We start from the raw sequence: 115343 nt of genomic DNA on the forward strand, positions 1-115343 counted from the left end.
TGGCCCTCGTCCGGGTACACGTACAGCTCGACGGGCGCGAGAGCGGTGCGCAGCAGCGACCGGTACAGCTCGTGGGCCTGGCCGACCGGGGTGACCCGGTCCGCGGAGCCGTGCACGATGAGTGTCGGGGTGCCGCTGCCGCCGCGGGCGAAGACCGGCGAGCGCCGGATCAGCTCCTGCGGGGCGTCCGGACCGCCGATCGCGTACGTCCGGTCGTAGCCGCCGCCGATGTTGCTGGTGTGGGTGAAACTCAGCCAGTCGGTCGGCGCCGAGACGACGACCGCGGCCCGGAACACATCGGTGCGTGCCGCGGCCTGGGCGGCGAGGAAGCCGCCGTAGCTGTGGCCCAGGACCGCCGTGCGGTCCGGGTCGGCGAGACCGGCGTCGGTGAGGTGGCGCACGCCGGACAGGACGTCGTCCAGGTCGGCGCCGCCGACGTCGCCGATCACGGCGCGGGCGTGTTCGAGCCCGCGGCCGCTGCTGCCGCGGGGGTTGGGCAGCAGCACCAGGTATCCGGCGGCGGCCAGCGCGGGCGCGAGCCCCAGTACGTCGCCGGGCGCGTACCCGGCGGACCACAGCCACGCGGGGCCGCCGTGCACCAGGACGGCGAGGGGGCGGGGTCCGGCGCTGTCGCCGCCGGAGAGGACGAGCCCCTGCACGGTGCGGCCGTCGGGCGCGGACCACTGGGTCTGTTCGGTACGGACACCGGCGAGCCCGGGGTCCGGGTCGGCGTTGAGCGCGGTGACCGGCGCCCAGTCCCAGGCGTCCGGCCCGCCGGTACGGGCGACGACGGCCTCGGGGGGACGGCCCGGCGCGTCGAGCACGGTCGCGGCCAGCAGCCCGTCGCCGCTGAGCGAGAGTCCGGGCTGGTAACCGGCCCCGCCGAGGGTCGCCGGCCCCGACCAGCGGGTGCCGGCGTCGGGCCCGGTGCGGCCGACACGGGATCCCGTCCCGTCCCAGCCCGCGAACCACAGGGCGCCGGGGGAGTCGTCGTCGAACCGCAGCCAGGTCGCGTCCTCCACACCGGGCAGCACGGCCGTGTCCCCCGTCGTCAGGCCGACCACGACCGGGCGTCCGGCGACGATGGAGATGCCTTCGCAGACCGCCGCGGACCGGCCGTCGGCGGCGAGCGCGGGCGCGCCCAGCTGGCCCTCGGGCGTGTACACGGTCCTGGACGTGCGGGCATCGAGATCCAGGGCGGCGAACCGGGCGCCGTAGTACCCGGCGGGCAGAGTGTCCTCGCAGACCGTGGCGACGGCGCTCGCCCCGCCGCGCCACGCGACGTTCCACACCGTGAGCCCCGCGGGCCCGGCCTCCCGCAGCGAGCCGTCGGCGAGGCCGACCAGATGCAGTGAACGGCGGCCGGTACCCGGGGCGAAGCGTTCGGGCGCCGGTACGGACCCGAGCCGCACCGGCAGACCGAGGTGCATGCCGTCACGCTCGGCGCCGTCCGCCGCGCAGAGCAGCAGTGCCTGGGTCCCGTCGTCGGAGACCAGGAGCTCCTCCACGGCGCCGGGTGCCCGGACGACGGTGCGTACCGTGCCGGTGCGCGTGTCCAGGGCCGCGAGCCGCACCTCGGTCCCGGACGGGCCGTCGCTCTCGGCGATGTGCAGCAGGGTCCGGGAGTCGGGCAGCCAGCGCGGGCTGTGACGGCCGGCCGGGGCGGCCTGCCCCGACGGTGCGCACAGCGCGGGGACCGGCACGTCCGCTGCCCGGCCGGCCACCGCGGCGGGGACCGGGGCCAGGACCAGCTCGGCCCGCTCGGGGCCCGCCGCCGCCACGGCGACCGCGAGGCCGTCCGGGCTGATCCGGGCCTCTACCGGGTGGACCAGGCGCAGCATCGCCTCGCGGACGCGCCGCACGACGGTCGCGGCGTTACGGGGCATGGGTGTCCGTTCCTAGGAGGTGTGAGGTGTGAGGTGGAGATGAGGGTGAGGGCGGAGGCGGTCAGGCGGACTTGCGGATCCGAGTCGCCCACGGGCCGATGAACGCGAACGGCCCCTGGTCCAGCAGCACGAACTCCTTGGCGAACGCGGACGCGGTCCGGGCCCACCACAACGGGAGGTACGGCAGGTCGGCACCGGCGGTCTGCACGGCCTTCATCAGTTCCCGGGCACGCACGTCCTTGTCCGTGGCGGACTTCGCCGTGTCCAGTGCGGTGTTGACGGCGTTGTTGTCGTAGTGCGCGATGTCCGTCGCCGTGGCCGCCGCGTTGAGGTACGGGTCGGCCAGTTCGGCCGGGTCGCCGGTGACGGGGAAGTACCACAGGAACTGCAGCGGCTGCTTGCCGGAGCCGAGTTCCGCCACCCACTGTTCCAGGGTGATCTCCTTGACGTTCAGTGTGATCCCGATCTTCTTGAGCGAAGCGGCGAGCGCGAGCGCCGCCTTGCCCAGCTGAGGACCGCTGTTGGGGTAGTGCAGTTCGGCCGTGAAGCCGTCCCTGGCCGACGACTTCTCCAGTTCGGCCCGTGCGGCGTCCAGGTCGAAGGACAGCGTGGGGATGGCGTCGTAACCCGAGCGGACGTCGGCGGCCGGCATCAGGTCGCCCCACATCTCGCGGGACGGCAGCGCGTCGGCGACCTCGGCCTTGCCGTGCAGGATGCCCTTCACCATGCCCTCGCGGTCGGCGGCGTGGGCGATGGCACGGCGGACATGGATGTCGTCGAACGGGGCCTTCGCGGTGTCGAACGCCAGCGACACCACGGAACGGTCGCCGGTGTACGTGACACGTGCGCTCGATTCCCAGCCGCGGGCCTCGTCCGAGGCGAGGCCGAGGGCGCCGTCCACCGCGCCGGACTTCATCGCGACCAGCCGCGTGCCGGCGTCGGGGACGAAGGAGAGCTTCAGCTTCCGGACGGCGGGCTTCTCGCCCCACCACGCGTCGTTGCGCTCCAGCAGGACGTGGTCGTCGGCGGCGAACTCGGTGATCCGGTACGGGCCGGTGCCGAGCAGCAGCGTCTTCGCCGTGCCGATCCGGCCCTTGTTGCGGGTGAGGAAGGCCCGGCTGCTGACGAGGAGCCCGCCGGCGGTCGTCGTCCAGGCGAACATGGCGTCCGGTGTTCTGAGCCGGATGGTGACCTCGTGGTCGCCGGTGGACTTCACGGACTCGACGCCCGCGTACGCGTAGCCGAGGGCGGAGCCGTTCTTCGGGTCCCGGATCGCGTCGATGGAGGCCACCACGTCGTCCGCGGTGAACGGGGTGCCGTCGGTGAACGTGACGCCGCGGCGCAGTGTGTACACGTACGTCCTGGCGTCGGGCTGCTTCCAGGACGACGCGAGCCCGGGACCGAGCTTCCCGGACGGGTCGACGGAGAGCAGCGACTCCTGGGCCAGCACAGCGACCAGGTAGTTGAGGACGCCCGACTCCCGGCCCACGTCGAGGCTGGAGAGGGAGGAGGGCAGGGCGAGCGTGAGCGTGTCGATCGGCACGTCCGCCCCCTGCGCTGCGGCGCCCGGGCCTGTCGCCCCGTCACCGGATTCCTTCGCGGGCGGGGGCGCACACGCGGCGAGCACACCGGACGCGGCGAGGACACCCAGGCCGGCGCCGGTGAGGCGCAGCAGTCGGCGTCGGCTGAGGTTGCCACCCGGTTCCGAGGTCATCGGGAACCACCCATCTCACTGTGTCCACTGTTAATGCCCAACTGGGCGTGGACAGTATCCGACCCACTTTGGGTGCGTCAAAGGGTGGCTAATGACCGTCCAAGGAGTGGACGGTCAAGACATCACTTGTCTCGCATAAGTGGATAAAAGGCCCGCTCCTCTCTCGATGGGTGGATTCCCTGGCTGCTCCGGACTCCCGCAGTGGGGAATACGTGCGCGGCGAACGGACTTCCTGCTGCTGGGGGAGCCGGCGTCCGGCCCGGGTACCCCAGACGTGAACGGAGAGGGAGCCGATGTCTCAGGCGTACGTGTTCACCCGCAACGGCGGACCGGAGGTGGAGGCCCTCGTCGACCGCGACACACCCGTGCCCGGTCCCGGAGAACTGCTCGTCGCCGTCCGGGCGGCCGGGGTCAACCCGGTGGACTGGAAGCTGCGCACCGGGTACACCCGGCCCGGCAGCGAACCGCAGCCGTTTCCCACCGCTTTCGGCAGTGAGGCCGCGGGGGTCGTCGAGGCCACGGGCCCGGGCGTCGAGGGATTCGCGGTCGGGGACGAGGTCTTCGGCAACCCGGTGACGGGCGGGTACGCCGAGCACACCCTGCTGCCCGTCGCCGTGACCGCCCACAAGCCGGCCGCGCTCTCGTTCGCCGACGCGGCGGTGCTGCCGGTCGCGGCGGCCACGGCCTACGACGGAGTGCGCCAGCTCGGCCTCGACCCGGAGTCCGTACTGCTGGTCACGGGCGCCGGCGGAGGGGTGGGCAGCGCCGCGGTGCAGCTCGCACGCCATGCGGGCGTCCGGGTCGTCGGCGTGGCGGGCGCGGCCAAGAAGGAGTTCGTCGAGTCGCTCGGCGCGATCCATGTGGAATCCGGCGCGGGACTTGCCGAGCGGGTACGGGCGGCGGCACCCGGCGGCATCGACGCCGTCTTCGACCTGGCCGGCGGCGACGCCCTGCGTGAAGCGGCCTCGCTGCTCGCGGACCCGGCCCGGCTGATCAGCGCCGGCGACAAGCCGCTGGTGGCCGAGCTCGGCGGGGCGCCCGTCCTGCGGGCCCGCAACGCCGCGGTGCTCGACGCGGTGGCGGCCCTCGTCGTCTCCGGCGCCCTGCGCACGCATGTCACCCGGACCCACCCGCTCACGGCGGCGGGCGAGGCGCTGCGTGCGGTCGAGGAAGGTCATGCGCTCGGGAAGACCGTGATCGAGGTGACCGCATGACCGGGTCGCCGGCCCACGGCACCGCCGCGCACCCCCTCGACGACCCGGTGGGCTCGTCGCTGCGGGGGCCGCACGCCCACTTCGCCGAGCGCCGCGGCCGCATCCTGCGCTATCCGGCGTCCGTCACCCCCTGGCTCGCCCTCCCGGACCGGCCGGAGGCCACCGACTGGGCCGATGCGGCCGCACTCGCGGGACCCGGCGGCATCGTCACCGTCACCGCCTTCCGTGAGCGGCCGCCGGAGGACTGGGAGGTCGTCTTCGACGCGGAGGGCGTCCAGCTGGTGGACGTGGCGGTCGAGGCGGCTCCCTTCCCGGAGGCCGTCCGGCTCGGCCCCGCCGATGTGCCGGACATGCTGGACCTGGTCGCACGCACCCGGCCCGGCCCGTTCGAGACCCGCACGATCGAGCTCGGTACGTACCTCGGCGTGCGACGCGACGGGGTACTCGTCGCCATGGCGGGGGAGCGCATGCGCCCGCCGGGCCACAGCGAGATCAGCGGCGTCTGCACGGACGAGTCGGTCCGCGGGCAGGGACTCGCCGGCGGACTCGTGCGGGCCGTCGCCCACGAGATCAGGGCGCGCGGCGAAACACCCTTCCTGCACGCCGCCGCGTCCAACGCCAACGCCGTCCGGCTCTACGAGTCGCTGGGCTTCGCCCTCCGCCGCCGCACGCCGTTCCTCTCGGCGCTCGTCCCGGGGAACCCGCCGATACGTGTGCCCGGCGCCGCCCGGGACGACGTCCGTGAGCCGGCCACGCGCTGATCGCGGGTCCGGGGATCTCCGGGCGCCGAAGGCCCGTGTCCCGGCCACGCGCTGATCGCGGGTTCAGGGGCCGCCGGGCGTCGAAGGCCCGTGTCCCGCCTCCGGCCCGTGAACTGCGGGCCGGAGGCTCTTGCCGGCACGGTTCTCGGGACCTTCGGCGCACCGTGTGAGGGCGTAAGCCTCGTGTGCTCCCCGTCGCGCCTCGGGTGCACTGGAAGGGAACGCCGGCGCCGGGCCGGCTGATCCCGGGAGGAGGCGGCCGTGCGCATCGGGCTCCAGCAGCTGTCGGCGACGCGTGGAGCGGGGCTCACGGGGACGGAGACCGGCGAGCCGGCCGGCGGGGCGCAGCGCGTGGGCAACCGGGCGCTGTTCGGCGGCCTGGTGCTGCTGACCGCCGTGACCGTCCTGCTCGACATGTGGTCCGGTGACGAACTGCGTCTCGTGCCGTTGCTGGTCGTCGTGCCCGCCCTCGTCTCCGTGTTCGGGACGATCCGGCAGACCGTGGGCGTGGCCTCCTGGATCATGGTGGTGGCCGTCGCCTCGCGCCTCGTCACCGGCGGGACGTTCTGGGACATCACCAGCAGCGTCGTCTTCACGGTGCTGGCCTGTTTCCTCGGCGTCGGCGCCTGCGCGCTGCGCATCCGCCATGCCACCGAGATAGCCAGGCTGCGCTCTGCCGCCGTCGCGCTCCAGCGACAGATCCTGCGACCGCTGCCCATCGTCACCGACCAGGTCGTCGCCCACGGCACGTACGCGCCGATCGAGGAGGACCGTCTGGTCGGCGGCGACATCTACGAGGTCGTGTCGTCGCCCTACGGGACCCGGGTGATCATCGGGGACGTCCAGGGCAAGGGGCTCGCCGCGATCGGGGCGGGCTTCGCCGTGCTCGGCGCCTTCCGTGAGGCGGCCATCCGTGAGCCCACGCTGACCGGCGTCGTCGACGCCCTGGAGGACGCGGTCGCCCGGCACAACACCTTCTCCGCCCAGACCGGCGAGATCGAGCGCTTCGTCACCGCACTGGTGCTCGGATTCGACGGTGACGGACGCGTCCAGGCCGTCAACTGCGGACATCTGCCGCCCCGCCTGCTGCACGACGGTGTGGCCCGCCCCGTCCCGCTGCGCCGGACCTCGGTGCCACTGGGCCTGGCCGAGCTCGGCAGCGAGGCGCGGGTCACCGAGTGGCTGGACCTCCCGTCCGGCGCGACGCTGCTGATGTTCACCGACGGAGTGACGGAGGCCCGTGACGCGGCAGGCGCCTTCTACCCGCTGGACGCCCGGCTGGGCCACTGGGCGCACCAGGGCCCCCGGGAACTGCTCGACGCGCTCCATCAGGACCTGGAGGAGTTCTCCGACGGCGTGCGGCGCGACGACATAGCCGTGCTCGCCGTTGGGTGGACGCCGTCCGGCGGCGTCCCGCGGCCCGAGGGCCCGGACCGCGGTGCGAGGCGAGCCGCCGAGGCGTTCAGCCGCGGCTAGCCGCGCCGCGTCACTCGAAAGAGGCGTGCGCTCCCCCCCCATGCATGTCCCGATGAGACTTATGTCGCGTCGGGACATTTTTGGGTGTACGGTGCAGGTATGAACCGGGAACGGAAGACCCCGGAGAGGCGGAGCCGCAAGGCGCGCCGTACCCGGGACACACTGGCCCAGGCCGCGTTCGAGCTCGTGCTCGACAAGGGTCTGCGGGAGGTGACGGTCGAGGAGATCGCGGAACGCGCCGATGTCGACCGCCGCACCTTCAGCCGGTACTTCGCGAGCAAGGAGGCCGCCGTCCTGGACTCGGTCCGGGGTGACGGTGACCGGATCAATGACGCCCTGCGGGACCGGCCCGCCGGCGAACCCCCGCTCACCGCTTACCGCCGGGCCGTTCTGGACTGGCTGGCGGACCCCGGGGCGGAGGCCTGGCACCGCCGCCCGAGGATCTTCGAACTACTGGTCCTCGCCGAGCGGGAGCCGACCCTCTACGCGGCGTTCCACCACATCCGGGTGGACGCCCAGGAGGACTCGCTGGCCATCGTCGCCGAGCGGCTCGGAGTCGACCCGCGGCAGGACATCCGCCCTGCCGTGACGGTCGCGGCCGGAGCCGGAGCACTGCTCGCCGCCCAGGTCGCCTGGGTGCGCGGAGGCTGCCCCGACGAGTTGCCCCGACTGGTCGAGCAGGCATTCGACGCCCTCTCGGGGGAGCTCATCCAGGAGCCCGCCGGACCGGCGTCACACAGCACCACGGAAGGAAACGGAACATCATGAGCACCACCCCCACCCCCGCCGACCAGGAATTCGCCGGCCGCAGCGCCCTCGTCACCGGAGGAGCGTCCGGCATCGGCCTGGCGCTGGCCCACCGGCTCGCCGCCTCCGGCGCGTCCGTCGTCGTGGCCGACTACGACGAGACGAGCGCCCGCAAGGCCGTCGCCGAGCTGGAGAGCACCGGAGCCAAGGCTGCCGCCGTGGCCATGGACGTCACCGACCCCGCCTCCGTCGAAGCGGGCGTCCGGTTCGCCGTCGACACCTTCGGCGCCCTGCACCTCGCCGTGAACAACGCCGGCATCGGCGGACCGAGCAGCCCGACCGGCGAGTACGCCGTCGAGGACTGGGACCGGGTCGTCGCCACCAACCTGAGCGGCGTCTTCTACTCGATGCGCTACGAACTCCCCGCCATCGTCGCCTCGGGCGGCGGCGCGATCGTCAACATGTCGTCGATCCTGGGCACCAACGGCTTCGCGGGCTCACCCGCGTACGTCGCGGCCAAGCACGGGGTCGTCGGCCTCACCAAGACGGCGGCCCTCGAATACGCCGCACAGAACGTGCGCGTGAACGCGGTCGGCCCCGGCTTCATCGACACCCCGCTGCTGCGCAACACCGAAGGCCCGGCCCGGGACCACCTGATCTCGCTGCACCCGGCGGGACGCCTCGGCACGGCGGAGGAAGTGGCGGAGCTCGCCGCCTTCCTGCTCTCCGACCGCGCCTCCTTCATCCACGGCAGCTACCACCTGGTGGACGGCGGCTACTCCGCCTCCTGAGTGGCGGACGGGGGACCGGGGGGCGAGAAATAGAGCAAGAGCGCAATGGAGCAGGAGAGGTCGAGGAGGACCCCATGAAAGCCGTTCAGTACCGCGAAGTCGGCGCCGCACCCGAGGTCGTCACCATTCCCGATCCGGAGCCCGGCCCGGGGCAGGTGCTGCTGAAGGTCACCGCGGCAGGTGTCTGCCACTCGGACATCGCGGTGATGAGCTGGCCCGCGGAAGAGTTCCCCTACCCGCTTCCGCTCACCCTGGGCCACGAGGGCGTCGGCACCATCGCCGCGCTCGGTGACGGCGTCAGCGGCCTCGCGGTCGGCGAGTCCGTCGCCGTGTACGGGCCCTGGGGCTGCGGCACGTGCATCAAGTGCGCCGAGGGCAAGGAGAACTACTGCCTGCGGGCCAAGGAGCTCGGCATCAACCCGCCCGGGCTCGGCTCGCCCGGCGCCATGGCCGAGTACATGATCGTCGACGACCCGCGCCACCTGGTCCCGCTCGGTGACCTCGACCCCGTGCAGGCCGTACCGCTCACCGACGCCGGCCTCACCCCGTACCACGCGATCAAGCGCTCCCTGCCGAAGCTGGTGCCCGGCGCGACCGCCGTCGTCATCGGTACCGGCGGACTCGGTCACGTCGCCATCCAGCTGCTGCGCGCCATGACAGCGGTCCGGGTCATCGCCCTCGACGTCACGGACGACAAGCTCGCCCTGGCCCGCGAGGTCGGAGCGCACGAGACCGTCCTGTCCGACGAGCACGCCGCGGACCGGATCCGTGAGCTGACCGGCGGCGTCGGCGCCCAGGTCGTCCTCGACTTCGTAGGCGCCCCGCCGACCGTCGCAACGGCCGGCGCCGCGGCCGCCATCGACTCCGACGTCACCATCGTCGGCATCGGCGGCGGAAGTCTGCCGGTGGGCTTCGGCTCCCTGCCGTTCAGCACGACGGTGACGGCGCCCTACTGGGGCTCGCGCTCCGAGCTGGCCGAAGTCCTCGACCTGGCCCATGCCGGCGCGGTCAAGGTCCACGTCGAGACGTACTCGCTGGACGAGGCGCCGCTGGCCTACGAGCGGCTGCACGACGGCAAGATCAACGGCCGCGCCGTCATCCTTCCCAACGGCTGACGCCCGAGCCCCCTCACGACCCTGCGGGCCGTCGCGCTGCGCGTCGGCCCGCATCGTCCTGCCCGGGGCCGATGCGCGACGCACCGCCCCGGGCGGATACTGCCCCCATGGAATTCGCTGCCCTGATGACGCTGCCCGTCCTGGTCATCGCCCTGACCGTCGCCGCCTTCCTCGACCAGCTGCTGCTCCGGGCGGGGCGGGCAGGCCTGCTGCCGTGGCGCAACAGTGCCCGGCAGGGCCAGATCTCCGCGACCGGATTCGAGCAGCTGCACGCGACGTTCTCGCCCGGCAAACAGAGCGAGCTCAAGGAACGCCGGAGCGCGCTGCTGCTGCGCGACGACGAGGAGGACGGCGCCCCGCCCCACCGCTCGACCGTCGACCTCGACGGCGGGCTCGCCGTCATCCGCCTGCGACAGCGGTGACGTGGCCCGGCTCCCGGGCCGGGCGCGTGATCGTGTGCTTCGGGGAATCGTCGCCCACGAGGCCGGACCCGCGGGCGGGTCGATCAGGACGGCGTCCTGCTCTTCGAGGTGCACGGCGCACGGGCCCGGGGGTGTGGGTGGCCAGGACGCGGAAGCTGCCGCGGGTCATGGCCTGGTCATCGACGTTGGGCAAGCGGACGGACCGGGCCGTGCCGCAGGCGCACAGGCCCGGCCCGGTCGTGCCGGCCTACGCGCGGCGGGACGAGACGGGCGCACCGCCGCAGTGTCGTGTCCGCGGGCGGCCGTCACTGATGCGGAACGACGATGCCGGCTGCGCGCAGGTTCGCCTCGATCAGCGTGTTCAACCGGGCGATGGACGGTGAGTGGTCTTCCCGGTGGTGGTTGACCATTGCGTACCGGGAGGCGGCGTCGGGCTGGTTCTGAAACCCGCTCGGCATCTCCAGCAGCGCGCGGTCGGCCAGCAGCTTGTCGGTCAGCGTGGACGCCAGCTCCTCGATCCGCGGGTCGTCCGGATCCCAGGACCTCGCATCCCAGCCGCGCTTGGTCAGCTCTACGGACTCGGGATCGTCAAGTGAATGTGCGAGCCGGGTCAGGAAGCTGTCGAAGATCTCCGGAACCAGTGCCCGGGCCAGCACCAGGGCCTCCCGTTGAGCGGCCACGTAGTCGGGACCGAAGCCGAGTTCGGCGAGTCGGTCCAGCACTGCGCAGGCCCGGTCGGGCAGCAGGGCCCGGTCGCCGTGGCCGAGTCGGTGCAGCCTGTCGCGGCGCGCGATCAGGTCGTCGATCTGTTCGGTGAGCTGGTGATGGATGTCGTCCAGGGTGGCGGCGAACGTCCGGGGGTCGGCGTCGAGCAGGTCACTGACCTCGGCCAGCGGGACGCCGGCTGCGGCCAGGGTCCGGACCTGGACCAGCCGGAACAGCTCATCCGACCGGTAACGGCGGTAGCCGGAGCCGTCGCGTTCCGGCTCGGTGACCAGGCCGAGCCGGTGATAGTGCCGGACGGTCTTGATGGTGACACCGACGAACGCCGCCGCCTGACCGATCGTGAGTCCGTCTGCCATCGGCTCGGCTCACCTCCGTGTAGTGGGCGGCCGCGGTCTCGCGAACCGCTTCGGCGACGGCCGGGAAGTCCGGACGATCACAGGGGCGAGGATAACGCGCACCTTCCGTCCCGTCCCTCCCGCTGCCGGGCGGGCCCGTGACGCCTGCGGGCAGGTGCCGGTCACCCCTTGTCGCGGCGGGGAGTTGACCTTGACCTCGGGTCAAGGCTGCAGGCTCTGTACACACAGCCGCTGGAAGGGCCGGGCAGCCACCGGGGCCGCCGTGAGAGCCCGCACTGTGAACAGGAGATTCATCATGGGAACGAGCAACAGCGACTTCTTCGACGCGGGGCTGCTCCGGCTGCGCGAGGTGCTGACACGGCATGTCGAGTCCAAGAAGATTCCCGGCCTCGTCGCCCTGGTCAGCCATGGCGGCCGGACACACGTCGAAGCGATCGGGACAATGCGTCACGACGGTGGTCCGCCGATGCGCCGCGACACGATCTTCCGGATGGCGTCCGCGTCCAAACCGGTCACGATGGCGGCGGCGATGATCCTGCTCGACGAGTGCCGGCTGCGGCTGGACGACCCGGTGGATCCATGGCTGCCCGAACTCGCCGACCGGCAGGTGCTGAGGCGGCCCGACGGTCCGCTGGACGACACGGTGCCGGCACAGCGCCCGATCACCGTACGGGACCTGCTGACCTCGACGTTCGGGCTCGGAGTGGACTTCGATTCGATGGCTTCCCCGATCAGGGCCGCGACCTTCGAGCGCCTCGACTACAGCGTGGCATCCGGGCCGGCGCCCGAGCAGGACGAGTGGATGCGCCGCCTCGGCGAGCTGCCGCTTCAGTACCAGCCCGGAGCGCGGTGGCAGTACGACCTCAGCAACGAGGTGGCCGGTGTGCTCGTCTCCAGAGTCGCCGGGCAGTCCTTGGAGGCGTTCCTGCGCGAACGCGTCCTCGACCCGCTGGGGATGAAGGACACCGCGTTCCACGTGCCCGCCGACAAGATCGACCGACTGCCGCCCCTGTACGGGCCCGACCCGCAGACCGGCGAGTTCGTGGTGTGGGACGAGGCGGCGGGGGGAAGGTCCAGCGTCCCTCCCGCGTTCCAGGGCGCCGGCGGCGGGCTGGTCTCCACCGTCGACGACTACCACGCCTACTTCCGGATGCTGCTGAACCACGGGATGCACGGCAGCGAACGGATCCTGTCCCGGGCCGCCGTCGAGCTGATGACCACCAACCGTCTCTCGCCCGGTCAACTGGCCGCCCGGGAAGCGATGTTCAACAACATCGCCCATCTGTCGTCCGGTCAGGGGGCCTACGGTGGCTGGGGCTTCGGAATGGCGGTGCGCACACATCGCAGCGACTACGCGCCCATCGGCCAGTTCGGCTGGTTCGGCGGTACCGGCACCACCGCCTACGCGGACAGGACCAACCAGCTCACCGGAGTCCTGCTCACCCAGGTCGGGCTGTCCACCCCGGATTCACCGCGTGCCATGAACGACTTCTGGACCACGCTCTACCAGGCCATCGACTGACAACGAGCCCGACCGCCACGTTCCGGACGAGGGCGCAGACAGGAGTCCGGGGCCGGGTGCCATTCCCCGTCGGCGGCGCCCGGCTCACGCAGGCGCGGGCCTCCGGGCAGGGGCGGGGACGGCGCGGCTCGGGTCCGGAGAAATGGAGCCGACAGATCACGCAGCCCCCCGGCTACACTCACCTCATGGGTTCGTACTACTTCTTCCGCTGACTCCGGCCAGGGCCGCCGCCGCGCACCGTCGGGCATCACCTCGTGATGCCCGGGCAGGCCATGCGCACCGCCCCCCCCGGACCGTCCGGAAGCCCCCGCCCGCCGCGCCCCGTCCCGGGCCGCCGAGGCACCCGACCCTCAGGGAACCCGCCACCATGTCCCTCCCGCACGACCGCGCCCAGCTGACCCTCAAGGACGTCTCCAAGGCCTACGGGGACCGTGCCGTCCTCGACCAGGTCTCACTCACCGTCCGCCCCGGCGACCACGTCGGTGTCATCGGCGAGAACGGATCCGGCAAGTCCACCCTCCTGCGGCTGACCGCCGGCGCCGAGACACCCGACAGCGGCGAGATCACCGTCCGCTTCCACGGCGGCACCGGCTACCTCTCCCAGACGCTCGACCTCGATCCCACCCGCACCGTCCAGGACGCCGTCGACACGGCCCTAGCCGGACTGCGCGCACTGGAGCGGCGCATCCGAGCCGCCGAAGCGGCGCTCGCCACCCCGGACGGCGCCGATGACACTCAGCTGGCCGCGTACGGAGACCTGCTGACGGAGTACGAGGAACGCGACGGATACCGGGCCGACGCCCGGACCGAGGCGGCACTGCACGGCCTCGGACTCGGACACCTCACCCGGGAGCGCACGCTCGGCAGCCTCTCCGGCGGCGAACAGTCCAGGCTCGCGCTCGCCTGCGTCCTGGCCTCGGGCCCCGAACTGCTGCTCCTCGACGAACCGACCAACCACCTCGACCTCCGGGCCGTCACCTGGCTGGAGGACCAGCTGCGCGCGCACCGCGGCACTCTCGTCGTGATCACCCACGACCGTGCGTTCCTGGAACGGACCACCACCGTGATCGTCGAGGTCGACCGGGATCTGCGCAGCGTCGTCCGTTACGGCGACGGCTGGGAGGGCTACCGCACGGCGAGGGCCGCCGCCCGCCGCCGCTGGGCGCAGGACCACCAGGAATGGCTGGACGAACTGGCCCGTACCGAAGAACTCGTGAACGGGGCGGGAAAACGGCTCGCCGCCACCGGCAAGGACCCGGGGGAGGGCTGGGGCAAGTACCGCCGCTCGCACGAGGCGAAGCTGTCCGGCCAGGTCAGAGCGGCCAGAACCCGGCTGGAGGGACTGCGCAGGCAGCCCGTGGCACCGCCGCCGCAGCCGCTGCGATTCTCCGCCGGACTGGCCCTGGCCTCCGACGGCGACAGGCGCCGCGGGCCACTGGTGGAGCTCGATTCCGTAGCGGTGGGCGACCGGCTGGACCTGCCCGCGCTGCGGGTGGCCGAGGGACAGCGCCTGCTCGTGACGGGGCCCAACGGGGCCGGGAAGTCGACTCTGCTCAGGGTCCTCGCAGGTGACCTCGCCCCCGGCACGGGCACGGTGCGCCGCCGCGCCCGGATCGGCTACCTCCCCCAGGAACTCCCCGCCCGGCCGACCCGACGCACCCTGCTGGCGACGTTCGCGGCCGGGCGGCCCGGTCCTGCGGACGAGTACACCGAGATGCTCCTGGCGCTCGGTCTCTTCCGCGCGGAGGACCTGCTCGTTCCGGTGGCCGCGCTCTCCGTCGGACAGCAGCGCAGGCTGGCGCTGGCCCGGCTGGTCACCCGCCCCGCCGACCTGCTGGTGCTGGACGAACCGACCAACCACATCGCCCTGGACCTGGTGGAGGAACTGGAGGCGGCGCTGGCGGCGTACGAGGGAGCCGTCGTGGTCGTCTCGCACGACCGCAGCTTCCGGAGCCGCTTCACGGGCGACCGGCTGGAGCTGCACGCCGGCCGGCCCGTCGCCCGCGCCTGACCACGGCCACGGGCGCGCCGGGGGCGGACGCGGGTTCCTCAGGTCCCGCCACCGTGCGCGGCGGGGCCCCGTCCGCCCGTCAGACGGTCCCGCAGCCGGTCCACGAAGACCCGCTGTCCCTCGACCAGCCGCTCGGCCGCCGGCTCCGGCGCACACCAGGCGAAACGGTCGATCTCCGGGAACTCCCGCCGCACACCGGAACCCCGCGGCCACTCCATCGTGAACGTCCCCGGGACCGCCGTCGCCGGATCGAGATCGCCCTCCACGGCCCACACCGTCACGATCTTGCCGCCGGCCTGACGCGACTCGCCCAGCGGCAGCCACGCGCCGTCCGGCACCGGGTGCCCGAACTCCTCCTCGAACTCCCGCCGGGCCGCCGCCTCCGCTCCTTCCTCGGGGCCGTACTCGCCCTTGGGCACCGACCAGGCCGCACGCTCCCTGCGTGCCCAGAACGGCCCGCCCATGTGTCCGATGAGGACTTCGAAGCCGGTGCCGCGGTGGCGGAACAGGAGGAGACCGGCGCTGCGCCTGGCCGGATCGCGGGGTGTCATGCCGTCAAGTGTGGGCGTTGCGGCGGGTGAGCACCCGGACGACAGGCCGGCCTAGACCTTGCGGTAGCCGTACGCCTCCGACGCCGCGGCCATCACCGCGTCCAGGTCGCCGCCGGCCGACGCGGTGACCACGGCGGCCACCGCCCCCTCCACGAACGGCGCGTCCACCAGGCGCGCCCCGTCCGGGAGCTCGTCGCCCTCGGCCAGCATCGCCTTCACCGTCAGCACGGCGCTGCCCAGGTCGACGAGGACCGCGACGCCCGCGCCGCCGTCGACGGCCCGGGCGGCCTCCGCGATGAGCTCCGCACTGGTCCCGAGCCCGCCCGCGGGTGTGCCGCCGGCCGCGGCCACCGGCGCTGTCGCGCCGCCCGCCGCAAGCCCTCTCGCCAGGCCGGCCACCGCCTCGGCCACCGGGCCGCTGTGCGACACCAGCACGATCCCGACCTGCTTGTCCGTGCTCACACGGCACCTCCCGCCGCCGTGGCGGCCGAATCCGCGAGCGCCGCGATCAGCAGCGCGGCCGACGCAGCCCCCGGATCCTGGTGCCCGACACTCCGCTCACCCAGGTAACTCGCCCGGCCCTTGCGCGCCCGCAGGGGGACGGTCGCCAGTGCGCCCGCCCGTGCCGCGTCCGCTCCCGCCTCGAACGACGTCGCGAGCGCCTCGACGGCCGGCAGCAGCGCGTCGAGCATCGTCTTGTCACCCGCCTGCGCCCCGCCCAGCTGGGCCACCGCCGCCACGCCCTCGCCGAGCGCGCGCGCCAGTTCCCCCGCGGTGACGGCGGGCGCGTCACCGAGCGACTTTCCGGTACGCCGCAGCAACGTTCCGTACAGAGGTCCCGACGCGCCTCCGACCGTCGAGATCAACTGCCGCCCGGCCAGCATCAGTACGGCGCCCGGGGTCGGCGGCGGCTCCTTGTCCAGCGCGGCCGAGACCGCGGTGAACCCGCGTTGCAGATTGCTGCCGTGGTCGGCGTCCCCGATCGCGGAGTCGAGCTCGGTCAGATGTGCCGCCTCACGGTCGACCGAGACAGCGGTCGTGGACATCCAGCGGTGGAAGAATTCGGCGTCGAGCACATGCGCTCCTCGGTGCGTCGGATGAATCGGCATCCCGGCAGGGGGCGGGCGGGTCAGCGGCCCCAGCGCAGTGCGGGTGTCTGCACCGGCGCGTCCCAGAGCCGTACCAGCTCCTCGTCCACCTGGCAGAGCGTCACCGAACAGCCCGCCATGTCGAGCGAGGTCACATAGTTGCCCACGAGGGTACGGGCCACCACCACGCCGCGCTCGGAGAGCACCCGCTGCACCTCGGCGTTGAATCCGTACAGCTCCAGCAGCGGTGTCGCGCCCATCCCGTTGACGAGCGCGAGCACCGGACCCCGCGGCCGCAGATCCTCCAGCACCGCGTCGACCGCGAAGTCGGCGATCTCCCGCGAGGTCATCATCGGGCGCCGCTCCCGTCCCGGCTCGCCGTGGATCCCCACCCCGAGTTCGAGTTCGCCGGGCGGCAGATCGAAGGTGGGGGAGCCCTTGGCGGGCGTGGTGACCGAGGTCAGCGCCACGCCGAAACTCCGGGACGCCTCGTTGACCTGCCGCGCGAGGGCCGCCACCCGGTCCAGCGGCGCGCCCTCCTCCGCAGCGGCCCCGGCGATCTTCTCGACGAACAGGGTCGCTCCGGTGCCCCGGCGCCCGGCCGTGAACAGGCTGTCGGTGACCGCCACATCGTCGTTGACGAGCACCTGGGCGACCTGCACGCCCTCCTCGTCGGCGAGTTCGGCGGCCATCTCGAAGTTGAGCACGTCGCCGGTGTAGTTCTTCACGACGAACAGCACCCCCGCGCCGCTGTCGACGGCGGCGGCGGCCCGCACCATCTGATCCGGCACGGGAGAGGTGAACACCTCGCCGGGGCAGGCGGCCGAGAGCATGCCGGGTCCGACGAAGCCGGCATGGAGCGGTTCATGACCGGACCCGCCACCGGAGACCAGGGCGACCTTCCCGGCCACGGGCGCGTCGCGCCGTACGACGACACGGTTCTCGACGTCCACGGTCAGTTCGGGATGGGCGGCGGCCATGCCGCGCAGCCCGTCGGCGACCACGGTTTCAGGGACGTTGATCAGCATGCGCAACGGAATCTCCCAGGAAGGCTGTCGACGCTGGACCACCACCGTAGGACGCCGGAGGCCCTGTGCGAAGAACCGCGCATACCCGCTCCCGCGTGAGGTTCCGCCGAGGACTCCGCAGCAGCGGGCGGACCTGCCGCCCCGCAGGCGAACCGCGCGCGGGCTACGCTGTCGGGCGCGGTCGTGGCTCCACTCCTCCTGCGGACATCTCCTTGCGGACAGGTGATCTGATTTGCTGTACATCGCGTTCCTGCGCGGAATGAACGTACCGGGCCGTTCGGTGAAGATGGAGTACCTGCGCGGTCTGTTCACGGAGATGGGGTTCGACTCCGTACGCAGCTACATCCAGAGCGGGAACGTCTTCTTCGAGTCGCAGGAGACGGACCGGGCCGTGCTCGGTGACCGTATCCGCGAACGGCTGACCGGGGAACTCGGCTACGAGGTCGCGGTCTGTCTGCGTACGGTGCCGGAACTGGAGGCGCTGATCGCGCTCGACCCGTTCCGGAAGGTCACGGTCACCGACGACCTTCGCTGCTGCGTGGTCTTCACGACCGAACGCATCGACCCGGAGCTTTCGCTGCCGATGCTCTCTCCGAAGAAGGACATGGAGATCATCGGCAGCACCGGGTACGAGGCCTTCGTCGTCTGGTACCTGATCAAGGGCAGGGCGCCCGCCGCGAAGGGGTTCCAGGAGCGCGTCCTGGGCCACGACGCGACGACGCGCTTCTTCCACACCGTGGTGAAGATCCTCGCCGCGGCCAAGAAGGGCGCGGCCTGACGGACGGGCCGGGCTCGCCGGCCGGGCCGGGCCGGTGCGACAGGTCCGCGCTGTCCGGCGTCCCGGGACACCGGCGGCCGCGGTGCCGCTCCGGCTCCGGACCTGGTGCGGATCACCGGCCTCACCGAGGCGTAGCGGCGGGGCGGGCGGGTCAGGTGCGGTCGATGTGCACGCTGGTCGACTTCACGCGGGCGGTCGCCGTCATGCCGACCTCCAGTCCGAGCTCCTCGACGGCCTCCCTGGTCAGCAGCGACACGAGCCGGTGCGGACCGGCCTGGATCTCCACCTGCGCCGCCACGTCCCCGAGCTTGACCGCGGTGACGATGCCCGGAAAGGCGTTGCGCGCGGAGGTGTACGAGACCTCCTCCTCGCCTGTGCCGTTCTGCGCGACCTCCACCGAGAACGCGGCCAGGTCGCGGCCGTCGATGAGGCGACGGCCGCCCTCCTCGCGATGGGTGGCGACGCGGCCGGCGTCCGCCCAGCGCCGCGCGGTGTCCGGGCTGACGCCCAGCAGGCGGGCGGCCTGCCCGATGGTGTAGGTCTGCATATCCGGCACTCTAGGGCACATAAAGTTGCATATGCAAGCTTAATCTGCGCAAGTCTTGGTGAATGCGAGGTCTGATCCACGTCAGTGGGCCGGGTGGCTCTGTCGGGGTGAGGAATCGGCGCGTGCGCCCTAGGGTGCGAGCCATGGCAGAGAGTGCGGGGTACCGGGGTTCTGCGGGCCGGGACGAGGGCTCCGCCGCGGGAGCGGACACCCCCGACCCCCGGCGGTGGCGAGCGCTCGCGGTCTGCCTGGTCGCGGGCTTCATGACCCTGCTGGACGTGTCCATCGTCAATGTGGCCCTGCCCTCCATCCGGGAGGGCCTGCACACCCCCGAGTCCGATCTGCAGTGGGTGCTCTCGGGGTACGCACTGGCCTTCGGCCTGTTCCTGATCCCCGCCGGGCGCCTGGGCGACGCCCGCGGGCGTCGCGAGGTCTTCATGGCGGGGCTGGTGCTCTTCACCCTCTCGTCCGCGGCCTGCGGAGCCGCCCAGTCCAGCACCTGGCTCGTGATCGCCCGACTGGTCCAGGGGCTGGCGGGCGGTCTTCTCTCGCCGCAGATCTCCGCCCTCATCCAGCAGATGTTCTCCGGGCGGGAGCGCGGCCGGGCCTTCGGCATGTTCGGCACCGTGGTCGGCATCTCCACCGCCGTCGGCCCGCTGCTGGGCGGACTGCTCATCCAGGCGGCCGGGGCCGAGGAGGGCTGGCGCTGGGTGTTCTACGTCAACCTGCCGCTCGGGGCCGTCTGCCTCCTGCTGGCGCGGCGGCTCCTGCCGGACACGCCGTCCGCGGGCCCGGTGCGGCTGCGGGACCTCGACCCGCTCGGGATCCTGCTGCTGGGCGCGGGGGTGCTGGCTCTGCTGCTGCCGTTCGTCCAGGCCCATCAGTGGCCGGGCAACGGCAAGTGGCTGCTGCTGGCGGTCGCCGCCGTGCTGCTCGGCGTGTTCGTCGGCTGGGAGTCCCGGTGCGGGCGCCGCGGCACCCAGCCGGTCGTCGACCTCAGGCTCTTCCGGGTCCGCTCGTACTGGCTGGGGTGCCTGCTGATCCTGCTGTACTTCGCCGGCTTCACCTCGATCTTCTTCATCACCACGCTCTACCTGCAGAGCGGCCTGCACTACACCGCCCTGCAGGCAGGTCTGGCGATCACCCCGTTCGCCCTCGGATCCGCCGTCGCCGCGAGCCCGGGCGGCAGACTCGTCGGGCGGTACGGACGCCCCCTCGTCGTCGTGGGCATGGCCACCGTCGCGGTGGGACTGGCCGCGACCGCTCTCGCCGTCCACCTCGTGCCCGGCAGAGGCGCGGGATGGGCGATGGCCGCTCCGCTGCTGCTGGCCGGGCTGGGCAGCGGTCTTGTCATCGCGCCCAACCAGACCCTGACCCTGTCGCAGGTGCCGGTCGCCACGGCCGGCAGCGCCGGCGGGACCCTGCAGACCAGCCAGCGCGTCGGCTCCGCGATCGGGATCGCGGCCGTGGGCTCGGTGTTCTTCGCCCAGGTGGGATCCCAGGCATGGTCCACCGCATACGACCACGGGCTCATCGTCTCCGTCGCCTTCGTGCTCGCCGGACTCGTCGTGGCGCTGGCCGATGTGGGCGGGACCCGACGGGGCAGGAACCGTACACGGCAGTCCGCGTCCTCAACGGCGGACCACTGAGCGGATCACGGAGGAGACGCCATGAACGACGCCGACGGCACGGCACAGGACGGCAACCGGTCCTACGGGCACAAACCCTTCAAACGGTCCCGCAGCCACTTCGCGGACCGCATCACCGCCGACGGACGCGACGGCTGGCCCGTCGAGGCGGACCGCTACCGCCTCGTCGTCAGCCGGGCCTGCCCCTGGGCGAGCCGCGCCCTGGTCTCCCGCAGGCTGCTGGGCCTGGAGAGCGCCCTCTCGCTCGCCGTCGCCGACCCGCTTCAGGACGACCGCAGCTGGCGTTTCACGCTGGACCCGGACGGCCGGGACCCGGTGCTCGGCATCCGCTACCTGAGCGAGGCGTACGACGCGAGGGAGCGCGGCTACCCCGGCGGCGTCAGCGTCCCCGCGATCGTCGACGTCCCCAGCGGCAGGCTCGTCACCAACGACTACCAGCGGATCACCCTGGACCTCGCCACCGAGTGGACCGCGCTGCACCGCCCCGGTGCACCCGACCTCTACCCGGAGCCGTTGCGCGAGGAGATCGACGAGGTCATGGAAGGGATCTACCGCGACATCAACAACGGCGTGTACCGGGCCGGGTTCGCCGACGGCCAGAGCACGTACGAAAGCGCCTACGAGGCACTCTTCCGCCGACTGGACCAGGTGTCGCAGCGGCTGGCGGACCGGCGCTACCTCGTCGGCGACACGATCACCGAGGCCGACATCCGCCTCTTCACCACACTCGTGCGCTTCGACGCCGTCTACCACGGACACTTCAAGTGCAACCGCGCGAAACTGGCCGAGGACCCGGTTCTCTGGGCCTACCTGCGGGACCTCTACCAGACCCCCGGATTCGGGGACACCGTCGACTTCCACCACATCAAGCAGCACTACTACCGGGTCCACACCGGCATCAACCCCACCGGCATCGTGCCCACCGGACCCGATCTGGCCGGGTTCCTGACCCCGCACCACCGGGAACAGCTCGGCGGCCGCCCGTTCGGCGACGGCACCCCGCCCGGACCGGTGCCGGCCGGCGAACGGGTGCCCCCGCGACACCGGCCCTGAGCGCCCGTCCTACTCCGTTTCGTCCAAGCGGCCGGCGTAGTACTCGATGGCCGGACGGTACGCCTGGACCTGCGGATCCTCGCTGGTGGCGGCCGCCACCAGGAGCAGTGTCCGTACGGCTTCGCGGGACTCGCCCAGGTTGTACAGCGTCATGGCCAGGAACGTCCGCAGCGCGGCATCCTGCGCGAACTCGTCCAGTCCCCGGCCCAGCACCTCGCGTGCCTCCTCGTAGCGGCCCAGCACCCGCAGCGTGCTGCCGAGTCCGAGGAAGGCCCCGTGGCGGTCCTGCGCCGCAAGTCCGGTTCCGTTCAGCGCGCGCTCGTAGAACGGCACGGCCTCGGCCTCGAGTCCGAGGGAATCGTGCGACCAGGCGGCCTGATAGGCGAGGGCGGCGTCGTGCGGATGGCGCGCCGCCAGGCCCACCAGCTCCTCGTGCGCCCGCGGAGTCCTCTCCTCACGCAGGCGCACCGCCCGTGCCAGTGCCGCGTCCGCCGTCTCGTACTCGCTGTCGTTGCTCATGCCGGCGCACGCTGCCAGGCCGGCCCGGCCACCGCAAAATCTTATGGGGGCCAGGGCCCTGTCGAGTCAGCGGCGATCACGAGATATCTTGATGTCAAGCAATGTTGCAGACGTGGAGCGGAGCACAGGGTGACTGACTCGACCATCATCTATACACACACCGACGAGGCCCCGGCCCTGGCGACGTATTCGTTCCTGCCCGTGGTCGAGGCCTATGCCTCGAAGGCCGGGGTCACCGTGGAGAGCCGTGACATCTCCCTGGCGGGCCGGATCATCGCCAGCTTCCCCGACCGCCTCCAGGAGAACCAGCGCATCGACGACGCTCTCGCCGAGCTCGGCGCGCTGGCCACGACTCCCGGCGCGAACATCATCAAGCTGCCGAACATCTCGGCCTCGATCCCGCAGCTGAAGGCCGCGATCGCCGAGCTCCAGGAGCAGGGCTACGCGCTTCCGGACTACCCGGACGACCCGAAGAACGACGAGGACGAGGACGTCCGCGCGCGCTACGACAAGGTCAAGGGCAGTGCGGTCAACCCCGTCCTGCGCGAGGGCAACTCCGACCGCCGCGCCCCCGCGTCGGTCAAGAACTACGCCAAGACCCACCCGCACCGCATGGGTGCCTGGACCGCCGACTCGAAGACGAACGTCGCCACCATGGGCGTCGACGACTTCCGTTCCACCGAGAAGTCCGCCGTGATCGCCGAGCCCGGCTCGCTGCGCATCGAGCTCGTGGGCGACGACGGCAGCACCACGGTGCTGCGCGAGTCCGTACCGGTCCTCGCGGGCGAGGTCGTGGACGCCGCCGTCATGCGCGTCGCGGCACTGCGTGAGTTCTTCACCGCGCAGATCGCCCGGGCCAAGTCCGAGGACGTGCTGTTCTCCGTCCACCTCAAGGCCACGATGATGAAGGTCTCCGACCCGATCATCTTCGGCCACGTGGTCCGCGCCTTCTTCCCGAACACCTTCGCCAAGTACGGCGACGTCCTCGCCGCGGCCGGCCTCACCCCGAACGACGGCCTCGGCGGGATCCTCAAGGGTCTCGACTCGGTGCCCCACGTCGGCGCCGAGATCAAGGCGTCCTTCGAGGCCGAGCTCGCCGAGGGCCCCGCCCTGGCGATGGTCGACTCCGACAAGGGCATCACCAACCTGCACGTCCCCAGCGACGTCATCGTCGACGCCTCCATGCCGGCCATGATCCGCACCTCCGGTCACATGTGGGGCCCGGACGGCCAGGAGGCCGACACGCTCGCCGTCCTGCCGGACAGCAGCTACGCCGGTGTCTACCAGGTCGTGATCGACGACTGCCGTGCGCACGGCGCCTTCGACCCGTCGACCATGGGCTCGGTGCCCAACGTCGGTCTGATGGCGCAGAAGGCCGAGGAGTACGGCAGCCACGACAAGACCTTCGAGATCCCCGCCACGGGCACCGTGCGGGTCGTCGACGCCGCGGGCAACGCCGTGCTGGAGCAGGCCGTGGGCGCCGGTGACATCTTCCGGATGTGCCAGACCAAGGACCTGCCGATCCAGGACTGGGTCAAGCTCGCCGTCACCCGCGCCCGCGCGACCGGCAACCCGGCCGTGTTCTGGCTCGACGAGGACCGCGCCCACGACGCGCAGCTCATCGCCAAGGTGAAGACCTACCTGGCCGACCACGACACCGACGGCCTCCGGATCGAGATCCTCACGCCGGAGAAGGCCACCGCCTTCTCGCTGGAGCGCATCCGCCGCGGCGAGGACACCATCTCGGTGACCGGCAACGTGCTGCGTGACTACCTCACCGACCTGTTCCCGATCCTGGAACTCGGCACCAGCGCGAAGATGCTGTCCGTCGTCCCGCTGATGAACGGCGGCGGTCTGTTCGAGACGGGCGCCGGCGGCTCCGCGCCCAAGCACGTCCAGCAGCTCGTCAAGGAGGACTACCTGCGCTGGGACAGCCTGGGCGAGTTCCTCGCCCTCGCGGTCAGCTTCGAGCACCTCGCGCAGACCACGGACAACGCGCGCGCCCAGGTCCTCGCCGACACGCTGGACCGGGCGACCGCCACGTTCCTGAACGAGGACAAGTCGCCCAGCCGCAAGCTCGGTGGCATCGACAACCGCGGCAGCCACTTCTACCTCGCCCTGTACTGGGCCCAGGAGCTGGCGCAGCAGAACGCCGACGCCGACCTCGCGACGGCGTTCGCCCCGCTCGCCAAGACGCTGGCCGAGCAGGAGCAGACCATCGTCGGCGAGCTGATCGCCGTCCAGGGCCGGCCGGCCGACATCGGCGGCTACTACCAGCCCGACCCGGCCAAGGCCGCAGCCGTCATGCGCCCGTCGGCCACGTTCAACCAGGCGATCGCGAGCCTCGTCTGATGTGACCACGGCGCACGGGGCAGGGGGCCCGCACCTTCGCCCCCGCCCGTACGCCCGGTGACCGCTGCTCCGCCCCGGCCGACTCTCCGTCGAGCCGGGGCGGACCTGTTTTCCCTGACGTCCTCGCACGGCCCGGCCGGCGTGGACCGGGGGACGCCCTGACGAGTGAAAGTGCCGCCGTGGCGGGCGCCGGGCAGCCGTCGGAAGGCCCGTGGCTGGTTTGCTGCAACCGGAAACACGCGCGACGCGCGGGGAGGGCCGTTCGGCCGACCCGCTGGAGCGGCGCCACGCCGGGTGCGCGGTCCACCCGCGGATGACAACCGAAGGAGCGTCCCTGTGACGACGACGGGCACAGCAGAGCCGACGGAAGAAGAGGAGTCGTACGCCAACGAGCTTCCGGTGCACAGCAAGGAGCCGGGCAACGTCGTCATCACATGGCTGACCACCACCGATCACAAGACGATCGGCTCGCTGTACCTGGTCACCTCGTTCGCGTTCTTCATCATCGGCGGCCTGCTCGCGCTCGTCATGCGCGCCGAGCTGGCCCGTCCCGGCACCCAGCTCGTGTCGAACGAGCAGTTCAACCAGGCGTTCACCATCCACGGCACGATCATGCTGCTGATGTTCGCGACGCCGCTGTTCGCCGGATTCACCAACTGGATCATGCCGTTGCAGATCGGCGCGCCCGACGTGGCGTTCCCCCGGCTGAACATGTTCGCCTACTGGCTCTACCTCTTCGGCTCGCTCATCGTGGTGGCCGGCTTCCTCACGCCTCAGGGCGCGGCCGACTTCGGCTGGTTCGCCTACTCCCCGCTGACGGACGCCGTCCGCTCGCCCGGGATCGGCGGGGACATGTGGATCATGGGTCTGGCCTTCTCCGGCTTCGGCACGATCCTCGGCTCGGTCAACTTCATCACCACGATCATCTGCATGCGCGCGCCCGGCATGACGATGTTCCGCATGCCGATCTTCGTCTGGAACGTCCTGCTGACCGCCGTCCTGGTCCTGCTGGCCTTCCCGGTGCTCGCCGCGGCGCTCCTGGCGCTGGAGGCGGACCGCAAGTTCGGTGCGCAGGTCTTCAACGCGTCGAACGGCGGCGCGCTCCTCTGGCAGCACCTCTTCTGGTTCTTCGGCCATCCGGAGGTCTACATCATCGCGCTGCCGTTCTTCGGGATCGTCAGCGAGATCATCCCCGTCTTCAGCCGCAAACCCATCTTCGGCTACATCGGCCTGATCGGTGCGACGATCGCCATCGCCGGCCTCTCGATCACCGTGTGGGCCCACCACATGTTCGTGACCGGCGCGGTACTGCTGCCGTTCTTCTCCTTCATGACGTTCCTCATCGCCGTACCCACCGGGGTGAAGTTCTTCAACTGGATCGGCACGATGTGGAAGGGCTCGCTCTCCTTCGAGACACCGATGCTCTGGTCCATCGGCTTTCTCGTCACGTTCCTCTTCGGCGGCCTGACCGGCGTCATCCTGGCCTCGCCGCCAATGGACTTCCACGTCTCCGACTCGTACTTCGTGGTCGCGCACTTCCACTACGTCGTCTTCGGCACCGTGGTGTTCGCGATGTTCGCCGGATTCCACTTCTGGTGGCCGAAGTTCACCGGCAGGATGCTGGACGAGCGGCTCGGGAAGATCACCTTCTGGACCCTGTTCACCGGGTTCCACGGCACGTTCCTGGTCCAGCACTGGCTCGGTGCCGAGGGCATGCCGCGTCGCTACGCCGACTACCTCGCCAGTGACGGCTTCACCGCGCTGAACACGATCTCGACGATCTCCTCGTTCCTGCTCGGCCTGTCGATGCTGCCCTTCCTCTACAACGTGTGGAAGACCGCCAAGTACGGCGAGAAGATCGCGGTCGACGACCCGTGGGGCTACGGCCGTTCGCTGGAATGGGCGACCTCCTGCCCGCCGCCCCGGCACAACTTCGTCACACTGCCCCGGATCCGTTCCGAATCCCCGGCGTTCGACCTGCACCACCCCTCCGTGCGTGAGCTCGACGAAGCGGCCAACCGCCAGGAGCGCTCCGCGACGGTGGCACCCGGGGACAAGCAGGCGTGAGCAGGAGGGCCGGCGGAGAGGAGAGGCGCATGGGCCCCGACCGCGACGAGGACACCGCCCGCGGACTGGCCCAGATGGAGGGCTATCTGCTGTGGAACGCCGAGGTCGAGGAGGCCCGCCGGCGCGCCCGTCGCTTCACGGACGAGCTGCCGTGGCTGACGACGGCCCAGCGCGAGGACGTGGAGCGGGTCTACCGGGCGGACCGGGCCACCGCCTCGCGGGCGATGCTCGTACGCGTCTCGGTCCGCGCCGCCGAGCTGCGTGGTGAGTACACCGAGCGCTATCGCAGGCTCAGGGCGCGCTGCGTCGCCGCCGCGGTGCTCGCGAGTACGGCGGGAGGCGCCTGTACCGCGTGGACGTACCTGGCCAGATGACCGGCCGGGGTCGTCCGTTCCGCCCGCTCAGCAGGCGCACTCGCGCCCGCCTCGTAAAGATGAGAGGTGACGGGCGCGTGTGACGGGGCAGGCGAACGGACGACCGTGCAGACCCCGAGAAGGGACGAACACTGTGGCACGACCCAGGATTCTCGTTGTCGGAGCCGGATTCGCCGGGGTCGAGTGCGTACGCCGTCTGGAGCGCGGGCTCCGCCCGGGCGAAGCGGACATCGTGCTCGTCGCCCCGTTCTCGTACCAGCTCTATCTGCCCCTGCTGCCGCAGGTCGCCTCCGGCGTCCTCACCCCGCAGTCGGTCGCGCTGTCACTGCGACGGAGCAGCCGGCACCGCACCCGCATCATTCCCGGCGGCGCCATCGGAGTGGACCCCAAGGCCAAGATCTGCGTCATCCGCAAGATCACCGACGAGATCGTCCACGAGCCGTACGACTACATCGTGCTCAGCCCGGGCAGCGTCACCCGCACGTTCGACATCCCGGGCCTGCTCGACAACGCCCGTGGCATGAAGACGCTGGCCGAGGCGGCGTACGTACGCGACCACGTGATCGCCCAGCTCGACCTCGCGGACGCCAGCAGCGACGAGGAGGAGCGGGCCTCCCGACTGCAGTTCGTGGTGGTCGGCGGCGGATACGCGGGAACCGAGACGGCGGCCTGCCTCCAGCGCCTCACCACCAACGCGGTGAAGCACTATCCGCGACTCGACCCGAAGCTGATCAAGTGGCATCTGATCGACATCGCCCCCAAGCTGATGCCCGAACTGGGCGACAAGCTCGGCGAGAGCGCGCTGAAGGTCCTGCGGGAACGCGGCATCGAGGTGTCGCTGGGGGTCTCGGTCGCCGAGGCGGGCGCCGACAAGGTGACGTTCACCGACGGCCGGGTACTGCCCTGCCGCACACTCATCTGGACCGCCGGTGTCACGGCGAGCCCGCTCGTCTCCACCTTCGACGCGGAGACGGTCCGCGGCAGGCTGGCGGTGACCCCCGAGATGAGCCTGCCCGGCTACGACGGCATGTTCGCCCTCGGGGACGTGGCGGCCGTGCCGGACCTCGTCAAGGGCGACGGCGCGGTCTGCCCGCCCACCGCCCAGCACGCGATGCGTCAGGGCCGCAGGCTCGCCGACAATCTGCTCGCGACGCTCCGGCACCAGCCGCTGCGCCCGTACGTCCACAAGGACCTCGGACTCGTCGTGGACCTCGGCGGCAAGGACGCCGTGTCCAAGCCGCTCGGCATCGAGATGCACGGGATGACGGCCCAGGCCGTGGCCCGCGGCTATCACTGGTCGGCGTTGCGGACCAGCGTGGCCAAGGCCCGCGTCATGGCCAACTGGCTGATCAACGCGGCGGCCGGCGACGACTTCGTCCGTACGGGATTCCAGTCCCGCAAGCCCGCGACACTGCGGGACTTCGAGTACACGGACAGGTATCTCACCCCGGAGCAGGTCCGTGAGCACACGGCCTCGCTGAACGCCCGGATGAAGTGAGCCGGAGCAGGCCGGGCCCGTCAGGCCGACGGCACCGTGGTGCGGATCAGGCGCAGGAAGGCGGCGTTGTCGCCCGTGTGCCGGATCCGTTCCAGGAGCGTCTCCAGGGACGTCTGGGCGTCCCGGGAGTGCAGGGCCCGGCGCAGTCCTCTTAGGGCGGTCAACTCATCCGCAGGTACGAGGAGTTCGTCGCGGCGAGTACCGGAGGCGGCGATGTTCACCGCCGGATGGATCCGCTTCTCGGCCAGTGAGCGGTCGAGCCGCAGCTCCATGTTGCCGGTGCCCTTCAGCTCCTCGAAGAAGTACTCGTCCGCCCGGGAGCCGGTGTCGACGAGCGCCGTGGCCAGAATGGTCAGGGAGCCGGCCTCCTCGGTGAGGCGGGCGGCACCGAAGAGCCGCTTGGGGCCGGTCAGCGCGGCGGCGTCCACACCTCCGCTGAGGGTGCGTCCGCCGTTGCCCGCCGCGTTGTTGTGGGCCCGGCAGAGACGGGTCAGCGAGTCCAGCAGGATGACGACGTCGCGGCCTTGTTCGACGAGCCGTTTGGCGCGTTCCAGTGCGAGTTCCGCCAGGGCGATGTGTTCCTTGGCGGGCCGGTCGAAGGTCGAGGCGTAGACCTCGCCGCGCACCGAGCGGCGCATGTCGGTGACCTCCTCGGGCCGCTCGTCGAGGAGTACGACCATGAGATGGGCCTCGGGATGGTTCTCGGCGACGGCGGCCGCGATCTGCTGGAGGAGGACCGTCTTGCCGGTCCTGGGCGGTGCGACGATCAGCCCGCGCTGCCCCTTGCCGACCGGGGCGACCAGATCGACGATGCGCGTCGAGGGACCGCCCGAGGGCGTTTCCAGGCGCAGCCGCCGCCGGGGGTGGAGCGGGGTGAGGTCGCCGAAGTGCGGGCGGCCGCGCAGCGCATGCGGGGCGAGCCCGTTGACGCGGGCGACGGCGCTCAGGGCGCCGCGCCGCTCGCAGAGACCCTCGACTGCGTCGCCCTTGCGCAGGCCGTACCGGCGGATGAGTGCCGCGGGGACCTGTACGTCGCCGGGGGCCGGGTGGCCGCCGGGGGAGCGCAGGAAGCCGTGCCCCTGCTGCGTGGGATCGAGGATGCCGGCGGCGGCCGTGGCGGCCGCGGGCCGGGTGGTGGATACGGGGTGTTCGAGTGTGGTGGTCATGCGGGTGGTCCTTTCGCGGACATGCGAATGAAGGGGCCCGGCAGAGACAGGGGCGGATCACGCACACCCCGGACGACGGGCAGGAAAGACCGGCGGGAAGAAGCCCGTACCGGACTGGGGAAGTCCTGTGAGAAAGCTGGATCGCCGGTCGGAAAGGACGGGCGCGTCAGCGTGGTGAAGGCGAATCGGTACCGGAGCCTGAGAGAGGCATACACATGTACCGATTGCAATGTAGCACGACCGCGGGGGTCCGACGGCCGATGTGGTGCGGCAGACATTTCCACCCGAGGCCGTAACCCCGTTGCGGCGGGGGAGCGGGGGTGGTTTCGTACTCCGGGCCCGTCCCTCTTCCCGACCGCGGAGTCACCTTGCCGATCCACCTCACCGCCCTGACCGATCCCGACCGCGGAGCCGGCTACCACCGCCTCGCGTGGCTGGCGTCCGACGAGGAGGGGGTGCCCGTCGGATCGGCGTTCCTCCGGGTCTTCAACCGTGAGGGCCAGGACCACCTCGGCGAACTGGAACTCCATGTCCACCCGGCCGAACGCCGCAAGGGCACCGGCTCCCGACTGCTCGACGCGGTGGTCCGGGCCGCCGGGGAGCAGGCCCGGCGCTCCGTCGTCGCGCAGACCGAGGCCGGCACCCCGGGGGATCTGTTCCTGCGGGCCAGGGGATGGCGCAGGGTCCTCACGCTCACCTACGCCCGGCTGCCGCTGAAGGCGGTGGACACGGCGGCGCTGACCGCCACCACCCGCGAACCGCATCCGGGCTACCGGCTCGAGTCCTGGGACGGCACCGTCCCGGAACCGCTCGCGCACACGTTCGCCGCGTCGCGCCGCGCCATGGACGACATGCCCATGGACGACACCGACTACGGCACCATGTCGTGGGACGCCGACCGGGTCAGGGCCGTGGCGCGGGCCGTCGCCGACCGCGGTGACCTGCTGCACACGGTGGCCGCCGTCGACGAGTCCGACGGGTCGATAGCGGGCTTCACCGAACTCGTCGTGCCGGGCGACCGGCGGGGCGACGGCCTGCACTACGGCACGGGCGTCCTGCCCGAGCACCGGGGCCACGGCCTCGCCCGCTGGATGAAGGCCGCCTCCATCCTCGAAGCCCGCGAGCGCCATCCGGAGCTGGGCGGCCTGCTCGCGGACACCGCCGACAGCAACACCTACATGCGCCGCATCAACGACGCGTTCGGGTACGAGCCGACACACCGCTCGTTCGAGTACCAGCTCGACCTTTGAGGGCTGTCCCGCAATTCCTGGCGGGCGCACGACGACAGCTACGGCACCTCGCGGCGTTGTCGGAACGCCCGAATACATCCAGTATGCGGGCGCCCCTCCGCCTTGCGATGCACCGCATCTGACGCCGCGCGCTGATCCACCAGGAATTGCGGGACAGCCCTCAGGCTGTCCCTAGAGGGGTTCGCGCCCGGTCGCCGGACCCGGTCCCCGGAACACCTCCAGGATCTGTTCGGCGGCCAGCGTGGCAGGCAACAAGCCCTGCCGCACGCGGAGTTCGAGTTCCGGTGCGAGTGCCCGCACGCCGGGATGGCTGCGCAGGCTCTCCAGCAGTTCGTCCCGCACCATCGTCCAGGTCCAGTCGACCTGCTGCTCACTCCGCTTGGCCGCGAGGCGGCCCGTCGATTCGAGCAGCGTCCGGTGCTGTTCCAGCCGCTCCCACAGGGTGTCCAGACCGCTGGACTCCCGGGCGCTGCAGGTCAGCACCGGAGGCGTCCACGCCGCATCCACCGGGTGCATCAGCCGTAGCGCACCCGCCAGTTCACGTGCCGCCGAGCGGGCATCGCGCTCGTGCGGACCGTCGGCCTTGTTCACCGCGATGGCGTCCGCCAGCTCCAGCACACCCTTCTTGATGCCCTGGAGCTGGTCACCGGTGCGGGCCAGCGTCAGCAGCAGGAACGTGTCGACCATGTTGGCGACCGCGGTCTCCGACTGGCCGACGCCGACCGTCTCCACCAGCACGACGCCGTAGCCCGCCGCCTCCATCACCACGATGGACTCGCGGGTCGCCTTCGCCACTCCGCCGAGAGTTCCGGCGGTGGGGGAGGGGCGGACGAAAGCGGCCGGGTCCACGGCGAGCCGCTCCATCCTGGTCTTGTCGCCCAGGATGGAGCCGCCGGTCCGGCTGGAGGACGGGTCCACGGCGAGCACCGCGACCCGGTGCCCCAGCCCGGTGAGCATCGTGCCGAGGGCGTCGATGAACGTGGACTTGCCGACGCCGGGCACCCCGCTGATGCCGATGCGCCGGGCGTTGCCGGAGTGCGGCAGGAGTTCGCGCAGCAACTGCTGCGCCAGCGCCCGGTGATCGGGGCGGGTGGACTCGACGAGGGTGATGGCGCGCGCGATGTGCGCCCGCTTCCCGTCGAGTACGCCCTTCACATAGCTGTCGAGATCGATCTTCGGAGCCATCGGTTCAGCGGCTCACAACTCGTGGCCGAGTGCGGCGCCGAGGCGCGTCACCAGGTCGTGGGCCGCGTCCGGGATCACGGTTCCCGGCGGGAACACGGCTGCGGCGCCCATGTCCAGGAGGGTGGGCACGTCCTGCGGCGGGATCACCCCGCCCACCACGATCATGATGTCCTCGCGGCCCTCCGCCGCGAGCTCCTCACGCAGCGCGGGGACGAGGGTGAGGTGGCCGGCGGCCAGGGACGAGACGCCCACGATGTGCACGTCCGCCTCGACCGCCTGCCGGGCGACCTCGCCCGGCGTCTGGAACAGCGGGCCGACGTCCACGTCGAAGCCCAGGTCGGCGAAGGCCGTCGCGATGACCTTCTGGCCACGGTCGTGGCCGTCCTGGCCCATCTTGGCGACCAGGATGCGCGGACGCCGTCCCTCCGCCTCCTCGAACGCGTCGACCAGTGCGCGGGTGCGGTCCACGGACGGCGACTGACCTGCCTCGTTGCGGTACACACCGGAGATCGTACGGATCTGGCCCGCGTGCCGGCCATAGACCTTCTCCAGGGCGTCCGAGATCTCGCCGACGGTCGCCATCGCGCGCGCCGCGTCGACGGCCAGCGCCAGCAGATTGCCCTCCAGGCCGGGGCCCGGGTCCCGTCCGGCCGCCTCCGTGAGGGCGCGCAGGGCGTCCTGGCAGGCCTGCTCGTCGCGTTCCTCGCGCAGCCGGCGCAGCTTCTCCAGCTGCTGGGTGCGGACGGAGGAGTTGTCGACCTTGAGGACGTCGATCTTCTCGTCGCTCTCCACGCGGTACTTGTTGACGCCGATGACCGGCTGGCGTCCGGAGTCGATGCGGGCCTGGGTGCGGGCGGCCGCTTCCTCGATACGGAGCTTGGGGATGCCGGCGTCGATGGCCTTGGCCATGCCGCCCGCCGCCTCGACCTCCTCGATGTGCTGCCAGGCCCGCCGCGCCAGGTCGTAGGTCAGCTTCTCCACGTACGCGCTGCCGCCCCACGGGTCGATGACCCGCCCGGTGCCGGACTCCTGCTGGAGCAGGAGCTGGGTGTTGCGGGCGATGCGGGCGGAGAAGTCGGTGGGCAGCGCGAGGGCTTCGTCCAGGGCGTTGGTGTGCAGGGACTGGGTGTGGCCCTGGGTCGCGGCCATCGCCTCCACGCAGGTGCGGGTGACGTTGTTGAACACGTCCTGCGCGGTCAGCGACCATCCCGAGGTCTGCGAATGGGTGCGCAGGGACAGGGACTTGGCGTTCTTCGGCTCGAACTCCCTGACCAGCTTGGCCCACAGCAGGCGCGCCGCCCGGAGCTTGGCGACCTCCATGAAGAAGTTCATGCCGATCGCCCAGAAGAACGACAGCCGCGGCGCGAACGCATCGACGTCCAGGCCCGCGTCGCGCCCTGCGCGCAGGTACTCCACCCCGTCGGCCAGGGTGTAGGCCAGCTCCAGATCAGCCGTGGCCCCGGCCTCCTGGATGTGGTAGCCGGAGATGGAGATCGAGTTGTAGCGCGGCATCTTCGTCGAGGTGTACGAGAAGATGTCGGAAATGATCCGCATCGAGGGCTTCGGCGGATAGATGTAGGTGTTGCGGACCATGAACTCCTTCAGAATGTCGTTCTGAATGGTCCCGGCCAGCTTTTCCGGTGCGACGCCCTGCTCCTCGGCGGCCACGATGTAGAGCGCCAGTACCGGCAGCACCGCGCCGTTCATCGTCATCGACACGGACATCTTGTCCAGCGGGATACCGTCGAACAACTGCCGCATGTCGTAGATCGAGTCGATCGCGACACCCGCCATTCCCACGTCACCGGTCACCCTCGGGTGGTCGCTGTCGTAGCCGCGGTGGGTCGGCAGGTCGAACGCGACCGAGAGGCCCTTCTGTCCGGCCGCGAGGTTGCGGCGGTAGAAGGCGTTGGACTCCTCGGCCGTGGAGAAACCCGCGTACTGACGGATCGTCCAGGGCTGGTTCACGTACATGGTCGGGTACGGGCCCCGCAGATACGGCGCCACCCCCGGATACGTCCCCAGGAAGTCGATGCCCTCCAGGTCCTGACCGGTGTACAGCGGTTTGACCGCGATGCCTTCCGGGGTCTCCCACAGCAGGTCGCCGTCGGAGCTCCCGGAGGACTCCTTGACCGCGGCACGCCACTGGTCCTCGGTCACCTCGGCGCCGCCGCCCGGCCCGAGCTCGATGTCGGAGAAATCGGGGATCCGCATTACGCCACACCCATACGGTCGAGAACGGAGGAAAGCACGGCCACCACGTCACATCCGGCGAAGACGTACTCGTCGACGTCCGGGTACGCGGCAGGCCGTCCCGCCAGGTACACCCGCTGCGCACCGGCCGCGACCAGCGCCCCGGCGACCTCACCGGCCTGCTCGGCGTAGAGCGCGTCACTGGAACACAGACACACCACGTCCGTCCCCGCGGCGGCGAGGGCCGCGGCGGCCGACGAGGCGTCCACCCGGACCGGCTCGTGGACGGGTTCGATGCCGCCCGCCTGGAACAGGTTCGCGGCGAACGAGGCCCGCGCGGTGTGCGCCGAGGCGGGGCCGAGCGCGGCGAGGAAGACCCGCGGCCGGGCGCCGGTCGCCGCCAGATGGGCGTCCGAACGGGCGCGCAGCGCCTCGAAGGCCTCGTCACGGCGGACCACCGGGAGACCGCCGCCCCCGCTCGTGACCGGCGGCACCGGCTCGCGCTCCACCACGCGCTCCGCGAGCTGCGGGAACTCGCTGACACCGGTGACCGGCTCCTTGCGCCGCGCCAGGTCCTTGCTGCGCGCGGCCCAGGTGGCCGCGATCCGGTCCGCGACCATGCCCGAGCCCAGCGCCGCGGCCTGGCCACCGGCCCGCTCGATCTCCTGGAAGAAGGCCCAGGCGGCGTCCGCGAGTTCGTCCGTCAGCCGCTCCACGTACCAGGAACCGCCCGCCGGGTCGATGACCCGGGCCAGATGGGACTCCTCCAGCAGGATCGTCGACGTGTTGCGGGCGATGCGCCGGGCGAACGCGTCCGGGAGGCCCAGCGCGTGATCGAAGGGCAGCACGGTCACGGCGTCGGCGCCACCGACGCCGGCGCCCAGACAGGCCAGCGTGGTCCGCAGCATGTTCACCCACGGATCGCGCCGCGTCATCATCACCGGCGACGTCACCGCGTGCTGGCGCTGCGCCCCGGCCTCCGGAGCCCCGCAGACCTCGGCGACCCGCGCCCACAACCGGCGCGCGGCCCGCAGCTTGGCGATCGTCAGGAACTGGTCGGCGGTGGCCGCGTACCGGAACTCCAGCTGGGCGCAGGCCTCGTCGACCCCGAGCCCGGCGCCGGTCAGCGCGCGCAGATAGGCGACGCCGGTGGCCAGCGAACTGCCCAGTTCCTGTGCGGCCGAGCCGCCTGCCTCGTGGTACGGCAGGGCGTCCACGGTCAGCGCTCGCAGCCCGGGATGCCCGGCCGCGCAGTGCTTCGCCCAGCGCACGGCGGACGTCAGGTCCGCCTCGTCGCCGCTGCGGGCGGCCTGCCCGAGCGGGTCGGCCCCGAGGTTGCCGCGCACCGCGTCCGCCGCGAGGCCGCGCTCCTGGTGGATCCGGAACAACTCCGCTGCCGCGGCGTCCAGTTCGTCCCCGGCGTCCAGGACGAGCGGTGCCAGATCGAGGTGGACGCCCTCCAGCGCCCGCGCCAGACCGGAGACCGGCACGCCGCCGGCGCCCCCGACGGGCAGCCACAACGAGGTGGCGCCGTTCGTGAGGTCCGCGAGCAGGGCCTCGTTGAGCCGTACGGGATCAGCCGACGCGTGCCGCTGCCGTACGCCCCAGCCGCCCGCCGTACTTCCCTGCGGTGTGCTGCCGCGGGTGAAGGGGGCGAAGCCCGGGAGACCGGCATCGGGCGCGTCGTCGCGCGAGGTGTAGAGGGGGCGCGTGATGAGCCCGTCCTCCACCGTGGTGGACAGTGCTTCCTCGGCGGCCGAACCCGAAACGTCCTTGCCCGACTTGCGCAGCACACCCTCGACGAGGCTCTGCCACTGCTCATGGGCGGGATCAGGGAATTCGGCGGCCAACGAAAGCCCGTCAGCAGGCTGGACCGTCATGCCCAGATGCTAGGACAGGTCCCCGACAGGCAGCAGAGGCTCGGCCTGTGACCTTGCCCTCTCTCCGAACGCACTTGATCCTTTACGTACGGTCGCGTAGGCAGACGGCTCCTTCCGCCGGACGGCCCACCGCCCCGGCAGTCCGGAAGAGCTTCGCGGACGCCGGTCGCGGGCCGCCGTAGCCGGGCTCCATGCGCGGTCGGCGACGATTTGCCGCAATGCGGTGATAAATGTCCGAAGTTATGCTGCTGGCAATTCATCCTTCCGGAGAGGACACGCCCGTGGCTGTGGGACCTGTGGAGTACCTCGTCGTCGCCTTCCCCGGCAGCCGCTTCACCGGTGCCATCGCGCCGGCGCTGGCGGAAGCGGTGGCGTCGAAGGCGGTGCGCATCATCGACCTGACCTTCGTGTACCGGTCCGAGGACGGTGCGATCGAGATCGTCGAACTGGATGACCTCGACCCGGACGACCTGGTCTCCTTCGAGCCGGTCGAGGGTGAGGTCGGCGGCATGCTGAACAGTGACGACATCCGGACCCTGGGCGAGAGAGTGCCGCCGGGCAGCTCCGCGGCGCTCATCGTGTGGGAGGACCTGTGGGCGCTGCCCCTCGCCGAGGCGGTCCGTGCGTCGGGCGGGCAACTCGTCGCCCATGAGCGGATTCCCGCCGACGTCGCGGAGGCCGCAGTGGCAGCCGCCGCGTCCACAAGCTGACACCGCACCGCACCGGAAAGGCGCATGACATGCCGATCTTTCGAGGACCTGGAATGAACCGTCGCGGGCCCGGTCTGCTGGGGGCCGCGGCGCGCACGGCCGTCGTCGCGGGAACCGCCTCGGCGGTCAGCGGCCGCGTCCAGCGGCGTCAGCAGGCGAGGTTCGCCGAGGACGACTCCGAGCAGTTGGCCGAGGAGCAGATGCGTCAGCAGATGCAGATGCAGGCGGCCCAGCAGCAGGCCGCCCAGCCGCCCGCCGACGATCTGATCGGACAGCTGGAGCGACTGGCGGAGCTGAAGAAGCAGGGCATTCTGACCGATGCCGAATTCGAGGCCCAGAAGGCAAGACTTCTGGCGGAGTGATGCCGGCTGGGCAGCATCGTCCGGCCGGGCCGGATTCGACGGGCGGGAACACGATTCCTTGCGGCCGCGATCCTTCCGTCGCGCCCTTCCCGCACCCCTTCCATGGCTCAGGGGACTGTGTCGCGCCCGATGGCGCGGCGACGGATTCCGTACGGTGCGCCGCCCGGCGCCCAAGGCCGGGCGCACTGTGCGTCCCTGACCCGCCCCCGGCCCGCCGACGTGCTGGATCGATGATCATCGGCGTTTTACTTTGTCGATTTCCCGACATCATGCGACTTTTGATCCGGCCAGGCCGAAATCAATTCGGATACGTGTCGGGAAAAGAGGAATCTCATCGTGCAAACCGCCAGGGCCGTCCCGGCATCCTCTGTTCTCAACCTGCGGGACCTGGGTGGCATCGCTCTCGGGCCCGGCCGGCAGGTACGGCCGGGCGTGGTGCTGCGCTCGGGTCAGCTCAGCGGACACGATCCGGCACACGACGCGACCGTGGCCGTACTCGGCATCCGTACGGTCGTCGACCTGCGGACCGCGGACGAGCGGGCCTCGGCTCCAGACCGTCTGCCGCCCGGCGCCCGGCTGTTCGTCGCCGATGTGCTCGGGGACGATCCGGGCGTGGCGCCGGCCAGACTCCGTGCCCTGCTCGCCGATCCGGTTGAGACCGAGCGGCTGCTCGGGGGCGGCAAGGCGGAGGAGATGTTCGCGGAGACCTACCGGCAGGTGGTGCTCTCGCCGCGTGCGGCAGCCGCCTACCGCGCCTTCCTCGAGACGGCGGCCGACGACGCCGCGCGCCCGGTGCTCTTCCACTGCACGACGGGCAAGGACCGGGCGGGCTGGGGGGCGGTCCTGCTGCTGCTTCTCCTCGGTGCCTCGCGGGACGTCGTCCGGGACGAGTTCCTCTCCGTGAACCCGGTGATGCGGGTCGCCTTCCGGCCGTCCGTTCAGCGCTATCTCGACGCGGGCGGAGACCCGGAGATCGCCTCCGCGATCATCGAGGTCCGGCCGCGCTACCTCGACACGGCGCTGGACGCCATGGACGAGCGCTGGGGAGGCATCGACGGGTACGCCCGCGACGGGCTGCGCATCCCGGAAGCCGCGTTGCGGCGGCTCCGCGACGATCTCGTGGTCCCCGCCGTTTGACGGCGGGCCGCAGGCACGACTCCGCCCCCGGCACTATCGCCGGGGGCGGAGTCGTGCCTGCGGCGGTGCGCAGGACCGCCTCGTGAGGAGGGAGCCGCGCCCGCAGGTCCGTCGGGGAGGCCGCGTGTCTCACACGTTCAGCAGCCGCTCGGTCAAATCCCGGTAGTGCTGCAGGGTGACCCGCAGTTCCTCGGTCCGGGTCCCGGGACTGCCGTCCCGTCCGACGGCTCCGAGTGCGCGCCGGTGCTCTTCGAGCGCGTCGGTGAGGCCCTCGATGACGGTCTCGAACGTGTTCTCCGCTTCCTCGACCGCGTGCCGGGGGCTCTCGACGAACTCGCTCACCGCGTGCTGGAGCCGCAGGGTGAGCCTGTCGTGGTCGCGCTCCGGGAAGAGAGGACGGAGTGCGCCGGACGCGCTTGTGCCGGGGGCGTCCGCCTTGCCGTCGCCGTTCAGGGGTGCCGCGGCGGGGGCCTTGGCGCCGGGACTTCCGGGGTGGGCGCTCTCCGGCCGCGGCTCGACGGCGGTGGTGCCCGGCGCTCCGGCGCCTGCTGCGCGGGTCTCCCGGGCGCCGCGGTCCGCGGCGTCGTCGGGGGCGGTGGCGGGCCGGGGCTTCCTTGCCGCCTCGGGAACCTCGCTGGGGACGGGCGGGATGTTTCCGGTGTCGTGCGTCATGCCTTGCCACTTCCTTCCGCGTGGTGCGGGTGCCGATGAACAGGCCGGTCCGTTCCGTTCGATACGAGTACGTCGAACAGGCCGCGGGCTTCCAGCAGCGCCTCCCGCATGTCCTCCGTGCCGCCGTCGCCCCGCTTGGCGGCGTGTACCCGGCGGTAGCCGTTGACGTGTTCGGCGTGGTGGACGGAGAGCGCGGCGCTCTGTTCGCCGAAGTCGCTGCCGTCGGGAAAGCCGAGGTCCCGGGCCAGTTCGGCCAGCAGGACGTCCGCCTCTGCCACGGCTTGCTGCGGTGCGTCGACGAATCCGGCCTCGATCCGCTGCCAGCGGTCGGAGTACTGGGTGCGTGCCTCGGACGTCAGGGGCCGCTCGTGCAGGGACCGGTGCCGCTTCAACCGCTCGTGCAGTTCGCGTTCGGCGGCCTTCGTGTCGCCGTCGTGGCCGGCGACGGCCAGGTCGTACTCGGGCCCGAAGCGCCGGCGCATCCCGGAGCCGCCGGCCTGCCGTGTGTAAAGGAACGCGCCTGCGCAGAACGCCACCAGAACCACCGCGACGATGATCACTACGGTCGTCATACTCGCCACTCCCGCCGGGTCCCGGTTCGCGTGTGGCTGTGCATCACTCTCACCCTCCCTTTCGGCCGTGCCCCGTCCTCTTCCGGACGGGCGTGCTGCTCGTGTACCCCGTCGGCCGCGCGGCAAGGCCCGGAGTCTTCCTGTCTGCCGGCCGGCCCGCCCGACCGGCCCCCAACGGCCGCTGCCGGGAGGCGTGGGTATCGTGAAGGGGCCCTGCACCACAGGCATCTCCGAGAGGGGCATCACGGTGACCGAGCGCAAACCTGCGGGTGTCAGCTTCGAGTCATGGGTCGACAAACAGATCCGGGAATCCGAGCAGCGTGGTGACTTCTCGCAGCTGCCGGGGTTCGGCAAGCCCTTCGAAGGGCTCGACCGCCCGTACGACGAGGCGTGGTGGATCAAGGCGAAGATGGAGCGCGAGGGCATGTCGGTGCTTCCTCCCGCGCTGGCCCTGCGCAAGGAGGCGGAGGAGACCCGCGCCGCCGTGCCGAAGGCGCGCACGGAGGCCCAGGTACGGCGGATGCTGGACGAGGTGAACGAGAAGATCGCCGAGGCTGTCAGGCGACCGCCGCCCGGCCCGCTCCTGAACCTCGAACCGTTCGACGTCGAGGCGGTCGTCGAGGAGTGGCGTGCGGCGCGCCGGTCCTCCTGAAGCCTCCGGCGGCTTCTCGCTCCACCCGGGTGCGTAATACTCGACTCATGAGATCAGGCATTACGTCGCGAGCACGCCGGGCCCTGGGCGAAGACATCGGGATCAGGCGGGCCGATGCACGGGACGCGAAGCGTCTGACCCGTCTGGTCCGGACCTCCCGGGCATACGAGGGCCCGTACGCACCCATGGTCGCCGGATACCGGGTGGGTCACGACTATGTCGGGACGCACAGGGTCTTCGCCGCCGTGGGGGAGGCCACCGGCCGGCTGCTCGGCTTCTACTCCCTGATCCTCGACCCGCCCGAGCTCGACCTCATGTTCGTCGCCGACGACGCGCAGGGCGCCGGGATCGGACGCCTGCTCATCGGCCACCTGCGGGAAGAGGCGCACGCGGCCGGACTCACCGAGGTGCGCGTCGTGTCGCATCCGCCGGCCGAGGGCTTCTACACGAGCGTGGGCGCCCACCGGACCGGAACCGTGCGGGCCGCACCGCCCGCGGTGATGTGGGACCGTCCCGAACTCGTGCTGCCGGTCGGCTGAGAGCCGCCGCGGAGCCGGCGTCCCGCGACGCGGCGGGCGACCCGGTTGCCGGAGGTCTACCGTGTGGGAAAAGGGCACGACACACAGGTACAGGCGTTGCGCTCAGGCGGACGGAGGCCCATGGTGAGCCCACCCGAGGAGGAGCAGGCACGGGAGCGCGGATGGGGGCGCCGGGAGACGGAGGAGGAGCGGGCCGACCGGCGGTGGACGGATCTCCTCCAGGAGCTGCGCGTCGCCCAGACCGGCGTCCAGATCCTCTTCGGATTCCTGCTGGCCGTCGTCTTCCAGCCGCGCTTCACGGACCTCTCCGACACCGACCGCGCGATCTACGTGGTCACGGTGCTGCTCGGTTCCGCCACGGCGGGCGCGCTGATCGGGCCGGTCTCGTACCACCGGCTGCTCACGGGGCGGCGGATGAAGCCGCAGACGGTCACCTGGGCGTCCCGCCTGACCGTGATCGGGCTGATCCTGCTGTTCTGCACGATGTGCTCGGCGCTCCTGCTGATCCTGCGTGTGGCGCTGCACAACGCCGTGGCCCTCTGGCTGGTGGGCGGGATGGCAGTGTGGTTCCTCGTCTGCTGGTTCGTCTTCCCCGCCTGGGCGCTGGCCCGGTCCCACGGCCGTCGGGAGGATCGGGAGGAGCGGTGACGGCGTGCGGTGTCACAGAATTCCGGTGTCCTCGGCGTGATGGACGTCCGTGAGGGTGAAGAGCCCGCCGTCCGGATCGACCAGTGTCGCCTCACGTCCTTCCGGCCGGGACAGCTCCTCGACCAGTGAACCGCCGTGCTTCTGGGCCGACGCGACGGCGACGGCGACATCGTCCACCGGGAAATTGACCTGCCAGTGCGGACGGACCAGCGGGTCGGGGGCGGCCTCGAGCGCGCCCGAGCTGATCCGGGCCAGCTGGCGCCCGCCGCACCGGACGACCACCTCGTCCTTCGCGTACGCCACCTCGCAGGAGCCGGGCCGGTCGCTCGCCCAGTCCAGGACCTCGCCGTAGAAGATCGCCGCGTCGAATGCGTTGCGCGTGCGCAGCCGCAGCCAGGCGTGCGCATGGCCGTCCGGGGCGGGTGGCGACGTCGCGGGCGCGGTCCGCTCCCAGATGCCGAAGCCCGCACCGTCCCGGTCGGCCGCCAGTACGCCGCGGCCCTTGCCGAGCGTCAGAGGGCCCACCGCCACGGTGCCGCTGCGCTCCCGGATCCGGGCGGCGGCGACATCGGCGTCCTGGACGGCGAAGTAGGGCGTCCATGCCACCGCGACGTGGAGGGTGGTCGCCACGGCGCCGATCCCGGCGACGGGTACGCCGTCGCGGCGGGCGACCGAGAACTCCTGGCCGAGTTTGCCCGGCCGGAACGTCCAGCCCATCACCGGGCCGTAGAACTCCTGGGCGGACTCCAGATTCAGGGTCATCAGATTGACCCAGCAGGGCGCGGCCGGCCCGGTCAGCGGTGCGGGCGCGGATGCCGTACCAGAGGTACTTCCGGTCATGGTCCTACTGCCTTCATGGGGGGTGCGGCAGGTGTGTGCCGGTGGCCCTGGGGGCCCTCACCAGCCTCTCCGCGGGCGGCCGCTCCCGCAACACGCGGCGAGGCGGCCGACCGGCCGGCGGCGCGGGCGACCGGTCGGTGCGGCGCTTCCCGGCGGCGCGGCCACCGTTCCCGAACGCGGGGCCGTTCAGTCGCGGCGCTCGTCGTCGTCCCGGTGGAGTGGCTCGTTGCCGTGGTCACCGAGTTCGTAGGGCGACAGCCCACGGCCGTCCGGAGGGAACGTGTCGTCACCGTGGACGTCGGGTTCCTCGACGTGTGTACGACCGTCCGGCGCCAGTGGCTGCTCCTCGGGCCGGGGCGGCGGCGGTTCCTGGTCGCGCCGCCTCCTGCCCAGCCAGAAGGCGGCGATCAGCACGGCCACCAGGACCACGCCGACGACGCCCATCACCGCCCCGGTCGCGCCCCGTCCGTCCGCGAGGGTGATGGCCAGGGAATTCAGGGCTGCATCCGATACATCCATGCTTGCCGGATACCCCGGGGCGAGCCTGTCACTCGACTCTGGCATCGAATTCATGTTTTAAGTGGATATAGACACCGAAAATGTTTGGAATGGCGTGGGCTGCTCGTTCACGGGTACCCGCGGGGCTTCCGGGCCGCCCGTGTCGCAGGCGTCCGCCCGCGGGGCGAGCCTGGAGGTGACCCCTTGGGAAGGAACCGCGGTGAACAGCTCACAGGAAACGCAGCAGTCCGAGGAGAGCCGGGACGGCCGTGAGGTGTCGGTCGTCGTCAGCGGGTGCGGGAAGGACGACGCGCGCACGGTCTTCGACGTGCTGCGGGCCGCCTTCGTCACCGACCGGGCCTCGGTCGACGTGCCCCAGGAGGTCGACGGCAAGCGGCCCACGGCATGGGTCGTGACCGTCGACGTGGCCGAGGCCCGGGTGGTGTCCGGGTCGGTGGCGCTCGGCGAGCCCGTCACCGTCGACGTGCAGGGCGGCTACTGGGCGGTCGACCGGCTCCGGGAGCGGCTGACGGACGCCTTCGCCGTACAGGTCGTCGGCACGGTCTCCGGCGACCAGGAGGAAGAGGTCCGGCTGCGGCTGGCGAACAAGTAGGCCGAACGCCACGCCGCCCCGGGTCCATGGCGCGGAGCCACCACCGGACTGGTAGAAAGCAGACAAAACTGCCTCTCGAAAGGTGCCGTCACGTGGACCCGACCAGCCGGGGCAGGAGCGGCGCGGGGGAGGAGCGGGCAACCGGCCACCGTTCCACCCTCACCCTGAACGTCAACGGAACCGATCACACCCTGACGCTCGACCATCGCACCACGGTCCTGGACACGCTCCGCCGGCACTTGGGCCTGACCGGTGCGAAGAAGGGCTGTGACCACGGCCAGTGCGGCGCCTGCACCGTGCTCGTGGACGGCCGGCGCGCCAACAGCTGTCTGCTGCTGGCCGTGGCCCAGGACGGGGCCCGGATCACCACGGTCGAGGGCCTGGCCGAAGACGGCCGGCTGCACCCGCTGCAGGAGGCCTTTCTGGAGCGCGACGCGCTCCAGTGCGGCTACTGCACACCCGGGCAGATCTGCTCGGGCGTCGGCGTCCTGAGCGAGGCGCAGGACGGCTTTCCGTCCCACGCGACCGCGGCCACCGCGCTCGTCGCCGTCCCGGTGGCACTCGACGCCGCCGAGATCCGCGAACGGATGAGCGGCAATCTGTGCCGGTGCGGGGCGTATCCCCGCATCGTCGAGGCGATCGGGGATGCCGCGTCATGAAGCCCTTCGCCTATGTGCGCGCGGCATCGGTCGCCGAAGCGGTCCGTGAGAGCGCCGCCCATCCCGGTGCCCGGTTCCTCGGCGGCGGCACCAACCTGGTCGACCTGATGAAACTCGGCGTGGAGAGTCCCGGCCTCCTCATCGACGTCAGCCGGCTGCCGCTGGACCGGGTGACGGAGACGGCCGACGGCGGACTGCGCATCGGGGCCACCGTCCGCAACAGCGATCTGGCCGCCCATCGCGCTGTGCGCACGCGCTATCCCGCGCTCTCCCAGGCGCTGCTGGCCGGGGCCTCGGGGCAGCTGCGCAACACCGCCACCACCGGCGGCAACCTGCTCCAGCGCACCCGCTGCCCGTACTTCCAGGACACGTCGAAGCCCTGCAACAAACGGGAACCCGGCAGCGGCTGCCCGGCCCGTGAGGGTGCCCACCGCGACCTCGCCGTCATCGGCCACTCCGCGGCGTGCGTGGCCACCCATCCCTCGGACATGGCGGTGGCGCTCGCCGCCCTGGACGCCGTGGTCCTCCTGCACGGACCGGACGGCGAACGGACGGTGGCCGTCACCGATTTCCACCGGCTGCCCGGGGACGACCCACGGGCGGACACCGTGATCCGGCCGAACGAGATGATCACCGAGGTCATCCTTCCCCCGCTTCCCGACGGCACGGTCTCCCTCTACCGCAAAGCCCGCGACCGTGCCTCGTTCGCGTTCGCCCTCGCCTCCGTGGCGGCCGTCCTGCGGGTGCGCGACGGGCGGATCGAACACGCCGCGCTGGCGTTCGGCGGACTCGCCCACCGGCCCTGGCGCGCCCGCACCGCCGAGGAGGCGCTGCGCGGCGCACCCGCGGGCGACGCCCTGTACCTGAGCGCGGTGGACGCCGAACTGGCCGCTGCCCGCCCGCTGCGCGACAACGCCTTCAAGGTGACTCTGGCCCGGCACCTGGCCGTCGACGTCCTGACCGCACTCGCGGCCCGCGCCTGAAGACGCCCGTCCCCCGGGGTGCCCGTCAGCGGGTGCCCCCCAACAGCCGAGGATTCCGCCATGAGCCACGCCGTCCAGCCGCTCGGCGCCCCCGTCGTCCGCCGCGAGGGCCGGGACAAGGTGACCGGAGCCGCCCGCTACGCAGCCGAGCGCAACCTGCCCGGCTGCCTGTACGCCTGGCCGGTACCCGCCACCGTGCCCTGCGGCCGGGTCGCCGCGATCCGGACCGCCGACGCCCTCGCCCTCCCCGGTGTCCACGCCGTGCTCACCCACGAGAACGCGCCGCGGACCCGGGAGCCGGACGACCCGATCCTCGCGGTCCTCCAGAGCGACCGCGTGCCGCACCGGGGCTGGCAGATCGCTCTGGTGGTGGCCGACAGCCTCGAAGAAGCGCGAGCCGGCGCCGAGGCGCTGGACATCACCTACGAGACCGCCCCGCACGACGCCGTCCTCACCGCGGACCACGCCGGCCTCTACACGCCGGAGAAGGCCAACGGCGGGTACCCGGCCGTCCGTGAACGCGGCGACGCCGACCGGGCCTTCGCCGCGGCGCCCGTCCAGGTGGACGCCACGTACACGCTCGGTCCGCTGCACAACCACCCCATGGAGCCGCATGCCACGACCGCTCTCTGGTCGCAGGACGGGCGCCTGACCCTGTACGACTCCAGCCAGGGCGCCACCAAGGTGCGCGACAGCCTTGCCGCCGTGTTCGGACTCCGGCCGGACCAGGTCACCGTCGTGTCGCAGCACGTCGGCGGCGGATTCGGCAGCAAGGGCACTCCGCGTCCTCAGGCCGTGCTCGCCGCCATGGCCGCGCTCCACACCGGACGTCCCGTGGAACTGGCCATGCCCCGGCGCCACATGGCCGCCGTCGTCGGCCACCGGGCTCCCACGGTGCAGCGCGTCCGGCTCGGAGCGCAGAGCGACGGAACCCTGACCTCGGTGGCCCACGAGATCATCACGCACACCTCCACCGTCAAGGAATTCGTGGAGCAGGCCGCCGTGCCGGCCCGCGTGATGTACGGATCCGCGCACAGCCGGACCGTCCACCGGGTCACCGCACTCGACGTGCCGAGCCCGTCCTGGATGCGCGCCCCCGGCGAGGCACCCGGCATGTACGCACTCGAATCCGCCATGGACGAACTCGCCTCGGCCCTCGGGCTCGACCCCGTCGAACTGCGGCTGCGCAACGACCCGGCCGCCGAGCCCGACTCCGGCAAGCCGTTCAGCAGCCGCAATCTCGCCGCCTGCCTCCGGGACGGTGCCGCACGCTTCGGCTGGAACGACCGCGACCCGCGTCCCGCAGTGCGCCGGGAAGGCGCTCTGCTGCTCGGCACGGGCGTCGCCGCCGCCACGTACCCCGTCTACGCCGCAGCCTCCCACGCCTCGGCGCACGCGGCCCCCGACGGCTCCTACCGCATCGCCGTCAACGCCACCGACATCGGCACCGGCGCCCGGACCGTCCTGGCCCAGATCGCCGCACACGTGCTGGAGACACCGGTGGAGAACGTGCACGTCGACATCGGGGACAGCGATCTGCCGGACGCCCCGCTGGCCGGCGGCTCGTCCGGAACGGCTTCCTGGGGATGGTCCGTCCACAAGGCGGCCACCGTCCTCGCGGAGCGGCTCCGCGCGAACTCCGGACCGCTGCCCGCAGGCGGAGTGACCGTCACCGCGGACACCACCGAGGAGACGGCCGGGGAATCGCCCTACGCGCGCCACGCGTTCGGGGCCCACTTCGCGGAGGCCGCGGTCGACTCCCGGACCGGCGAGGTCCGCGTGCGCCGGATGCTCGGGGTCTTCGCCGCCGGCCACATCCTCAACTCCCGGACCGCACGCTCCCAGTTCATCGGCGGCATGACCATGGGGCTCGGCATGGCACTCACCGAGAGCAGCTCGCTCGACCCGGTCTTCGGCGATTTCACGGAGAGCGACCTCGCCTCGTACCACGTGCCGGCCTGCGCCGATGTGACCGGTCTGGAGGCGTACTGGATCGACGAGGACGACCCGCACCTCAACCCCCTGGGCGGCAAGGGCATCGGAGAGATCGGCACCGTCGGCGCGGCCGCGGCGATCGGCAACGCCTTCCACCACGCCACCGGAGTCCGGCTGCGCACGCTCCCGCTCACGCCGGACCGGGTGCTGTCCGCCCTGCACTGAAGGCGAGGCGCAACCCCGCCGGACACGTATGCGCCGGTCACCGGGGGTGTGCGGCCGGATGTGTTGCGCATCCGGCCCTGCGGCCTCACTCTGAGGAGTGACCCAGAAGTGACATCTGCTCACTCTTCGTATTCGGGGGTCGTTCGTTCGACGAGGCGAAGCACGTGGGCCTCGATGTGAGGAGCCTCGACGATGACCGTTCCACTCGACCGGCACTATCTGGTCGAACTCCAGGTATCGGCAGAGCGTGTGTCCCAGATGCGACGGATAGTCGCCGCACACCTCCGCCACTGGAGTCTCGAACACCACGTCCGGCCCGTGTGCCGTGCCGTGGAAGAGCTGCTGACCAACGTCCAGCGGCACGTCGGCGACGACAACACCTGTGTCCTCGAGATCCGCTGGTCCGGACGGCACCTCACGGTCTCCGTCGCCGACAACGGTTCCGACATGCCGCGGCTGCTCCAGGAGGGCGGCGGCCTCAGCCGGGTCATGGCCCTCAGCGACAGCTGGGGTACCTGCCGGACCGCCGAGGGCAAGGTCGTCTGGTTCACCATCTACGCGCAGGAGCCCCAGCACATCGAGCTGGTGCCGCTGCCGCCGCTGCCGGGGGTCCGCGAGTCCCGCCGCGCTCCGGCCGCCGTGGCCGAGGAGTTCCCCGTGGAAGCCCCGGTCCGGACCGGCGCCCCGGCCCTCGTCTGAGGCGCGCCGCACGCAGCGGCCCCCCCCACGACACCGTCCCACCCCTGCACCCTTCTGGCGCGGATCGCATGCCTCACGCATGCATGGTCCGCGCCGGTCGGGTATGCGCAGGGCGGGGCCCGCGTTGCGCCGACGTCCGTGGCGCGGCACGGTCGAAGTACCCAGGCAAGGAGGCCACAGTCATGCCCATCGCGACGGTCAACCCCGCGAACGGCGAGACCCTCAGAACGTTCGACGCCCAGGGAGCGGACGAGATCGAGCGGCGGCTCGCCGCGGCGGACGCCGCCTTCCGCGCCTACCGCACCACCGGATTCGGCGAACGGTCCCGGCTGCTCAACCGCGCCGCCGACCTGCTCGACGAGGACCAGCACGACATCGCCCGCACCATGACCCTGGAGATGGGCAAGCCCCTCAAGGCCTCCAGGGCCGAGGCGGCGAAGTGCGCCAAGGCCATGCGCTGGTACGCGGCCCATGCCGAGGAACTCCTCGCCGACGAGCATCCCTCTCCCGCCGACGTCGAGGACTCCGGCGCCTCGCGCGCGTACGTCCACTACCGGCCGCTGGGCACCGTGCTCGCCGTGATGCCGTGGAACTTCCCGCTCTGGCAGGTCGTGCGGTTCGCGGCACCCGCGCTCATGGCCGGCAACACCGGTCTGCTGAAGCACGCCTCGAACGTGCCGCAGACCGCGCTGTACCTGGGCGACCTGTTCCACCGGGCCGGATTCCCCGCAGGGTGCTTCCAGACGCTTCTGGTGGGATCCGGAGCGGTCGAGGCGATCCTGCGCGATCGCAGGGTGGCCGCCGCGACCCTGACCGGCAGCGAACCGGCCGGCCGCGCCGTGGCGGCCGTCGCGGGGGACGAGGTCAAGCACACCGTCCTGGAGCTGGGCGGCAGCGACCCCTATCTGGTCCTGCCCTCCGCAGACGTCGCCAAGGCGGCCCGCACGGCGGTCACCGCCCGCGTCCAGAACAACGGACAGTCCTGCATCGCCGCCAAGCGGTTCATCGTGCACACGCAGGTGTACGAGGAGTTCGCCGAACGCTTCACCGTGGGCATGCGCGACCTGACCGTAGGCGACCCGCTGGAGGAGTCCACCGACATCGGTCCGCTCGCCAGCGAACAGGGGCGCACCGACCTCGAAGAGCTCGTCGACGACGCCGTGCGCCACGGCGCGACCGCCCTGTGCGGCGGCGGCCGGCCGGAGGGCCTGAGTGGCGGACTGGAGCGCGGCTGGTTCTACGCCCCCACCGTCCTCGCCGGCATCACGCCCGCCATGCGCATCCACCACGAGGAGACCTTCGGCCCCGTCGCCACGCTCTATCGGGCCGAGAGCCTCGACGAGGCCCTGGAGCTGGCCAACGACACGCCCTTCGGGCTCAGTTCCAACGTCTGGACCCGTGACGCCGAGGAGAGCCGGCGCTGCATCCGCGACCTGCAGGCGGGCGGTGTGTTCTTCAACGGCATGACGGCCTCGCACCCCGCGCTGCCGTTCGGCGGAGTGAAGCGTTCCGGATACGGACGCGAGCTCGCCGGTCACGGCATCCGTGAGTTCTGCAACGCCACCACCGTCTGGTACGGCCCCGAGCCGGGGTGACCGGACCACCGAACCGCCCGCTGAGAGGTGACCATGAGTGACGTCCCGCCGTCCTCGTCGACGACCGGCCCGACCGACGAGGAGATCGCCGCGCTCGACGCGCACTGGCGGGCCGCCAACTATCTGGCCGTCGGACAGATCTACCTGATGGCCAACCCGCTGCTGGCCCGGCCGCTCGTTCCCGAGGACATCAAGCCCCGGCTCCTCGGCCACTGGGGCACCTCGCCGGGCCTCAACCTCGTGTACACCCACCTCAACCGCGTCATCGCCTCGCGCGGCACCGACGCGCTCTGCGTCTGGGGCCCCGGGCACGGCGGCCCCGCCGTCCTCGCCAACTCCTGGCTGGAGGGCAGCTACTCGCAGACGTACCCCGACGTCACCAGGGACGAGGCGGGGATGGCGCTGCTGTTCAGACAGTTCTCCTTCCCCGGCGGTGTGCCCAGCCACGTCGCGCCGGAGACCCCCGGCTCCGTGCATGAGGGCGGCGAACTGGGCTACGCCCTGGCCCACGCCTACGGCGCCGCACTCGACCACCCGGACCTGCTGGTCACCTGCGTCATCGGCGACGGCGAGGCGGAGACGGGACCGCTGGCCGGTTCCTGGCACGCCAACAAGTTCCTCGATCCCGTCCACGACGGCGCCGTCCTCCCGGTCCTCCACCTCAACGGCTACAAGATCGCCAACCCGACCGTGCTCGCCCGCCTCCCGGATGCGGAACTCGACGCCCTGCTGCGCGGCTACGGGCACGAACCCCTGTACGTGGCAGGAGACGACCCCTTCACCGTGCACCGGGCGATGGCCGCCGCGATGGACCGCGCCGTCGACCGTATCCGGGAGCTCCAGGACGCCGCCCGGACGGGCGGCGAGACCGGACGGCCCCGCTGGCCCATGATCGTGCTGCGTACACCCAAGGGCTGGACCGGGCCCGACGAGGTCGACGGACTGCCCGTCGAAGGCACCTGGCGCGCGCACCAGGTCCCGCTGCCCGGGGTCCGCGACAACCCGGAGCACCTGCGGCAGCTGGAGCGGTGGCTGCGCTCGTACCGGCCCGAGGAACTCTTCGACTCCGAAGGACACCCGACGGACCAGGTCCTCGCCTGTGTGCCGCGGGGCGAGGCGCGGCTCGGCGCCACTCCGTACGCCAACGGCGGTCTGCTGCTGCGCGATCTGCCGATGCCGGCCCTCGACGAGCACGCCGTGCGGGTGGACAGGCCGGGAACCGTCCAGCATGAACCGACCCGGGTCCTCGGCGGACTTCTCGAGGCCGTCATGGCGGCCACCGCCGGCCGGCGGGACTTCCGGGTCGTCGGCCCCGACGAGACGGCGTCCAACCGCCTCGACGCCCTCTACGAGGCCACCGGCAAGGCCTGGCAGGCGGGCACGCTCCCGACCGACGAGCACCTCGCCCGCGACGGCCGGGTCATGGAAGTGCTCTCCGAGCACCTGTGCCAGGGCTGGCTGGAGGGCTATCTGCTCACCGGCCGGCACGGACTGTTCTCCTGCTACGAGGCGTTCGCCCACATCGTCGACTCAATGGTCAACCAGCACATCAAGTGGCTGCGGACCTCGCGCCGGCTGGCCTGGCGCCGCCCCGTCGCCTCGCTCAACTACCTGCTCACCTCGCACGTCTGGCGCCAGGACCACAACGGCTTCTCGCACCAGGACCCGGGCTTCGTCGACCACATCCTGAACAAGAGCCCCGAGGTCGTGCGCGTCTACCTGCCCCCGGACGCGAACACCCTGCTCTCCGTGGCCGACCACGTCCTGCGCAGCCGGGACTACGTCAACGTGATCGTGGCGGGCAAACAGCCGGGCTTCGACTGGCTCACCCTCGACCAGGCCCGGGCGCACTGCGCGCGCGGCGCGGGTGTCTGGGAGTGGGCGGGCACCGAGGACGGCAGCGGCACACCCGACATCGTGCTCGCCTGCGCCGGGGACGTACCGACCCTGGAGACCGTCGCCGCCGCCGGACTGCTGCGCCGTCATCTGCCCGGCCTGTCCGTGCGGGTGGTGAACGTCGTCGACATCGCCCGGCTCATGCCCCACTCCGAGCATCCGCACGGGATGCCGGACTCCGAGTACGACGCCCTGTTCACCCCCGACAAGCCGGTGATCTTCGCCTACCACGGCTATCCCTGGCTGATCCACCGGCTGGCCTACCGCCGCACCGGGCACGCCCAGTTGCACGTCAGGGGCTACAAGGAGGAGGGCACGACCACCACGCCCTTCGACATGGTGGTCCGCAACGACCTCGACCGCTACCGCCTGGTCATGGACGTCATCGACCGGGTGCCGGGTCTGGGGGTCCGGGCGGTGGCGGTCCGCCAGGAGATGGCGGACACCAGGGCCCGTCACCACGACTGGATCCGCGCCCACGGCACGGACCTGCCGGAGGTGGCGGACTGGACCTGGGAGGGATGAGGCAGGGCGAAGGCCCGGACGGCGCATCCGTCCGGGCCTTCGCCGTGCCGGGGTCAGCGGCCGACCGCGCGGGCCAGCTCCGCCTTCGTCATGGTCGAACGCCCCTTGACGTTCTTGTGCTTCGCCTCTTCGTAGAGCTGGTCGCGGGTGGGGCCCGCGGCGCCGCTGTGCGAGCGGAGCCCGCCACGCCGCGAGGACGAGATGTCCTCGACCGACAGACGGCTCGCGGTCCGCGACTCACCGGCGCGGGCACGCTCCTTGTTCACGGTCCGGGCGGCGATCTCCTCGGCACGGTCCTCGCCGACGCCGCGCTCCTGGACGCTCTCCTTGATGTGCTCGTACTGCCGTTCCCGATTCCGGTTCGATCCGCGTGGCATGATGCGTTCTCCTCTCGGAGGCCTCGGCCCGGGGGACACCTTCCAGTGTGACAAAAGAGGCCGGGCCGGAGCCGTCCGCTCAGTAGCGCAGCGCCGCCGCGATCCGTCCGTGCTCCTTGAGGGAGTCGTCCGCGACGAAGACGACGTCGGCGCCGTTGTCCAGCGCCGCTTCGACGAGCTCGTCGACGATGTCCTCGCGGACGCTGCCGTCCGCCGGGTCCGCCGCCTCGCCGCTCACCGGCACCAGATGCTCCTGGTCGACCCGCACCGTCGCCTGGTAATGCTCCTCCACCGCCACCAGGCCCGCACGTCCCTCCCGTACGGCGGCCCACACCTCGTCGAGTCCGCCGGCGAAGGCCCGCCGCCCGCGGGCCTCGTCCAGCTTGCCGTCGATCTCCGCGGCGAACCGCTTCTGCCGGGCCTCCAGCGCGGGCCGCAGCTCGGTCAGCAGATCACCGGGCGAGGTCTCGGCGGTTGCGCCCTTGGTGACCCGTCCGACCGCCTCCTTGGCGGCCTCGCCGACCTCGTCGAGCAGCGCGAGCGCCGGAGCGAGCCCGACCAGATAGAGCGGGCGCGGATCCGTGGCCAGGACCCCGCGCAGCTTCTCGTCGACCGTGCGCATGAACTGCCGGGTGTCCTCGTCGGTGAACGTGCTCGGCGTGTCGCCGATCCGCTCCTCGCGCTGCGGGTTGGGCGCCTCGTGCGGAGCCGCCAGCGGGAAGCCGCCGATGTGCTCCTCATGCGTGGCATCGGACGTGCCGCTGAACAGGGCGGCGTGGTCCGCGGAGACGGTGAGCGTCCAGAACGGCTGCGCCTGTGCCTTGGCGGCGACCAGGTTGCGGGTCAGATAGGTGTCGCTGAGCACCACCCGTTCGGGTGCCGTGCGGGGCAGCTGCCAGATCTGGAACTCGTCGGCGGTCGCGAGGATCACCAGTGCGTCCAGGGCGCGGCGCGGGTCGATCTCGTCGACCGCACGGTCGAGTTGCTGCTTGACCGCCGCGCGCACCTCGCGGCCGGCGCCGGGGTCGGCGTCGAGCCGGCTGCCGGCCTCGGACACCAGGTTGCGCAGCCGTACGGCGTCCTGGGCGTTCTCCGGTGCGCGCCGGTGCGTCGGCATGGTCAGGGACAGGGCCGGATAGGGCTTGGCCGCGCGGAGCTCCCGCAGCAGACCGGCGGTCAGGGCGTCCGTATCCATCAGTTCCCTCCCGGGGGACTTGTGCGCACTGCCGTGCGAGCGGGTGATTCGACGAGTCAATTCATACCTTTTGATCCTAATATGGGCGAGTTGGTCAATCCGGTCTCGGGAGGTATGCGCGATGTCCACGCTCACCGTGTGGAAGTTCCGGTCGGCCGAGGGTGCGGAGGACGTGGAGACGGCGCTGATTTCCCTTCAGAAGGAAGGGCTGGTCAAGATCCTCGACGCCGCCGTCGTGAGCTGGCCCGCCGACCGTGCCAAGCCGCGCACGAAACAGCTGCTCAACCTGGTCGGGGCGGGCGCTCTCAGCGGCACCTTCTGGGGCATGCTGTTCGGCCTGATCTTCCTGATGCCACTGCTCGGCGCAGCCATCGGCGCGGCCGCCGGAGCACTCGGCGGGAAGCTGGCCGACGTCGGCATCGACGACGACTTCATCGCCGAGGTCAAGGAGAAGATCACGCCCGGGACGTCGGCCCTGTTCCTGCTCACGATGAACGAGGTGCCCGACCGGATCAGTGAGGCGCTCCCCGGCGGCGGCGCCGAACTGCTCCACAGCAATCTGGACACCCACAGCGAGCAGCGGCTCCGCGCCGTCTTCGGTGATGACGCCCAATGACCGGCCGGGCGCCGGTAACCGCGACCTGCGGTCCGCGCCTCGCGAGCCCCTTTCCCCTCGTCCCTTCCCCTTCGCACTTCCGAGCAGACGGAGCGTCCGTGAACCCGACCAGCCCCGCACGGCGTGCCCCCGGCCGCCGTGCCGTCCGCAGCCTGACCCCCGCCGTGCTCGCCGCGGTGCTCGTCGCCGGCACCGCGGCCTGCGGCAGCGACGACAGTTCGACGCAGGGCACGGCCCGCAGCACCCAGACCGTGTCCCCGGAGCCGGCCCTGACGGCCACGGCCACCGAGAGCCCGCGCACCCAGAACGACTTCGCGGCCTCGGTCTCCGCCGATGCGGAACGCAACCGGCAGAAGGCGGTGGCGACGCTGGCGGGGGTGGAGGGCAAGGGCAACGCCGTCGCGGACGTCTCCGTCAGCGGACTCCCGGTGGCGGCGTCGGAACAGTTCCGCAGTGCCCTCGTGCGGGTGACCAACGGCACCGACGAGGCCGCCTTCTACGCGGTGCGGGTGGAATTCGTGGACGCGTTCGGCAAGGTCCTCGACTCCGTGGTGCTCGGCTTCGCCGACGCCCCGCCGGACCGGACGGTCAGTCAGCACGCCAACAGCCGCAAGGCGGCCGGCGTCAAATCGTTCCCCCGGATCGCCCAGGCCGAGCGCGGCTGACGGACGGGACCGGGTGAGCCCTGCCACCGGTGCGGTCACGGACGCGCTGCGAGAACTGCACTCCAGGTACGCCGGGGACGGCCAAGGCGAACTCGCGGACTACATCCCGCAATTGGCCCTCGCCGACCCGGGTGCCTTCGGGCTGGCCCTGATCAGCATGGACGGTCACCTCTACAGCGCGGGCGATGCCGGCGTCCCGTTCACCGTCCAGTCCGTGTCGAAGCCGTTCGTCTACGCCCTGGCCCTGTCGCTCCTCGGCCTCGACGAGGTGTCGCGCTGGGTGAACGCCGAGCCCAGCGGCGAGGCGTTCAACGCCATCAGCCTGGAGCGTTCCACCGGGCGCCCGGCCAACGCCATGGTCAATGCCGGCGCCATCGTCACCACGGCCCTCATCCCGGACACTCCCGTCGCACCGAGGTTCGGCCGCATCCTCGACTGCCTGAGCCGCTTCGCCGGCCGGAGGCTGGACGTCGACGAGGAGGTGTACGCCTCCGAGGCCGCCACCGGTGACCGCAATCGGGCCCTCGCCTACCTCATCCGCAGCACCGGGCCGCTTCCCGTGGACCCGGTGGCGGCGGTGGAGACGTACTTCCGGCAGTGTTCGGTACGGGTCACGGCCCTGGATCTCGCCGCGATGGCGGCGACCCTGGCGCACGGCGGCGTCAATCCGCTCACCGGGGACAGGGTGGTGGCCGAGCCCGTCGCCGCCCAGGTGCTCGCCGTCATGGCGACCTGCGGCATGTACGACGGGTCGGGCGACTGGCTGCTCAGAGTGGGACTGCCCGCCAAGAGCGGGGTGTCCGGAGGTCTGATCGCCGCAGGCCCCGCCCGGTTCGGGCTGGCGGCGTACAGCCCGCTGCTCGACCCGGGCGGGACGTCCGTGCGGGGACGTCTGGCGATCGGGAGGCTCTCGGAACGGCTCGGTCTGCACCTCATGCACAACCCGGCACTGGCGGCCTCCACCGTCACCCTGGTCACCACCGCAGACGATCTGCCGGCCGGGCCGCAGGCCGAACGAGGGCAGCCCGGCCGTGGCCGGGTGGCGGTCGCCGCGGCGCAGGGAGCACTGGACTTCACCGCGGCGGAACGGGTCCTGTACGCCCTGGACGAGGCGGGGACCGGACGGACGGGCGCCGTGGTGCTCGACCTGGTGCGGGTGACGGACATCGACACGGTGGCCCGGGCGATGCTGCGCGGCGGACTGGCCCGGCTCGCCGCCGACGGCAGGCACACCGCCGTGGCCGACCCGGACGGCCGCCTCCGGGAGCCGGGCGAGGAGGCCGGGTCCATTCGCTCCTTCGCCTCCCGGGAGGAGGCCGTCGCCGCGTGCAGGGCGACGGCCTCGGGCTGAGCCCGGATTGTCAGGTCACCAGATGGCCCCGACCCACTCCGGGTGGTCGATGAAGGGGTTCCGGTTGTGCTGGAACCGGTCGAATATGACGTCGTTGCGCCGCTGCTCGAAGGCGTCCGGCGGGTCCTGCTCGCTCCATGTCTTCAGCACCGAGAGCCGGCCGATGTTCGGCGCGGAGCCGTTCGACACGCTGTCGTTGGGTTCGAGGTCGGCGAAGGAGTCGTCGCCCTCGTAGCGCACCGCCATGTAGAGGATCATGCGGGCCACGTCGCCCTTGACCGCGTCGCGCGGTTCGAAGGAGTCGCTGTCGGTGTAGTTGCCGGGTGCGTTGCTCAGTTCGGTGCCGCCGTTGTCGAAGTCCTTGTTGCCGCGTGTGGAGTTGACCGACACGTCTTCCGGGCGCAGATGGTGGATGTCGGTACCGGGGCCCGTGGCCGTGCCGAAGTCGCCGTGCGACTTGGCCCAGACGTGCTCCCGGTTCCACTGGCCCGCGTTTCCGCCGTTGTCGCTCTTGGGTTCGGAGGTGCCGGTGTAGAGGAGGATCACGTTCGAGGCGTTGGCCGGGTCCTCGTCGGTGGCCTTGAGGGCGTCCCAGACCTGGCTGTAGGTGAGCTTGGTCTGGTCGCTGATGATCGTGTGCAGGGCGCTCTTGAGTGCGGTGCCGGTCTTGCCGAGCGCGTCCTGGTAGTACGTGTCGTCCAGGGCGCCGAGCGGGCCTGCCGACCGTGCCGGGGCCTGCGGCGTCGTGGCCGGCGCGGCGGCGGCGGTTGCGCCGAGTACCGCGAACGCGGCAAGCGTGGCGAGCAGGGGCCGCCGGTGGAAGAGGTGACGACGGGACATGTGGGGTGTCCTCTCCGGAAATACGGGCACCGCGGCGCCGTCACAGGGTGGGGGGCGACTCCGCGGTGGTCGTGTTGCTTGATGGTCAGCGGGAGCCTTCCACACGCACCGTGACCCAGGTGTGAACGCTGCGTACCTATCATGTGCAGGTCAAGTGAGAGTCGGAGCGGACATCGGATGCGCCCCCGTCGGCGGGGGGTGAGAATTGCCGCAAGGACGAGGAGGCGGCATGAGCGACGAGCCCGAATCCATATCCGTACGGGGCGTGACCCCCGACAGCCTTCTGCACACCGGTGGCAGCGACCATCCCTCGGCGGAGGACGTGGTCCTCGCCTCCGGGCGCGATCTGACACCCGGGAATCTCGAATGGGCGGAACGCCGGCTTGCCAGAGAGGGCAGGGCGGCCATCGACAAGCTGTTGCCGTAGACCCTGCGGCCCGGCGCCCGCTGCGCCACCGGCATCCGCCTGCCGCGCGGCGGCGCCGGGCCGCGCCCGGGTGGTGGGCGCGCGAGCCGCCCGCTCCGGACCGCACCGGCGCGGTGCGCCGCGCGGACCCGCATCGGCGGCAGGTTGTGCGGGGCGTACGGCGTCGCTCGGTTAGCCTGAACACAATATGAACCGTTTGACGACGTCAGGGGTCGGCTACGACCTCGCCCGATTTCCCGAGAACCCCCGCGACCCGTTCCGTGCCTGGGACGCGGCCGACGAGTACCTGCTGCGGCATCTGGAGGGGATCGACGGGGCCGAGCCGGTCGGCCTCTCCGGCCGCGTCGTGATCGTCGGCGACCGCTGGGGCGCGCTGGCCACGGCGCTGGCCACGCACCGCCCCGTACAGATCACCGACTCCTACCTCGCGCAGCGGGCGACGGCGGCGAACCTGGAACGCAACGGCAGGGACGCCGACGCCGTCCACCTCCTGTCCGCCCGTGAGACGCCGCCGGACCGGATCGACGTTCTGCTCGTCCGCGTACCCAAGAGCCTCGCGCTCCTGGAGGACCAGCTGCACCGGCTCGCCCCCGCCGTCCACGCCGGCACGGTCGTCATCGGCACCGGCATGGTGAAGGAGATCCACACCTCCACCCTCAAGCTGTTCGAGCGCATCATCGGCCCGACCCGCACCTCGCTCGCGGTCAAGAAGGCCCGGCTCATCCACTGCACGCCGGACCCCTCCCTGAGCCGGACCCCCAGCCCGTGGCCGTACCACTACGAGCTGCCCGACGACGTCGGGACGGTCGCCGGCCGCACGGTCGTCAACCACGCCGGGATCTTCTGCGCGGAACGGCTCGACATCGGCACGCGCTTCTTCCTCAAGCACCTTCCGGTGCGCAGCGGCCCCGACCGGGTCGTCGACCTCGGCTGCGGGAACGGAGTGCTCGGCCTGGCCGCCGCGCTCGCCAATCCCGAGGCCTCGCTCACGTTCGTCGACGAGTCCTACCAGGCCCTCGCCTCCGCCGAGGCGACCTTCCGGGCCAACGCCGGACCGGACGCCGAGGCCCGCTTCGTGGTCGGCGACGGGCTGGACGGCGCAGAGCCCGGCGGCGCCGACCTCGTTCTCTGCAACCCGCCGTTCCACTCGCACCAGGCCACCACGGACGCGACCGCACGCACCATGTTCCACGGCGCGCGCACGGCGCTGCGCCAGGGCGGTGAACTGTGGGTGGTGGGCAACCGGCATCTCGGCTACCACACCCAGCTGCGCCGGATCTTCGGCAACTGCACCACGGTGGCAGGCGACCCCAAGTTCGTCGTGCTGCGCGCCGTCAAACGCTGACATCAGGGCGGCCGGTCCGCGCCCCTTCCGGATTCTTGCAACACGTTCTACTGTGTGCGCCGCCGCACACGGGCGACGCGAAGCGAGACTCCTGGAGGGGCCGTGCACCTCGAATACACGCCTGAACAGCAGCAGTTGCGCACCGAACTGCATATGTACTTCGCCGCCCTGGTCCCCGACAACGCCTACGCGCGCTACGCCGACCCGGCCGCCCAGAAGCGCTTCTACCGCGAGACCATCCGCCGCCTGGGCGCCGACGGCTGGCTCGGCGTCGGCTGGCCCACGGAGTACGGCGGCCGGGGTCTTTCGCCCATGGAGCAGTTCATCTTCTTCGACGAGGCGGCGCAGGCGGGCGTCCCGCTCCCGCTGATGGCCCTCAACACCGTCGGCCCGACGATCATGCAGTTCGGCACCGACGAGCAGAAGGCCTACTTCCTGCCGAAGGTCCTCGCCGGGGAGATCGACTTCGCGATCGGCTACAGCGAACCCGACGCGGGCACCGACCTCGCCGCCCTCAAGACCCGGGCGGTGCGCGACGGCGACACGTACGTGGTCGACGGACAGAAGATCTGGACGACCAACGGCGACACCGCGGACTGGGTCTGGCTCGCCGCCCGCACCGACCCGGACGCCCCGCCGCACAAGGGCATCACCATGCTCCTCGTGCCGACGTCCGACCCCGGCTACTCCTGCACCCTGATCAACACGCTCGCCTCGCACGACACCACCGCCAGCTACTACGAGAACATCCGCGTCCCCGTCTCCCGCCGGGTCGGCGAGGAGAACAAGGGCTGGCGGCTCATCACCAACCAGCTCAACCACGAACGCGTCACCCTCGCCGCCCACGGCACCATGGCCATCCGAGCCCTGCACAACGTCCGCCGCTGGGCCGCCGAAACCCGCCTCGCCGACGGCCGCCGCGTCATCGACCTGGGCTGGGTCCGCGCCCGCCTCGCCCGCACCCACGTCCGGCTCGACGCGATGAAACTCCTCAACTGGCAGATGGTGTCCGCCGTCCAGCACGCCACCCTCACCCCGCAGGACGCCTCCGCGGTCAAGGTCTACGGTTCCGAGGCGCGGCGCGACGCGTACGCCTGGCTCATGGAGGTCGTCGGCTCGGCAGGACCGCTCAAGGAGGGCTCCGCGGGCGCCGTCCTGCACGGCGAACTCGAACGCGGATACCGGTCAGCCGTCATCTTCACCTTCGGCGGCGGCAACAACGAGATCCAGCGGGAGATCATCTCGTGGATCGGCCTCGGGATGCCGCGGGTACGCCGCTGAGAGCCGGTGGCGAATGCGGAAGGGGTCTGGCGGCTGCCGGACTTCCGGGTCCTTCCGACGTGGCACGACGTCGTGGTCGAGGCCTTCGGCGAGGCCTCCTCGGCCGGTATGGGGCCGGCAAGCGGATCGGGCAGGCAATCGATCACGGCGGCAGCACGCATTACGTACTCCGCGCTGGTCTAAACGCATAGTGACGTGTCCCACAGCTGAACAATCGTGAGAACACGCAAAGGTCTGCGGGCCATACTGATTGTCATGACACCGACGGCCACATCCGTGGGCGCCTGCTGTTCGCTGCTGCGCGCAGGCCGAAAGTGCCCGGCCGAAAATTCGCGTTCGGTCGATTTTCCTGGGGCTCTTCGACGCCCTGGGCGGACCGGTGGACCGTGCCGTGTTCGCCGATGCGGAAATCCGCCGTCAGGAGCGGGGCCGCGTGTTCGCCCGGACCCCTGTCTGCCTCGACTCGTGCCCTCTGCGGCGCCCCGGTGTGCCGCGCCGGTTCCGGCTCGGTCCGCACTTGCACCGGTACCCGCCACGACCGGCCCTGCGGCCTTGCCGCGGTGATCAAGGAACTGTCGTAGCCGGCGGATGTACGAGCGGGAGTGGGAAGTCAACTGGAAGCCCGCTCCGCGCGGGCTCGGGCAGAGTCCTCGCGTTCGCTCGCGATCTTCTGCCACAGCGTCATGCCCGGGTGGTGTGGCAGGAAGGAGTCCGTCATGAACCTTCACGCGCTCGCCCGCATGTACGCCGACGGTGAGATGTCGACGACGGGGGTACTGGCCGAGCTCGGCAGACGCGCGGACATTCCTTTGTCCGAGGGACAGCGCGGCCTGTGGGCGCTTGCCAAGATGGAGCCGGAGACGTACGCGTACAACGTTCCCGTGTGCTTTTCTTTCGCGGACGTGGATACCGCGGCACTTCAGGCCGCATTCCGCGACACGCTTTCCCGGCATCCGCTTCTCACGGCCGCGGTGCGCGAGATGGATGACGGGCCGCTTCTGTCCCACGCGGATGCGGACGGTTTCTCCGTCGAGTACGTGGACATCTCCGAAGTGCCGTCCGGTCGAGTGCTGAACATTCTGCAGGAAAAAGCGAGGCGGCCGTTCGGCCCGGCCGGTGATCCGTTGACCAGGCTGGCCGTCCTGCGTCGCTCGGCTTCCGAGGCGTACGTTCTGCTGGTCGTTCATCACCTCGTGATCGATGGAGTGTCGGGGCGCCTCGTCATCGACACGCTGTTGCGTTCGTACCGGGCACGGGCCGGGGGGCGGGACGTGCCGGTCGAGGTGGGCTCCGCCTCATTCGGTGAGTTCGTCGCGTGGGAGCGGGCCGCACTCGCCGGCGAGCGCGCCGGGGAGGACCGCGAGTTCTGGGTGCGGGAGCTCGCCGGTGCGGACGTCCTCACAGGGCTGCCCTCGCAGGCGGCTCTGCTGCCGGACGCGCCTCATGTGGGCGAGGTGTACACCAGCAGGCTGCCGAACGAACAGGCCGCCGCCATCGAGGCCTTCACCGCATCGCACGGGATCAGCCCGGGGATCTTCTTCCTGACGGCCTTCCTGACCCTGCTGCACCGGTACACCGGGAGCGAGGACCTCGTCATCGGGATGCCGGTGGCCGGGCGCCCGACGGAACACTTCGATCCGGTCGTCGGCTGCTTCGTCAACACGCTGCCCGTCCGCAGCAGGCCGAACGCCTCCGAGGAGTTCACGTCGTTCGCCCGGCGCGTGCGGTCCACGGTGCTCGACGTACTCGAGCACGGGACCTATCCGTTCCACCGGATCGTGGGCGATCTCGGTGCCCGGGGCGTGAATCCGCGGTCGCCTCTCTACCAGGTCGTGTACAACTACCAGGATTCTGCTCTCTCCGGATACCTGGGCGAGCGGGCCCACGCCACCGGCGAGACGGACTTCGAGCTCGTCGACGGGCTGTACCAGCTGGGTGAGTACGACCTCACGGTGGACGTGGCTCCCGGTGACGGGTTCCTGGTGAACTGGAAATACCACCCCGACGCCTTCTCGGCCGACGCCGTCGCGGGCATGGCAGCACACTTCGCCAACCTGGTGGACAGCGTCCTCGCGTCGGACGGGCAGTCGCCGATAGGCAGGCTGAACCTGCTCGACGACGAGGAACGGCGCCTCGCCATCGAGGCCTGGAACGGCACCGAGGCCGGCTTTCCCGCGCATCGGACGTGCTGGGACCTCTTCGCGGAGCAGGCAGAGGCCAACCCGGACGCCCCGGCGGTCACCTGCGGGAAGCGGACGCTCACCTATCGCGAACTCGCGGAACGGAGCTCGGCGCTGGCAGAGGCGCTGACGCGTCAGGGCGTCGGCCCCGGGGACGTTGTGGGGGTCTGCTACGAACGGTCACTCGACCTTGTCGTGGCCCTCCTCGCCGTCATGAGGACCGGCGCGGTGTACCTGCCCCTGGACGGTCGGCTGCCGGCCGAACGCCTCTCCTACATGGTCGAGGACAGCGGCGCGCGACTCGTCATCTGCCATGGGGCGGCGATGGACAGGCTGGCCGCCGTGGCCACGCCGAAGACGAGGCTGTACGCGACGGACCGCCGGGACGATCAGGTCGCCCAGGCACGGGCAGCGGCGGGGGAGACGACCACCGATACGCCGGACTCGCGGGCCTCGACGCCTCCAGCCGCCTACATCATCTACACCTCGGGCAGCACGGGGAAGCCCAAGGGCGTCGTGGTCCCGCACGCGGCGCTGACCAATTTCCTGCTGGCCATGGCGCACATGCTGCAAGTGACGTCCGACGATCGGCTGCTGGCGATCACCACGCACAGCTTCGACATCGCCGCCCTGGAGCTCTACCTCCCCCTGATCACCGGCGGGCAGGTCTGCGTCTGCGAATCGGCCACGGCCGCCGACGCCACGCTGCTGGCCGAGAAGATCGCCGACTGGCGGCCCACCGTCATGCAGGCCACCCCGGCGACCTGGGCCATGCTGGTGCGCGTCGGTTGGCAGAACACCGAGGGCGTCAAGGTGTTGTGTGGCGGCGAGGCGTTACCCGACGGTCTGAAGGACCAACTCGTGGCGCGCGGCGAGGCCTGGAACCTGTACGGGCCCACGGAGACGACCATCTGGTCAGCGGCCAAGCGGCTGCGCCGTGAGGAGCCGGTGACCATCGGCGGCCCCATCGCGAACACCCGGCTGTACGTACTCGACCAGAACATGAGCCCGCTGCCTGTCGGCGTGACCGGCGAGCTTCACATCGCAGGCGACGGGGTCGCCCTGGGCTACCACCGGAAGCCGGAGTTGACGGCCGAGCGCTTCCCGGACAACCCGTTCGCGCCCGGACGGCTGTACCGGACCGGCGACCGCGCGCGCCGGCTGCCGAACGGCGAGATCGTCGTCCTGGGCCGGATGGACAACCAGGTCAAACTGCGCGGCCACCGCATCGAACCCGGTGAGATCGAGGCGGTGCTCGATGCCCGCCCGGAGATCAGCCGGAGCGCCGTCCTGGTCGAGCATGCCGGCGTGTCGGACAGACTCACGGCCTACTACACGGGGAACGGTGACGCGCCGGTCGACGCCGCGCTGCTGCGCGCGGAACTCGCCAGAACCCTCCCCGCCTACATGCTGCCCGCCGCATTCGTGGCCCTGGACGCCTTTCCGCTCACGGCGCACGGCAAGGTCGACCGGGCGGGGCTGGCCGAGGCCGCCCGGACGATGGCGCTCGCGGCCGCCGACAGTCCCGCCGCCGACAGCCCCGCCGCCGACAGCCCCGCCTCCGGCCCGGTGGCCGCGCGCGGCATTGAGCGGACCGTGCGCGGGATTTTCGAAGAGGTGCTCGGTTCGCGCGATATCGATCGTGCCGCAGGCTTCTTCGACATCGGCGGAGACTCGTTCGCGGCCATCGAAGCGGTGGAGCGGATCAACCGCGAGTTCGACTGCTCGTTGCGACCCACCAGCATCTTCGCGCACGCGTCCGTCGCGGCGATGGCGCGCCACCTGACGGGGCTGCTGCCTGCAGGGCACATACCTGCGGCGCAGCCGGTCGAGTCCGGGCAGCAGCCTGATTCGCGCCAGGCCGCTCCGGCGGCCGACGACGCCCCACTCGACGACGCCCCACTCGATGACTCGATCGCGGTGATCGGTATCTCCTGCCGGTTTCCGGGAGCCACGGACCACCGCGAATTCTGGTCCGCGCTCGTGGAAGGACGCAGTGGCGGTACGTCATGGTCGGCCGGGGAACTGCGCTCGCTCGGAGTGCCGGAAGAGCTGATCGCCCGACCCGGATACGTGCCGCAGCGGTCGGTCGTGGACGGCAGGGCGGAGTTCGACGCGGCGTTCTTCGACATCTCCCCCCGCGACGCAGAGTTCATGGACCCACAGGCGCGCTTGCTGCTGCAGCACGCCTGGCAGGCGTTGGAGGACGCCGGCTACCGCCCGGAGGACGTTCCCGAAACCAGCGTCACCACGTCCACGAGCACCAACTTCTACCAGGCCCTGCTCCCGGCTCTGATGGCGAACGCGTCGGGCCCGCGGGTCCTGGCGAGCTCCGAGACCTACGCCGCGTGGCTGTTCGCCCAAGGCGGCACGGTGCCCACGATGATCTCCACGAAGCTGGGCCTGCGTGGCCCCAGCATGGCGGTGAGCACCAACTGCTCCTCGGCACTGAGCGCGGTGCACGTCGCCTGTCAGGGACTTCTGGCCGGCGATGCCGAGCAGGCGATCGTCGGCGCGGCCAGCCTGTTCTCCGCGGGGGAGCTGGGATACGTGCACCAGCCGGGCCTGAACTTCTCGAGCGACGGGCACAGCCGCGCGTTCGCCGACGGCGCCGACGGGATGTCCGGCGGTGAAGGCGTCGGCGTGGTCGTCCTCAAACGAGCCAGCGAGGCGGTCGCTGCCGGCGACCACATCTACTGCCTGATCCGCGGCGTCGCGGTGAACAACGACGGAGGCGACAAAGCCGGGTTCTACGCACCCGGCGTGCGCGGCCAGACCGAGGTGATCCGCAAGGCGCTGGACAAGGCGGGCACGGACCCGTCGACGATCAGCTACGTCGAAGCGCACGGCACGGGTACGAGGCTCGGCGATCCCATCGAGGTCGCGGCTCTGACCGAGGCGTACCGCCATTACACGGCACGCAGCCGGTTCTGCGGCATCGGCTCGGTCAAGAGCAACATCGGCCACCTGGACGCGGCCGCGGGGATCGCCGGACTGATCAAGGTGGCCCTGGCCCTGCAGCACGGAGAGGTTCCGCGGACCCTGCACTGCGACGTGCCGAGCTCGGAGATCGACTGGGACGAGTCGCCGTTCTTCGTGGCCGACCGGAATCTGCCGCTGGACGGCGACGAGCCCGCGCGGGCGGGACTGAGCTCGTTCGGGATCGGCGGCACCAACGCGCACGCGGTACTGGAACAGGCGCCGACCGGTGCGCGGCCCGCCGGACGCACCGGTCCCCAAGCGGTGGTCCTCTCGGCCCGCGACGGGGAGCGGCTCGGCGTCCTCGCGCGGCAGCTGCTGGAGTTCCTGCCGGGATACCGGGACGCACACGGTGATCTGGCGTCGCTCGCGTACACGCTGCAGGTCGGGCGGCGGGCGATGGCCGAACGGGTGCTCTTCGTCGCGAACGACGTCGACGGGCTGATCGCAACGCTCCAGGACTACGTCGAGCGCGGGGCGCGCGGAACGGTGTTCGAAGGTACGGCCCGACGGCCCGAGGACCCGCTGCTCGGCCTCTTCGACGGCTCCGGGGAACTGCGAGCCCTGGCTGCCGGGTGGCTCGAACGTGGGGAGTGGGACAGGATCGCGCCCCTGTGGGTCAATGGCGTCGACGTCGACTGGCACGTCCACCACGGCGCGAATCCGCCGGTGCGGGTGAGTTTGCCGACGTATCCGTTCGCTGCGAAACGGTACTGGCCGGCTGCCGAGGCGGTGTCGGCTCCTCGGACCACCGCCCCGCTCGACGCGGCATCGTTGCTCGTGGCCGCGGCCGGGCCCGAGAGCGTCGAGACGTTCCTGTCCGGCCGCTCGTCCGCCACGGACGAGATGGACAGCCTCTCGCGCCCGCTCGTCCTCGGACAGCTCGTGGCGGCGGGACTCTTCGACGCGCCCGTTCGCCGCGACCTGATCGGGCAGAGGGCCGCGCCGCCCTTCGCCCAGTGGCTCGACCATACGGTGACGGTGCTGCTGAGCCACGGAGAGCTCGTGCACGAGGGCGGATTCGTGGCGCCCGGGACGAGTGCGCCGGGCCTCGGACAGGCGTGGCGCACCTGGCGCGCGTGGAAGGACGCCCGTGCCGGGGATCCGGAGCTGGCGGCCAAGACCGGCCTGACCGAGCGCATGATCGAGGCCTTGCCCGCGATCCTGTCCGGGCGGACGAAGGCCACGGCGGTCATGTTCCCGGGCGGCTCGTTCGAACTGGTCGAACCGGCGTACCGGGGGAACGCGACGGCCGACTACTTCAACGACGTGACGGCCGGCGCGGTGCGCGCGGAGGCGGACTCCCGCCGTGACGGGATCCGGCTGCTGGAGATCGGAGCGGGCACCGGCAGCACCAGCGAGCGCGTTCTCGCCCAGCTGGCGGGCCGCGACATCGCCGAGTACCGCTATACGGATATTTCGAAGGCGTTCCTGATCGACGCGGAGCGGCGGTTCGCCGAGCACGTGCCGTACGTGTCCTTCACGGCCTTCGACGTGGAGCGGGAGCCCGGCGCACAGGGACTTGCCGCGGGCCACTACGACATCGTCATCGCCAACAATGTCCTGCACGCCACCACAGACATCGTGCAGGCGGTGCGTCATGCCAGAGTGCTGCTGCGGCCCGGTGGAGTCCTCGTACTCAACGAGCTGGCCCGGAACGACTGGTGGTCGCATCTGACCTTCGGGCTCCTCGAGGGGTGGTGGCGGTTCACGGACGGAAGGCGTATCCGGGGCGGACCGGCGCTGTCCTCGGACTCGTGGCGCGCAGTGCTGCGGGAGTGCGGGTTCGACACGGTTGAATTGCTGGCGGAGCCCGCCCGCGACCTGGGCCAGCAAGTGCTGCTGGCGCGCGCCGGTTCGCCTGTCGAGCGCCGGGAGCCGCTGTCTGCCGCACATGGTTCGCTCGAGGAGCGCGTCCGCGCGACCGTCGAGCGGATCCTCTCCGAAACGCTGAAGCTGACTGCGGATGAGCTCGCGTCCGACAAGCCCTTCGCCGACTACGGACTGGACTCGCTCACCGGCGTCTCCCTGGTGCACCGGCTCAACGAGTCGCTGGGCACCGACCTCGATCCGAGCGTGCTGTTCGAGAACCCGTCGATCAGGCGGCTGACGCGTTTCATCGTCGACGAGGAGGGCGCCGCCATCGCGGCCGCGGGGCCCGGGCCGTCCGCGGTGCCTGAGCCGTCTGCGGTGCCTGAGCCATCTGTGGTGTCCGGGCCGTCTGCGGTGCCTGAGCCGTCTGCGGTGTCCGGGCTCTCCGCGGTGCCTGAGCCTTCCGCGGCGTCCCGGCCGTCTGTGGTGTCCGGGCCCTCCGCGGCATCCGAGCCCTCCGCGGTGTCCGGGCTCTCCGCGGTGTCCGGGCCGTTGGGCGGTGGCCGGGAGCCCGTCGCGATCGTCGGAATGAGCGGCCGGTTCCCGGGTGCCCGGGATGCCGACGAGTTCTGGGACCTGTTGGCCTCCGGCCGGGATGCTGTCTCGAAGGTGTCCCGCTGGGACCTCGCGTCGCTGGGCAGCGTGTGCCTGGACGGCGGTCTCCTGGACGGCATCGACGAGTTCGACCCGCTCTTCTTCGGGATCTCCGGTGCGGAGGCCGTCTACATGGAGCCGCAGCAGCGGCTGTTCCTTCAGGAGGCGTGGCGGGCGCTCGAGGACGCGGGCCACGCGGGCGAGTCGCTCGACCGCGACCGGTGCGGTATCTACGTGGGCTGCGCTGCGGGCGACTACCTGGACTTGACGGGGCCGGCCGACTACCCGGGCCAGGCACTGTGGGGCAACATGAACTCGCTCGTGCCGTCCCGCATCGCGTACTACCTGGACCTGCACGGGCCGGCCATCGCGGTCGACACCGCGTGCTCCAGCTCGCTGGTCTCCCTCTACCTCGCGTGTCAGGCGCTGTGGGCGGGCGAGGTCACCACGGCGATCGCGGGCGGGGTCTACGTCCAGAACTCGCCGCGGCTGTATCTGGCGGCGTCGCGGGCCGGGATGCTCTCCCCGACGGGCCGGTGCCGTTCGTTCGACCAGGCGGCCGACGGCTTCGTGCCGGCCGAGGGAGTCGGTGCGCTGATCCTCAAACGGCTCTCGGACGCCGAGGCGGACGGCGACCACATCCACGGCGTGATCCGTGGCATCGGGATCAACCACAACGGCACGACGAACGGGATCGCCGCGCCGAACGGGACCTCGCAGGAACGGCTGATCCGGCAGATCTACCAGGACTTCGAAATCGACCCCGCGGGGATCGGGCTGGTCGAGGCGCACGGTACCGGAACCAAGCTCGGCGATCCGGTGGAATTCCGGGCGCTCGATCGCGCGTTCCGCGGTTTCACGGACGCCGAGCGGTTCTGCTCGCTCGGCTCGACAAAGGCTTCCATCGGCCATGCGCAGGCCGCGGCCGGCGTGATCGGCGTCATCAAGGCACTGCTGGCGATGAGGCACGGGGTGATCCCCGGCCTGCCCCACCACACCACGACGAACTCCAGTGTCACGTTGGCCGGCAGCCCGTTCTTCGTACACACGGAGCCGAGGCGTTGGGCCGTGCCCGAAGGCGGCAAGCGGCGCGCCGCGGTCACGTCGCTCGGCGCGAGCGGAACCAACGCCCACGCTGTCATCGAGCAGCCGTCGGAGCCGCCCACGCGGTCGTGGAACAGGCGGGACGGGGCCCGGCTGATCGCGCTGTCGGCGGCGACGGAGCAAGCCTTGCGCGAACAGGTGGCCCGGCTCGCGCGCCACTGCCGCGAACACCCCGGCCTCGACGTCGGCGACGTGAGCCACACACTTCTGCTCGGCCGCAGGCACCTGCGGCATCGATGGGCGACTGTGGTCCGGGACATCGCGGAACTGGAGAGCCGGTGCACTGCCCGGCTCTCCGGGCAGGACATTCCGGCCCGGGGCGCAGACTCCGGACTGCAGGCACTGGCCCAACGGTTCCTCGACGGTGAGGTACCGGATTTCGCCGGGTTGTTCCGCGACAGCCGCTACCGCCGCGTTCCGCTGCCGGGCTACCCCTTCGAGGAGGAGCGCTACGCGCTGCCGAACCGCGCGGCGGCGGACGAGGGGCCGCCGCGCGAGGGTGAAGTGCTCACCGGCGACGAGTTCTACCTGCGTGAGCATCAGGTGCGGGGAACCGGGATCGCCCCGGGGGCCATGTATCTGCAGTGGGCCGCGGCAGCGGCGAGACGGAGCGCGAGCGAGTCGGTCCGCTTGCAGGACATCGTCTTCCTGCGGCCCCTCTCGGTGCCGGGGGTGCCGCGCGCGGTGCGAGTGGCTCTTCGCGCGGACGGCGACGTCACCCGGTTCATGGTGTCCTCCGCGGAGTCCGCCGGGGACGAGCCCGTTCTCCACTGCCAGGGAGAAGTCTCCGCCGGGGAGCCGACGGCTGCGCGGGCGCTCGATCTGCCCGCGCTGCTTCGGGACTTCCGGTCCACGCAATTCGACCCCCGGCGGTTCTACGCCGAGTGGCGGGACCGCGGCATCGCCTACGGCCCGACGTTCCAGGGAGTCGTGGCGGTGCACCGCGGCGACAACGCGGTGCTCGCCGAACTGCGGCTGCCCGGCACGGGGTCAGCAACGACGGACCGCCTCGTCCCGCACCCGGCGCTGGTGGACTCGGCGATGCAGTGCATGCGGTTGCTCGACGGCGACGATCGGGTCGGGCTGGTGTTCACCATCAAGTCGGCCGAATTCCTCGCCCCGGGCGCGAGCACCATGTGGGCCCTGATCCGCCGTGCCGAGGACGCGCGCGGCGCGGACCGGATCGACATCGACCTCGCGGCCGACGACGGCACGGTGTGCCTGCGTCTGCGGGGCATCGCAGGCCGTCGAGCCGAGCAGACGCCGGACCCGGCGGACGGCGCCGCCACGCTGGTGCCGGTGTGGGACCCCCTTCAGGAGACGGAGTCCGCGACGTCGTGGCCGCAGCGTTCCGAATCAGTGGGCATCATCGCGTCCCCGGGGCAGGCGCGTGACGTTCTCATCGCACTCCTGCCGGGCGCGCACGTGGTCGCGGACCCGTCGCAGAGTACGTACGACGACCTGGTGACGTCCGTCCGGTCGGTCCCGGAACTCGGCCATCTGATCTGGGTGGCGCCCGGCGCCGTGGACGACCGGTCCGGTGCGAGCGTCGTCGAGGGCCAGTCCAGCGGCACGCTGCACGCCTTCCGCACGGTGAAGGCACTTCTGGCCGCGGGGTACGGCGATCGCCCATTGGGCCTGACCCTGATCACTGAGCGGGCGCACGCCGTCCATGAGGCCGAGGCGGTCGACCCGGCGCACGCCGGTGTCGCCGGCCTGGCGGGGTCGACTGCGAAGGAGTACCCGCACTGGCGGGTGCGGGTGGCGGATGTCGAGGACTACGACGCGCCTTCACTCGCAGCGGTGCTCGGCCTGGCCGCGGACCCGGACGGCAACCTGCGTATCCACCGCGACGGCCGGTGGCACGGGCAGCGGCTGATGACCGTTCAGCCGGCCCCGCCGACGTCGTCCCGTCTGCGGCAGGGCGGCACCTACGTCATCATCGGCGGGGCGGGCGCCCTGGGCACGGTCATCAGCGAGTACATGATCCGCCGGTACCAGGCCCAGGTGGTGTGGCTCGGCCGCAGGCCGCGGGACGCGCGGGTCGATGCCGCTCTCGCACAGGCGACCGGCGCGGACGGGCCCGCGCCGCTGTACCTGCGGTCCGACGCGACCGACCCTGTGTCCCTGCGCGCGGCGAAGGACGAGATCGTACGACGGTTCGGCGCGGTGCACGGCGTCATCCACTCGGGCCTCGTGTTCTCGGGGGCGAGCCTGGCCCGGATGAGTGAGGCGCAGTTCGAGGACGTGCTGCGCGGCAAGGTCGACGCGAGCGTCCGGTGCATGCAGGTGTTCGGCGGTGACTCGCTCGATTTCGTGCTGTTCCTGTCCTCGATCAACTCCTACCTCAAAGCCATCAAGCAGGCCAACTACGCGGCCGCCTGCACGTTCCTCGATTCGTTCGCGCTGACGGTGCAACGCCGATACGGCAGTGCCGGCAAGGTGCTGAACCTGGGTTACTGCTTCAACAACGCACCCACCGAGGGAGAGCGGGGCGCGGTGGTCGGAGCGCAGGCACCGCTCATCCAGCCGGACGAGCTGACGGCGGCGATCGAACGGCTGTGCGCGGGGCCGGTCAGCAGGCTGACGTTGATGAAGTTCAGTCCCGCGCTCAACAGCCGGGGCATCGTTCTGGGCGACGACGAGGTCATCCTCCCCACGGCCGTGCCGCCGGACGCCGTGCCCGCCGACGTCCGGGAACCGGCGGCGGCGTGGGGCGGCGAACTGGAGCGGCTGCGCGCCCGCACCGCAGAGCTGACCGCACTCGCGATCTGATCGCGGCCTTCGAAGGGACTGATCATGAAACAGCTGCTGCTCGACTTTCTCTGGTCCCATCTGTGCACGCTCGGCGCGTTCCGCGAATCCGGACAGACTCCGGAGGCCGCACGGGAGTCGGCAGGCCTCGCGCCGGGTTACGGCCCCTGGTTCGACGAGTGCCTGCGCGTCTTCGACGGGGCCGGCTACATCGATCGGCGGGACGGCAGGATCCTGCTCGACGATGCCGCGCGGAATCGGCCGATCGAGCAGCTGTGGCGCGAGTGGGAGACGGAAAAGCCCAAGTGGCAGGAGAATCCCGACCTCGCGGCCACCCACTTACTGGTGGAGACCACGCTGCGCGCCTTCCCCGACATTCTCAGCGGACGGCGAGCGGCCACCGAGGTCGTCTTCCCCGGGGGATCGCTGGAACTGGTGCAGAACGCCTACGCGACCAACCCGGCGTCAGCGTTCTTCAACCAGGTGCTGGCCGCCGACATGGTGGCGCGGCTGCGACGGCGGGCGCGAGACCTGACGGCGGATCCCGCGCGGATCCTGGAGATCGGCGCCGGCACGGGTGCCACGAGCGCCGTCGTACTGGAGGCGCTGCGGTCCGCGCGGCTGGACGTGCGCGAATATTGCTACACCGACATATCAAGGGTCTTCCTGAACCACGCGGAGCGTTCGTTCGGTGCGGACAATCCCGCGCTGACCTGCTCAATCCTCGACATCGAGCGCCCGGTGGCGGATCAGGGCCTCACCCTCGGCGGGTACGACGCCGTGGTCGCCGCCAACGTCCTGCATGCCACCCGGGACATCCGCCAGACCCTGCGCAACGCCAAGGCGCTCCTCCGGCCCGGCGGACTGCTGGTCCTGAACGAGCTGACCGCGAACAACCTGCTCAGCCAGTTCTCGTTCGGCCTCCTCGACGGATGGTGGCGCTACGAGGACCCGCACCTGCGTATCCAGGGCAGCCCGCTGCTCTCCACGGCGCACTGGCGGCACGTCCTGACCCAGGAGGGATTCCGCGCGATCGCTCTGCCCGCGCAGGACGCGGAGGATCTGGGACAGCAGATCATCGTGGCCGAGAGCGACGGCGTCATACGGCAGGCGACGGCCGTACCGCGCCCGTCCGCGCCGCGAGTGGCGGCGGTGCGCGAGAGCCCGGAGCGGGCCGTTGCCGATCACGGCGCCGGGAGCGGGCCGGGAGACCGGCTGCGCGCCCACATCGAGGCAGTCGCGCTCGATGTGCTGGCGGAGGCGCTGGACATCCCGCGGACGAGGATCGGGCGGAGCGAGCCCTTCTCGGACTACGGCCTCGATTCCATCTTCGCGGTGAACGTGGCCCGGACCCTCGGCGGGACGCTCGGCATCGACCTCGACATCACCGTGCTGTTCGAGCACAACACCCTGGCCGAGCTCGGCGAGTTCATCGTCTCCGAATACGCCGAGGACCTGCGGGACGTGCTCCCGCCGGAGCGCGCATCGCCGGGCCGGGCGCCCGATCCCGCGCAACCTCAACCTCAACCTCAGCCTGAGCTCGACGAGGCAGCGCTCGACGGCATGGCGATCGTGGGCATGTCCGCACGCTTCCCCGGGGCCGACGACGTCGACGAGTTCTGGCGGATCGTCGAGCAGGGCGAACGGTGCATCACCGCACCTCCGGAAAAGCGCGCGGACTGGGCGTGCTACGGCGACGAGGCAGCCGCGCTGCGGGGCGGATTCCTCGACGGGGTGCATGAGTTCGATCCTCTCTTCTTCCGCATGTCGATGACCGAGGCCCGCCAGGTGACGCCGGAGCTGCGCCTGCTGCTGATGACGTCGTGGAACGCCGTCGAGGACGCGGGCTACCGGCCGGCCGAGCTGCGGAAGCGGACCACCGGAGTGTTCGTCGCTACGACGCAGAGCGAGTACCGGCCGGCGGCCATGGACCTGATGAGCCTGCCGTCGCCCGCGATGCTGCCCAACCGGATCTCGTACCTGCTCGACCTCAACGGCCCCAGCGAGCAGTGCGACACGACATGCTCGTCCTCGTTCGTGGCCCTGCACCGGGCGATCCGCTCCATCCGCGACGGCGAGTGCGAGCAGGCGCTCGTCGGCGGGGTGAACCTGGTGATGTCGCCCGCGGGTTTCGGCGGGATGCAGGCCGCGGGGATGCTCAGCCCGAGCGGCGACGTCCGGCCGTTTCAGCAGGGAGCCGACGGTACGGCGCGCAGCGAGGGCGTCGCCGCGGTACTCATCAAACCGCTGAGCCGGGCCCTGGAGGACGGGGACTTCGTCCACTGCGTCGTGCGCGGCACCGGCGTGGCCCACGGTGGCAGGGGGGTGTCCTTCACGGCACCGAACATCAAGGGCATGAAGACGGCCGTCGCGCACGCCTACGCCGACGCCGGCCTCGATCCGGGCGCCGTGGACTACATCGAGACCCACGGCATGAGCTCGATGCTGGCGGACAGCGCGGAACTGGCGGCGCTCGGCGCCGGACTGCGCAGCGAGGACGACAACGAGGACGTGACGTATCTGGGCAGCGTGAAGCCCTGCATCGGGCACACGGAGGTGGTCTCCGGCCTGGCCGCGCTGGTGAAGACCGCGCAGGCGATGCGGCACGGCGTGATCCCGGCGCTCCCGGGCTTCGGGCGGCTGCACCCCGACCTCTCCCTCAAAGGAACGCGGCTGCGCATCGCCACGCGGAACCTGCCGTGGCCCGAGCGCACCGACGACAACGGCCGGCCGCTGCCGCGCCGCGCGGGCATGCACAGTTTCGGCATCGGCGGCGTGAACGCGCATGTGGTGCTGGAGCAGCACATCGCCTTGGCGAACCCGGACGGCGACCCGGGCACGCAGGTCCTCGTGCTCTCGGCACAGAGCCCCGACGCGCTGCGCGAGCGGGCGCGGCGGCTGATCCGGCGGCTTGCCGAAGCGGATCCGCTCTCCTGGGCGGACATCGCGTACACGTTGCAGGTCGGCCGGGAAGCGATGAGCTGCCGGCTGGCGTTCGCAGCGCAGAGCACGGACGAGGCCGCGCGCATTCTGCGCGGCTGGCTGGGCGGCGACCCGGACACGCTCGCCCATGTGGCGTTCGCCGACGGCGTCGATCCCGCTGCCTGCGCCGAGCACGACGGGAAGCCGACGCAACCCGACCACGTGTCGGAGAACTGGGCCGCGGGCACGTTCGTGGACTGGGACCTGATGCATCGCGGCGCCCGGCGCAGGCGGATCGCACTGCCCGGGTATCCCTTCGCACGTCTGACCTGCTTCGCCGAGCAGGCGCCGCGATCGGAGCAGGCCCCGCACACGGGCGTCGGCCCTCCGGACGGCGAAGCCTTCGTCGCCGACCTCGTCGCCTCGGTGCTGGGCCTGCCGCGCCACGAGATCGACGGCACGAGGTCGCTCGCCGACTACGGTCTCAACTCCCTGCTTCTGGTCGCGATGCTGGGCCGGATCAGCAACGTGTTTCCGGGTTTCCGGCCTGAATGGTGGCAGCCGCACGACACGTTGAACGACGTGGTCGCGAGGCTGTCCGGGGCGGAGGCCCGGTCCGCGCACGTGCCGGCCCCGGAGCTGGTGCGCCTCAACGGCGCGACCGGGGGCAGGCCGGTGTTCTGGATCCACGGCGCTCTCGCCGGCGTCGAGTCCTACCGCACGATCGCCGAGCGGATCGACCGCCCGTTCTACGGCATCCAGGCCCGTGGCCTGCTGACCGAGGACGCGCCGATCGAGGGCGTCACGGCCATGGCCGAGTACTACACCGAGGTCATCCGCTCGGTACAGCCCGAGGGGCCGTACGACGTCGGCGGATTCTGCCTCGGCGGCATCGTCGCCTACGAGGTGACCCGGCGGCTGCAGACGCAGGGCCAGGACGTGGCCTCGCTGACGATGGTGGACTCGCCGGACGAGACCGGCCTGGCGAAGTCGAACGCGAACGGGTTCCAGTCGGCGCGGAGCGCGGCTCTGCAGGTCGTCAATTCCCTGCTCTGGCCGTCGGGGGAGAAGGATCCGGCGGTCCTGCGGGCCCGTCTCGTCCACCGGGACGAGGTCGCGGAGGACCTGGACGAGGACGCGTTCGTACTGCGGCTCGCGGAGTTGGCGGCCGAGCGCGGACTTGCCATGCGGCCTGCGCAGATCGCGCGGTTCGTCAGACGCAACATGGCGATCCAGCTCGCCTACCGGCTCGGCGAGCACACCATCAGGCCGCTGCCGCGGCCGGAAGCCGTGGTGTGCACCTACTTCCGCAACCGGCGCGGGCTCTTCCTGGGCGAGGTCGCACCCTACTTCCAGGTCGCCGGCGAGACCTTCTCCCTCGACCACGTGAACTACCAGCAGGACTGGGCGCGCGAGCTGCCGGGCCTTCGCCCGGTGGAGATCGACGCCGCGAACCACATGACGATCCTGAACGACGCGGAGCCGCTGGCCGCGATCGAGGAGACATGCCTGGCGCTCTACGCGTCCGACGAGATCGGGGCCTCCCGTGGCTGAACAGACCGCCGCCCGGACGCATGACCGCCATGAGCCGGTGGCGATCGTCGGCATCGGTTGCCGGCTGCCTGCCCGGATCGAGGATCCGACGGCACTCTGGCAGGCTCTGCTCCAGGGTTTCGACGCGGTGCGTCAGGTCCCGGCCAACCGGTGGAATGCCACCGCGTGGGCCGACGCGGAGGCGTCCGGCCAGGCGGCGAACCGTCGAGGCGGATTCCTCGACGACGTCACGGGATTCGACGCGGAGTACTTCGGCATCCCACCGGCCGAGGCACGGCAGATGGACCCGCAGCAGCGCATCGCCCTGGAGGTGGCGTGCGCCGCCGTCGAGGACGCGCGGCGCTCCACGGAGAGTCTCGCGGGCACACGCACCGGCGTCTTCATGGGCGCGATGTGGCAGGAGTACCCGCTGTTCACACAGGGCGTCGCCGAGGCGATCCACGCCCACTCCGCCATCGGCTGGGACAACTCGGTGATCCCGTCCCGCATCGCCTACGCGCTGGGGCTGCGCGGCCCCGCGATGGGCGTGGCGACCGCGTCGAGCTCCTCCTTGGTCGCGGTGCACCTCGCCGTGCAGAGCCTGCGCTCCGGCGAGTCGGACTTCGCACTCGCAGGCGGCGTCAACCTGATGCTGCACCCGAACACCTCGGTGGCCCTGACGAAACTCGGCACGCAGAGCCCCGCCGGTCTGTGCCGGGCCTTCGACGGCGACGGCGACGGTTACGCCCGGGGCGAGGGCTGCGCGGTCGTCGTGCTGCGCCGGCTGTCCGACGCGCTCGCCGACGGCGACCGCGTCTATGCGCTGGTGCACGGCAGCGCCGTCAACAACGACGGCGCCACGGACGGACTGACCGCCCCCGGCATCGCAGCGCAGACGGAGGTGCTGCGGTCGGCGTGGGAGAACGCCGGCGTCGCGCCGTGCGCGGTGTCGTACGTCGAGGCGCACGGCACGGGCACCCCCCTGGGCGACGTGACGGAGGCGGGCGCGCTCGGCACCGTGTTCGGGCCCGGCAGGCCCGCGCCGCTGCGCATCGGCTCGGCGAAGACGAACTTCGGCCATCTCGAGCCGGCGGCCGGCGTGCTCGGGCTCGTCAAGGCCGCGCTGGCGGTGCACCACGGCGTCCTTCCGCCGAGCCTGCACTTCCGCACGCCGAACCCGCGCATCGACTTCTCCGAGAGACGTCTGGAAGTGGTCACCGAGGCAGCTGCGTGGCCTGCCGGGCCGCGGTTCGCGGGTGTGAGCAGCTTCGGATACGGCGGCACCAACGCGCATGTCGCCCTGGGTGAGGCGCCCGAGGGCGCGCCGGTACAGGCCGCACCGGATGCGGGCGGTCCGGTCTGCCTGACGGTGTCCGGCACGAGCCCGCACTCGCTCGCGCGCAACGCCGCACGGCTGGCGGACCACCTCGGGCAGGCGCCGGGGACGAGGCTGTCCGACATCGCCCGCTCGCTGGCGACGACCCGCACGCAGCACCCCGCGCGCGGCGTGGTGATCGCCGGAGGGACGGACGAGGCGGTGGCCGGTCTGCGGGCGCTCGCCGCCGACGAGAGCCACGACGCGGTGGTGACGGGCGAGGCCGTCGGCCGCGGGCGCGTCGCGTTCGTCTTCCCCGGCCAGGGCGCCCAGTGGTGGGGGATGGGACGGTCGCTGTGGGAGCAGAACGAAGCGTTCCGCGAGGCGGTGACGGCCTGCGACGAGGCCCTCACCCCGCACACCGGGTTCTCGGTCGCCGGGATCGTGCGTGGGCAGGACGGTCTCGCGCCGCCCTTCGCGCGTACGGACGTGGTGCAGCCGGCGTTGTTCGCGATGTACGTCGGTCTCGCCGCGATGTGGCGCGCCTGGGGCGTCGAGCCCTCGGCGGTCGTCGGCCACAGCCAGGGTGAGGTGGCCGCGGCGGTCGTCAGCGGGGCATTGAGCCTGGCGGACGGCGCTCGCATTGTGGCGTTGCGCGCTCGGGCCGTGCACGACCATGCGCCGGACGGGGCGATGGGACTCGTGGAGCGCCCGGTGGGCGAAGTCGTTCAGGAGCTGGCGGCCTTCGGCGGGGCGCTGTCCGTCGCGGTGGTGAACACCGCGCGATCGACCGTCGTGGCCGGAGACGCCGAGGCGCTGGACCGCTTCCTCGCGCGGATGGAGGCCACCGGCGCGTACTGCCAGCGCGTGGACGTGGACTACGCGTCGCACAGCCCGCACATGGACGTGCTGCTGCCCGCGTTGCGCGAGCGGCTCACGGACCTTGCCCCCGCGGATGCGGGGATCGCCTTCTATTCGAGCGTGACGGGCGAGCGGGCGGCCGGCCCGGAGCTCGACGCGGACTACTGGTGCCGCAACCTGCGCGAGCCGGTGCGCTTCGATCGAGCGCTGGAACGCCTGCGAGCGGACGGATTCGGCACCTTCGTCGAGGTCAGTCCGCATCCGGTGCTCCAGATAGCCCTGGCGCAGGGAACCGAAACCGACGCGGCGGCCGTCGTGGTGAGCAGCCTGCGCCGCGATCGCGGCGGGATCGAGCAGGCGCTGCGGGCACTGGCAGAGCTGCACGTCCAAGGGGTTCCGATCCCATGGAAGCGTGTGCTCTCTGCCGCGGACACGCGCAGGACGGACCTTCCGACGTACGCGTTCGAACACCGCAGCTACTGGCTGGACGAACACGACGACGCGATCCCGGCCGGCAACCGTGCTTCATGGCGCGCGGACGTGATGGCCCTGGCCGAACCCGAGCGTCTGGGATCCATGGTCGCGTTCGTGACGGCGGAGGCCGCGGCCCTGCTCGGACGGACCGCGGAAGACGTGCGCCCCGACATGACGCTGCGCGAACAGGGTTTCGACTCCCTCATGGTGGTCGAGCTGCGCAACCGGCTCAGCGCACGGACACGGGTCCCGCTGCCCACGGTGCTCGCCTTCGACTACCCCACACCGCGGGCAATCGCGGCACTGCTGCTGACGCACGCCGATGCGCAGCACGAGTCCCCGGAGGCTTCGCCCGCCGTCGCCGCAGTTCCCGTGCGGCCCGATGACGACGACCCCGTCGTGATCGTGTCCATGGCCTGCCGGCTTCCGGACGGAATCGACACGCCCGAAGCGTTCTGGGAACTGCTCGTCGACGGCCGCGAAGCCTCCTCCCCGTTCCCACGGCGCTGGGACGGGTGGGATCTCAGCACGATCGAGGAGACGGAGCGCGCCGCGACCGGCAGGCGCTTCGAGCGAAAGGGCGGCTTCGTACGCGACGTCGAGGACTTCGACGCGGCGTTCTTCGGGCTCAGCCCGCGTGAGGCGCTGTCCCTGGAACCGCAGCAGCGGCTCGTTCTGGAAGTCGTGTGGGAGGCACTCGAGCGGGCCAGTCTGCGCACTGCGTCCCTCGAAGGAAGCAACACGGGTGTCTACCTCGGCGCGATGAGCTCGGACTACGACGTTGCCCGGCGCTGGGACGTCGGGAGCAGCGACGGCTACAAGATCACTGGCAACGGGGCGAGCCTGATCTCCGGGCGGGTGGCCTACACACTCGGCCTGTCCGGGCCGGCGCTCACCGTCGACACCGCGTGCAGCTCGTCGCTCGTGGCCCTGCGCCTGGCGTGCGAGGCGCTGCGCAGGGGCGAATGCGACCTGGCGCTCGCCGGCGGAGTGACCGTGATGAGCACCCCGCAGATCTTCGTCGAGTTCAGCCGCCTCAACGGGCTCGCGGCCGACGGCCGCTGCAAGAGCTTCGCCGACGACGCCGACGGGACGAGCTGGGCGGAAGGCTGCGGCGTCCTGGTGCTCAAGCGGCTCTCGGACGCGAGGCGCGACGGTGACCGTGTGCTGGCCGTTGTCAGGGGCACCGCCATGAACCAGGACGGCCGCAGCCAGGGACTCACCGCGCCGAACGGCCTCGCGCAGCAGCGCGTGCTGCGCAGTGCCCTGGCCGACGGGGGACTGACCCCGGCCGACATCGACGCCGTCGAAGCGCACGCCACGGGCACCGTGCTCGGCGATCCCATCGAGGCCGGCGCCCTTGCCGCAGTGTTCTCGGGCCGCGTGCGACCCCTGCACCTGGGATCGGCCAAGTCCAACATCGGCCACGCTCAGGCGGCCTCCGGCGTCATCGGCGTCATCAAGATGGTGATGGCGCTTCAGCACGAGTGGCTGCCCCGCACGCTCCACGTGGAAACGCCGAACACCCGGATCGACTGGACCGGCGGCGAACTGGAGCTCCTGCGGCAGCCGAGGAAGTGGCCGCGGACACGGCGGGTGCGTCGTGCGGGCATCAGCTCATTCGGTATCAGCGGCACGAACACGCACGTCATCATCGAAGAAGCACCGCGGACCGTCGTCGCGGACCGGCCCGGCGACGATCTCGTCCACCCACTGGTGATCTCAGGCACCGACGCGGACGCCCTGCGTGCGCAGGCCCGGCACTGGGCCGACTGGCTCGACGCGCGGCCCGCCGCGTCGATGCGGGACATCGCTCACACCTCCGCCGTCGGCCGTACCCACTTCGACGCGCGCGCCGTGGTCTTCGCGAGCACCACCGAGGATGCTGCCGAAGCCCTGCGGGCGATGGAGCCCGGTTCCGGCACGGCGCCGGGGAAGATCGCCTTCGTGTTCGGCGGCCGGGACGCGCAGCCGCCAGGGACGAACAGTCAACTGCTGGAGCAGAGCGCGGTGTTCCGTGACGCCGTGGCGGAGTGCGACGCGGTCCTCTCGCCGTTGACCGGCTGGTCCGTGCTGAAGGTGCTGCGCGGCGAGGAGGACGTGAACAGTCCGGATGTGCTGCCGTGCACGCTGTTCGCGACCCACCTCGGACTTGCGGCGCTGTGGCGCAGCTGGGGTGTGGAGCCGGCGGCGGTGGTGGGCGACGCGCAGGGCGAGGCCGCCGCCGCCGTGGTGAGCGGGGCGTTGAGCCTGGAGGACGGCGCCCGCGTCATCGCTCTTCAGGCTCGTGCGCGCTCGGGGGACGCGGTCGGCGGTGCGATTGCGGGGATCGTCCCGGGCCGGTCCTCCATTGCCTTCTGCTCGCGCCTGACGGGCGAGGTCGTGCCGGGCCCGGAGCTCGGCGGCGACTACTGGGTCCGCGACGTGCCGGAGCCGGAGCCGGAGCCGGAGCCCATGAGGCCCGACCGTGCGCTGGAGCGGCTGCGCGGTGAGGGCTTCGGAGTGTTCGTCGAGGTCGGCCCACCTGCCGAAGGCGGATTGGGCGGCGTGGACCAGCTCTGGCGAGCGGCCGCCACGTTGTTCGAGCGGGGCTTGCCCCTGGACTGGGAGCGAGTCCTCGGGGCCCATGCCGCCGACAAGGTCGATGTCCCGACCTACGCGTTCCAGCGCCGGCGCTTCTGGCTCGGCGAGCTGCCTGCCGGACCCGTCGCGGTGGCGGCAGGTCAGTCAGCGGGCCGGCACCCGTGGTTCGACGCGATCACGACCCTCGCCGGCAGCGGCGGCTACCTGTTCACCGGACGGCTGTCGCTCGACGATTGCCCGTGGCTGGCCGATCACGTCGTCGGCGGGCAGGTCTACGTGCCGGGCGCGGGCTTGACCGACGCTGCGCTGTTCGCCGCCCGGACCGCGGGTGCCGACGCCGTGGCGGACCTGACGCTGCTGGCGCCGGTCGTCCTCCTGCCGGGCCGCGCGCTGCGGATCCAGGCCACCGTCGGTGATCCGGACGCGCACGGACGACGCCCCTTCACGTTCCACAGCCAGCCCGAGGACACGGATGAGCCGCTGATCTGGCAGCAGCACGCGACCGGAGAGTGCGTGACCCGCGCCCGCGTCGGCGCCACGATGCCGCCGGACACGGACAACCGGGCGGTGCCCGGTGGACGGGACCTCGACATCGAAGCCTTCTACGGGCGCGCCCTCGCCAACGGGCTCGACTACGGCCCGGCCTTCCGGGGACTGCGCGAACTCGCCTGCCGCGACGGCGTCTACTACGCGCGGGTATCGCTTCCGGGCGCGCTGGACGCGGCCGGCCACGGCCTGCATCCGTCGCTGTTCGACGCGGCACTGCAGGTCGTCGTCGCCGGTCTGATGGAGGAGGGCGCGGCTCCCGGGCCGCTCGTCCCGTTCATCTGGTCGGACGTCGAGCTGTTCCGTGCCGCGGACAGAGAACTGACGGTGCGCGTGTCGTTCGAATCCGGAGGGGACGAGGACCTCGCGCCGGCCACCGTCTGGCTGGCGGACCCGGCAGGCCGTCCGGTGGCCCGGATCGGCAGGCTGAAGTTCCAGCCCGGCAGACGCCGAGGACACCCGTTCGCCGAGCACCTCTACCGCGTCGGCTTCGAGCCCGTCCACCCCGTGGCCGAGACCCCCGAGACCGCGGGCACCCTCGTGGTCGGCGACGCAGAGTTGGGCGCGGGGCTCGGCGCCGACGTGGTACCCGACCTGGACGCCCTCGTGAAGCGGCTCGATGTCCGGGCGGACACGCCTCGGCGACTGCTGTTCGCGCTGCCCGACTGCGCGTCCGCTCAGTGGTACGACGCGGAACGGAGCGCCGCCGAAGCGCTGCGGACGCTTCAGGTGTGCTTCGGCGATGCCCGGCTCCAGGGTGCGGAGCTCATCTGGATCACCCGTGACGCAGTGTCATCGAGCCCTGATGACCAGGTAGGGAACTGGGCCCATGCCGCAGTGTGGGGCATGGTCCGCACGGCCCGTACGGAACAGCCTGAGCGTGTCCTGCGCCTGATCGACCTCGATCCCGGTACCCCGGACTTCCGGCTCCTGGCACGGGTGGTCGAGACCGGCGGCGAACCGGAGTGCGTGCTGCGCGGCGAGAGCGCCCACGTGCCACGAGCAAGGCCGACCGTCGAGGAGGTCGACGCGCTCGTCCTGCCGGCCGAAGGCAGCTGGCACGTGCACCAACGGGAGGACGACCGGCTGGACGTCATCGCCGCCACGCAGGACGACGGCATGCCGGAGCCGGTCGCGCCGGGTGAAGTCCTCGTCGAGGTGCGCGCCGCCGGGATGAGACCGGGACACGCACGAGCCCTGGAGTTCGCGGGGACCGTCGTGCGGGCCGGCAGCGGCGTCACCTCCGTACGCGCGGGTGACCGGGTCATGGGCCGTGCGGAAGGCGCGCTCGGCAACCGGATCCGCGTGGACGCCGCCACCCTCGGGCCGATGCCCGCGGACCTCACCTTCGCGCAGGCGGCCGCTGATCCGACCGCCCCCGACGCGAGGCAGGACGGCGGATCGTTCACTGCCTTCGACGTACGCGACGCGCCATACGCCCTGCGCCACGCGCAGCGGAACGCCGCGCACAAGACCGTGGTGACCCTGCCACGCGCCCTCGACCCGGACGGCACGGTGCTGATCACCGGCGGTCTCGGCGAGCTCGGCAGCGCGCTCGCCGCACACCTGATCCGCGTGCACGGAGCGCGCCGTCTCGTGCTGCTGTCGCGGCGCGGTGGGAAGGCCCCCGGAGCCGGTTCGTTCGTGCGGGAGCTCGAAGCCGCGGGCGCCGAGCGGGTGGACCTGGTCGCGGGCGATGTCGCGGACCGGGCCGCAGTGGCTGCGGTACTGGAAGGAATCCACCCGGGCCATCCCCTCACGGCCGTGTTCCACCTCGCCGGCGTGCTCGACGACGGCCTGGTGGAGGGCTTCACCGCAGAGCGGCTGCACCGGGTGATGGCACCCAAGGTCCAGGGCGCGCGCCTGCTGGACGAGCTGACCGAGCGGCTTGACCTGTCCGCGTTCGTCCTCTTCTCCTCGGCGGCCGGAACGCTGGGAACCGCAGGACAGAGCGGGTACGCCGCGGCGAACGCGACGCTGGACGCCCTGGCGGCGAACCGGCGCAAGCGGGGTCTGCCCGGACTCAGCCTCGCTTTCGGGCTCTGGGAACAGGCCGGAGTGGGCATGACCGCCCACCTCGGCAAGGCCGAGCTGGGACGCCTGCGGCGTCAGGGGATCGGTGCTCTGAACCTGACCGAGGGCCTGAACGCCCTGGATGCCGCACTTGCGCGTCCCGAGGCCCAGCTGATGCCCGTGCACCTGGAACTGGCATCGTTGCGGCACGCGCTCGGCGATGCGCAAGCACCTCCCTTGCTGCGCGACATGCTGCAGCGCACAACCGGAGGGCGCCGAGCCGGAGTTCCCGAGACGGCAGAGTCACTCGATACGCGGATGGCGGACGCCTCCGAAGCCGAACGGCCGGCTCTGCTGCTGGGGCTCGTCCGCAGCGAAGTCGCCGACGTGCTCGGCCTGCCCGGTCCCGACAGCGTGCCGGCCGACAGAGCACTGCGTTCCCTCGGGATCGACTCGCTCACCATGGTCCAGTTGCGCAAGCGCCTCGCCAAGCGGCTGAACACCACGCTGCCCGCCACGCTGGTGTTCGACTACCCGACCGCCGAGGCCATCGCCGGGTTCCTGCTCCATGACGCCACCACCCTGAGAGGGAACGAGAAGTGAAGACAGAGGCCCTGTTCATCGCGGCTACCGCCACCTTCCTGCCCCCGGCGACCAAGGTCGGACAAGCCGTCGCCGACGGCCGGTTCGACGCCCAGGACGCCGAGGACACGCAGCTGGAGTCGGTCTGCGAGGCCACGGACGAAACTCCGCCCGGGATGGCGGTGGCCGCTGCCGGAGAAGCCCTGAAGAGGTCGGGTCACCGGGCCGAGGACATCGCGCTGCTCCTGCACGCCTGCGTGTACTTCCAAGGCCTTGAGCTCTACCCGACGGCTTCCTACATCCACCGCGAAGTACTGGGGGACCATTCGGCGCTCGCCTTCGAGGTCAAGAATGCCTCCAACGGCTGCATGACCGCGTTGGACATCGCGGCGCGCTCCCTCACGGCCACCGGCGACGTGGCGGCGCTGGTGACCACCGCCGACAAGGTCAGTCCGCCGGCGATCGACCGCTGGAACAGCGATATCGGCATCGTTCCCGGCGACGGTGCGTCGGCGATGGTGCTCAGCAGGAGGTCCGGGTTCGCGCAGGTGCTGAGCACCTCCACGGTGTCGGATCCCACCCTGGAGCGCCTGCATCGCGGCGACGCGCCCTTCACCCCTCACCACGACCCCACGCGCCCCATCGACCTGCGTCTGCGCAAACTGCAGTACCTGGGGGACGTGGAACTCGACGAGTTCACCCGCCGATTCCGGGCCGGCCTCAGCGACTGCGTCAATCAGGCCCTGCGCGACGCGGACATCCGGCTGGGCGACGTCGCCCGGTTCGTCGTTCCGCACTTCGGACGCATCGTGCTGCAGCGCGAGGTCCTCGCCGCACTCGATATCGACCTCGCCCTCACGACCTGGTCCTGGGGCCGCACCGTCGGCCACCTCGGCGCGGGCGACCAGATCGCCGGACTCGACCACCTCGTCCGGGCACGCGCCGTGGACGTCGGCGACCTCTGCATGCTCCTCGGCGTCGGCGCCGGCTTCACCTGGACGTGCGCCGTGGTCCGGATCACCGAACTTCCCGAGTGGCCGGCGCCGTCGGCCGGATCCGGCCTCGGGGACGGGCGGATCTGATGCGCTGCTACGTGTTCCCGGGGCAGGGCACCCAGAAGAAGGGGATGGGACGAAGCCTGTTCGGAAGGTTCCCCGACGTCCGTCGCCGCGCCGACCGGGTGCTCGGATACCCGGTCGAAGAGCTCTGTCTGGAAAACCCGGAGCGACGGCTGTCCGAGACCGCGTACGCGCAGCCCGCGATCTACGTCGTCAACGCGCTGCACTGGTCGGCGGCGCAGGAGGACCTGCCACCCGCGGACTTCTTCGCGGGCCACAGCCTCGGCGAGTACAGCGCGCTGTTCGCGGCCGGCGCCTTCGACTTCGAAACCGGCCTGACGCTGGTGCAACGCCGGGCGGAACTGATGAGCCGGGTCAGCGGCGGTGCGATGGCCGCAGTCGTCGGTATCTCCGAGCAGATCGTCGAGGAGACCCTGAAACGGCTCGATGCCACCGGCGTGGTCATTGCCAACTACAACGCGCCCGAGCAGTTCGTGCTCTCCGGCAGCCGCGAGGAACTGGCGCGGATCAAGCCGGTCTTCGAGCAGGTGGAAGGGGTCCGAGGCTTCGTCCCGGTCAAAGTCAGCGGACCGTTCCACGCCCCGGCGATGGCCCCGGCAGCCGCGCGCTTCCGCACCCTGCTGGCCTCGGTCGACGTGGGCGCACTGCGGACACCGGTCATCTCCAACGTGACCGGCCGGCCGTTCGGATCCGATGCGCGGGAAGTCCGCGAACTGCTCGCCGAACAGATCGCCAAGCCCGTCCGCTGGACCGACTGCATCCGGTATCTGCGGGACGCGGGCGTGTCGGATTTCACGGAACTGAGCGAATCGAAGGTGCTCACCTCGCTCATCGACCGGATCACCAGCGCACAGGAGCCCGCGCCCGGCCCGCGCCGAGACCTGATCGAGCGCATCAGACGCGAGGTCCTCCAGCCGGAGATCGGCGACGAGGCGCTGGGCTTCGACGAGGACGCGTCGTTCCGGCAGCTCGGACTGAACTCCATCATCTACGTGCGCCTGGCCCGCCGGGCCGGGACGGCCCTCGGCGTTCCGATCAAGCCGGACGTCATCTTCCAGCACCGTTCCTGTGCCGCCCTGGCGGACTACCTCCTGACCCGTGACGACGTCACCCGAGCCGCAGCGCCCGAGGCCCCGCCCGCGCCTGCGCGTGAGTACCAGGACGAACGGGTGACGGCCCTGCTGCGCGACTGCGCGAACGGGACCCTCAGCGTGGACCGGACCATCGAGGCGATCCGCGCCCTGGCATGACGAGCGCCGAAGGACCCATCGCTTCGTCCTGCCGCAGGGGAGCGCACGACCACGCGGACGCCATCACCCTGACCTGCCCGGATGCCGTCGGAAGAGCGGCTGCGCCGCTGACCTGGACGAGGGAGGCGAGGTGCGCGTGACCACCGTGGGAAGCTGTCCGCTCTCGACGAACCGGCGAGGGAAGAGACAGCCCGAAGTGTTCACCGGCGACCGTCAGTACCCGGCGCCTCTGTTCGCCGGCCGGCAACTCCTCGTCGTCGCCGAGCAGGTCGTCGGGGAAGTCGTCCGGCGGGATGAGCCCGGCCTCTTACAGCGCCGGCCGCAGCAGGTCGGACCGGGCCCCGGCGGGGTCATAACCGAACCCCGATGCGAAGCGCGGCTGTACCTCCCTGTCGGCCGGGCAGGTGAAGAAGGACGGCGGATCGTCCGGCCGGGGGCCGAGGACCAGGACATCGGCGCGGCGGGAGACCGCCGGGTCCAGGGCCCAGGGAGCCGGGGCAGGTCCGATGTGCCGGGCGGATGCGGCAGTCTGATGGAGCGCCACCGGTCACGGTGGGCGAACCCGCGGGCCGGCTGCCGCGTGGACTCGGTGGAGACAGGAGGTACGCGCACATGACGGACGCCGACCCCGGGCTCTTCGGACCCGCATCGGTCACCTGGCAGCTGCACGGCGACCCGATGATGTGGGTCGCCGGAGTACGCGCCCTGTACCTCCAGGCGCTCCACCCGCGCGCGGTGCGCGGCGTCATGCAGAACAGCGACTTCCGCGAGGACGCCTGGGGCCGGCTGATGCGCACGGCGGGGTTCGTCGGGACGATCACCTACGGGACCACCGACGCCGCCGAGAAGGCCGGAGCGCGGGTCCGCAGGATCCACCGGCTGCTGAAGGCCACCGACCCGCTGACCGGCGAGACGTACGGCGTCGACGAGCCGGAGCTCCTGCTGTGGGTGCACTGCGCGGAGGTCGACTCCTATCTCCAGGTCGAACGGCGCTCCGGCTACCCGCTCACCGCCGCGCAGGCCGACCGGTACGTCGACGAACACCGCACCGGCGCCCGCCTCGTCGGCCTCGATCCGTCCGAAGTGCCCGCGACCACCGCACAGCTCGCCGCGTACTTCGAGCGCGTACGGCCCGCACTGGCCTCCTCGCCCGAGGCGCTGGACGTCGACGCGTTCCTGCGCCGGCCACCGGTCCACCCGCTGCTCGTGCCGGCGCGCGCCGTGCTGTGGCGGCGTGTGGCGGCCCTCGCGTACCAGTCGCTGCCCCCGTTCGCCCACGAGCTGTACGGCAGACCGGCGCCGTCCGCGGCCACCGTCGACCGCCGCCTGCGCACCACCGGAACCGCGCTGCGCGCCATCCCGTCGAGGCTGCGCTGGAAGCTTCCGCCCGGTCACATTGTGAACGCGATGGCGCGACTCGGGCCCGGCAGCCGCCCCACCCCGTACACACTGAAAAGGCAGGCAGCCATACTGGACGGGCCGGGGAGGGCGCAGCAACAGTAGGCGGAGTGACGGGGGCGACAGCAGGGATGGCGGAAACCAGGCTGATCCAGAGCCGGTACCGACTGCTCGATCTGATCGGGCGGGGCGGCATGGGCGAGGTGTGGCGTGCCCGCGACGAGTCGCTCGGCCGTCAGGTCGCCGTCAAATGCCTCAAACCCATGGGCCCGCAGCACGACAAGGACTTCACCCGCATCCTGCGTGAGCGCTTCCGCCGCGAGGCCCGCGTCGCCGCCGCTCTCCAGCACCGGGGTGTCACCGTCGTCCACGACTTCGGCGAACACGAGGGCGTGCTCTATCTGGTGATGGAGCTCCTGGACGGCCGCAACCTCAGCCAGCTCCTGGAGGACAACAAGCAGCACCCGCTGCCGGTCGACGACGTCGTCGACATCGCCGAACAGGTCGCCGACGCCCTCGGCTACACCCATCAGCAGGGCATCGTCCACCGCGACCTCAAACCCGCCAACATCATGCGGCTCGTCGACGGGACGGTGAAGATCTGCGACTTCGGCATCGCCAGGCTCGGCCACGACATCTCGGTCACCTCCCGCCTCACGGGCGCCGGCATCGCCATGGGGACCCCGCACTACATGTCGCCGGAGCAGATCAGCGGCGGCCAGATCGACCACCGCAGCGACCTCTACTCGCTGGGCTGTGTCCTGTACGAGATCGCCACCGGGGCACCGCCGTTCGACCTCGACGACGCCTGGGGCGTACTCGTCGGCCACCGTGACACCCCGCCCGAACCCCTGCGCACGCATCGCGCGGAACTGCCGGGGTTCTTCGACCGTGTCGTCCTGGAACTGCTCGCGAAGACGCCGGACCAGCGGCCGGTGGACGCCGGAGACCTGCGCCGCCGTATCGCCGTCGGCCGCACCGGCGAGCAGCCCCACCTGGAACCGACCGGCCGGGTGCTGCTCGCGCCGCCCGCCCCCGTCGAACATCCCGGCAGGCCCGCCGCCCCCGCACCGCGGCTGCCCGACTGGACCCGCGGCATGACCACCGGGCACAAGGCGACCGGCACCGCTGCCATGCTGCCGGACTCGTTCGACCACGCGGCGGGCCTCACCGGCGCATGGACCACCGGCGCCGCGCAGCCCGCCTCGGGCCGGCCGGCCGGTGCCGAGCGGCCCACGCCGGGACCGGAACTCCTCTCGATACTCGCCAGCCGCCACAGCGCCGGCCTCAACCTCGGCAGGCTCGGCCACTGGGAGGAGGCGGGCGAGGTCCACCGCGCGGTCGCCGCCGAACGCGAGAGCGTCCTCGGACCCGACCACCCCGACACGCTCTCCAGCCGGTACGAGGTGGGCTTCACCCTCAGCCGCACGGGACGCGCGACGGACGCGCTGCGCGAGTTCGCCCGTGTCGCCCAGGGACGCGAACGCAGCCTGGGCCCCGATCATCCGGAAACCCTCGCGGCCCGCCAGGAGATGGGTTACGTACTGGGCCAGCTCGGCCGGCACTTCGAGGCCCACCAGCTGTACGCCGCCGTCCTCGCCTCCCGGGAACGCTCGATGGGGCCCGACCATCCCGACACCCTGCGCTGCCGCCACAACCTGGCGTTCAACCTCAGCAGGCTGGGACGGCTGGAGGAGTCGTACGGCATCGCCCGCGACGTCGCGCAGGCGCGCGCCCGGCTGCTCGGCGCCGCCCACCCCGACACCCTCGTCACCCGCTACGAGGTCGGCTACACCCTGGGCAGGCTAGGCCGCTGGACGGAGGCCCTGCAGACCTACCGGGAAGTCGTCCAGGCCCGTGCGCAGGCGCTGGGCGCCGACCACCCGGACACGCTCGCGGCCCGCTACGAGGTAGGGATCAGCCTCGGACGCCTGGGCCGCAGCGCCGAGGCGCTGGAGCTCTACCGCGGGCTCGTCGAGGACCGGACCCGGGTCAGCGGCCCCGCCGACCCCGAGACCCTCCGCGCCCGCCACGGACTGGGCGTCAACCTGGGCCGGCTGGCCCGCTGGGAAGAGGCGCTGGCCGAATCGCGCGAGGTCTGCGTGAACCGCGCACGCGTCCTGGGCCCCGACCACCCCGACACCCTGGTCAGCCGCCGCGAGGTCGCCGTCGGTCTCGGCTGGCTCGGCCGCTGGGCCGACGCCCTCACCGTGTACCGGCAGGTGGCCGAGGCACGCACCCGGATCCTCGGAGCCGACCACCCCGACACCCTCGCCGGCCGCAACGACGAGGCGCACTGCCTCGAACAGCTCGGCAGGGGCCAGGAGGCCGTCGAGCTCTACCGGCAGGTGGCGGCGCTGCGGCAGCAGCGGGGCATCCCGTCGCGCTGAGCCCGGTGCCCGGCGGGAGTCCGGCCCTGGTCCACGGCACGCGTCCGTGTTACCAAGGGGCATGCCCGTACGAGACAGCTATGACGCAGTGATCGTCGGTGGCGGCCACAACGGCCTTGTCGCCGCCGCCTATCTCGCCCGTGCCGGGCAGTCCGTCCTGGTCCTGGAGCGGCTGGGCACCACCGGGGGAGCGGCCGTCTCGACCCGTCCGTTCGCCGGGGTCGACGCCCGGCTGTCGCGCTACTCCTACCTCGTCTCGCTGCTCCCGTCGAAGATCGTCCGCGATCTCGGCCTGCACTTCACCGTGCGCAAGCGGACCGTCTCCTCCTACACCCCGGCCGTCCGCGACGGCCGGCCCACCGGCCTGCTCGTGGCCGGCGACCGCACCCGGGACTCCTTCGCCGCCCTCACCGGCTCGGACCGGGAGTACGAGGCGTGGCAGCGGTTCTACCGACGCACCGGGCAGGTCGCCGAGCGGGTCTTCCCGACACTCACCGAACCGCTGCCCACCCGTGACGCGCTGCGGCAGCGGATCGACGACGCGGACGCCTGGCGGATGCTGTTCGAGGAACCCATCGGCGTCGCCGTCGAGAACGCCTTCGACGACGACCTCGTCCGCGGCGTCGTCCTCACGGACGCGCTCATCGGAACCTTCGCCGGTGCGCACGACGCCTCACTGCTCCAGAACCGCTGTTTCCTCTACCACGTGATCGGCGGCGGCACCGGTGACTGGGATGTGCCGGTCGGCGGGATGGGCGCGCTCACCGACGCTCTCGCCGGGGCCGCGCGTGCCGCCGGCGCGCAGATCCGCACGGGGCACGAGGCGGTCCGCATCGACACCGACGGCACACACGCCGAGGTGACGGTACGGACGGACAGCGGCGAGTCGTCCGTGGGCGCACGCCGCGTCCTGGTCAACGCCTCGCCCGAGGCCCTCGCCGCCCTCCTCGGCGACGCACCGCCCGCCCCGGCCGAAGGCGCCCAGCTGAAGGTGAACATGCTGCTCACCCGGCTGCCCGGGCTCAGGGACCGGTCCGTGGACCCGCGGCAGGCCTTCGCCGGGACCTTCCACATCGCCGAGGGGTACGGGCAGCTGGCCGACGCCCACCGGGAGGCGGCTGCCGGCAGACTGCCCGCGGCCCCGCCCTCGGAGATCTACTGCCACTCGCTGACCGACCCCTCGATCCTCGGCCCGGATCTCGCCGCCCGCGGCTACCAGACCCTGACCCTGTTCGGCCTCCACACCCCGGCGCGTCTCTTCGCCGCGGACAACGACAGTGCCCGTGCCGCGCTGCTCGGGGCGACGCTCGCCGAGCTCGACGCCCATCTGGAGGAGCCGCTCGCCGACTGCCTGGCGCTCGACGCGCACGGTGAGCCGTGCATCGAGGCGAGGACGCCGCTCGACCTCGAAAGGGACCTGCGGCTGCCTGGGGGCCACATCTTCCACGGGGACCTCGCCTTCCCGTACGCCACGCCGGAGACCGGCCGCTGGGGCGTGGAGACCGCGCACGCCAACGTCCTGCTCTGCGGGGCCGGGGCGGTGCGCGGCGGAGGGGTAAGCGGGGTCCCCGGCCACAACGCCGCGATGGCGGCGCTGGGCCGGTGACCGGCGTCCGCTACCGACCGAACGCACCCCGCAGCGCCGCGATCTTGCGCGGCAGGTCGTACTCCGCGCCGCCCTCGTGCCCGTTGTACGTGAACACCTCGATCTGCGCCGGACCGGCATAGCGGTGGTAGGCGGCGAACACGGTGGACGACGGGCAGATCTTGTCCATCAGCCCCACCGAGAACCACGCCGGAGCGGTCGCCCTGGCCGCGAAGTTGACGCCGTCGAAGTACGACAGGGTCTCCATCGCCTCGTCGATCCGGAAACGGTGCCCGGACAGCCAGCGGGCGATCTCCGCGTACGGGCCCGCGTCCGTGATCTGCGAGGCACGCCGGTAGTGGCAGAGGAACGGCACATCGGCGACGGCCGCCACCACGTCGTCGCGCAGCCCCGCCACGGCGAGCGCGAGGCCGCCGCCCTGGCTGCCTCCCAGCACCGCGACGCGTGAGGCGTCCACCGCGGTGTGCGCCTTCGCCGCGTCGACGGCCCGCACCGCGTCCGTGATCAGCCGGCGGTAGTAGTGCCGGTACGGGTCCTCGATGCCCCGGGTCAGGAAGCCGGGGGACGAGGAGCCGTTCCCGTCCGGGCCGATGTCCACGGTGTCGGCGGTGTTCTTGCCGCCACCGCCCTGGCCGCGGTTGTCCATGACCAGGTGGGCGTAGCCCAGGGCGCTCCAGGTGAGCCAGGAGTAGGGGATGCCGCGTCCGCCGTTGTAGCCGATGTACTGCACGACGGCCGGCAGCGGGCCCGAGCGCTCCCGGGGGAGCAGCAGCCACGCCTTCACCGGCTGGCCGCCCCAGCCGCGGAACGTCACGTCGAACACGTCGACGGTGGCGAATCCGGCGTCGTACGGGACGAACTCGGCGTCCAGGCCGTGGCGGGCGCTCTCGGTGAGCGTCTTCTCCCAGAAGGCGTCGAAGTCGGCCGGCTCCTCCGGCTCCGGCCGGTAGTCGCGCAGCCGGTCCAGGGGCATGTCGAACAGCAAGGGTCTAGCTCCTCTTCAAGGTGAGGTCGAGGGTTGCACCGTGGAGTCCGGTCGTGTCCGCGGTGATGCGGATACCGCTGCCGGTCGGTGCCACCGTGATGCCCGGGCCGGCCGAGACGACGCTCAGATTGCGCCGGGCCAGGTCCAGTACGACGGAGGACCGCAGCTGGGTCGGGTCGGACAGCGAGACGGTGACCGTCCTGCCCTCCGGCCGGACGAGGACCGAGGCCGGTCCGTCCGAGGTGAGTTCCTGTGCCGTCCCGGCGCCCCAGAAGTTCGCGGCGAGCAGCCCGTCCGCGCAGCGGCGTACCGCGTGCACGGCCGTGGAGCGGGCGACCAGCTTCACCGGGGGCGCGGACGACCACTGCTTCGTCCGCTCCGGGGAGGCCATCGGTGCCTGGAGCCAGAAGTAGCCGGCTCCGTCGGGCGCGGTCCCGTGGTCCTGCCACAGCGTCAGATACGGGCGGGTGACGGGGGTGTCCGTGCCGTACTTGAGGTTGATCTCGCGCCAGGTCGCCGTCCGGTCCTCGCGCAGACCGTGCAGGGTGACGGGCTCGGGGAAGACGTAGCCGCCGGTCCCCGCGACGTGCACCCATCGCACCTGGTCCAGCCGCGCCGACCAGCCGGTGTCCGGCGGGGCGGCCTGTCCGTCGACGAGGAGCGCCGCCGCCGGGTCCCGCAGCTTCCGGTTCTCCACGACTGTCTCGGCGGTGCCCGCGTCGGCACTGATCCCCGAGCCGACGCACGCGATGACGTCGTCGAGGCAGAACCAGCTCTTGAGGCCGTGCAGCGAACTGCCGAACGCCCGCAGCTCCATCCCGTACGCGCCCAGCGTCGTCCCCGGCAGTGCGGCTCCGCCCGCCCAGTCGGCGGTGCTGGTGGTGCGCTGCCCGGCGGCGTCGGCGGGCCGGCCCGCGAGGACGGTGGTGCCGGGCAGCCGTGCGGGATCGACGGTGGGCCAGTAGTCCTCGCTGTAGTGGCCGAGGTCGTCGGTGTACAGGAGCACCATGCCGTCGGACAGGTGCCAGGCGTGCAGGTTCTCGTTCTGGATCGACTCGTAGTTGTAGATCCGCGAGGAGTACGCGGAGATGCCGAGGGCGAACGAGGGCCGGTGGTGGGCCGCCTTGTCTATCCGCGGGTGCTGCTTGTGGGCGACCAGCGGGCCGCGCGCCGGAACCGGTGAGGCGATGACGTTCCGGGCCGCGACGAGCGAGGCGAGGTCGGTGACGGCGAGGAAGTCCCGGTAGGTGTCCTCGGCGATCCACTGCTTGACCAGGGCCGTGAACCGGTCGGCGGTCTCACCGGGGAAGCTCGGGATCAGCCGGACCACCGCCTCGATGACCGTCTGCGCCGAGGCGTGGCCCTGCTTGCTGGGCCGGGCGATCTCGCGGCCGCAGACCGACGCCATGACGTCGCCGCGCGCCAGGAGCGGATCGAAGCCCTCGTCGACCCAGCGGCGGACGTTGTCGAGATCGGGATCGGTCACCGTCCACGCGGTGCCCGCGAGGAGGTTCAGCAGCCGGGACAGGTTGTTGAGCAGCTCCTTGCCGTAGCCGCCGTTGTACGGGTGCTTGTAGTGCTGGAGGAACGAGCCGTCGGAGTAGAAACCCTCGCCCGTGCCCTCGGAGGCCGCGCTCGCGTCGTTGAAGGCGAGGACGCTGTTGGCGCCCGAACCCTCGACGTCCGAAAGAGCGTCACGGACCCGCACGAGGTCGTCGCCGCTGTCGCGGAGCACCGCGTTCACGGCGACGACGGTGGAGATCCACACCCGGTTGGCGCCGGTCGCGATCTGCCGGTCGGCCCGCCACAGGTTCGGGTCGGGCGTGTAGCCGCGGACGGCCGCGCTGATCCGGCCGAGGCGCTCCGTTCCGAGCACGTCGTACAGCAGCACGGCGGCGTCGTTGAGTGCGAGGGCGGAGCCGATCTCCCAGTCCCAGTCGTTGTCGAACCGGGTGTGCCCGGGCCCGTACCGGTTCGTCAGCATCCAGTCGATGCCCGCCAGGAGCAGGTCCCGCAGCGCGGTGTCGCCGTACTGGACGGTGCCGGGTACGGCCCACGCGGTAGCCAAGGTCGCGAGGCGTTTGAACGAGGTGGTGACGTGGTTGGAGAGCGTGGTGCTCGTCAGGTCGGGAAAGAGCCCGTCGGTACGCGACGGGTCCAGGCCCTTCGCCGACGTCGTCGCGGCCTTGCCGATCCGGGCCACGGCCGCGGCGATCCGTGCGTCCGCGAGATCGAGGCCGGGGCCGCCGGTGAGAAGGGTGTGCCACCGGGTCCGGAGCGAGGCGGCGTCGTCGACCGGGTCCGCGGCGTGCGCGGTGCCCGCCGTGAGCGTGAGCGGCAGGGTGGCGGCCGCGCCGAGCGCCGCCGCGCCGGCGAGGACGGTGCGGCGCGTGGTGCCTCTGGTGGTGCCTGGCTTCATGGTGCGGGCCCTCACAGAAGGTGTCGGCGGTCGACGGCCGCGGCGAGCGCCGCGTGGCCGGAAGGACTGGGGTGGAGGCCGTCGCCGCTGTCGTACGCGGGCAGCAGCCGCTCCGGGCGGTCCGGATCGCGCAGAGCCGCGTCGAAGTCGGTCACGGCGTCGAAGATCCGGCCGGTCCGCACGGCCGTGTTGATCCGCTGCCGCACCGTCTCCAGCTCGGGCGTCCAGCGGGTCCAGCCGCCGAAGGGGGCGATGGTCGCGCCGATCACGCGCAGTCCGGCGTCACGGGCGCGCAGCACCAGCTGCCGGTAGCCGGCCAGGACGAGCGCGGGGTCCGTCTGGCTGGGCGGCTGCTGGAGGTCGTTGACCCCGAGGTGGATCAGGACGGTCCGCAACCCGGGCAGGGACAGCACATCGCGGTCGAAGCGCGCCTGTCCGCCCGGCCCGAACCGGGCGTCGTCCAGCAGGACCCGGTTGCCGCTGATCCCGAGGTCGGCGACCGCCGCACCGGGCAGCCGCCGGGCCAGCTGGTCGGGCCAGCGCAGATCGGAGTCGTCGGGTGTGCCGACGCCCTCCGCGATGGAGTCGCCCAGCACCGCGATCACCGGCCCGTGCGCGCCCGTCACCTCGACGCCCGTCAGCAGGAACACCGAAGTGGTACGTACCCCGTCGACGTCGTGCGAGGCGTGGGTGTTGCGGTGGAACGACAACGGACCGGTGGGACCGGGCAGTTCGGTGCGGATCGTCAGCAGGGAGCCTTCGGCGGCCCGCAGTCCCGCCACCGTGTCGCTGGTCAGCGAGGCGCCCGCGGCAAGCCACGCCTGCCGCTGCCCGCCGAAGGTCACGGGCCTGCCGGCCGCGGTCACCGGACCGATCAGGACCGGCAGCGTGCCGAAGGCGTGCCCGTAGCGCAGCCGGACCTGCCCGCCGGCCGACAGCCGTACGTGTGCGGTGAACGTGCCCTGCGTCAGTCCGGTGCTCGCCACCGTGTCGGAGGGCGTCGGCGCGGTCTGCGCGGTCGCCCACGACGTCGACCAGCGGGAGGGGCGCACACCGGTTCCCGGTCCCGCGGCGGCCTGCGCGCCCGGCGCCGCCGCCACGACCGCGGCCAGTCCGGCCGCCGCCGTCAGTACCCCGCGTCTCGCGGGTCCCCGCCCGCTCACTGGGGGCACGCGCCGGTCGGCGCGTACTCACTGCCGTAGGTGCCCACGGCGTCGCCGCCGGTGTTCCCGCTCATCGTGTTGGTGCAGACGGGTCCCTGCGGGGTGCGCATGAACTTGATGCCGCCGCCGGCGTTCTGGGTGATCGTGTTGCCGTAGACGCTGGTGTCGATGCCGTCGGCCGCGGTGTCGCCGCCGAGGCGGATGCCCGCACCGGTGTTGTCGTGGATGGTGTTGTAGCGGAAGATGTTGCCGCTTCCGCGCGCGTCGAGCCCGCCGGAGCTGGAGTCCTTCTGCTGGCTGCAGTCGTTGTACTCGACGTAGTTGTTGGTCGCGTTCTCCTTCACGTCGACGCACTCGTTGCCGCGGGTGGCGATCGTGTTGTGGTGGATGCGGTTGTTCCTGCTGATGTCGGGGGCGGCGTCCGGGGCCCCGTTCGCGCCCTGCTGCTCCGGAGCGGTGCCGAGGTAGATGCCCTCGCCGTTCTTGCCCCCGCCGCCGAACTTGAAGTCGGCGACGCCGCAGTCGGTGATGGTGTTCTCCGAGATGTCGGCGCCGGTCACCAGATAGCGCACCCGCAGACATTCGTCGGCGGCGTTCTTCAGCGTCATTCCGGTGATGCGCAGACCGCCCACACCGTTCCCGGGAGTCGTGCTCATGACATATATGAGCTTGAGGCGGTATCCCGCCACATCGGTGGACGACCCGTGCAGGCCGTCGACGGTGAATCCGCTCAGCGTCGTCGAATCGTGCTGCACCTGGATGATCCGCGCGTCACCGGCCCCCCTCACCACGGCGTTCGCCGGGCCGGTGATCGTGACGCCGGCGCGCTTGGTCACGACATCCTGCTTGTACGTACCGGCGGCGAGGTTCACCACCGCGCCCGTCGGCGCCAGATCGACCGCCTTCTGGATCGTGGCGAGCGGGGAGCCCGCCGAGGTGCCGGAGTTGCCGTCGCTGCCGGACGGCGACACGTAGTAGGCGGTGGCGGCGGCAGCGGCCACGGACGGCGGGGGGAACACGAGCGGGGCGCCGAGCGCGAGCGCGGCGACGAGGGTGGTGCGCAGTGCGTGGCTCATGGGGTGTGCCTCCTGGGATCAGCGAAGGACAGAGCGAGCAGTACGGGAATGCTCGGGCCGAGAAGCAGTGGCCCCAGCGGTACGACGAGGGAGAGGAGCACGGCGGAGACCACCGCGCCGAGCAGAGCGGTGCCCCGGGCGGCCGAGCCGAAGCCGAGCGCCAGCGCGCCCCGGGTCCAGGCGCGGACCGTGCCGCCCGGGGCCCGGCCGGCCTCGGCCGCGAACGCCACATGGTGGATGACCAGGGCGGCCGCGATGCCCACCTGGGCCGCCAGCAGCACGAAGGTCCACGGCTCCGAACGGCCGAGCAGATGGGCGGTGTTGGCGGCCAGCACGCCTGCGGCCGCCGTGGAGACGAGCGAGTGCCGCCACAGCGCCCGCCAGTACTGCGGGAAGGCCCTGAACGTCATGGCGAAGGCGCGGCCGTCACCGTCGGCCCGCCACCGCTGGAGCCCGTACGCCATCGCGGCGAGCGCGGGCAGCCAGGTCACCACCCCGAGCGAGAGCACGGCGAACGCGGCGCCGGCGGCGGCCGGGTAGGCCACGAACTCCAGCCGCCGCAGCAGCGTCGGCCAGCCGGACGAGAGAGTTGCCTGCATGATCAGCCGGCCTTTCCTGTGTACGGTTCCGCCACGTCGAGCAGCACCTTGCCGTCCAGCTCCAGCCGGGTCGCCGCCACGACGTACGGGGTGCCACCCTCGGTGAGCAGTACGGCAGCCGCGTCGGCGAGGACTCCTTCGGCGCGGATGCGCCGCGCGACGGGGGAGAGCAGCACGGTCTCGGTTCCGAAGGTCACGCCCTGGCCCTCCGTGCAGGGAACCCGGGCGGCGTCCGCCTCCGGTCCCGGGGCGATCGTGGTGAGGAACAGCCCCTCCACCGACCGCGTCGTGGTCGAGCGCAGCGTGTGCAGCGTGCGGGTGAGACGCAGTTCCGGAGTGCTCGACGTCGGGTTGGCCTCCACCTCGGTGACCTCGCCGGCGACGCGCGCGTCGCCGGGCGCGAGCTGCCGGAACCGGGCCGTGGCCGCCCCGGAGCGGATCAGCCGGCTGCCGTCCTCCTGCGGCTCGGTCGGCCGGTCGGTCTGGAGGAGGAACGTCCACTCCCGCGCCGCGTCCGCCTCGGCGAGATCCAGCAGCACCAGGCGCCCCGCCGGGGTGAACACCAGCGTCCGGTCGAGCCGCCGCACCCCGAGGCCGGGGTCGTACATGGCGGCGATCTCCGCCGTGGCATGCGCCCACCCGCAGTCGTCGGAGACGAGCACATCGCGCTGCCTGGCCTGCCGCTCGAACGGGATGTCCCGGTACACGTGATACCGGTCCTCGTCCGCGTACCCCTGCCCGTCCACCAGCAGCAGATTGTGGTGCGCGGCCCTTTTGCGGTTGCTGTAGCCCTCGTCCACGGCGAGGAACGCACCCTGCGACACGAACACGAACGAACCCGAATCGGGATGGTGGTGACCCTGGTTCAGGGTGTCCCAGCCCTTCTCCGCCCGGTGCTTCCCGGCGGTCTCCCACGCCCGGTGACCGCCGCCCGGGCTGGCCTTGAACGACACCAGCGTGGCGTCGTCGTCCCAGCCCGTGCGCGCGGCCAGCAGCCCGAGGTCCGGGAAGAACGCCCGCGTCCCGGTGGGCCGGACAGCCGGCACGGACGGGTCGTACCAGAGGTATTCGAGGTAGGCCTCCGGAAGGATGCCCGGCCGCACCCCGCTCTCGGCCGCCTCCGGCCACAGCAGTTCGCCCGAGGCCAGATCGCCCATCCACTGGGCCTCCGGGATCGCGTACTGGGCGGCGAGCCGGTAGTAGAGACCTGCGCTGTGGCCGCTGCGCCGGTCGTGGCAGTCGCCGTGGTCGACGTTGAACGCGAACCCGGGAGCCGTCTGGTGCAGCCGGTAGCGGAACGTCCGGGACATGAATCCGCCCCGGTCCCACCAGTCGACGCCCTCCGCCTCCTTGAGGAGATCCAGGTGGGCGGCGAGAAACGGCACGCCGTAACGCCAGTAGACGACGCCTTCGGCGTGCGACCCGTCCTGCGGCATCAGGTCCAGGACGGTCCCGAGATTGTCCTTGGCACGCCCGGTCCACTCCTCCTTGCCCAGCACGTAGCCGGCCGTCGCCAGACCCGCGTAACAGATCCAGTTGTGGTTCTGCCAGTAGGAAGATGACCACCAGCGGCCCTCGCTCGCCACCGCGAACTCGTACATCCGCCGCCCCTGGAGCAGCAGTTTGTACCGAAGCAGCGCCCGTACCCCGTCCGGCAGGTCGTCGCCGATCCACCAGTACGTGAGGGCCAGATGATGCAGCAGCCAGCCCGCGTCCAGGTCGTGGTCCGGCATATGGGCCCGGCCCCAGTGCGGCAGCCGCACCGCGGCCTCGATCCAGCGCAGGCTCTCCGCCAGATGCGCCGGGTCGCCGCCGACCCGGTAGGCCAGCGCCGGATTGGAGGCGGCGGGGCCGAGCCACGTGATGCTGGCCAGGGGGTGCGTACGGGGCGGGGTCAGCCCGCGGTGGCGGGCGGCCTCCTCGTACAGCCGCACCTCCTGTGCGGGACGCGCGCCGGGCGGCGGGGTCGCCGAGAGCAGCAAGGGTCAGTCCTCCGTCCGGAAACACGTGGTGCTGCCGTCGGCCAGCCGGACCGTCAGTCCGTCGGCGTCCAGCCGTACGTCGCTCACCGCGGGCCCGGCCGATGCCGCCTGGTACACCGAGGCGAAGGTGACCCGGTCGGTGTCGGCGGTGAAGTCGACCCGGGTCCGTGTGCGTTGCGGATCGTCCGCCGGGCCGGGACCCGGCCGGGTCACCGGGCGCACCGGCGCATCCGCCCGGTGCGTGTGCCAGCCGTGCAGCGTCTCGTCGCCGTACCAGGTGGTGCGCGTCGCGCCCGCCGCCTGCACCTGTACGTCCAGGGCGGTGCCCGGGCGGAGCTGGGCGGTGATGCGGCGGGACCTGTCCGCCGTCACGGTCAGCAGGTCCACCAGGCAGCCGTCGCCCGCCACGACGCGCCGGACCGCGCGCACACCCTCGTACGCCGTGGTCACCTCCGCCGTGACGGAGCGGTCGTCCGAGGCGAGCAGCGCTCCCGTGCACTCCGCCTGTTCGAGGCCGTCCACGAGGAAGGCGGGATGCGCCTCGGTCGACGCGTACAGGTCACGGAACTCGGCGTGCGCGTAGGGCACCTGGCCCGGATCGGGCTGCCACGGCGTGGTGTCGCCGTAGAGATAGAGCGACAGTTTGTCCCGGTGGCCGTGCGAACCGCCGTGCGGGCCGAAGTCCAGCAGCGCGTGAATGCCCGCCACGCGCAGCACCGCATAGCCGGCGGCGCCGAACAGCGTGAGCGCGCCGGGTGCCGGGCGCTCCGGCAGCGGTGGTCCCGCGAACCATCCGCCGAGCTCCCGGTCCAGCCCGTCGTCGCCGGAACCCAGCTCGGCACGGGCCCGGCCGGCGACCGCCTCCAGCGCGCCCGAGGGGACCAGCTGCTGAGCCAGCGCCACCAGTTCCAGCCACTCAAGGGCCAGCGGGTCACGCAGGTACGGCCCGTCGTGCAGCGCGGGAAGGATCCCGCCCGGCGTGGCGATAGCCGCCAGCACATCCGTCATCCCCGCCAGCACATCCACCACATCGGCCGGGACCGCAGCGGGATCGGTGCCCCGCAGGGCCAGCAGCGCCGCCCGCAGGACGAACCCGTGGTAATAGGTGCTGCCCTCCCACTCCCATCCGTCCTCGGCGACCGCGACCCGCAGATGCGCGTACAGCCCGCTGTCGCCCTCCAGCCACTCCTTGCCGCCGTCCCATTCCTGCCCGCGCACCGCCGCGGCGGCGCGCCCGGCGGCCACACCCGCGGCATTGAGCCACGCGGTGTAGTTGGAAGCGAGCTGTCCCTTGCCGATCAGCACGGAGCGGGCGTCGAGCGCCGCCCGCTCCAGGGAGTCCAGCAGCGGCAGGGCCCGGAACAGGTCGTCCGTGCCGCGCTCGGCGAGCGTCACGACGGTGTGGCCGATGTTCACCGCCCAGATCGCGTCGGTCAGCGCCTGGTGGAAGAGCCGGCCGCGCAGCATCCAGCCCTGGGCCTCACCGTGCCGCGCGGTGGCCAGCTCCTCGTACAGCGCGGTGTACTCGACGAGCCGCGCCACCGCCTCCTCGCGCTCGCCGCGATGGGCGAGCACCCGCAGATGACGCGCCCACGCCTGGTGCGACAGCACCAGCCAGGCGCCGCGCACCGCGTCGTTGTCCACCCGGCAGCCGTACGGACACCGCGCACCGCCTTCCGGGAACACGCCGGCGAGCACATCGCCGTGGTCCAGTTCCACCCCGTGCGCCGGGCAGACGTACGCGTGCCACCAGCCGCCGCGCTCCCGCGCGATCCGCCTCAACGCGGCCATACGCCACCGTCGATGTCCACCGTGGTCGCGGTGAGGAAGCCGGACGAGGGCGAGGCCAGGTGGACGACGGCCGAGGCGACGTCCTCCGGCGTGCCGGCCCGGCCCACCGGGATGCCCGCCTCCATCGCCTGCTGCGCCGCCGGCGCGGTGAACGTGTCATGGAAGGCGGTGCCCTTGATGAAGCCGGGAGCGACGGTGTTGACCGTGATGCCGCTGCCGCCGAGCTCCTTGGCCAGGCCCTTGGTGAAGCCGCGGATCCCGGCCTTGGCGGCCGCGTAGGCGACCGAGCCCGGACCGCCGCCGTTGTGTGCGGCCAGCGACGACATCGTGATGACGCGCCCGGCGGACGACTCCTTCAGATGCGGCAGCGCCGCCCGTACCGTACGGAACGTCGAGGTCAGATTGGTGTCGATGACCCGGTCGAAGTGGTCGTCGGACATGTCCGCGATCGTCGCCCGGCCGATCAGATGGCCGGCGTTGCAGACCAGGACGTCCAGCCCGCCGAGGAATCCGGTGGCCTCCTCGACCAGGCGGTCCACCTCGGCCGTCACCGTCGCGTCGGCCTGGAACGCCTTGGCCCTGCGGCCGAGCGCCTCGATCGCGGAGACCGTCTTCGCGGCCTCGTCCGCGGAGGAGTGGTAGTGGACGGCGACGTCGGCGCCGGCCTCGGCCAGGGCGACGGCGATGGCGCGGCCGATGCCGTGGCCCGCTCCGGTCACCAGCGCGCGGGAACCTTGGAGATCAGCAGACATGGGGGGTAACCCTTTCGATAACCGGCCCTTGAGGACCGGGACCGGTCACTTGAGACCGGCGGTGGCGAAGCCCTGCACGAAGTAGCGCTGGCCGATGAGGAAGAGCACGACCATGGGCAGGGTGGCGAGCGTGGTGCCCGCCATCAGGAAGTGCCACTGGGGGCCGTTCTCCGTCTTGAAGACCGAGAGCCCCACCTGGATGACCCGCAGACTGTCCGTCCGGGTCACCAGCAGCGGCCACAGGAAGTTGTTCCAGGACGACTCGAAGGTCAGCAGTGCCACCGTGATGAGCGCGGGCTTGACCTGCGGCGTCATGATCCGGGCGTAGATCCGGAACTCGCCCAGACCGTCCAGCCGGGCCGCCTCCTCCAGCTCCACCGGAAGATCCAGGTAGAACTGCCGGAAGAGGAAGACCGCGAACGGGGTGACCGCGCCGGGCACGATGAGCGCCCACCAGGTGTCGAGCCAGCCACTGCCGCCCTGACCGAAGAGGTCGTTCCCGCCGGCCAGCGGCATGAAGCGGACGATCAGGAACTCGGGCAGCACCTTGGTGTACGTCGGGATCATCAGGGCCGCGATGAAGAGGTAGAAGATGACCTCGCTGCCCCGGAACCTGATCCGGGCCAGCGCGTACCCCGCCATCGAGGCGATCACCAGGTTGAGCACGGTGTGGCTGGTCGCGATGATGAAGCTGTTGCGGGCGTACGTGGCGAAGGGAGCGGCCTTCAGCGCCTCGCCGTAGTTGCTGAAGTCCCAGTGTTCCGGCAGCAGTCCGGCGTCCTGGGACGCGATCTCCACCGGGGTCTTGAGTGAGGTCAGCACCATCCAGACGAACGGCACCACCATCAGCAGGGAGATCACGGACAGCGTCACGTAGAGCGCGATCCGGCCGACGGTGAGCGGCTTCTGCCGCGCCACGGGGCGGGACGTGTGCCCGACCCCTGGCTTGCGCAGCTCAGTTGTGGCCACGGGTACCTCCCATGATCCGCCGGTTGACCAGGGTGAAGCCCATCAGCAGGACGAACAGCACCAGGGACTGGGCGCAGGCGTAGCCGACGCGGAACTCCCGGAAGGCGGACTTGTAGATCTCATACGTCATCATCGTGGTGCTGTTGGCCGGGCCGCCCTCGGTGAGGATGTAGATCTGGTCGAACGACTGGAACGCGCTGATCATCGAGGTGATGAGCACGAAGAACGTCGCGGGCTTCAGCAGGGGCAGCGTGATCGAGAAGAACTGCCGGGCCTTGGAGGCTCCGTCCACCGACGCCGCTTCGTACAGCTCCTTCGGCAGGGACTGGAGCGCGGCCAGGTAGATGAGCATCTTCATGCCGATGCCCTGCCAGACCCCGACCAGGATCACCGAGGGCAGTGCCCAGCCGGTCGACGAGAGCCAGGCCGGTCCGTCGATCCCGACGAACGAGAGCAGGGCGTTGAACAGGCCGTTGCCAGGGTTGTAGATCCAGAGCCAGACCAGGGCGATCGCCACCGTGGCGGTGACCTGAGGCAGGAAGATCGCGGTGCGGAAGATGCCGCGCGCCTTCAGACCGGTGTGCAGGGCGAGTGCCAGCAGCAGTCCCAGCATCATGCCGAACGGGACGGTGAAGAAGGTGTAGATGACGGTGTTGACGATGGACTTGCGGAAGACCGCGTCGTCCATCATCTCCTTGAAGTTGTCCAGCCCCACGAACTGCGGCGGCGTCAGCACGTCGTACTTCGTGAAGGCGAGGACGACCGAGGCGACGACCGGCAGGCCGATCCAGAGGGCGGCGTGCAGCAGGGCGGGGGCCACCATCAGCATGCCGGCCCGTTGCCTGCGACGCCCGGGACCCGTCGGGGCCCTGCGGGCCCGCTGCTTGGCGGGCCGCGCGTTATCGGGCGGGGAAGGCGGCCGCGCGGGCCGTGCCTTCAGTACGGATACAGCTCCCACAGTGGCGCCTCACATCCGGCCGATGGCGGCCTCGGCGAGACGGCCGAGCTCCGCGATGGCGTCCTTCGCGGACTGACCGCCCACGATCGCCGGCTCCAGCGTCGGCTTGATCTTCTCGCGGATCTCCATCCAGGCCGCGGTGCCGCCCTCGGAGCAGGCCGCGCTCATGTTCTGGAGGGAGAGATCGACGAACTTGTTCTCCTTCACGTACCCGGACTCGTTGAGATCCTTGAGCCCCGGTACGGAACCGCGCTGCTTCGCGGCGCCCAGGATCGCGTCGGGGGTCGCGAGGTACTCGACCAGGGCACGCGCCGCCGCAGGGTGCTTGGAGCTCGCCGACTGGGTGACGAGCGTGCCGCCCTGGAGCATCGCCGGCTTGCGGTTGGCCAGCACGAACGCGCCGAGCGTGTCGTCCTTCCGCAGCTCCGGGTTCTGCTCACGGACCTGCTCCCACAGGGCGCTCGTCGTCATCATCATCGACGCCTTGCCGGTCTGGACGTTCGACGGCGCACCGGCAGCCGTCTTCTTCGTGTAGTCGGCGGACCCGTCCGCGGACAGGTCCTTGAAGAACTGCAGCGCCTCGACGCCGCGACTGTCGGTGAACAGCACCTTCTTGCCGTCCGCGCTGAACAGCTGACCGCCGTTGGCGAACAGGAAGGTCTCCCAGCACTGCCGCAGATCGATGGAGAACGGGTCGAAACCGTGCCGGCCGCTCTTCGTCAGCGCCTTGGCCACAGCCCGCAGTTCCGCCCAGTTGGCCGGGGTCTTCTTGATGCCGGCCTCGGCGAAGTGGTCCTTGCGGTACACGACGATGCGGGTGTCCAGGACCACCGGCAGCGCGTACAGCTTGCCGTCGTAGCGCGACGGCTCCAGCACCCGCTTCTCGTAGTCGTGCGCGGTGGCGAACTCCTCCGGCAGCTCGGCGATCGCCTTCTTGGCGGCGAACGGCGGGATCCAGCCGACCCCCATCATCAGCACGTCGGGCAGCAGCCCGCCGGCCATACCCGTGGTGATCTTCTCGTTGAGCTGCGCATACGTGGTGTAGTCCACATTCACCTTGACGTCCGGGTACTTCTTCCGGAAGCCGCCGATGATCTCCTTCTCCAACAGCGTCTTGCCGTTGGCACCTTCGAAGATCGGGGTGAGCAGCGTGATCTCGCCCTCGGCGGGACCGTCGGCGGAGCCGGCCGCGGTGGAGCCGGTGCCGCAGCCGGAGAGTGCGGCCGCAGCCGTGCCTGCGCCGATGGCGGCGAGCAGCGACCGTCGTTTGAGTTCCATTGGGCACCCCTTTTGAGGTGGAGGCAGTGGATCGATCCAGCGATGGCAACCCGGCCATGGCTGGGAAGCGCTGGTAAATCGATGCACTGAGACTAGGAACGCCCTGAGAGGCTCGTCAACAGCTGATGCACAACAATTTTCAGGGAAGTTAACGGGTGTACCGGTGAAGAGAGTTCAGTAAATCGGTACACTAGTGTGGCTGAACACGTTCCGAACCGGAGGTGGCATGAGCGGGGTAACGATCCATCAGGTCGCGGAGGCTGCGGGGGTATCCGCGAGCACCGTGTCGAACGTCCTCAACGGACGTACGGACCGTATGCAGGCAGCGACCCTGGCCCGCGTCGAGCAGGTGATAGAGCAGCTCAGCTACCGGCCCAACCGTGCGGCCCGCATGCTGCGCACCGGCCGGATCAAGGTCATCGGCCTGATCGTGCCGTCCGTCGCCAACCCGTTCTGGGGGGCCCTCGCCCGGGAGCTGGAGGCCATCGCGCTGGCCGAGGGCTATCACGTACTGCTCTGCAACAGCGAGCGCGATCCGGCCCGTGAGCTCAAGTACGGCGAGGAGCTGCTGGCCGACGGGGTGAGCGGAGTGGTGCTCTGCTCCTCGCTGCCCTCGCTCGACCATGTGGCGCCGCTGCTGGGGCGCGGGCTGAAGATGGTCGCCTTCGACCGCACCGCCCAGGCGGGCGATCCGCCGTCACTGGCCTCCATCAGCGTCGACAACGCGATGGGCGCCGAGCTCGCCACCCGTCATCTGCTGGAACTGGGCCACCGCCGGCTGGCGTTCGTCTCCGGCTCGGTCAACAGTGTCAACCGCCGCGAGCGGCTGCGCGGTTTCCGCGCAGCCCTGGAGTCGGCGGGTCTCGACCCGGCCGACGCGATCGTGTGGCCCGGCGCCGACACCGCCGAGTTCGGCGACAAGGACGCGGCGGAACTGGGACGCAAGGCCGCCCGCGAACTCCTCTGCGGCCCGCGTCCGCCCACCGCTTTCGTCGCCATCAACGACATGTGCGCCATCGGGATCTGCCGGGGCGCGAAGGACGCAGGCCGCAGCGCGGGACAGGACATCTCCGTGGTCGGGTTCGACGACATCCTGCTCGCCGACCTCTTCGAACCGCCGCTGACCACGGTCCGCCAGCCGCTGCCGGAGATGGCGGCCGAGACGTTCCAGCAGCTGCGCTCCCGTATCGACTCGGCGCCGGTCGCAGGACGCTCGCTCCTGATCAGGCCGCGACTGGTGGTCCGGGAGTCGACGGCGCCCGCACCCGTCGACGTGGTGGCGCCGGCCGGGGCCCGCGCGCTGCGGTGAGTCACCGGCCCGCGCTGCTCCGAACCCTGGACGGACGACGCGTGGGCACCGTCCGGGAGACGATGTCCACGCGCCGGTGACCGACGGAATGCGGGGCGCCGCCGCGGCCCCGCCCGTACGGGGTCAGGAAGCGGCGCAGGCGCCGATGACGGGCGCCGACGTGTTCCCGTTCGTCATGACGGTGAACCCGAAGGACGTGGAGGCGCCGGCGGCGAGACTGCCGTTGCCGTTGGGCTTCATCGTCATCACGTTGCCGCTGCCGTCCCAGGACGGGGTGCCGTTCCAGGTGGTGACGACCTTCTGAGGCGACGTCACGGTGACCGTTGCGGTCCACGTGCTGATCGCCGCGCTGCCGGCCGTGATGGTGACCTGCCCGTTGAAGCGGTCGCCCCAGGTGTTGGTCCTGGTGTACGTGGCCGTGCAGGCGCCGCCGGTGCCGCCGTCACCGCCGCCGCCGGTGCCGCCCAGGGCCGCGAGCACGGCGTCGTAGGCCGGCTTCTTGCCGTAGTTGTCGTCGAACAGCAGCGGGGTGCCGCTGCTGCGCCACGAGTACTTGTCAGGGATGCCCCATACCGTGATGCCGTTGCAGCGTGTCACGGCCAGACAGGCGTTCACGACCTTCGTGTAGCTCGCCGCCTGCGCCGATCCCGAGCCCTCGATGTCCAGTTCGGTGACCTGCACGTCGACGCCGAGGTCGGCGAATCGCTGCAGATTGGCCTGGTAGTCCGAGGGGACGGGGGAGTTGCTGTTGAAGTGGGACTGGAAGCCGACGCAGTCGATCGGCACACCGCGCTGTTTGAAGTCCTTCACCATGGCGTAGACCGCGTTGCTCTTCGCGTTCTGACCGTCGGTGTTGTAGTCGTTGTAACAGAGTTTGGCCCCGGAGTCGGCCGCCCGGGCGGTGCGGAACGCCTCCTCGATGAAGCCGTTGCCGAGCTTGTCCTGGAAGGGCGAGCTGCGCCTGGCGCCGCTGCTGCCGTCCTGGAAGGCCTCGTTGACGACGTCCCAGGCGTAGATCTTGCCCTTGTAGTGCGCCATCACCTGGTTGATGTGGTTGTTCATCGCCGAACGCAGATCGGTGGCCCCGAGCCCGCCGACCCAGCCGGGCAGTTGGGAGTGCCACACCAGCGTGTGGCCGCGCAGCTTCATGCCCTTGCCCTGGGCGTGGCTGACGATCTGGTCCGCGGCGCCGAAGCTGAAGCTGTTGCGTGAGGGCTCGACGGCATCCCACTTCATCTCGTTCTCCGGGGTCACCATGGTGAACTCGGTGTCCAGGGTGGAGGCGTACGCGGACTCGCCGAGGTGGCCGGCGGCCACGGCGGTGCCGAAGTAACGGCCCTTGGCGGCTGCGGACGCCCCGAGCGTCGTCGCGGCCTCGGCGGTACCCGCGAGCGAGAGGATCCCGGCCGCGGCGAGCAGGCCCGCAGTGGCGAGCACGGCTGCCCTTCGTACGCGTGAGCGACGTCGCGGACGTGTGGCCTCGCCGCCGTGCGATGAATTGACGATCACTTCCAACACCTTCTTCCGATCGCCGGGCCGGCCGCAGCGGACCGCCCGGACGGGGGTGGACTGTGCGCAGAGCGGTTCGTCCGCCACGGGCACGTACCGGTCAAGGGCGGTGCCGTGGCGAGAAGTTGATTGGTGATGCGGGGAGCGAGGGAGAGTATGCGCGCGCCCGGACAGCTCGTCAACGCTGCATTTCCGAAATATTTCGATGATGTAAAGCGATACTCGGACGCCCTTGGTGTTTGTGACCTGCTGAAACGTGGTCTCATTGCAGCTTCGAGGCCTGCAGGATGGGGCGCATGCGCACATTCGCCTCCGAGGGTTACGAAAGGATTCCGACTGTTCGACGAGATGTGTGTCTCGTGCGTGTCGCGCCGAGGAGATTCTGATTCGGTCGTGGCTTGCGTGAGCTGGGATTTCCGCGCTCGAAGCGGGGAATCGGATGGCGGGTGGATCGAAGGTGGCGAGACGTCGGAGCGAAATATTTCGACTCCTGAAAGAATTTTGAGATCTGCGTGCCGAATCCCATGAGCCCGGCATGATCCGGACGGTCTGTCCGGCACCACCTTCCCGCGCCGATTCGCCGGTCACGCCGCGCCCGGTGAACCGGGCGTCCGCGCCCCGGCGATCAGTGCGGTGCGACGCGCGGGTCCCTCGGCATGTGCGACAGCGGACACCCAGGACCTTCGGGTTCCCGGGCGTCGGATGCGGGCGTGCGCCGGGCGGCGGGGCCGGGATCGGATGGTCATCGTCCTCCCTGCTCACGTGCGTGAACCGCCACGTACGATCTCCACCGCGCCGGCACGGTGCGGCGTCCTGCCTCCGGAGCGACCGGTGACAGGAACAGGGAGGGGAATCGACGATGCGACTTCACGGCATCCGACGACGTGGTGTCCGGCTCGCACTCGCGGGAGTGCTGGCGGGGGTGCTGCTGCCGGTGACGGCGGCACAGGCCGGGGCGGCGACGCCTCGTACGTACACCGTGTGGCAGTGGAACGTGGCGGGGGACACCATCCACGAGGGCTCCACGACCGACGGTCTGATCGATCAGGCTGCCGCTTCGATGGTCAACCGTGCGGCGGACTTCGCCGCGTTCAACGAGCTCTGCCAGGGGCAGTACAACGCCCTCGTGAACGCGCTGCGTACCAAGGGATGGCCCACGGATCAGCAGAACTTCGCCCGCTTCGAACCGAGCCGACAGGCCGGCAACGCCTCGGTGTGCAAGGGCGAGGCGTTCGGCAACGCACTGTTCAGCAAGCGTCCGCTGGGCGCGGCGGACCGGGTCGAGCTGCCGGACGACGGCACGGCCGAGAAGCGCAACCTGCTGTGCGCGCCGTTGGCCGACGGCACCGCGACCCGGTTCTGTACGACGCACATCACCACGCAGCAGTCCTTCAACGTGGCCCAGTTGGAGGCGGTGCGCCAGAAGCTGGAGGCCTATCACGCCGCCGGTCAGACGGTCCTGATCGCGGGCGACTTCAACGCCCAGCCGAACTACGGCCGGTTGAACTCGTTCTACGCCCCGAGCCTCGATGTGCCGAACAACGGCAACAACACCGGCGCGTACCGGGAGCTCGACGACAACGACACGGGCAACTGCCTCGGCTACGGGGAGTGGACCGCCGAGGGCACCCCCGGCACCGCACCTCCGTGCGGGGGCAAGGCGAAGATCGACCTCATCTTCGTCCGCGAGAGCTCGCTGGCCGGGTCGTACAGCGGGGACTCGCTCGCGATCTCGACGGCCTGCACGGGCGTCGCAGCCTGCTCGGACCACCGGATCGTCATCGGTACGGTGACCGTCGGCTAGGTGTACTGACCCGAGAGGCTGGGGGACACGGCCGGCGGGCGGTAGCCCCTTCGGGCGGTGTGCCTCCGGTGATGGTCGTAGCTGTGCAGCCATCACCGGAACGCGTCGCGGCGTTCCTGCTCGCTGAGGCAGGGCTTGGCATAGGCCCATTCGTCGAGGAGGGTGCGGTTGAAGCGTTCGGCCTTCCCGTTGCTCTGTGGGCGGTAGGGGCGAGTGCGTTTGTGGGTGATTCCTGCGTCGGCCAGGGTGTTGGACGGGATGCGTGAGCGGTAGCAAGAGCCGTTGGCGGTCAGGACGCGCCGGACAGTGATTCCGGCCTGGGCGAAGTATTTCTGCGCCCGGGTCCGGAATCCGGCGACGGTCTCCTTCTTCTCGTCGGCGAGGATCTCGCTGTGGGCCAGGCGGGAATGATTATCGACAGCGTTGTGCAGGTAGCTGTAGCCCCCGCCGATCCGGTTTCTTGCGACCGGCCTGACGGCCCAGGACCTGATGGCCGCCGCCGTTGGGTATGTTGCCGAGCTTCTTGGTGTCGACATGTACCAAGTCGCCTGGTGCAGCGCGCTCGTAGGCGGGACTTGGAAACGCTCAGCCGCGCGGCGGAGTGGCCAGTGGTCGTCGACCACGCACCGCGCCGGGCGCAGGCGGCCGGTTTCGGTCAGGGGTGCGTTGCGGTGGGCCATTGCGATCTTTCTGGCTCGGAGAACGACGATGGCCGGGGGCACGAGTGGTGTCTCGTGCCCCCGGCCATCAGAGGGCGCCCGATCTGGTCCCCGACTGGAGGGATGGCGTGAAGTCCGGAGCGACCGGTGGCGCAGTGCGAGAGGAGCGAGGGCGCGCCGAGGAGGTGGTTCGGCGGGCCCTCGCGGTCCTCAGGCCGGGTCGACGGGCAGAGCCGAGTACGGGTGGACTTCGATCCGCAGGGGCGGCTCGGCGAGGAGGCCGATGATCTCGTCGCGCAGCTCGTCGGCGAGGGGGCTGTTTTCGTAGGCGTCCTTGGCCTCTTGGCTGCGGAACACCTCCATGTTCCACAGCACGTCGGGGTCGGCGTCCTCGCGGGCCATGATGAATCGGTCGGAAGACCCCGACTTCTCCATTCCTTCGGTGGCCAGCGCGAACAGTTTGTCGCCGAGTCCGGGCTTGGCACGCATCTTGATGAGGTAGGCGGGCTGGTCCTGCAGTGCCATATCTGTCTCCTTCTGTGCCGCGGCGCGGTATCTGGTGCGAGCCGCCCCTCCATTTTTCTGGAATGCCGTTCCACAACGCGTGTGGAACAACGTTCCAATCATGTCGAAATGGAGTGTGACACCACCGATGCGCAAGAAGCCCGAGCGACGCACCAGCCCCCTCTCTCGCGGGCAGATCGTCAATGCCGCTGTGGACCTGTTGGACACGGCAGGCGAAAGCGGATTGACCTTCCGGGCGCTGAGCGAGCGCCTGGCCACCGGCCCCGGCGCGATCTACCGGCGCGTGGCCGGAAAAGACGGACTCCTGGCCGCGGCCGCAGACCATGTCGTCAGCATCGCGCCGGCCACAGGGAGGGCCGGGCCGCCGGGAGCGATACACGATGTCGCCCCCGGCCTCCGAAGCGATCGAAAGACACCCTTGGCTCGCGCCCCAGATCGCCGTCCAGCTCTCCAGCAACCCCACCGGCTGCCTGCGGCTTCACGAGCCGACGGGCAGGGGCCGGGCCTGACTGCGGCATCCGTTCGGCGCGGCCCAACTCATCGACAGGTGGGCGACATCGTCGCTATCTCCACGGTGTCAGTCGCCCCGGCCTGTCACCAACCTCCATGGATGGAACAGTCAGGGCCCTGCGTTCGGGTCGTGCCGGGCTCGCGGGGTCCGAACCCAGGCCCCCAGGGGACTGGCGAAGTTCTGGTTTCCGGCCCTGCTGCGCGAGCAGCGGGGCCGGACTCGGCGGTGGCGGTGGGCGGGCCGGCGAGAGTGCGGGGTCGTGTGCGGCCGGCTCGGACGGTCGAACAGCCCTGGATCTCCCTCGGACCGCCACCGCCGGACCCACTTGTGGGCGGTGGCCCGCGAGATCCCCGTTTCTGCCGCCACGTGCGCGACCGGACGGCCCGCAAGGACATGTTGGATCAGCAGCCGCCTGCCAGGAACAGTCAGCCGGACCTTGCCGTGGGACACGAAGACCTCTGTGTCAACAACGTCCGTGACAATGCACCTAGTTCAGCTCGGTCGGCTGCTGGGCGGCCTCGCGTGCGCCGGTGCTGACCAGCCCTGTCTCGTAGGCGGCGATGACGGCCTGGACACGGTCGCGGAGTCCGAGCTTGGCGAGGATGCGGGCCACGTGTGTCTTGACCGTCGCCTCGGCGAGATGGAGGCGGGCGGCGAGTTCGGCGTTGCTCAGTCCTTGGGCCAGCAGGCCGAGGACCTCCAGTTCGCGCGGGGTGAGCGAGGCGAGGTCACGGTGCAGGGCGGCGGTCTCGCCGCCGCGCCGGGCGAACCGCTGCACCAGGCGGCGGGTGATGGACGGTGCGAGCAGGGCGTCGCCGGTACGGACCGTGCGGACGGCGGCGGTCAGGTACTCGGGGGTGACGTCCTTGAGGAGGAACCCGCTGGCCCCGGCGGACAGTGCCGCGTAGACGTACCGGTCCAGGTCGAACGTGGTCAGGATGATGACGCGGGGTTCGCCGGGTGCGCCGGTGAGGATGCGGCGGGTGGCCTCCAGGCCGTCCGTCTCAGGCATCCGGACGTCCATCAGGACCACGTCGGGACGGGTGCGGCGGGCCGCTTCGACGGCTTCGGCTCCGTTGGTGGCCTCGGCGACGACCTCGATCCCGTCGGCGCCGAGGATCAGCCGGAATCCCGTGCGTACCAGGGTCTGGTCGTCGGCGAGGAGCACCCGCAGCGGCTCCGTCATGGTGTCTCCAAGGGGATCAGGGCCTCCACACGGTAGCCGCCGGTGTGGTGCCGCCCGGTGTGCAGGGTGCCGTCGTAGACGGCGAGGCGTTCGCGCAGACCGATCAGGCCGCGGCCGTTCCCGGCCGCCGCACCCACCCCCGGGCGTCCGCCGGTGTCGGTCACTTCCACCCGGATCCGGTCCGGGCCGTACTCGACGGTCACGGCGGCGGTGGCGCCGGAGGCGTGCTTCACCGTGTTGGTCAGGGCTTCCTGGACCACGCGGTAGGCGGCGAGTTCGATGCCGGTCGGCAGCCGGCGGGGCGGCCCCGTCATGGTCAGAGCGACCGTCAGGCCGGTGTCCCGTACCCGTCCGACCAGCGAATCGAGTTGGTCCAGGCCGGGCTGCGGGGCCAGTTCCGCAGCCGTGACGGCCAGGTAGCCGCCTTCGTCCGCCGCCTCGTCCGCGTCGGTCATGGTGAGCAGCCCCATGACGTGGCGCAGTTCGGTCATGGCCGCGCGCCCGCCCGCCTCGACGGCGAGCAGTGCCTCGCCGGCCTGCTCGGGGGACGTTTTCATGATCGTGCGGGCGGCACCCGCCTGGATGATCATCACGCTGACGTTGTGCGTGACGACGTCGTGCAGTTCGCGCGCGATCCTGGCCCGCTCGTGCTCGACGGCCCGGCGCAGTGCCTCGGCCTGTTCGCGTTCCAGCGTGGTGAGCCGGGTCCGGCCCTCGTCGGTCCGGAGTTTCCAGGTACGCAGGCCGACTGCGGCCACGGCCATCGGTACCAGGATCAGCAGGGCGATGTACTCGTTGGGGACGATCGGCGTCACCGAGTTGCCCGCGGTGCCGACCAGGAGGACCGATACCGGCAGCGCCGCCAGGGTCGCCACCCGGTAAGGGCTGTACACGGCGGCGCTGTAGACGGCGATGACGAACGCGTAGAATGTCAGCCGCAGGACGCTCTGCGGTGTGGCGAGCGTCGCGGCCGTCACGACGCACAGCACGGCGAGCGGGTAGCGGCGGCGCAGGGCCAGGGCGCTCGATGCGATGAAGGCGAGGGCCACCATGAAGACCAGACCGCCGGTGCCGGACGGGCGCACCATGACGTGCTCCACGCCGGGCGCGATCTCGCGCACCACGATGTTGCCTGCGTTGTCGACGCCGTAGTACACCGTGATGACGGCCAGTGCCAGCGCCACCAGGGCGTCGAACTGCCGGGCGCGGCGGGTGGGCCGCAGCGGTGGACCGCTCGGCCGCCCGGCGTCAAGGGCTCCCCGGCGGGCGGCTTCCCGCAGCTGCTCCAGCGTCGTACGCACATCCCTCACCGGTTCATTGTCGCCGCCGCCCGGCCTCGTGGAGTCCGTCCCGATGGCCATTTACTCCGCACCGGATACACCACCCGCCTACATCGCAGGGATGACGTCTGCGCGCCTCCTCCGAGCGCGGTATCGCAAGGGGTCCGGGTGGGCGATGCGGCCGGGACGGGGCGGCTCCTAGCGTTCGGGCAGCCAACTGCCCGAACGCTAGGAGCCACTTATGACCACACCGCTGATCGAGCTGCGCGGGGTGAGCCGCCGGTACGACGACGGCCCGCCGGCTGTGCACGAGGCGTCGTTGACCGTGCAGCCCGGCGAGGCCGTCGCGATCCTCGGCCCCTCGGGCAGCGGCAAGTCCACGCTGCTCAACCTGATCGCGGGCCTGGACCGGCCCGATACGGGGACCGTCACCGTGGACGGGGTGCGGGTGGACCGGCTGGGGGAGGCCGGATCGGCGCTCTACCGGCGGTCAAGGGTCGGCATGATCTTCCAGTTCTTCAACCTGCTCGACGATCTGACCGTCATCGACAACGTCATCCTCCCGGCACGGCTCTCCGGCGTGGCACGTGGCGAGGCCGGCCGCCGGGCGGCGGAACTCCTGGAAACCCTGGGCATCGGCCGGCACGCCCGCGCCTACCCGGGTCGGCTGTCCGGCGGTGAGCGGCAGCGTGTCGCGGTGGCCCGGGCGTTGATGAACCGGCCGGCGCTGCTCCTGGCCGACGAGCCGACCGGCGCCCTGGACACGGCCGCCGGACA

The 115343-nt window shown here is 71.3% G+C and carries 83 protein-coding genes and 3 pseudogenes (2 of these 86 running past the window's edge); 48 read left to right on the plus strand and 38 right to left on the minus strand.

The window, feature by feature from the left end; all coding sequences use genetic code 11:
- Both ACIQMX_RS11900 and ACIQMX_RS11905 read right to left on the minus strand, forming a co-directional pair.
- Positions 1-1886, minus strand: the 5' portion of a protein-coding gene (locus tag ACIQMX_RS11900; RefSeq protein ID WP_402476934.1) for an alpha/beta hydrolase family protein. The gene continues 241 nt to the left of window position 1, outside the view; the window shows 1886 of its 2127 coding nt (coding positions 1-1886); it begins with the start codon at positions 1884-1886; its stop codon lies beyond the left edge, outside the window.
- 61 nt (positions 1887-1947) lie between these two features.
- Positions 1948-3600 (minus strand): ABC transporter substrate-binding protein, encoded by a 1653-nt coding sequence (locus ACIQMX_RS11905; protein ID WP_363077257.1) that lies wholly within the window; start codon positions 3598-3600, stop codon positions 1948-1950.
- Between the two features lie 293 nt (positions 3601-3893).
- On the opposite strand from ACIQMX_RS11905, the gene ACIQMX_RS11910 reads away from it, so the two are divergent.
- From ACIQMX_RS11910 to ACIQMX_RS11940, 7 genes are all read left to right on the plus strand, one after another.
- Positions 3894-4814 carry an NADP-dependent oxidoreductase gene (locus ACIQMX_RS11910; protein WP_402476938.1) on the plus strand — a complete coding sequence of 307 codons (921 nt, stop codon included), beginning with the start codon at positions 3894-3896 and terminating at the stop codon, positions 4812-4814.
- Positions 4811-5575, plus strand: a complete 765-nt coding sequence (locus tag ACIQMX_RS11915) for a GNAT family N-acetyltransferase (RefSeq protein WP_402476941.1) — start codon at positions 4811-4813, stop codon at positions 5573-5575. The genes ACIQMX_RS11910 and ACIQMX_RS11915 overlap by 4 nt, the downstream gene beginning before the upstream one ends.
- A 261-nt stretch (positions 5576-5836) precedes the next feature.
- The gene (locus ACIQMX_RS11920) at positions 5837-7051 is read left to right on the plus strand and encodes a PP2C family protein-serine/threonine phosphatase (protein WP_402476944.1); all 1215 of its coding nucleotides are present in this window, start codon (positions 5837-5839) and stop codon (positions 7049-7051) included.
- A gap of 99 nt (positions 7052-7150) precedes the next feature.
- Positions 7151-7819, plus strand: coding sequence for a TetR family transcriptional regulator (locus ACIQMX_RS11925; protein ID WP_363077265.1), 669 nt, complete (start codon positions 7151-7153; stop codon positions 7817-7819).
- Positions 7816-8589 carry an SDR family NAD(P)-dependent oxidoreductase gene (locus ACIQMX_RS11930; protein ID WP_402476947.1) on the plus strand — a complete coding sequence of 258 codons (774 nt, stop codon included), beginning with the start codon at positions 7816-7818 and terminating at the stop codon, positions 8587-8589. Before ACIQMX_RS11925 ends, ACIQMX_RS11930 begins: the two co-directional genes overlap by 4 nt.
- Before the next feature lie 74 nt (positions 8590-8663).
- Positions 8664-9704, plus strand: coding sequence for an NAD(P)-dependent alcohol dehydrogenase (locus ACIQMX_RS11935; RefSeq protein ID WP_363077269.1), 1041 nt, complete (start codon positions 8664-8666; stop codon positions 9702-9704).
- A gap of 107 nt (positions 9705-9811) precedes the next feature.
- Positions 9812-10126 (plus strand): DUF6191 domain-containing protein, encoded by a 315-nt coding sequence (locus tag ACIQMX_RS11940; RefSeq protein WP_363077271.1) that lies wholly within the window; start codon positions 9812-9814, stop codon positions 10124-10126.
- A gap of 305 nt (positions 10127-10431) precedes the next feature.
- Here the strand turns inward: ACIQMX_RS11940 and ACIQMX_RS11945 are convergent, their stop codons facing one another.
- A complete protein-coding gene (locus ACIQMX_RS11945) occupies positions 10432-11208 on the minus strand; it encodes a MerR family transcriptional regulator (protein WP_363077273.1) in 777 nt (258 codons plus the stop codon).
- A 295-nt stretch (positions 11209-11503) separates the two neighbouring features.
- Between ACIQMX_RS11945 and ACIQMX_RS11950 the strand changes: the two genes are divergently transcribed.
- Together ACIQMX_RS11950 and abc-f are read left to right on the plus strand one after the other, a co-directional pair.
- On the plus strand, positions 11504-12730 hold the full coding sequence (locus ACIQMX_RS11950) for a serine hydrolase domain-containing protein (protein ID WP_402476952.1): 1227 nt from the start codon (positions 11504-11506) through the stop codon (positions 12728-12730).
- A 367-nt stretch (positions 12731-13097) separates the two neighbouring features.
- A complete protein-coding gene (gene abc-f, locus ACIQMX_RS11955; protein ID WP_402476955.1) occupies positions 13098-14741 on the plus strand; it encodes a ribosomal protection-like ABC-F family protein in 1644 nt (547 codons plus the stop codon).
- A gap of 38 nt (positions 14742-14779) precedes the next feature.
- Here the strand turns inward: abc-f and ACIQMX_RS11960 are convergent, their stop codons facing one another.
- Genes ACIQMX_RS11960 through dhaK form a run of 4 tightly spaced genes read right to left on the minus strand, consistent with a single transcriptional unit; the run spans position 14780 to position 17414 of the window.
- The gene (locus ACIQMX_RS11960) at positions 14780-15292 is read right to left on the minus strand and encodes an NUDIX domain-containing protein (RefSeq protein WP_402476958.1); all 513 of its coding nucleotides are present in this window, start codon (positions 15290-15292) and stop codon (positions 14780-14782) included.
- Between the two features lie 51 nt (positions 15293-15343).
- Positions 15344-15754: a PTS-dependent dihydroxyacetone kinase phosphotransferase subunit DhaM gene (locus ACIQMX_RS11965; protein ID WP_402476960.1), complete on the minus strand. Its 411-nt coding sequence runs from the start codon at positions 15752-15754 to the stop codon at positions 15344-15346.
- A complete protein-coding gene (gene dhaL, locus ACIQMX_RS11970) occupies positions 15751-16368 on the minus strand; it encodes a dihydroxyacetone kinase subunit DhaL (protein ID WP_402476962.1) in 618 nt (205 codons plus the stop codon). Before dhaL ends, ACIQMX_RS11965 begins: the two co-directional genes overlap by 4 nt.
- Positions 16369-16421: 53 nt before the next feature.
- Positions 16422-17414 carry a dihydroxyacetone kinase subunit DhaK gene (gene dhaK / locus ACIQMX_RS11975; protein ID WP_363077285.1) on the minus strand — a complete coding sequence of 331 codons (993 nt, stop codon included), beginning with the start codon at positions 17412-17414 and terminating at the stop codon, positions 16422-16424.
- Positions 17415-17640: 226 nt separating this feature from the next.
- Here dhaK and ACIQMX_RS11980 point away from each other — a divergent pair, with 226 nt between their 5' ends.
- Positions 17641-18186, plus strand: a complete 546-nt coding sequence (locus tag ACIQMX_RS11980; protein WP_402476966.1) for a DUF1697 domain-containing protein — start codon at positions 17641-17643, stop codon at positions 18184-18186.
- Positions 18187-18337: 151 nt separating this feature from the next.
- Here the strand turns inward: ACIQMX_RS11980 and ACIQMX_RS11985 are convergent, their stop codons facing one another.
- Complete coding sequence (locus ACIQMX_RS11985; protein WP_219570362.1) at positions 18338-18733, minus strand: molybdopterin-binding protein; 396 nt, start codon at positions 18731-18733, stop codon at positions 18338-18340.
- Between the two features lie 143 nt (positions 18734-18876).
- Here ACIQMX_RS11985 and ACIQMX_RS11990 point away from each other — a divergent pair, with 143 nt between their 5' ends.
- Positions 18877-20382 (plus strand): MFS transporter, encoded by a 1506-nt coding sequence (locus tag ACIQMX_RS11990; RefSeq protein ID WP_363077289.1) that lies wholly within the window; start codon positions 18877-18879, stop codon positions 20380-20382.
- A 21-nt stretch (positions 20383-20403) separates the two neighbouring features.
- Positions 20404-21435: a glutathione S-transferase family protein gene (locus ACIQMX_RS11995; RefSeq protein ID WP_402476971.1), complete on the plus strand. Its 1032-nt coding sequence runs from the start codon at positions 20404-20406 to the stop codon at positions 21433-21435.
- A 9-nt stretch (positions 21436-21444) separates the two neighbouring features.
- Here the strand turns inward: ACIQMX_RS11995 and ACIQMX_RS12000 are convergent, their stop codons facing one another.
- Positions 21445-21954 carry a tetratricopeptide repeat protein gene (locus ACIQMX_RS12000; RefSeq protein ID WP_402476973.1) on the minus strand — a complete coding sequence of 170 codons (510 nt, stop codon included), beginning with the start codon at positions 21952-21954 and terminating at the stop codon, positions 21445-21447.
- 129 nt (positions 21955-22083) lie between these two features.
- On the opposite strand from ACIQMX_RS12000, the gene ACIQMX_RS12005 reads away from it, so the two are divergent.
- The 4 genes from ACIQMX_RS12005 (at position 22084) to ACIQMX_RS12020 (ending at position 28245) form a co-directional block, all read left to right on the plus strand.
- Positions 22084-24306 (plus strand): NADP-dependent isocitrate dehydrogenase, encoded by a 2223-nt coding sequence (locus tag ACIQMX_RS12005; protein ID WP_402476976.1) that lies wholly within the window; start codon positions 22084-22086, stop codon positions 24304-24306.
- Positions 24307-24642: 336 nt separating this feature from the next.
- On the plus strand, positions 24643-26373 hold the full coding sequence (ctaD, locus tag ACIQMX_RS12010; RefSeq protein ID WP_363077296.1) for a cytochrome c oxidase subunit I: 1731 nt from the start codon (positions 24643-24645) through the stop codon (positions 26371-26373).
- A 29-nt stretch (positions 26374-26402) separates the two neighbouring features.
- Positions 26403-26747: a hypothetical protein gene (locus ACIQMX_RS12015; protein WP_402476979.1), complete on the plus strand. Its 345-nt coding sequence runs from the start codon at positions 26403-26405 to the stop codon at positions 26745-26747.
- A gap of 133 nt (positions 26748-26880) precedes the next feature.
- Positions 26881-28245: an NAD(P)/FAD-dependent oxidoreductase gene (locus tag ACIQMX_RS12020; protein ID WP_402476981.1), complete on the plus strand. Its 1365-nt coding sequence runs from the start codon at positions 26881-26883 to the stop codon at positions 28243-28245.
- A 20-nt stretch (positions 28246-28265) separates the two neighbouring features.
- Here ACIQMX_RS12020 and rho read toward each other — a convergent pair whose 3' ends face one another.
- A complete protein-coding gene (rho, locus tag ACIQMX_RS12025; RefSeq protein ID WP_363077302.1) occupies positions 28266-29411 on the minus strand; it encodes a transcription termination factor Rho in 1146 nt (381 codons plus the stop codon).
- A 368-nt stretch (positions 29412-29779) separates the two neighbouring features.
- Here rho and ACIQMX_RS12030 point away from each other — a divergent pair, with 368 nt between their 5' ends.
- Entirely contained in the window at positions 29780-30661 is an 882-nt protein-coding gene (locus tag ACIQMX_RS12030; protein WP_363077304.1) for a GNAT family N-acetyltransferase, read from the plus strand.
- A 171-nt stretch (positions 30662-30832) separates the two neighbouring features.
- Here the strand turns inward: ACIQMX_RS12030 and meaB are convergent, their stop codons facing one another.
- Genes meaB through ACIQMX_RS12045 form a run of 3 tightly spaced genes read right to left on the minus strand, consistent with a single transcriptional unit; the run spans position 30833 to position 35919 of the window.
- Positions 30833-31846, minus strand: coding sequence for a methylmalonyl Co-A mutase-associated GTPase MeaB (gene meaB, locus ACIQMX_RS12035; protein WP_402476986.1), 1014 nt, complete (start codon positions 31844-31846; stop codon positions 30833-30835).
- A gap of 12 nt (positions 31847-31858) precedes the next feature.
- Entirely contained in the window at positions 31859-34060 is a 2202-nt protein-coding gene (scpA, locus tag ACIQMX_RS12040; protein ID WP_402476989.1) for a methylmalonyl-CoA mutase, read from the minus strand.
- Positions 34060-35919: a methylmalonyl-CoA mutase family protein gene (locus ACIQMX_RS12045; protein ID WP_363077310.1), complete on the minus strand. Its 1860-nt coding sequence runs from the start codon at positions 35917-35919 to the stop codon at positions 34060-34062. The genes scpA and ACIQMX_RS12045 overlap by 1 nt, the downstream gene beginning before the upstream one ends.
- A 281-nt stretch (positions 35920-36200) precedes the next feature.
- Here ACIQMX_RS12045 and ACIQMX_RS12050 point away from each other — a divergent pair, with 281 nt between their 5' ends.
- The 3 genes from ACIQMX_RS12050 to ACIQMX_RS12060 all read left to right on the plus strand — a co-directional run bounded on the left by ACIQMX_RS12050 (position 36201) and on the right by ACIQMX_RS12060 (position 38128).
- A complete protein-coding gene (locus ACIQMX_RS12050) occupies positions 36201-36629 on the plus strand; it encodes a DUF6325 family protein (RefSeq protein WP_363077312.1) in 429 nt (142 codons plus the stop codon).
- A gap of 53 nt (positions 36630-36682) precedes the next feature.
- Positions 36683-36991 (plus strand): SHOCT domain-containing protein, encoded by a 309-nt coding sequence (locus ACIQMX_RS12055; protein ID WP_363077314.1) that lies wholly within the window; start codon positions 36683-36685, stop codon positions 36989-36991.
- Positions 36992-37327: 336 nt separating this feature from the next.
- Complete coding sequence (locus ACIQMX_RS12060; protein ID WP_363077316.1) at positions 37328-38128, plus strand: tyrosine-protein phosphatase; 801 nt, start codon at positions 37328-37330, stop codon at positions 38126-38128.
- A gap of 129 nt (positions 38129-38257) precedes the next feature.
- Here ACIQMX_RS12060 and ACIQMX_RS12065 read toward each other — a convergent pair whose 3' ends face one another.
- The gene (locus tag ACIQMX_RS12065; RefSeq protein WP_363077318.1) at positions 38258-38800 is read right to left on the minus strand and encodes a hypothetical protein; all 543 of its coding nucleotides are present in this window, start codon (positions 38798-38800) and stop codon (positions 38258-38260) included.
- Complete coding sequence (locus ACIQMX_RS12070) at positions 38797-39372, minus strand: hypothetical protein (RefSeq protein WP_402476995.1); 576 nt, start codon at positions 39370-39372, stop codon at positions 38797-38799. The genes ACIQMX_RS12065 and ACIQMX_RS12070 overlap by 4 nt, the downstream gene beginning before the upstream one ends.
- A gap of 247 nt (positions 39373-39619) precedes the next feature.
- Here ACIQMX_RS12070 and ACIQMX_RS12075 point away from each other — a divergent pair, with 247 nt between their 5' ends.
- The 3 genes from ACIQMX_RS12075 to ACIQMX_RS12085 all read left to right on the plus strand — a co-directional run bounded on the left by ACIQMX_RS12075 (position 39620) and on the right by ACIQMX_RS12085 (position 41211).
- A complete protein-coding gene (locus ACIQMX_RS12075; RefSeq protein ID WP_402476997.1) occupies positions 39620-40024 on the plus strand; it encodes a DUF1992 domain-containing protein in 405 nt (134 codons plus the stop codon).
- A gap of 47 nt (positions 40025-40071) precedes the next feature.
- Positions 40072-40563 (plus strand): GNAT family N-acetyltransferase, encoded by a 492-nt coding sequence (locus ACIQMX_RS12080; RefSeq protein WP_402476999.1) that lies wholly within the window; start codon positions 40072-40074, stop codon positions 40561-40563.
- Between the two features lie 120 nt (positions 40564-40683).
- A complete protein-coding gene (locus tag ACIQMX_RS12085) occupies positions 40684-41211 on the plus strand; it encodes a DUF6328 family protein (RefSeq protein WP_402477002.1) in 528 nt (175 codons plus the stop codon).
- 12 nt (positions 41212-41223) lie between these two features.
- Here the strand turns inward: ACIQMX_RS12085 and ACIQMX_RS12090 are convergent, their stop codons facing one another.
- Complete coding sequence (locus tag ACIQMX_RS12090) at positions 41224-42051, minus strand: VOC family protein (protein WP_363077327.1); 828 nt, start codon at positions 42049-42051, stop codon at positions 41224-41226.
- Positions 42052-42237: 186 nt separating this feature from the next.
- The gene (locus ACIQMX_RS12095; RefSeq protein ID WP_363077329.1) at positions 42238-42570 is read right to left on the minus strand and encodes a DUF6479 family protein; all 333 of its coding nucleotides are present in this window, start codon (positions 42568-42570) and stop codon (positions 42238-42240) included.
- 199 nt (positions 42571-42769) lie between these two features.
- On the opposite strand from ACIQMX_RS12095, the gene ACIQMX_RS12100 reads away from it, so the two are divergent.
- From ACIQMX_RS12100 to ACIQMX_RS12130, 7 genes are all read left to right on the plus strand, one after another.
- Positions 42770-43162 (plus strand): hypothetical protein, encoded by a 393-nt coding sequence (locus tag ACIQMX_RS12100; protein ID WP_363077331.1) that lies wholly within the window; start codon positions 42770-42772, stop codon positions 43160-43162.
- 92 nt (positions 43163-43254) lie between these two features.
- A complete protein-coding gene (locus tag ACIQMX_RS12105) occupies positions 43255-43821 on the plus strand; it encodes a 2Fe-2S iron-sulfur cluster-binding protein (protein ID WP_402477004.1) in 567 nt (188 codons plus the stop codon).
- The gene (locus ACIQMX_RS12110) at positions 43818-44804 is read left to right on the plus strand and encodes an FAD binding domain-containing protein (protein WP_402477007.1); all 987 of its coding nucleotides are present in this window, start codon (positions 43818-43820) and stop codon (positions 44802-44804) included. Before ACIQMX_RS12105 ends, ACIQMX_RS12110 begins: the two co-directional genes overlap by 4 nt.
- Positions 44805-44864: 60 nt before the next feature.
- Complete coding sequence (locus ACIQMX_RS12115; RefSeq protein ID WP_402477010.1) at positions 44865-46964, plus strand: xanthine dehydrogenase family protein molybdopterin-binding subunit; 2100 nt, start codon at positions 44865-44867, stop codon at positions 46962-46964.
- A 192-nt stretch (positions 46965-47156) separates the two neighbouring features.
- The gene (locus ACIQMX_RS12120) at positions 47157-47663 is read left to right on the plus strand and encodes an ATP-binding protein (RefSeq protein ID WP_363077339.1); all 507 of its coding nucleotides are present in this window, start codon (positions 47157-47159) and stop codon (positions 47661-47663) included.
- A gap of 182 nt (positions 47664-47845) precedes the next feature.
- Positions 47846-49258, plus strand: coding sequence for an NADP-dependent succinic semialdehyde dehydrogenase (locus tag ACIQMX_RS12125; RefSeq protein WP_363077341.1), 1413 nt, complete (start codon positions 47846-47848; stop codon positions 49256-49258).
- Between the two features lie 33 nt (positions 49259-49291).
- Positions 49292-51679: a phosphoketolase family protein gene (locus ACIQMX_RS12130; protein WP_363077343.1), complete on the plus strand. Its 2388-nt coding sequence runs from the start codon at positions 49292-49294 to the stop codon at positions 51677-51679.
- Positions 51680-51732: 53 nt separating this feature from the next.
- On the opposite strand, the gene ACIQMX_RS12135 is transcribed toward ACIQMX_RS12130, so the two are convergent.
- Both ACIQMX_RS12135 and ACIQMX_RS12140 read right to left on the minus strand, forming a co-directional pair.
- Positions 51733-52056, minus strand: a complete 324-nt coding sequence (locus tag ACIQMX_RS12135) for a plasmid stabilization protein (protein ID WP_363077345.1) — start codon at positions 52054-52056, stop codon at positions 51733-51735.
- A 79-nt stretch (positions 52057-52135) separates the two neighbouring features.
- Entirely contained in the window at positions 52136-53251 is a 1116-nt protein-coding gene (locus tag ACIQMX_RS12140) for a chemotaxis protein (protein WP_402477014.1), read from the minus strand.
- 121 nt (positions 53252-53372) lie between these two features.
- Between ACIQMX_RS12140 and ACIQMX_RS12145 the strand changes: the two genes are divergently transcribed.
- The 3 genes from ACIQMX_RS12145 to glsA all read left to right on the plus strand — a co-directional run bounded on the left by ACIQMX_RS12145 (position 53373) and on the right by glsA (position 55883).
- Positions 53373-53867 carry a DUF1269 domain-containing protein gene (locus ACIQMX_RS12145; RefSeq protein ID WP_363077349.1) on the plus strand — a complete coding sequence of 165 codons (495 nt, stop codon included), beginning with the start codon at positions 53373-53375 and terminating at the stop codon, positions 53865-53867.
- Between the two features lie 98 nt (positions 53868-53965).
- Positions 53966-54532, plus strand: coding sequence for a hypothetical protein (locus tag ACIQMX_RS12150; protein WP_402477016.1), 567 nt, complete (start codon positions 53966-53968; stop codon positions 54530-54532).
- 13 nt (positions 54533-54545) lie between these two features.
- Entirely contained in the window at positions 54546-55883 is a 1338-nt protein-coding gene (gene glsA / locus ACIQMX_RS12155; RefSeq protein ID WP_402477018.1) for a glutaminase A, read from the plus strand.
- A gap of 15 nt (positions 55884-55898) precedes the next feature.
- Here glsA and ACIQMX_RS12160 read toward each other — a convergent pair whose 3' ends face one another.
- Positions 55899-56723, minus strand: a complete 825-nt coding sequence (locus tag ACIQMX_RS12160; RefSeq protein WP_402477021.1) for an endonuclease I family protein — start codon at positions 56721-56723, stop codon at positions 55899-55901.
- A 229-nt stretch (positions 56724-56952) separates the two neighbouring features.
- Between ACIQMX_RS12160 and ACIQMX_RS12165 the strand changes: the two genes are divergently transcribed.
- The 8 genes from ACIQMX_RS12165 to fabD all read left to right on the plus strand — a co-directional run bounded on the left by ACIQMX_RS12165 (position 56953) and on the right by fabD (position 86417).
- On the plus strand, positions 56953-57150 hold the full coding sequence (locus ACIQMX_RS12165) for a hypothetical protein (protein WP_363077357.1): 198 nt from the start codon (positions 56953-56955) through the stop codon (positions 57148-57150).
- 187 nt (positions 57151-57337) lie between these two features.
- Positions 57338-58495 carry a methyltransferase gene (locus tag ACIQMX_RS12170; protein ID WP_363069219.1) on the plus strand — a complete coding sequence of 386 codons (1158 nt, stop codon included), beginning with the start codon at positions 57338-57340 and terminating at the stop codon, positions 58493-58495.
- 102 nt (positions 58496-58597) lie between these two features.
- The gene (locus ACIQMX_RS12175; protein ID WP_402477026.1) at positions 58598-59776 is read left to right on the plus strand and encodes an acyl-CoA dehydrogenase family protein; all 1179 of its coding nucleotides are present in this window, start codon (positions 58598-58600) and stop codon (positions 59774-59776) included.
- Between the two features lie 716 nt (positions 59777-60492).
- The gene (locus ACIQMX_RS12180) at positions 60493-71280 is read left to right on the plus strand and encodes an amino acid adenylation domain-containing protein (RefSeq protein ID WP_402477028.1); all 10788 of its coding nucleotides are present in this window, start codon (positions 60493-60495) and stop codon (positions 71278-71280) included.
- A 24-nt stretch (positions 71281-71304) separates the two neighbouring features.
- On the plus strand, positions 71305-75735 hold the full coding sequence (locus tag ACIQMX_RS12185; protein WP_402477030.1) for a beta-ketoacyl synthase N-terminal-like domain-containing protein: 4431 nt from the start codon (positions 71305-71307) through the stop codon (positions 75733-75735).
- Positions 75728-84109, plus strand: a complete 8382-nt coding sequence (locus tag ACIQMX_RS12190) for a type I polyketide synthase (RefSeq protein WP_402477032.1) — start codon at positions 75728-75730, stop codon at positions 84107-84109. Before ACIQMX_RS12185 ends, ACIQMX_RS12190 begins: the two co-directional genes overlap by 8 nt.
- Positions 84106-85170, plus strand: coding sequence for a ketoacyl-ACP synthase III family protein (locus ACIQMX_RS12195; RefSeq protein WP_402477035.1), 1065 nt, complete (start codon positions 84106-84108; stop codon positions 85168-85170). Before ACIQMX_RS12190 ends, ACIQMX_RS12195 begins: the two co-directional genes overlap by 4 nt.
- Positions 85170-86417: an ACP S-malonyltransferase gene (gene fabD / locus ACIQMX_RS12200; RefSeq protein WP_402477038.1), complete on the plus strand. Its 1248-nt coding sequence runs from the start codon at positions 85170-85172 to the stop codon at positions 86415-86417. Before ACIQMX_RS12195 ends, fabD begins: the two co-directional genes overlap by 1 nt.
- Before the next feature lie 307 nt (positions 86418-86724).
- Here the strand turns inward: fabD and ACIQMX_RS12205 are convergent, their stop codons facing one another.
- The gene (locus tag ACIQMX_RS12205) at positions 86725-86961 is read right to left on the minus strand and encodes a hypothetical protein (RefSeq protein WP_402477040.1); all 237 of its coding nucleotides are present in this window, start codon (positions 86959-86961) and stop codon (positions 86725-86727) included.
- A gap of 68 nt (positions 86962-87029) precedes the next feature.
- Here ACIQMX_RS12205 and ACIQMX_RS12210 point away from each other — a divergent pair, with 68 nt between their 5' ends.
- From ACIQMX_RS12210 to ACIQMX_RS12220, 3 genes are all read left to right on the plus strand, one after another.
- Positions 87030-87920 carry an oxygenase MpaB family protein gene (locus tag ACIQMX_RS12210; protein ID WP_402477043.1) on the plus strand — a complete coding sequence of 297 codons (891 nt, stop codon included), beginning with the start codon at positions 87030-87032 and terminating at the stop codon, positions 87918-87920.
- A 26-nt stretch (positions 87921-87946) separates the two neighbouring features.
- Complete coding sequence (locus tag ACIQMX_RS12215; RefSeq protein WP_402477046.1) at positions 87947-90205, plus strand: tetratricopeptide repeat protein; 2259 nt, start codon at positions 87947-87949, stop codon at positions 90203-90205.
- Positions 90206-90266: 61 nt separating this feature from the next.
- Entirely contained in the window at positions 90267-91811 is a 1545-nt protein-coding gene (locus tag ACIQMX_RS12220; RefSeq protein ID WP_402477049.1) for a phytoene desaturase family protein, read from the plus strand.
- Positions 91812-91821: 10 nt separating this feature from the next.
- On the opposite strand, the gene ACIQMX_RS12225 is transcribed toward ACIQMX_RS12220, so the two are convergent.
- From ACIQMX_RS12225 to ACIQMX_RS12275, 11 genes are all read right to left on the minus strand, one after another.
- Positions 91822-92796 (minus strand): acetylxylan esterase, encoded by a 975-nt coding sequence (locus ACIQMX_RS12225; protein WP_402477051.1) that lies wholly within the window; start codon positions 92794-92796, stop codon positions 91822-91824.
- Positions 92797-92800: 4 nt separating this feature from the next.
- On the minus strand, positions 92801-95215 hold the full coding sequence (locus ACIQMX_RS12230; RefSeq protein WP_402477054.1) for a polysaccharide lyase 8 family protein: 2415 nt from the start codon (positions 95213-95215) through the stop codon (positions 92801-92803).
- 11 nt (positions 95216-95226) lie between these two features.
- Positions 95227-96378, minus strand: coding sequence for an SGNH/GDSL hydrolase family protein (locus ACIQMX_RS12235; RefSeq protein ID WP_402477056.1), 1152 nt, complete (start codon positions 96376-96378; stop codon positions 95227-95229).
- A complete protein-coding gene (locus ACIQMX_RS12240) occupies positions 96375-97454 on the minus strand; it encodes a DUF1565 domain-containing protein (protein WP_402477059.1) in 1080 nt (359 codons plus the stop codon). Before ACIQMX_RS12240 ends, ACIQMX_RS12235 begins: the two co-directional genes overlap by 4 nt.
- Entirely contained in the window at positions 97451-98053 is a 603-nt protein-coding gene (locus ACIQMX_RS12245) for a hypothetical protein (RefSeq protein WP_363069251.1), read from the minus strand. Before ACIQMX_RS12245 ends, ACIQMX_RS12240 begins: the two co-directional genes overlap by 4 nt.
- A 2-nt stretch (positions 98054-98055) precedes the next feature.
- Positions 98056-100035: a hypothetical protein gene (locus tag ACIQMX_RS12250; RefSeq protein ID WP_402477062.1), complete on the minus strand. Its 1980-nt coding sequence runs from the start codon at positions 100033-100035 to the stop codon at positions 98056-98058.
- Between the two features lie 3 nt (positions 100036-100038).
- Entirely contained in the window at positions 100039-101826 is a 1788-nt protein-coding gene (locus ACIQMX_RS12255; RefSeq protein ID WP_402477064.1) for a heparinase II/III family protein, read from the minus strand.
- The gene (locus ACIQMX_RS12260; RefSeq protein ID WP_363069257.1) at positions 101814-102578 is read right to left on the minus strand and encodes an SDR family NAD(P)-dependent oxidoreductase; all 765 of its coding nucleotides are present in this window, start codon (positions 102576-102578) and stop codon (positions 101814-101816) included. The genes ACIQMX_RS12255 and ACIQMX_RS12260 overlap by 13 nt, the downstream gene beginning before the upstream one ends.
- A gap of 45 nt (positions 102579-102623) precedes the next feature.
- Entirely contained in the window at positions 102624-103547 is a 924-nt protein-coding gene (locus ACIQMX_RS12265; RefSeq protein WP_363069259.1) for a carbohydrate ABC transporter permease, read from the minus strand.
- Positions 103534-104376: a sugar ABC transporter permease gene (locus ACIQMX_RS12270; protein ID WP_363069261.1), complete on the minus strand. Its 843-nt coding sequence runs from the start codon at positions 104374-104376 to the stop codon at positions 103534-103536. Before ACIQMX_RS12270 ends, ACIQMX_RS12265 begins: the two co-directional genes overlap by 14 nt.
- Before the next feature lie 138 nt (positions 104377-104514).
- A complete protein-coding gene (locus ACIQMX_RS12275) occupies positions 104515-105783 on the minus strand; it encodes an ABC transporter substrate-binding protein (protein WP_402477068.1) in 1269 nt (422 codons plus the stop codon).
- Between the two features lie 226 nt (positions 105784-106009).
- Between ACIQMX_RS12275 and ACIQMX_RS12280 the strand changes: the two genes are divergently transcribed.
- On the plus strand, positions 106010-107092 hold the full coding sequence (locus ACIQMX_RS12280; RefSeq protein ID WP_363069265.1) for a LacI family DNA-binding transcriptional regulator: 1083 nt from the start codon (positions 106010-106012) through the stop codon (positions 107090-107092).
- A 123-nt stretch (positions 107093-107215) separates the two neighbouring features.
- Here ACIQMX_RS12280 and ACIQMX_RS12285 read toward each other — a convergent pair whose 3' ends face one another.
- Positions 107216-108529 (minus strand): endo-1,4-beta-xylanase, encoded by a 1314-nt coding sequence (locus ACIQMX_RS12285; RefSeq protein WP_402477070.1) that lies wholly within the window; start codon positions 108527-108529, stop codon positions 107216-107218.
- A 931-nt stretch (positions 108530-109460) separates the two neighbouring features.
- Here ACIQMX_RS12285 and ACIQMX_RS12290 point away from each other — a divergent pair.
- On the plus strand, positions 109461-110405 hold the full coding sequence (locus tag ACIQMX_RS12290; protein ID WP_363069269.1) for an endonuclease/exonuclease/phosphatase family protein: 945 nt from the start codon (positions 109461-109463) through the stop codon (positions 110403-110405).
- Here the strand turns inward: ACIQMX_RS12290 and ACIQMX_RS12295 are convergent.
- Together ACIQMX_RS12295 and ACIQMX_RS12300 are read right to left on the minus strand one after the other, a co-directional pair.
- Positions 110402-110984 (minus strand): annotated as a pseudogene (locus ACIQMX_RS12295) (integrase core domain-containing protein); the annotation flags it as partial. The gene ACIQMX_RS12290 and the pseudogene ACIQMX_RS12295 overlap by 4 nt on opposite strands.
- A gap of 290 nt (positions 110985-111274) precedes the next feature.
- On the minus strand, positions 111275-111589 hold the full coding sequence (locus tag ACIQMX_RS12300; protein WP_402477072.1) for a putative quinol monooxygenase: 315 nt from the start codon (positions 111587-111589) through the stop codon (positions 111275-111277).
- A gap of 127 nt (positions 111590-111716) precedes the next feature.
- Here ACIQMX_RS12300 and ACIQMX_RS12305 point away from each other — a divergent pair.
- A pseudogene (locus ACIQMX_RS12305) lies at positions 111717-111845 on the plus strand (TetR/AcrR family transcriptional regulator); the annotation flags it as partial.
- A 471-nt stretch (positions 111846-112316) separates the two neighbouring features.
- Here ACIQMX_RS12305 and ACIQMX_RS12310 read toward each other — a convergent pair.
- From ACIQMX_RS12310 to ACIQMX_RS12320, 3 genes and pseudogenes are all read right to left on the minus strand, one after another.
- Positions 112317-112550: pseudogene (locus ACIQMX_RS12310) on the minus strand (leucine zipper domain-containing protein); the annotation flags it as partial.
- A 37-nt stretch (positions 112551-112587) separates the two neighbouring features.
- Positions 112588-113286 carry a response regulator transcription factor gene (locus ACIQMX_RS12315; RefSeq protein WP_363069271.1) on the minus strand — a complete coding sequence of 233 codons (699 nt, stop codon included), beginning with the start codon at positions 113284-113286 and terminating at the stop codon, positions 112588-112590.
- On the minus strand, positions 113283-114647 hold the full coding sequence (locus tag ACIQMX_RS12320) for a sensor histidine kinase (protein ID WP_402477075.1): 1365 nt from the start codon (positions 114645-114647) through the stop codon (positions 113283-113285). Before ACIQMX_RS12320 ends, ACIQMX_RS12315 begins: the two co-directional genes overlap by 4 nt.
- A 160-nt stretch (positions 114648-114807) precedes the next feature.
- On the opposite strand from ACIQMX_RS12320, the gene ACIQMX_RS12325 reads away from it, so the two are divergent.
- On the plus strand, positions 114808-115343 hold the 5' portion of the coding sequence (locus tag ACIQMX_RS12325) for an ABC transporter ATP-binding protein (protein ID WP_402477078.1). 277 nt of this gene lie beyond the right edge of the window; only the first 536 of its 813 coding nucleotides appear in the window; the start codon lies at positions 114808-114810; the stop codon falls past the right edge of the window.

Source organism: Streptomyces sp. NPDC091416 (assembly GCF_044756845.1).
GTDB lineage: Bacteria > Actinomycetota > Actinomycetes > Streptomycetales > Streptomycetaceae > Streptomyces.

What these genes read in the sequence shown, in the direction of transcription:
- ACIQMX_RS11905 (WP_363077257.1), bottom strand. Translation starts at nt 3,600, where the DNA reads ATGACCTCGGAACCGGGTGGCAACCTCAGCCGACGCCGACTGCTGCGC.
- ACIQMX_RS11910 (WP_402476938.1), top strand. Translation starts at nt 3,894, where the DNA reads ATGTCTCAGGCGTACGTGTTCACCCGCAACGGCGGACCGGAGGTGGAG.
- ACIQMX_RS11915 (WP_402476941.1), top strand. Translation starts at nt 4,811, where the DNA reads ATGACCGGGTCGCCGGCCCACGGCACCGCCGCGCACCCCCTCGACGAC.
- ACIQMX_RS11925 (WP_363077265.1), top strand. Translation starts at nt 7,151, where the DNA reads ATGAACCGGGAACGGAAGACCCCGGAGAGGCGGAGCCGCAAGGCGCGC.
- ACIQMX_RS11930 (WP_402476947.1), top strand. Translation starts at nt 7,816, where the DNA reads ATGAGCACCACCCCCACCCCCGCCGACCAGGAATTCGCCGGCCGCAGC.
- ACIQMX_RS11935 (WP_363077269.1), top strand. Translation starts at nt 8,664, where the DNA reads ATGAAAGCCGTTCAGTACCGCGAAGTCGGCGCCGCACCCGAGGTCGTC.
- ACIQMX_RS11940 (WP_363077271.1), top strand. Translation starts at nt 9,812, where the DNA reads ATGGAATTCGCTGCCCTGATGACGCTGCCCGTCCTGGTCATCGCCCTG.
- ACIQMX_RS11945 (WP_363077273.1), bottom strand. Translation starts at nt 11,208, where the DNA reads ATGGCAGACGGACTCACGATCGGTCAGGCGGCGGCGTTCGTCGGTGTC.
- ACIQMX_RS11950 (WP_402476952.1), top strand. Translation starts at nt 11,504, where the DNA reads ATGGGAACGAGCAACAGCGACTTCTTCGACGCGGGGCTGCTCCGGCTG.
- abc-f (WP_402476955.1), top strand. Translation starts at nt 13,098, where the DNA reads ATGTCCCTCCCGCACGACCGCGCCCAGCTGACCCTCAAGGACGTCTCC.
- ACIQMX_RS11960 (WP_402476958.1), bottom strand. Translation starts at nt 15,292, where the DNA reads ATGACACCCCGCGATCCGGCCAGGCGCAGCGCCGGTCTCCTCCTGTTC.
- ACIQMX_RS11985 (WP_219570362.1), bottom strand. Translation starts at nt 18,733, where the DNA reads ATGCAGACCTACACCATCGGGCAGGCCGCCCGCCTGCTGGGCGTCAGC.
- ACIQMX_RS11990 (WP_363077289.1), top strand. Translation starts at nt 18,877, where the DNA reads ATGGCAGAGAGTGCGGGGTACCGGGGTTCTGCGGGCCGGGACGAGGGC.
- ACIQMX_RS11995 (WP_402476971.1), top strand. Translation starts at nt 20,404, where the DNA reads ATGAACGACGCCGACGGCACGGCACAGGACGGCAACCGGTCCTACGGG.
- ACIQMX_RS12000 (WP_402476973.1), bottom strand. Translation starts at nt 21,954, where the DNA reads ATGAGCAACGACAGCGAGTACGAGACGGCGGACGCGGCACTGGCACGG.
- ACIQMX_RS12015 (WP_402476979.1), top strand. Translation starts at nt 26,403, where the DNA reads ATGGGCCCCGACCGCGACGAGGACACCGCCCGCGGACTGGCCCAGATG.
- rho (WP_363077302.1), bottom strand. Translation starts at nt 29,411, where the DNA reads ATGACCACCACACTCGAACACCCCGTATCCACCACCCGGCCCGCGGCC.
- meaB (WP_402476986.1), bottom strand. Translation starts at nt 31,846, where the DNA reads ATGGCTCCGAAGATCGATCTCGACAGCTATGTGAAGGGCGTACTCGAC.
- scpA (WP_402476989.1), bottom strand. Translation starts at nt 34,060, where the DNA reads ATGCGGATCCCCGATTTCTCCGACATCGAGCTCGGGCCGGGCGGCGGC.
- ACIQMX_RS12045 (WP_363077310.1), bottom strand. Translation starts at nt 35,919, where the DNA reads ATGACGGTCCAGCCTGCTGACGGGCTTTCGTTGGCCGCCGAATTCCCT.
- ACIQMX_RS12055 (WP_363077314.1), top strand. Translation starts at nt 36,683, where the DNA reads ATGAACCGTCGCGGGCCCGGTCTGCTGGGGGCCGCGGCGCGCACGGCC.
- ACIQMX_RS12065 (WP_363077318.1), bottom strand. Translation starts at nt 38,800, where the DNA reads ATGACGCACGACACCGGAAACATCCCGCCCGTCCCCAGCGAGGTTCCC.
- ACIQMX_RS12070 (WP_402476995.1), bottom strand. Translation starts at nt 39,372, where the DNA reads ATGACGACCGTAGTGATCATCGTCGCGGTGGTTCTGGTGGCGTTCTGC.
- ACIQMX_RS12080 (WP_402476999.1), top strand. Translation starts at nt 40,072, where the DNA reads ATGAGATCAGGCATTACGTCGCGAGCACGCCGGGCCCTGGGCGAAGAC.
- ACIQMX_RS12085 (WP_402477002.1), top strand. Translation starts at nt 40,684, where the DNA reads ATGGTGAGCCCACCCGAGGAGGAGCAGGCACGGGAGCGCGGATGGGGG.
- ACIQMX_RS12090 (WP_363077327.1), bottom strand. Translation starts at nt 42,051, where the DNA reads ATGACCGGAAGTACCTCTGGTACGGCATCCGCGCCCGCACCGCTGACC.
- ACIQMX_RS12095 (WP_363077329.1), bottom strand. Translation starts at nt 42,570, where the DNA reads ATGGATGTATCGGATGCAGCCCTGAATTCCCTGGCCATCACCCTCGCG.
- ACIQMX_RS12110 (WP_402477007.1), top strand. Translation starts at nt 43,818, where the DNA reads ATGAAGCCCTTCGCCTATGTGCGCGCGGCATCGGTCGCCGAAGCGGTC.
- ACIQMX_RS12115 (WP_402477010.1), top strand. Translation starts at nt 44,865, where the DNA reads ATGAGCCACGCCGTCCAGCCGCTCGGCGCCCCCGTCGTCCGCCGCGAG.
- ACIQMX_RS12120 (WP_363077339.1), top strand. Translation starts at nt 47,157, where the DNA reads ATGACCGTTCCACTCGACCGGCACTATCTGGTCGAACTCCAGGTATCG.
- ACIQMX_RS12125 (WP_363077341.1), top strand. Translation starts at nt 47,846, where the DNA reads ATGCCCATCGCGACGGTCAACCCCGCGAACGGCGAGACCCTCAGAACG.
- ACIQMX_RS12130 (WP_363077343.1), top strand. Translation starts at nt 49,292, where the DNA reads ATGAGTGACGTCCCGCCGTCCTCGTCGACGACCGGCCCGACCGACGAG.
- ACIQMX_RS12135 (WP_363077345.1), bottom strand. Translation starts at nt 52,056, where the DNA reads ATGCCACGCGGATCGAACCGGAATCGGGAACGGCAGTACGAGCACATC.
- ACIQMX_RS12140 (WP_402477014.1), bottom strand. Translation starts at nt 53,251, where the DNA reads ATGGATACGGACGCCCTGACCGCCGGTCTGCTGCGGGAGCTCCGCGCG.
- ACIQMX_RS12145 (WP_363077349.1), top strand. Translation starts at nt 53,373, where the DNA reads ATGTCCACGCTCACCGTGTGGAAGTTCCGGTCGGCCGAGGGTGCGGAG.
- ACIQMX_RS12160 (WP_402477021.1), bottom strand. Translation starts at nt 56,723, where the DNA reads ATGTCCCGTCGTCACCTCTTCCACCGGCGGCCCCTGCTCGCCACGCTT.
- ACIQMX_RS12165 (WP_363077357.1), top strand. Translation starts at nt 56,953, where the DNA reads ATGAGCGACGAGCCCGAATCCATATCCGTACGGGGCGTGACCCCCGAC.
- ACIQMX_RS12170 (WP_363069219.1), top strand. Translation starts at nt 57,338, where the DNA reads ATGAACCGTTTGACGACGTCAGGGGTCGGCTACGACCTCGCCCGATTT.
- ACIQMX_RS12180 (WP_402477028.1), top strand. Translation starts at nt 60,493, where the DNA reads ATGAACCTTCACGCGCTCGCCCGCATGTACGCCGACGGTGAGATGTCG.
- ACIQMX_RS12185 (WP_402477030.1), top strand. Translation starts at nt 71,305, where the DNA reads ATGAAACAGCTGCTGCTCGACTTTCTCTGGTCCCATCTGTGCACGCTC.
- fabD (WP_402477038.1), top strand. Translation starts at nt 85,170, where the DNA reads ATGCGCTGCTACGTGTTCCCGGGGCAGGGCACCCAGAAGAAGGGGATG.
- ACIQMX_RS12210 (WP_402477043.1), top strand. Translation starts at nt 87,030, where the DNA reads ATGACGGACGCCGACCCCGGGCTCTTCGGACCCGCATCGGTCACCTGG.
- ACIQMX_RS12215 (WP_402477046.1), top strand. Translation starts at nt 87,947, where the DNA reads ATGGCGGAAACCAGGCTGATCCAGAGCCGGTACCGACTGCTCGATCTG.
- ACIQMX_RS12220 (WP_402477049.1), top strand. Translation starts at nt 90,267, where the DNA reads ATGCCCGTACGAGACAGCTATGACGCAGTGATCGTCGGTGGCGGCCAC.
- ACIQMX_RS12230 (WP_402477054.1), bottom strand. Translation starts at nt 95,215, where the DNA reads ATGAAGCCAGGCACCACCAGAGGCACCACGCGCCGCACCGTCCTCGCC.
- ACIQMX_RS12240 (WP_402477059.1), bottom strand. Translation starts at nt 97,454, where the DNA reads ATGAGCCACGCACTGCGCACCACCCTCGTCGCCGCGCTCGCGCTCGGC.
- ACIQMX_RS12245 (WP_363069251.1), bottom strand. Translation starts at nt 98,053, where the DNA reads ATGCAGGCAACTCTCTCGTCCGGCTGGCCGACGCTGCTGCGGCGGCTG.
- ACIQMX_RS12255 (WP_402477064.1), bottom strand. Translation starts at nt 101,826, where the DNA reads ATGGCCGCGTTGAGGCGGATCGCGCGGGAGCGCGGCGGCTGGTGGCAC.
- ACIQMX_RS12260 (WP_363069257.1), bottom strand. Translation starts at nt 102,578, where the DNA reads ATGTCTGCTGATCTCCAAGGTTCCCGCGCGCTGGTGACCGGAGCGGGC.
- ACIQMX_RS12270 (WP_363069261.1), bottom strand. Translation starts at nt 104,376, where the DNA reads ATGCTGATGGTGGCCCCCGCCCTGCTGCACGCCGCCCTCTGGATCGGC.
- ACIQMX_RS12275 (WP_402477068.1), bottom strand. Translation starts at nt 105,783, where the DNA reads ATGGAACTCAAACGACGGTCGCTGCTCGCCGCCATCGGCGCAGGCACG.
- ACIQMX_RS12280 (WP_363069265.1), top strand. Translation starts at nt 106,010, where the DNA reads ATGAGCGGGGTAACGATCCATCAGGTCGCGGAGGCTGCGGGGGTATCC.
- ACIQMX_RS12290 (WP_363069269.1), top strand. Translation starts at nt 109,461, where the DNA reads ATGCGACTTCACGGCATCCGACGACGTGGTGTCCGGCTCGCACTCGCG.
- ACIQMX_RS12300 (WP_402477072.1), bottom strand. Translation starts at nt 111,589, where the DNA reads ATGGCACTGCAGGACCAGCCCGCCTACCTCATCAAGATGCGTGCCAAG.
- ACIQMX_RS12315 (WP_363069271.1), bottom strand. Translation starts at nt 113,286, where the DNA reads ATGACGGAGCCGCTGCGGGTGCTCCTCGCCGACGACCAGACCCTGGTA.
- ACIQMX_RS12320 (WP_402477075.1), bottom strand. Translation starts at nt 114,647, where the DNA reads ATGGCCATCGGGACGGACTCCACGAGGCCGGGCGGCGGCGACAATGAA.